We start from the raw sequence: 111,626 nt of genomic DNA, 5'->3' as shown, positions 1-111,626 counted from the left end.
CGGAGACCGTCCAGAGCACGTCGCCGACCACCAGTGACCGCCGTACCTGCGGACCCCATTGCGATCGGTTACGCACGTTCCTGAACGGGTGGGTCACCTCGCCGATCTCGCTGATCGTGTCGTCGCCGACCCGCAACAGCCGGACGCCGGCGTCGACCGGCAGCGCCACCAGGCCGGTGTCCGGACGGTACAGAAAGGCGTGCGGGTCGTGCTCGGCGTGGGACCACCCCCCGGGCAGGTGCCACTGGTCCAACCGATCCGGTCGGCCCGGATCGCGGACATCGAAGAGGGAGACCTGTAGGCCCTTGATACGTCCCTGGCGGTCGGCCTCCTGACCGACGCCGAGCAGGCGTTGCCCGGGCAACGGATGCAGATACGCGGAGTAGCCGGTGATCTTCAGCTCGCCGGTGACCACGGGCGCGGCCGGATCGGCGAGGTTGAGCGCGTAGAGCGGATCGGTCTGCCGGAAGGTGACGACGTACGCGACCGGCCCGAGGTAACGCACCGAGTAGATGCGTTCACCCCGCCCAAGGCCGTCGACCACACCGGTCGGTACCAGCGTCCCGCCGTCGCGCCGGAGCACGCGAACCGCCGACTCGGAGATCGTGCCCTCCCCCTGGAACTCGCCGGTGGTGGTGGCCACCCGCAGGTGCCCCGCCCACTCGGAGAGCGCGTACTGGTTGATCAGCCAGCCGGGCACCGAGCCGGCGGCGAGGAAACGGGGGCGGCCCGGTGCGGCGGTGTCGAACTGGTAGATGTCGGTGACCTGCTCGGTCGCCGACGGCCGCCAGCGTGGTGTGCCGGTGATCGGCGTCGGACGTTGACCCGCCAGGTAGAGGCTGGTCGCCGTGCCGTAGACGGTGTCCGCGTCGGCGGCCACGGCAACCGGGTCACCGTCGCCGAGCCGATCGCTGGTGAGGTCGAAGCTGAGCACGGTGAGGGTGGACGAGCCGGTCATCCGGTCAGGCCGGCTGAGCCGGTCGCAACCGACCCGACCGGTGTGCCGCTCCGCTCCGGCGGTCCACTCGTACTCCGGCAGCCATGCCTCGACCCCGGCCCGGGCGATGACCTCGCGGTTCCGTTCGGTCCGGACCGGGTCTGTGCCCTCGGACGCCAGCGGGAACGTCAGGCGGGCCGACGCACGGACCGCCACCCGGGCGGTGTCACCGGTCAGCCGGGCATCGACCGTGCTGCCCTGGATCCGGTACGTGCCGAGCAGCAGGGGTCGGCCGACCAGGTCGACCAGCAGTAGGCGGGTCGCACCGGCACGCCTGATCGAGCGGAGCGCGTCGGCTGGACGCGGCGGGTCCTCGCGCAGGACCAGCGCGCGGTCGCCGAGCAGCAGCAGCCGGTGCTCCTGCCAGCGCAGTTCCTCCCGACCTCCGGTCAGGTCGAGTCGCCCGGTGACGCGGTGGCTCGCCGGATCGACCACCCGCAGCACCCCGCCGGTGACCGCGACGATCCGTCGGCCGTCGGTTTTGACCAGGTCGGGTTCGTCCGCGCCGGCCTCGTGGTTGTTGGTCGTGGAGTGAGCCGCTCCGGTGTCCCGGCCGGCGGGGTCAGCCGGTGCTCCGGCGAAGGTGCGAGCCTTCGACCCCGCGCCACCGATCGCCGCCGTCCGGTCGCCGAAGAGCCCCGCCTCACCGGCGAAGCCGTACGGCCCGACCGATGCGGTGGCCGCTGCACGCAGCTCGGTCAGGGCGTCGGCGCAGGAGTCGAAGGAGACCAGGCCGACCGGCACCATCGGTGCGGCGGCGGTCTCGGGCCTGTTCGGCGCGGGCCGCGTCACGCTCATGCTGCCGGCGAGCAGGGCGAGCGCGACCAGCGAACCGCCGGTCATGGCGAGCTTGGTGCCCCGTGTCATGAGCGGTTCGACGCGGCCACTCCCGGCCCGGTTCCATCGAAGCGAATGGCACCGGGTCAGCCGGTGGAGGGGCCCACCCCCGGGGACTCGGCGAGCCGGGAGAGCACGATGGTGCTGCGGCTGGAGGTCACGAAGGTCTCGGCCCGCAGCCGCTCCAGCGCCTCCTCCAGATGTGCGATGTCGGCGGCACGCAGGTGCACCAACGCGTCGGCCTCGCCGGAAACGGTGTACGCACCGACCACCTCAGGATGGCGACGCACGGCGGCACCGATCTGGGCCGGGGTGGTCCGGCCGGCGCAGAAGAGTTCCACGAAGGCCTCAGTGGTCCAGCCGACCGAGGCCGGATCGACGATGGCGGTGAATCCCCGGATCACCCCGGCGGCGCGTAGTCGATCGACCCGCCGCTTCACCGCCGGAGCGGAGAGCGACACCCGGGTGCCGATGTCGGCGTACGAGGCACGGGCGTCAGCGACGAGTAATGCAATGATTCGCTGGTCAACGGCATCTATCTGCAACGTTCCGCCTCTGGGAAGCAATGTTTGCGGCTGTTACCAAAGTCTTAGGGTACCTACCCTTGGTCACCGTGAACCAGCAGCGAGTGCCGCGAAAGCGGACATATCTCATGTGCTCGCCCGAGCACTTCGCGGTCGAGTACGCGATCAACCCGTGGATGGACGTGGCCGCTCCGGTCGACACGGAGTTGGCGGTCAAGCAGTGGGACCGACTGCGCGAGACCCTGGTCGGCCTCGGCCACGAGGTGCATCTGCTGGTGCCCGAGCCCGGCCTGCCCGACATGGTCTACGCGGCCAACGGTGCGTTCATGGTCGACGGCACGGTCTACGGGGCGCAGTTCAAGCACGAGCAGCGGACCGCCGAGGCGGCCGCGCACCGAGCCTTCTACGAAGCACAGGGCTGGCGGTTCATCGCGCCGAACGAGACCAACGAGGGCGAGGGCGACTTCGCGTACCTGCCGGAGGCGCACGGCGGACTGGTCCTCGCCGGGCACGGCTTCCGGACGGAGCTGCCCGCGCACGCCGAGGCGCAGGAAGCGCTCGCCCGGCCGGTGATCTCGCTGCGGCTGGTCGACCCGCGCTTCTACCACCTGGACGTGGCGCTCGCCTCGATCGACGACAGCAACATCGTCTACTACCCCGGTGCCTTCTCCGCTGCCAGCCAGCGGGTGCTCGCGCAGCTCTTCCCGGACGCGGTGCTGGCGGACGACGAGGACGCTCTCGCCTTCGGGCTGAACCTGGTCAGTGACGGTGCCAACGTGGTGCTCAACAGCGAGGCCACCCGGCTCGCCGGTCGGCTGAAGGCGGCCGGCTACACCCCGGTGCCGGTGGAGTTGGCCGAGCTGAAGAAGGGCGGGGGCAGCGTGAAGTGCTGCATCGCCGAACTGCGGTACTGAGTTCCGAGCAGGCGACGCGGCTGGCCTCAGGCAAGAGGCCAGCCGCGCTGCGTTTCTCGACTCAGCCGAGCGTGGCCAGCTCGTTGACCAGCACGTTCGACACCACCTGGCCGTCGCGCTGTACCTCGCGCAGGTACCACTTCTGCTGCGGCGTACGCGGCTGATTGAACTGCCAGGCACCGCGCGGGCTGTCGATCTGCCCGATCCGCCCCAACGCGAGGTTCACCTGCTGGGCGGTCGGCGTCGTGCCGGCGAGACGGATCGCCTGGTCGAGCACCTTGGCCGCGTCGTACGAGGCCATCGCGTACGTGGTCGGAGAGGCGTTGTGCTTCTTGCGATACGCCGAGGCGAACCGGCGGTTGGCCGCGTTGTTGAGGTCGGCGGAGTAGTTCAACGCGGTGCGGATGCCGATCGCGTCGCTCACCGGCCGGATGTCCTCCAGCACCGTCCCCTCGGTGAGGAAACCGGGGGCGTAGATCCGGCCCCGGAACCCGGCGTCGCGCAGCTGCATGATGAACTCCACCGCCGCCGCCCCGGAGTAGAAGCAGAAGACGACCGCCGGGTTGTCGGCCAGTGCGCGGTTGATGTCCGATACGTAGGCGGTTCTACCGGGGTTGTTGCTGCCGGAGGTCCAGACCACCTGGGAGGCGATGCGCGGATCGGCCTCGCCGAATTCCTCGCGGAAGCCACGCAGCACATCCTCGACGCCGATGACCCCCTCCGGCAGGATCGTCGCGACCTGGTCCGAGGGACCGAGTGCGTCCTTGAGGTAGCGGCCGAGCGCCCGGCCCGCCTCGTCGAGCACGTACGACGTACGCCAGATGTAGACGACGCTCTGCAGGCTCGCTGGTGAGGCGTTGGAGCCGATCAACGGTACCCGGGCCTGTTCCACGATGTCGCGGATGCCGAACATGACCGATGAGCTGGCGACTCCGGTCAGGGCGAGTACGCCCTGCTTGAGCAGTCCCTCGACGGCGGCCTGACCGGACTTGACGTTGTCGCCCTCGTCGGCCGTGACCAGCTCGACCGGGTGGCCGCCGAGACGCCTGTCGTTGAGGTCCAGGTACAGCTCGAAGCCGTTGCTGAGCTCGTCGCCGACGGCCTTGATCGGACCCGACTGTGGCGCGATGAGTCCGATCTTGATCGGGCTTTCCGCGCTGGCGTCCTTCGGCTCGGCGTCGGAGGCGCACCCAGCGACGAGTCCGCCCGTACCGAGCGCGGCCAGCAGCTGGAGTGCCCGCCTGCGGTTCATCTGCGACACCGGGTTCCCTTCGAATGTGTTGCCGGGCGCATCCGCCCCTCCGGCGTTCTACCTGGTCGGCGACGCTGCGTCAATGGCTAGTGATCTCCGTGCAGAGAACGCAACGCGTCGGTAACCTTCGGCCACGCCGAGGATCCGGGAGCGATAAGACCAAAATGTTCGCAATCTGGCAGCTCAATCAGGTGGATGTCGGCCCCTGCGGCGCGAGCGGCACTGACATAATTTCGAGAGATGTCGATCGGCACCTGCTGATCCAACGTGCCGTGCATCACTACTGTCCGTGGTCGTAGTGGGACGAGGGACCGTGGATCCGCAGTCGCGTACCGCTCCGGCACGTCGGCCGGTCCGCCGCCGAGCAGCGCGGCCACGGCACCCGCGTCCAGATCCAGCCGATACGCCTCAGCCAGGTCGGCGACGGGCGCGAGGGCCAGCACCGCGGCGACGGCACCGGGTGCGTGGGCCGCCGCGTACAGCGCGAGATGCCCGCCGGCCGAGTGACCGACCAGCACCGGCGCGGCTGAGGTGACCCGCCCCGGCAGTGCGGCCTCAGCCAACCCGGGCAGCGCGGAGACTCCCGCCAGTACGTCGGTCAGGGTGCCCGGCCAGCCACCCCCGACCTGTCCGGTCCGCCGGTACTCCAACTGAGCGACCGGGTATCCGAGGGTGGCCAGTGCGTTCGCCAGCGGCCCGGTATGCCGCCGGTCGTACTCCGCGCGCCAGAAGCCACCGTGCACCACGACCACCAGCGGCCGGGGTGGACCGGAGCCGGCCGGGCGGCGCAGGTCGGCGATCTGATCCGGGTGTTCGCCGTAGGCGACGGTCGCGTCCGGTTCGGGCGCGGGGCGGGTCAGCACCGTTCGGGGATCGGAGGACATCGGCCGACGGTAGCGCGGTTCGCGAGCTCCCGGGGTGCGTGCTGCCCGGGTACGGGACCAGCGGGCCGACGGGCGGGCACGGGTACCGGTGGGTAAAGATGGAGGGCATGACCGAAGCGCGCTCCGCAGGACAAGACGACGAGCCCGGCCGGGATGGTGTCGGGCACTCCGGAACCGTGGTGGTGGTCGGACCGGACGGACGGCCCGTCGGGACCGTGCAAACCGACGACGGACCGGGTGAGGATCCCTCGCGCCTGGTCGAACAGCCGGCCAAGGTGATGCGGATCGGCAGCATGATCAAACAGCTGCTGGAGGAGGTCAAGGCCGCTCCCCTGGACGATGCCAGCCGGCACCGGATGCGGGAGATCCACCAGCGGTCGATCGTCGAGCTGAAGGAAGGGCTCGCCCCCGAGCTGCGTGAGGAACTGGAGCGGATCTCACTGCCGTTCTCCGAGGACCAGGCACCGAGCGAGGGTGAGCTGCGTATCGCCCACGCCCAGCTGGTCGGCTGGCTGGAAGGGTTGTTCCACGGCATCCAGGCAGCCCTGGTCGCGCAACAGATGGCGGCTCGGGTGCAGCTGGAGCAGATGCGCTCCGGCCGGCAGGCACTGCCCAGCGGACCGGCCGGGGCGATGCTGCCGGGGATGCCCGGCATGGGGCAGCCCGGCGGCGGTGAGGGACACAGCACCGGCCAGTACCTCTGACCGGATCCGGCTGCGGCACGCTCCGCGCGGGCCGCAGCCGACGGCCGGTATTCGGCCGCGCCGCCGGCTCCGCTCAGTTCACCCCGAAGACCTTCTCCAGGTACGTGGCCACCCCGTCGGACGAGTTCGCCGGGGCGACCTCGTCCGCGATCGCCAGCACCTCCGGATGCGCGTTGGCGACCGCCACGCCCCGCCCCGCCCAGGTGAGCATCGGCAGGTCGTTGGGCATGTCACCGAAGGCGAGCACGTCCGGTGCGGCGACGCCGATGCGGTGGCAGTACCAGGCCAGACCCGCGGCCTTCGTCACCCCGGCCGCCGAGATCTCCACCAGCCCCGAGTGCGAGGAGTGGGTGGCCTCCGCGAGCCCGGCCAGGGTGGCGGCGACCAGCCGGGTGAACTGGTCGGGATCCTGCTGGCCACCGGCGCGTGCCAGCAGCTTGACCGCTGGCGCCGACAGCAGCTCCTCGGCGGTCTCCACAGCCCGGATCGCCGTGTCGTCGGCGTCCCAGCGCAGCGGGTAGTGCGCCTCGTGACGCATCTGCCGGCTGTCGACGATCTCCACGGCGAGGCTCACCTCGGGTATCTCGGCCCGCAGGCGTCGGGCCACCTCGGCGAGCAGTTCCGGGGCCAGCGGGTCGGCTCGCAACACCTCGTCGGTGGTCGGGTCGTAGACCACCGCGCCGTTGGCGCAGACGGCCGGCAGCGGCTCGGCCAGTTGGTCGTACACCAGTCGGAGCCAGCGGATCGGCCGGCCGGTGACCAGGACCACCGGCGTGCCCTGGGCGGAGATCCGGGCCAGCACGGCGGCGGTGTGGGCGCTGAGCGTGCGGTCGTCGCGCAGGAGCGTCCCGTCGATGTCGGTGGCGATCAGGTGCGGCGTGGAGTCCATCATCGGGACAGTAGCCGGTCGAGATAAACCGCCACCCCGTCGTCGTCGTTGCGCAGGGTGATCTCGTCGGCGGCCGTCCGCAGGCTCGGGTGGGCGTTGGCCACGGCCACCCGTCCCCAGCCGGCCCACTCGAACATCGGCAGGTCGTTGGGCATGTCACCGAAGACCAGTACGTCGGCCGGGTCCACGCCGAGGTTCTGCGCGATCACACTGAGCCCGGAGGCCTTGTCCACTCCGGGCGGGCAGATCTCGATGAACCCCAGGCCGGCCTGGGTGAGCGTGGCGAGGTGCGGCGGGACGATCTCCCGGGCCACGGCCAGCAGCTCGTCCACGTGGTGATCGGCGGTACGCGCGAACGCCTTGATCACGTCCCCGGCGAGACACTCGGCGCGGGTACGCACCTCGAACGCGTCCTGGTAGGGCCAGTCGGGATGGTGGTCACCCCAGAGTGGGGCCTCGTGCTCGTCCGACGCCTCGACCATGACCGTCAGTGGGCCGACCGCGGCCTCCAGTTCGGCAAGCAGGACGGCCAGCACCTCGCTGGAGAGACGTTCGTCCCGCAGCACCACCGGTCCCTCCGGGTCGCTCTGGTCGACCACCCGGCCGCCACCGGCCAGTACCAGGAAGTCGGCGGCGCGGATGTCGTTGCGGGTGAGCTCGGTCAGCCGGGGACCGCGACCGGTGGCGCCGACCACCGGGATACCGGCGGCGCGTACCCGGTCAAGGACCTCGTGGGTGAAAGCGGACACGGTGTCGTCGCTGCGGACGAGTGTCCCGTCGAGGTCGGTGGCAATCAGCTTGGGCAGGCCCGGGCGGGTCATCGTTCCTCCTTCGCCCGCCGCCGTCGCGACCAGCCGTTCGCCTCGTCGATCGGCGACCGGCGTGACGGCGGGCAGCAACCGTACCTCGCAGAATTGGTCGCAACCATGGCTTCCAGGCGAATCGGATGCCAACGGACGACGCACCGTCGGTGACCCGTTGACCGGCGGAATCTCAGTCGAGCGATGTTCCCCGGGCGAAGGGCACCGTGGGCGCGACGGTGATGTCCGCGGGTGGGCGTCCGCCCTCCGGCTCCGCCTCCGCCTCCTCCGACGATCGGCGGCTGCGTCGTCGCGAGCCGTCCGGCCCGGGCCGTGCCCCAGCCAGCCCGGGCGAGATCCGCAGGAGCGCCGCAGCGAACAGCCCGACGGCGACGAAGGCGACGATCAGCCCGCGCTCGTACTCGACGGCGAAGGTCAACTCTGTGTTGGAGAACATGCTCCGTCGCATCGTGTCGTCGAGTGACACCACGGTGGCCAGCAGCAGCGCGAGCATGCCGGCGGCAAGGGTCAGACCGGCGACCCGGGCATTGGCCCGGACGGAGTCGGTGCCGCGCAGCGCGAGCGACACCGCAGTGGCGAGCGCCAGGAGCCCGACCAGGTACGCGGGGCCCAGCCCGACGTCGGACACGCCGCTGGTCACCCGGAGCGGGGTCTCCGGATCCGGTCCCGCGTTGGGGATGACGATCGTCGACCACTCGCCCAGCAGCGACGCCAGGGCTGCCACCGCACCGAGGCCGGCCAGCAGGACCGGCACCCGATGGTCCCGACCGAGGCCGCCGAACGCCCGGCGGAACCGGCCCGCCACGGGCGACTCGTCCGCCGCGCCCCACTCGATGACGCTGGCGCTGTCGGAGCGGTCGTCCTGACGGGGGATGGGGAGGTCGTTGGTCATCGCTCACCTCTCCTGGTGGCCAGGCCGCCGTGCCCCACGGGCGTGTGTCGCATCATGACACAGCCGGCCCGTGACGTGAGGAACACCGACCCGGCTGGGGCGGTCGGTCGCCTGCCGGCTTCCGGTGGACTAGCGTCAGGTGTATGCCTATCCGTACCGCTTCCGCACGCTGGCAGGGCAACCTGACCGAGGGGTCCGGCAACATCCGCACCGGCAAGGGCGGGCTCCAGGGGAACTACTCCTTCAAGTCGCGCTTCGAGGAGGGTGAGGGCACCAACCCGGAGGAGTTGATCGGCGCCGCGCACGCCGGCTGCTTCTCGATGGCGTTCTCCAAGGCGCTCGCCGACGCCGGCACCACGCCCACCTCGGTGGAGACCACCGCCAAGGTGCATCTCGACAAGACCGACGCCGGGATGACCGTGACCCGGATCGAGTTGGACACCGTCGGTGAGGTGCCCGGCATCGACGAGGCGCAGTTCGCCAAGCTGGCCGAGACCGCCAAGCAGAACTGCCCGATCTCCCGTCTGCTCTCGCCTGGCGCCGAGATCACCCTCACCGCCCGCCTGACCTCCTGACCCGCGTCGATCGTGCGCTCCCGGTCCGCCGTCACGCGGCCTCCGGGGCCGGTTCGCGACGACCGGGAGTGCACGATCGCGGGTGGGGCGGGAAGAATGTGGGTGTGGCGGTCGAGATGGAGCGCGAGCGGTTCGAGGAACTGGTGGGGGAGGCGCTGGACGAGGTTCCGGAGGAACTCCTGGCGCTGATGAGCAACGTGGTGATCCTGGTCGAGGATGATCCGCCGCCCGGCGAAGATCTGCTCGGCCTCTACGAGGGGCACGCGTTGACCGACCGGGGCTGGGACTACGCGGGCGTGCTGCCGGACCGCATCCTGATCTACCGCAACCCCATCCTGCGCATCTGCGACAGCGAAGAGGACGTCGTCGACGAGGTGGCCGTGACCGTGGTGCACGAGATCGCCCACCACTTCGGCATCGACGACGCACGCCTGCACGAGCTGGGCTGGGGCTGAGCGTCCCGAGCCCCGGGTTGCGGGCTGGCCCTACCGTCTCGGCCAAAGATGGCGAGTACGGGAGGAACAATGCGCAGTGAGCTGTTCTCGGCGGCGAATCTGGAGCAGGAGTCGGCACAGCCCGGCATGCGGCTGCAGAACGCCAAGATGTTGAAGATCGAGCTCGACGGCGAGGCGATGGCCCGGGTCGGTTCGATGGTCGCGTACCAGGGTCAGGTGCAGTTCCAGGCGCTCGGCTCCGGCGGACTGGGCAACTTCCTCAAGCAGAAGCTCACCGGCGAGGGCGTACCGCTGATGAAACTCACCGGGCGCGGTGACGTGTTTCTCGCCGACTTCGCCAAGGACGTGCACGTCATCGACCTGGAGCCGGGCGACGCCCTGTCCATCAACGGCTCCAGCGTGCTGGCGTTCGACGCCACCCTGCGATACGACATCAAGATGGTGGGCGGGGCGGGCATGGCCTCCAGCGGCCTGTTCAACTGCGTGTTCACCGGGCACGGCAGAATCGCCGTCACCACCCGGGGAACCCCGGTCGTGCTCAACGTCGACGCGCCCACCTACGTCGACCCGCAGGCGGCCGTCTGCTGGTCGGCGAGCCTGCAGACCGGTTACCACCGGGCCGACCAGATCGGGCTCGGCACGCTGTTCGGGCGCACCACCGGTGAGGCGTACACGATGAGCTTCGCCGGCCATGGTTTCGTCGTCGTGCAGCCCTCCGAGGAACCGCCGATCATGGGCAGCGGTCAGCAGGACCAGGGTGGGGTGCTCGGCGGCCTGTTCCGGTGAGACCGGGCCGCTCAGGTCAGCTCGCCCGCGCGCAGGCGGGCGAGCCAGGCGGCGGCGTCGGCATAGTCGGCGTCGGAGAGCCCCGCCGGGGCGGCCACCGGCCGTTCCCTCGTCGACTCGTCCCATCGATGTCGGGGGTAGGAGCCGAGGAAACGTACGTCGGCGCAGACCCGGCGTAGCCCCTGCAACGCCTCACCGAGCCGGACGTCGGCGACGTGACCGGTGCAGTCGAGGAAGAAGACGTAGTGGCCGAGCGCCTCGCCCGTGGGTCGGGACTCGATCCGGGTCAGGTTGACCCCCCGGACCGCCAGTTCCATCAGCACGGACAGCAGCGCGCCCACCCGGTCGTGCGCGATGTAGACGGCGAGCGACGTCACGTCGTCGCCGGTGGGTGGCGGAGGCGGACCGGGCCGTGACACCAGGGCGAAACGGGTCACCGCGTCGGGGTGGTCAGCGATCTTGTCGGCCATCACGGCGAGCCGGTGTCGGGTCGCGCCGATGGGGGCGCAGATCGCCGCGTCGTACTCACCGCTGGCCGCGCCGGCCGCCGCCGCCCCGTTCGACAGCACGTCCACCACGACCGCGTCGGGCAGGTGCGCCCGCAACCAGCCCCGGCACTGGGTGGAAGCCTGCGGGTGCGCGGCGACGCTGCGTACCGACGGCAGCAGGGTTCCCGCGCGTGCCCCGAGCACGAACTCCACCGGAAGGATCACTTCCCGGGTGATGACCAGCGGTTCCCCCTCGGCCAACTCGTCGAGGGTGACCCCGACCGCGCCGCCGATCGAGTTCTCCAGCGGCACCAGAGCCGCGTCAGCCTCCGCGGCGCGTACGGCCTCCAGCGCCTCGCCGACGCTGCGGGCCGGCGTACGGCTGCCCCGCTCGGCGGCCGGCACGGTACGCAGCGCCTGCTCAGCGAAGGTGCCCTCGGGCCCGAGGTAGACGAAACGTGTGGGCGGCGTTCCCGGCATGCGCCCAGCCTACGCACCCCGGGTCGGCGACGAGCCCGATGGAGAGGGTGAGAGCGAGGGCAAGGGTGTCAACGGTGTCAACGACGTCGGTGGGGTGACCGGCACCGGCAGACCGCCGCCGTCACTGCCGCAGGCCAGCGTCTGGATGCCGGCTGGGCTGGCCACCCGCACCTCGGCGGTGCACACGTCGGTACCGGCGGTCACCAGGCGCAGCGTCCCGGCCCGGTCACGGGTCACCACCTGAAGTGGCTCGTAGCCGGCCACGTCGAAGACGGTTAGCTGCCAGTCCGCGGCACACATCGGACCGTTGCGGACGCTGACCCGGGCATTGCCGGGCAGCAGCCCACGACGACCACGGATCAGCTCCGTGATCCGCTGCACCGACGGCTCACCGGTGCAGGCCACCGCGACCAGGCCCGGGTCGGCGGAGGGAAGCGTCGGACCGGTACCCGGAAATGCGTCGAACGACGGTGTGGTGGGGCTGGTCGGGCTGCTCGGGGTCGTGGTCGCCGCTCGGGTCGGCAGGCCGCCTCCGCTGTCGCGCACCTCCGGGGGCGCGCCGCACCCGACAGTCAGCAGCGCGGTCAGCGCGGCAACACCGATCCGCCGGCCATACCGCCGGCACGGCCGGCGGGTGACGCCGACACCGGCCCAGGAGCCGGCGGTAGGCAGGTCGGGAGCGGCGCGGAACGGCGAGGTGGGCGGCACGGGGTGGTCCTCAGGGCGGGAGACTCGGGGTGGCAGGTGCCGAGCCCATGGTAGGAGGAAGTCAGACCTCGGAGAAGAAGGTGAGAGAACCGGCCACCGTGCCGTCGGCGACCACGGGTGTGGAGATGGCGTCCACGGTCGCGTCGGGGCCGTCCTCCGTCGCTGCCTCGATTCGGAGCAGCCCACGGGCCAGTCGCCCGGAGGTGAGCGCCAGCAACGGCGGAATCTTGTCGATCTCGGGCTCGGCCAGCTCGCCCCGGTACGCGGTGAAGTCCAGCAGCCGCAGACCGCCGTCGAGCAGCGGCAAACCGATCACGTCCTCCGGTGCGCCGAGTTGGAGCAGTTCGCAACCGGCGGTGGAGACGGCCAGCACCCGGGTCTCGGCGTCGATCAGCAGACACGGCTCGTGGGCGCTGGAAACCGTGGCCGACCAGCGGCCGATGTTGTCGCACCCAGGCTCTGGCGGTGTCTCCCCGGAGGGCACGAACACTTCCGAGAGCGAGAGTTCGACGTGGGCCACCGAGCCTCCTATGCACACCGACGGTACCTCCACGCTAGCCGGTCGCGGCAGCGACCGCCGACCGCGTTTGGCGTACGGTGCCGTCGGTGTTGATCAGTGCCCGGTCGGCGACGGCGCGGTCCGGCGGAGCTGAGCCGTGCCCGGCCGCATAGCGTCGCCGCTGACGTTACCGGCGGCCGGCCGGCTTGTCAGCGGCCGTTCGGCCGTCCTCATACCACCGGTAGTCGGCAGCGGGCGGGTAGCCCCTGTTTCCCCAGGTGCTGGGATGCTGCGCGACCCGGGACAGTTTCTCGGCGGTGGCCGGGCTGATCCGGTTGCCGCTGGCCACGAGCAGCCGGTCGAGCTCCCGGTGGGTCGCCATGAGGCAGTCCTTGGGCAGGCCGTACACGCTGATGACCCCCGAACCCACGAAGGTGAGCACCGGAGTCACCGGGATCGGGTGGCCGACGGCCTCGGTCAGCGCCTTGCTCGCCCGCCGGGCATCGCGGCGTGCCTCGGTGACGTACGGCGGGCGCTTGCCGTTGATCTGCACGACGTCACCGGCGACCAGGACCCGGGCGCGGCCATGGTCGGCGATGGTGACGGCGAAGAGCCCGCTCGGACCGATGGCCAGGAACCCGGCCCGGTTGTCCGCGTGGTCGTCGAGCAGAACGTCGGCCGCGTCGGTGCGAGGCCAGTCGATGACGTGCCACGCCGGCCCGAGATGGTTGAGCTGACCGAGAGCGCGGGCACCGGCCGCCTCCAGCCGCCGCGCGCCCCGCTCCGCCCGGCGACGGCGAGCCCACTCCAACGGGGACGGGCGAGGAGCCGCGACCACCCCTGGCGACTCGACCCGGGGGTGCGGTACCGCAACTGGCGGCAGCGCCCTGGCGGACGACACGGCTCGACGAGCGGGGAAAACAGTCATCGCGACCTCCGGCAAAAGGTCCCTCGAAGTTACGTTCTCACTACCCTACGTTGCCACTCCCGGTGTTCGGCAAGCCGGAGCGCCGGAATGACTGTGGATGAATGCCGTATTCACCCACGGTTGTTTTACCGGATACCGCCAAACCCTGCCCTACGCTGCGAGGGTGAGCCACTACGTGGACAGTGAGGTCGGCCGGCTCGGTACCGTCCTGTTGCACCGCCCGGGACCGGAACTCGCCCGGCTCACCCCGCGCAACAACGACTCGCTGCTCTTCGACGCGATTCCATGGGTGGGCCGCGCACAGGAGGAGCACGACGCCTTCGCGGCGGCGCTGCGCCAGCACGGCGTCGAGGTGCTCTACCTGACCGACCTGCTCACCGAGACACTCGCCGTGCCGGACGCCCGCGCGGAGCTGACCGACGAGGTGCTCAGCTCGCCCCGCCTCGGCGACAGCCTGCGCGCCCGGGTCGCCGCGCACCTGGCGTACCTCGACCCCGCCGCGTTGACCGGCGTCCTCGTGGCCGGTCTGGCCCACGAGGAACTGCGCCTCGGCCGGGACCGCCGTGGCGGGCTCGTCTACACCCTGATGGACCGGCACGACTTCGTCATCGACCCGCTGCCCAACCTGCTGTTCACCCGCGACTCGTCACTGTGGATCGGCGACCGGGTCGGTGTGACGAGTCTGGCGATGCCCGCCCGGCGGCGGGAGACCACGCTGACCGACGCGATCTACCGCCACCATCCCCGGTTCGCCGGCACCGAATTCGTCTACCGGCCGGGTCTGGAGCCCCTGGAAGGGGGCGACGTGCTGCTGCTGGCGCCCGGGGTGCTGGCCGTGGGGGTGGGTGAGCGGACCACGCCGGCCGGTGCCGAACGACTCGCCCGTCAGGTTTTCGCCGCCGGGCTCGCGCACACCATCCTCGTCGTCCCGATCGCCCAGGAGCGGGCGACCATGCACCTGGACACGATCTGCACGATGGTCGACGCCGACGCGGTGCTGATGTACCCGAACGTGGCCAGCAGCCTGTCGGCGTACACCGTCATCGCCGGCGCCGACGGCGAGGATCCGCGGGTCGACGGACCGGCGCCGTTCCTGCGGGCCGCCGCCGACGCGATGGACCTGGACCGGCTACGGGTGATCGACACCGGGCTCGATCCGGTGACCGCCGAGCGGGAGCAGTGGGACGACGGCAACAACACCCTGGCGATCGCGCCCCGCCTCTGCGTTGGCTACGAACGCAACGTCGAGACGAACGCCCAACTGGAGCGGGCCGGCATCGAGCTCATTCCGATCGCCAGCTCGGAGCTGGGCTCGGGGCGCGGCGGCCCCCGCTGCATGTCCTGCCCCCTGCTCCGGGAGCAAGGAAGGGCCCCTTCCTAACGCCTGCGGTATAGGAGGGGACCCTTCCTAACAGGGTCAGCGGAGGGTGAGCTGGCGGCCGAGCAGCCCCTGCCGGGACCGGCGGGCGGCGGCGTCGAGCGGACCGGTCTCGGTCAGGGCGTCGGCGTACCGCTTGGCGAAGTCGGCGACGGGCTGCTCCCAGTCACCGGCCGGGGTCTCCTCGGGCAGGTCCCAGACCGGCACCAGCCGCCCGTGGGCGCGGAACATGCCGGCGAACCTGGTTTCCTCGCCGAGGGTGAGCGTGCCGGCCGCGCCGAGCCGGGCCAGCGCGTCCAGGGCGGCCTCCTCGGCCTCGGGCAGCACCCAGCGGACGTGGGCCTTGTCCGTCACCCGACACCAGTACGCGGCACGCGCGGCCGTCAGTCGCACCGTGGGATAGATCGCCGCGTTGGCTCGCTCCAGGGAAGCCTGCACGGTCGGGTCCTCGGCGGCTTCCGGGGCCAGCCAGAACTCGAAGCCCTCGTGCAGGCTGATCTCCAGCGGGCCGTCGACCAGGATGTCCTGCAACCGGGGACCGGGGCCGGGCAGCGGTGGCACCGCGACCTGGGCACCCGGTGCGGTGCGCAGCGCGCAGAGCAGCGACTCGGCAAGGTCGCGGGAGACGTCACCGGACTGAAGATGACGCTGGAGCCCAACGAAGATGTGACCGTCGTCCCGGCTCATCGCGGGAGCGGCCATTGGCAGCACGGTGGCCAGGGTGACCGGCCGGTCGCCGTACTCCTCGACGACTGCCGGGGCGAGCCGCAGCGGCGCGGAGGCGGCCGGCACCAGCTCCCGCAGGGCGATCCACTCGGGCTCGTCGACCAGCCCTTCGAAGGGTCGGGGTACGAAGACGTCCCGGATGCGCTCACGCTTGCCGGCAGAGGCGGCGGCCCGCTGGTTCTTTCGACGCTTGCTCACGGCGACACAGCCTAGAGCCCTCCGGCGGACGGTGGGGGCCGGACCCGCCCCAGTCGCGCCAGTCGGTCAGCCGGCCGTCGCCAACGCCGGCCGGTCACCGACCGGGTCGAAGTCGGCCCAGACGCTCTGACCGAGGCCGTCGCGCTCCACGCCCCAGCCGGTCGCCAGACCGGAGACGATGTGCAGGCCCCGGCCGTCGGCCGCGTCCACGTTCGGCGGGCGGACCCGCGGGCTGCACACGGCACCGCCGTCGGTGACCCGTAGCCGCAGCTGCGGACCATCGGGCGTGTCCCGCAGCCGCCAGGCGACCCGGACCACGCCGCCCGGCAGTGGGTCGGCGTGCCGGACCGCGTTGCCGACCAGCTCGGCCAGGACCGCCACCAGATCCGCCAGCATTGCTGGGGAGACTGCCCCGGCCAGCTCGGCGGCGAGCCGGTGCCGGGCGATCCGCGCCCCGCTGGCATGGTGCGGCACCACCACGCACCACGCCCGTTCGACCGTTTTCGTCGCCACCTCTGCCCCTCTTTCGCCCCGTGACCCCCACTGTCACCTGCGGGGCAGCCGCACCTCTGCGACCGTACCCCCACCATTTCTCGGTCGGAGGAATACCCACCCATTCTGTTGTTCAACGATCCGGCGGACGAGATAGAGGCCGAGACCGGTGCCGGGATAGCGACGCCGGTCACCCGAGTCGCCCTGCCAGAACCGGTCGAAGGCCCGTTCCACGTGCTCCGGGCGCACGCCGATGCCCCGATCACTGACCCGGAAACAGACGGTCTGGCCGTCCGCCCCGGCGGTGACGTCGATCGCGGAGTCGGGTGGGGAGTACTTGCCGGCGTTGGTGACGAGTTCGGTGAGCACGGTGGCCAGGCTCTGCCGATGCCCGATCGCCCTGGGCAGGTCGGGCGGCACCTGGAGGGTGGTCCGTCGACGCAGGTCCGTGGGCAGGTCGGTGATCGCGATCCGCAGCGTCTCGGTGAGGTCGAAGGCGGCCGGCGGCCCGTCACCCGGCCATGCCTCCGCCGCGGAGGAGAGCAGCCGGTCGAGCAGCCGGGCCAGCTCGTTGGCCCGCTGGCCGATGACCCGGGCCGCCTGCCGCCGGTCGGTCTCGCTCAGCGACTCCCAGTGGTCGGTGAGGGTGTCCGCGTACCCCTTGATGACGGTCACCGGGGTACGCAGTTCGTGACTGGTGACCGCGACGAAGAGGTCCCGTTCGTGGTCGTGCCGCTGCTGGTCGGTGGTGTCGCGGAAGGTGACCACCCGCAGGGCACCGGGCCCCGGCAGCTCGCCCGAGGTGATCCGCAACCAGCGCCCGCACGGCAGGCGATGATCGAGAACCTGCCCGGACGGCGGGAGCGGGAAGGGCAGCGGCTTGTTGATCGCGTCGTCGGTGGATCGGCCGGTCACCTGCGCGGCGGCCGGATTCCAGAGGCGCACGTGAGCGTCCCGGTCGACCACGGCCAGCCCGTCGGCGAGGGCCGCGACCACCGGACCGTCGCCGTGCACCGGCAGGCCGCTCTGGTCGCCGTACATGTGGGCGATGCAGGAGCCGAGGTAGCCGACCACGCCGCGTTGCTCGGCGCTGGGTTCCCCGTCGTCGGCAAGGTAGAGGGCGTGCAGGCTGCCGACGGTGTGGCCACCGATCTCGGCCCGGGAGACGACCATCCGGCGCAGGCCGCGCTGGGCCAGTTCGCTGGCGAGTGGATTGGTGAACTGGTCGGTCCGTACGCACTGCACCCGGGGACCGGCGAGCAGGCAGAGGGTGGCCGGGTCGTTGGCGGGCAGCGGCCGGCCGACGGTCCACTCGGCGGCGCCGGTGGCGGCGATCACCCGGCCGCCGCTGGGCGCGAACTCCACGAACGCCATTCCGGCGGCCCCGAGCGCCGGCTGGGTCACCCGGAGCAACTGGTTCAGGACCGGCAGACCCGCGTCACCGGAGTTGATCATCTCGATGACGGCGGTGTGCCCGGCGATGAGAGCCGAGTAGTCGGTGCGGTCCGGCATGACCCGAGTGTGCCTGCCGTCCGCGTTCCAGGGCACCCCCGAGTGGCCGCAGCCGGGTCCGTCGCCGTTACCGGTGCAGCCGGGCGAGAGTCTGCGCCGGGCGGTCGGTGATCACGCCGTCCACCCCCGCCGCAAGCACGAGGTCGAGGTCGCGCGGCTCGTTGACGGTCCAGACGTAGACCCGGTTGCCGGCCGCCCGCAGCGCCGGCACCAGGGCGGGACGGGCACGGACCAGGGCGATACCCGGTCCGGCGATGCCGACGCCGAACGGCAACCGACCCAGGGGCAGCCAGCGGGGGAGCACCTCCAGCAGGAGCACGGTCGGCAGCGCGGGAGCCAACGCCCGGATCCGGCGTATCGCCAGCGGGGAGAAGGACATCACGGTGACCTGTACGGCTGCGTCCGGGCTCGGTTCGGCCAGACCGTACCGAGCCAGCAGGGCGACCAGGCGGCGCTCCACGTTGCCGCCGTAGCGGGACGGATGTTTGGTCTCCACCAGCAACCGGACGGTGCGGCCGGCGGCGAGCACGGCCTCCAGCAGGCGTTCGAGGGTGAGCAGCCGGGTGCGTGAGTCGTCGAGGACCTCGTCGCCGTTGGCCGGCACACCACCCGGATGCCAGGAGCCGAAGTCCAACTGCTCCAGCTCGGCGAGGGTACGGGCACTGACCAGGCCACGGCCGTTGCTGGTCCGGTCCAACCGCCGGTCGTGTACGCAGACGAGGTGCCCGTCGCGGGTCAGCCGGACGTCGCACTCCACACCGTCGGCACCCTCGTCGAGGGCGCGTAGGTACGCGGCGAGGGTGTGCTCCGGAAGGTCGTACGAGGCGCCGCGGTGGGCGAATACGAGGGGTCCGTCCACGGCTCGTGTCCTACAGCACCCGGCCGGGCTGACCGTCCGAGCCGACCACCGGCCGACCGGCCGCCTCCCAGTCGCCCATCCCGCCGGCGACGTTGCTCACCTGCTCCCAGCCGTTACGCAGCAGATACGCGACGACCTGGGCGGAGCGACCGCCGGAGCGGCAGATGACGGCCACGTCCCGGTCCGTCGGCACCTCGGCCAGCCGGGCCGGTAGCTCCATCATCGGTAGGTGATGGGCACCGGGGGCGTGACCGGCGGCCCACTCGTCGTCCTCCCGGACGTCGAGCAGGTACGTCTCATCGTTGATCTCGGGCACGGTCACGGTGGGTATCTGAGGTCCGAACACGGGTACCAAGCCTAGAACCCCGCCGCGCGGTTGCCCGCAGCCGGACAGCGACGCCGCACGGGACCGGCCCTCGACCGTCTCAGATTCGGGTCACCCAGCGCGGATGGGTGTCGGCCCAGTCCGTCATCCGGCTGCCACGCACCGCCTGGAACAGCCCGTCACTGTCGTTGTCGAGCCGGACGTAGGACACCTGGTCGATCATCTGGGGGTAGGACGGCACCTGCACACCCCGCAGCCCGTCGGTGGCCAGGCCGTGCAGCGCGAGCAAGAGTTCCTCCACCGGCACGCCGTTCGTGTCCACCGTCAGCGAGTTGCCGACGGCCCCGATCAGCCGATGCAGCCGTACCGGGTCGGTGCGCAGCCGGGTCTCACCGGCCCGCTCCAGCATCGCACCCAGCAACTGTTGCTGATGGGTCTGCCGGTCGTAGTCGCCGCCCGGCAGGTCGTAGCGTTGGCGCACGTAGTCCAGCGCCTGCGCGCCGTCCATCCGCTGGCAGCCGGGCCGGAAGACCCGGTCGGTGTGGATCGACCGCACCTCGTTGCGTACGCACATGTCGACCCCGCCGAGCAGGTCGATCACGTTCCGGAGACCGGCGAAGTCGACCAGGGCCGCGCCGTCGAAACGGATGCCGGTGAGCCGGGCCAGGGTGGCGGAGAGCAGGTACGCGCCCGGCTGGCCGCCCCCACCGTACTCGTACGCTGTGTTGATCTTGTCTTCGCCGCCCGGATAGCCGCCGCCCGGCGGGATGTTCACCAGCAGGTCGCGCGGCACCGAGACCAGGTAGCCCTCGCGTAGCCCGGGGGGCACGTGCACGATCAGGATGGTGTCGGTGCGCTGCTCGGAGGCGGCGTCACCGGGTCGCCGGTCCGAGCCGACGAGCAGGTAGTTGAGCGGGCCGTCCAGGTCGGTGCGGTCCGCTCGGGCGCTCGGGTCGAGCAGCTCCGCCCGGCTCATCGTGCGCTCGTACCGGTCGGTGAGCACCCGGAGTCCGACCGCGGTGAGCGTGGCCAGCAGGATCGCCGTCAGCCCGATGCCGAGCAGTACGCGGGGCCATCGCGGCTTCCGGGTGCTCCTGCCCGGTGACCGCGTATCGCCCGTACGCCGCCTGCTGGCCGTGACGTCCCTCCCGCGAGCCTGATATGAGTACGACTCACATCAGGCTACGGAAGTGTCACTCCCGGCGATGGTGGTTTCGGTTGACGGGATGCCCCCTGCCGGTCACTTCCGGGAGGAGATCACCTCGGGGTTGTAGAAGACGAACTCGGCGAGCTTGTCCTTCCGGACGGCCTGGAACATGTCCAGGGTCTGCTCGCTGAGGGCCTCGTTGCCGTTGCCCTTGGCGTTGTAGGTGCCGCCGTTGGTCTTCAGCATGATCAGTTCGTTCCCGGTGACCCCGCGCATGGTGAACACGAAATCCTCGATCGAGACGCCGCCGGTGTCCAGGATGAACGCCTTGCCGGCCGCCTTGACCAGCTCGTTCAACTTCACCGGGTTGGTGAGGCTGCCGTTCTGGGTGGCCTTCTTGGCCATCGCCTTGATCAGCTGCTGCTGGTTCTGCTGGCGGTCGTAGTCGCTGTTCTTGAGGCCGTACCGCTGGCGGGAGAAGTCCAGGGCCGCCCAGCCCTCCATCTCCTGGCAGCCCTTCTTGTGCACCACCGGGGTGCGCGGCTTGCCGGTCTTCCTGGCGTCCGCGTTCCACATCGGCTCACCGTCGACGTACGACATGTGGATCGACTTGACGTCCTGCTTCGGGCAGATGCGCACCGAGCCCAGGGAGTCGATCACATTCTTGAAGCCGCCGAAGTTGATGATGGCCGCACCGTCGAAGCTGACCCCGGTCATCTCCTTGATGGTCTGTGCCATCAACTGGGCGCCGCCCTCCCAGCCGCCGCCGTTCTGGGCGCCGGCCTGGAACGCAGAGTTGATCTTGCCGACGCCGCCCCGGTAACCGGTCTTCTGGAAGGGCGGGATCCGCGCCTCGGTGTCGCGGGGGATCGAGATCAGGTACGCCTGGTCGTGGGTGGCCGGAATGTGCAGCACGATGATGCTGTCCGCGCGTACGTCGTCGGCCGCCCACCGCTCCCGAGCGTCGACGCCCAGCAGCAGCATGTCGATCGGACCCTTGAGGTCGGCCCCGCCCTCCGCGGAGGTCTTACCCGCGTCGCCGAGCAGGTTGCGCTGGGAGATGCTGCCGGTGGCCTGGCTGATCACCGCCTTGCTGCCGACGATCGCCACACCACTGGTCATCATCAGCGCGGCGCCGAAGATCACGGTGAGTCGGGCCCAGAGCGGATCCTTGCGACGGGTGCGCTTCTTGCCCGACTTGCCGGAATCCCCGTGGTCTCGGGTGGGTGGGGTGGCGGACGCGCGCGGCGGCTCAAGCAGAGAAGGGCTGTGAACCGGCATGCGTGCTCCAGTTCGTGTTCGCAGGAAGGGGCGGGAACACTTTACGTTCGCGTTTCCGTGGTGGCGAGGTCATGTGGTGGCCAATTCACGTTCCTCACCACGACATCCTGCTGAAATAGCCGATCGGGCAGAACAAACCAGACGATCGACCGTGCCTTGGACGTCTGACCGTGATCAGCCGTTTCCGGTGGGCGACGGTTTGTTGGCCGCCATCCAGTCGGCCATCGTGTCCGCCGACATCGCCCGGTACATGGTCAGCGCCTTCTCCCGGTCGGAGACGACCACCGACTCGCCGTTGATGGTCTGGCTGCCCAGGTGGGGACTGGTGACGAAGGTCAGATTCTCGCCCCGCAGGTTGCGGAACTGCACCGCCATGTCGGTGAGGGAGAAGCCCTGGTCGACGGTGACCGCGTCGGTGACCGACCTGAGGAAGGCGTTGAGCTTCTTCGGGTTGGTCAGGGTGCCCGTGCTCGCCGCCTTGTCCATCAGTGCCCGGAGGAAATCCTGCTGGTGGCGCATCCGGGCGAAGTCGCCGTCCGGGAACTGCTTGCGCTGACGAATCCAGTCCAGGGCCTCGGTGCCGTTCATGTGGTTGGTGCCCTTGGTGAACTTGCGGTACGGCTTGTGGATCGAGGTGATGGTCCGCTCGACCTCCAGGTCCACCCCGCCGAGGGCATCGGTGACCTGCTTGAACCCGGCGAAATCGATGGCCATCACGTGATCGATGTGTACGTCGGTGAAGCACTCGACCGTGCGTACCGCCAGCGGCAGCCCACCGAATGCGAAGGCGGCGTTGATCTTGCGTCGTTGACCCGTCTCGCATCCGGCACCGGCGCTTTCCGGAATCGGCACGTACAGATCCCGTGGGATGGAGACGAGGTACGCCTGCTTGTGGTCGGCGGGGATGTGCATGACGATGATCGTGTCGGCCCGCCACTCACCGGCCCGGTCCATCGGCGCGTCCGGGTCCCGTGAATCGGTGCCCACCAGCAGGATGTTCAGCGCGCCGTTGACCGCCTTGGCCGGCCGGCCGCCGGTGATCTCCGAGAACGGGTCGGTGCGGGCCATGTTCTTGTCGAGGCTGCGGGCGTAGAACCAGGCACCCGTGCCGAAGATCAGGGCCAGCGCCAGCACGGCCACGCCCGCCACCAGCGCGATGCGACGCCAGTGCGGACGCCGCCGGCGCGGCGGAACCCCACCGCCGGGTCCACCTGGACCCACCGGCCCACGCGGACCGCGCGGACCGCCGGGAGCGACCGGTTCGTCGTCGTACGCCGGGTACCCCAGGGTGTCGGCCGGTTGACCGGCTCGGCGACCCGGGCCCGGCACGGCCGCACGGCCGGCCCGGCGCAGGTGGGGAGCCGGCAGGGGGGCGGCGTTGGTCGCTGACATGTAACTCAGGGTACGCAGCCCGGGCCAGTGCCGCCCTCAGCACGAATCCGTGCCGTGTCGCGGCGTCGCCTACCCCAGCCGCTCGCGGAAGTGCTCGATCGTGCGCCGCAGCCCCTCCTCGGGAGCGACGGTCGGCTCGTAGCCGAGCAGTTCCCGGGCGAGGGTGAGATCCGGTCGGCGCTTCTCCGGGTCGTCCGCGCTACGCGTGACGTACGTCACCTCGGACTTGCTGTCGCAGAGCGCCACGATCGTCTCGGCCAGCTCCCGCATGCTCATCTCGTGCTCGGTGCCGCAGTTGATCGGCCCGCTCTCGGTGGAATCGAGCAGCAGCAGGATGCCCCGGACCAGATCCGCGACGTAGCAGATGGAACGGGTCTGGTTGCCGGTGCCGTGCACGGTGATCGGCTCGCCGCGCAGCGCCTGGGAGATGAAGGTGGGGATGGCCCGCCCGTCGTCCGGACGCATCCTCGGCCCGTAGGTGTTGTGCGCCATCACTGCGCTGCCGGCCCAGAAGTTCTCCTTGCCGGGCACACAGAAGTCGTATACCAGAGGAGTGGCCTGCACTGGTTCGATGGCGGTCACCCCGGCCCAGACCAGATCGCCCTGACGGTCGGCCGTGATCCGCTGCTCGACGCCGAGATCCCACTCCAGAGGGCTCCAGGGCGACACGTTGCAGAGGGTGAGCCGCCAGAACGGGTACTTCCGGTCGCCCGTCTTCTTCATGGTCGATGCGTAGTGGCCGATCGACGGCAGGAGGCCGAACCGTGCGAAGGCGACCACCAGGTCGTCCTTGAGCCGGGTCGAAACGGTTGAGAACTCGTGCCGGTTCCCCTCGGCCAGCTTCTTGCCGGAATGGACACCGTCACCTTGTCGGTACCCCTCCAGGAACCATTTCAGTCGGGACAACGGCAGGCCAAGGATCCAGCCCGGGATGCTCTTCTCGGTCGTGGCCAGGCCGAGATGCCGCCAGAGGTCGAGAAGGAGTTGACTGTGCACGTACAACGCGGGACCTCGCTGCGTGGTCTTCCGAGCTCGCACGACATGCAGGCCAAGGTTGGCTTCGATCACCGCCTGCGCGCGGTCCAGAGTTTCGTCGTCACACGAGATGGTGAGGTACGCGTTCTTAGGCCGCTGGTCGACCAGGCATCCTTCGGCTACGTAGAGCCCCATCAGCCAGAGCAGATCGTCGGTGAGATCGACCTGGACGGGCAGCCGAGCCTGGGCACCTGCGGCGTATCGGCGGACAGTCGCCTCGGAGGAAACCGGAATATCGAGCGCGTCGATGACCGCCAGCGGAGCGTCCTCGGCTGACCTCCAGCGCGCCAGGGTTCCCCAGCTCGAACGCCGGTCGCGGGCACCGCGTCGTGTCGCGATCAGATCCACGATCTCACGTCGCCGCTCGTGGAGCAGTTGGCCCAGCCCCGCCCAGGAAACGGCGACACTCCACGAGTCGGTGCCGCTCTGCTCGAATACGGTCAGCAGCGAAGCGTTCTTTCGATCCCGTTCGGTGATCTCGACCCGGGAGGCGATCGCGACCTGATCACCGATCCTGAGGTCGCGAACGGGAACGGGCTCGATCGCTCCAGTTGCGCTGTTCCGGCGGAAGAGGCTGTGATCGCCCGTCACGGCGAGGGCGCGACCGTACTTGGTGGTGACTCGGAAACACGGTGCGGTGGTGGGGTGTCCGACCAGCCATGTCGCTTCCGAGGCACTGACCCGTCCGTTCGCGTCGAAGGCGGGAACCGTGTAACCGTCAAGCGGCATCGACGTTCCGATTCGGTCGGCAAGCGCCTGGACCGGCTCATGGCGCAGTTCGCTGCCGTCATCGAACAACACCATCTCGTCGGCAAGGATGGAGTTGAAGATGCGTACGATCGCGGTGTCCACGCCCCGGCTGCGGCGGTACGCCATCGTGGCGGCCTCGGAGAAGCGCTTGGCCTCGTCGTAGACGCTGCGTACGCCGATCGGGTTGACGTTGCCCCAGTAGGTCTCCCGCTGCGGATGCTCCTTCGGGTCGCCGTACGCCTCGGAGGTCGACGCCAACAGGAACCGGGCGCCGTCGGCGGCGGCCCGTTCCAGCAGGTGCAGGGTGGCGACCGAGCCGACCCGCAGGATCTCCACCGGCAGCTTCTCGAAGTCGGTGGGGCTGGCCGGTGAGGCCATGTGCAGGATCGCGTCGAACCGTTCCGCCAACGCCGGGTGGGCGGGCAGCCCGTCGGAGACGTCGGCCTGCACCAGGGTGAAGTTCGGTGTGTCGAGCAGGTGGGCGACGTTCTCCTTCGACCCGGTGACGAAGTTGTCGACGGCGACCACTGTGCAGCCGCGCTCGATCAACACGTCCACCAGGTGCGAGGGGACGAAGCCGGCGCCGCCGGTGACCAGGATGCGGTGCCCAGGGCCGAAACGCTGCTCAACCTTCATGCCGGTCAGCCTATAAGGAGGGGCCCCCTGTTAACGCCTCGCGTGGTACAGGGGGCCCCTGTTAACAACTGACGGTCAGTGCGCGCCCGCTCCGGTGAGCGAACGCACCTCCAGTTCGGCGTACTTCTCCTCGTCGCTCTCCTTCGAGATCACTGTGCCGATGTAGCCGCAGAGGAAACCGAAGGGGATGGAGAGGATGCCCGGGTTCGACAGCGGGAACCACTGCCAGTCGTGATCGGGGAACATCGCCGTCGGGGCACCGGAGACCACCGGCGAGAAGAACACCAGCAGGACGGCTGCCAGCAGGCCGCCGTAGATCGCCCAGACCGCGCCGGAGGTGTTGAAGCGCTTCCAGAACAGGCTGTAGAGGATTGCCGGCAGGTTGCCTGAGGCGGCCACCGCGAAGGCCAGCGCCACCAGGAACGCCACGTTCAGGTTCTGCGCGAAGATCGACAGTACGATGGAGATCGCGCCGATCACCAGCGCGGAGATCCGGGCGACGTTCACCTCCTGCCGTTCCGACGCGGCGCCCCGCTTGACGACGTTGGCGTAGAAGTCGTGCGCCAGACTGGACGACGAGGCCAGGGTCAACCCCGCGACCACCGCCAGGATGGTGGCGAAGGCGACCGCCGCGATGATCGCCAGCAGCGCTGCGCCACCCAGGTCACCGCCGAAGAAGTCGATCCCGAGTGCCTCGGCGAGCTGTGGCGCCGCCGTGTTGCCGGCCTTGTCCTGCTCCCGGATGGCGTCGCCGCCGACCAGCGCCGCCGCGCCGAAGCCGAGCGCCAGGGTGAACAGGTAGAAGGTGCCGATGATGCCGATCGCCCAGAGCACGCTCTTGCGGGCCGCCTTCGCCGTCGGGACGGTGTAGAAGCGGATCAGGATGTGCGGCAGGCCGGCGGTGCCGAGCACCAGGGCGATGCCGAGGGAGAGCAGGTCGACCTTGTTGTAGAAGGTCTGTGTCGCGTTGCCGGCCACCTCGACGCCGTACCGTAGCCCGGGTTCCAGGAACGCGGTGCCCTGGCCGGAACTCGCGGCCGCGTCACCGAGGAGCGAGGACAGGTTGAACTTGTACTTTGCCAGCACGAGCAGGGTCATCAGCAGCGCGCCACTCATGAGCAGGAACGCCTTGACGATCTGCACGTACGTGGTGCCCTTCATGCCACCCACCGTCACGTAGATGATCATGAGGGCGCCGACCATGATGATGGTTGCGACCTTGGCGGTGTCCGCGTCCATGCCGAGGAAGGTGGTGCCGGGACGGATGCCGAGCAGCAGGGCCACGAGTGCCCCGGCGCCGACCATCTGAGCCAGCAGGTAGAAGATCGATACGGTGATCGTGGATACCGCCGCCGCCGTCCGCACCGGACGTTGACGCATCCGGAACGCGAGCACGTCGGCCATCGTGTACCGGCCCGAGTTCCGCAGCAGCTCCGCGACCAGCAGCAGGGCCACCAACCAGGCCACCAGGAACCCGATGGAGTACAGGAAGCCGTCGTAGCCGTAGAGCGCGATGATGCCGGCGATGCCGAGGAAGGACGCGGCCGACATGTAGTCGCCGCCGATCGCCATGCCGTTCTGGAAGCCGGAGAAGGACCGCCCGCCCGCGTAGAAGTCGGTGGCGGTCTTGGTCTGCCGGCTGGCCCAGATGGTGATCGCCAGAGTGGCCGCCACGAAGGCCAGGAACAGGACGATGGTCAGGTTCCGAGCGGTGGTGTTGCCCGCCTCGACGGCGAGGATCATGGCGTTCATGAGTCGCCTCCGCTGAGCTCGTCACGGATCTTGTCGGCCACCGGATCGATCTTCCGGTCGGCGTACCGGGAGTAGACCCAGGCGATGAGGAAGGTGGAGACGAACTGGAGCAGGCCGAAGACCAGCGCGACGTTGACGTTGGAGTTGAACAGGCGCGTACTCATGAAGTCGCGGGCGTACGCGGAGAGAATCACGTAGAGCGCGTACCACAGGAAGAACGCGATGGTCATCGGGAAGACGAAGCCTCGCAACGTGCGTCGCAGCCCGGCGAACTCGTCCGATCGTTGGACCGCGAGGTACCGCTCTGGCACCGAATCGGTCGGTGCGTCGGCGGGCGTGTCCGTGGACATGTGTAGATCACCACCTTCACTGGCGTCAGGGATCTCGCGCACGGTAAGGAGCGAGTTCTCCGCCAGAGAAGACCGGAGCCGGTAGTGGTCCAGGACGAGCGCCGAACGGCGGCATCGGCGCGCTCAGTGACCCGGACCACACCGTTCACCGGTTAGTCGAGGACCGACCCGGGTGACTCGGCCGGCTCGGCGTCGGTGCCGGGTGAATCAGTTCAGTTCCCGGTAGCGCCCGCGGTGGTGCAGCAGCGGCTCGGCTTCGTCGGCCAGTTCCACCCGCTCGATGGTCGCCTCGACGAGCAGGGACCAGCCGTACTCTCGGGCAACGTCCAGTCGGCAGCCGGCCCAGCCAGCCGCGTCGTCCGGGACCGGCCCGTAGGGCGTGTCGAGCCATCCGCCGGTGGCGAAGAGCCCTCCCGGCGACGGGAACAGACCGGCGAACCGGTCGGCGAGCTGCCGGTGTGGCGGGCCGAGCGGCGTCACGGCGAAGCGGCCGGTCTCCTCGGCGGCCGCCCACAGGTCTGACTCGGCGTCGACCAGTCCGAGGAGCCGACCTGGTTCGCCCTCGACGACCAGGGTCGAGGACACCGTCAGGCCGGCCGGTCCGGGTGCTGTCCAGAGGGTCACCGGTGCGGCGAGCCGGCCCCGTAGTCGGCGTACCGGCGAACGCTGCTCGGCTGGCGCGGCGAACGGGTCGGTGGAGTGGATCTGGGCACCCGGCTCTTGATTCACGTGAAACATTGTGGCCGCCGGGGACCGGACTTGAGGCGACGGCCCGGCGTTTCGGTGGTCCGTCAGCGGCGCGGGGTGACCAGGGCGAGGAGTTCGGGTTGGCGGCGGTCCAGCACGTCGCCGGCCAGGTACGCGCCGAGCAGCGCCGCGCCGACTCCGTAGGCCACACCCAGCGGCAGCCCCAGCCAGAGCCAGGCGTCGCCGAGCAGTGCCGCGGCGAGCACCATCGGTGTGGCGAGCGCTGCGGTGGCCACCATGGCCAGCAGGGTCAGCATTCCCTTCACCACCCCGGCGCCGCTGTTCATCGCGAACGGGTTGCTCGTCTCCGGCAGCGCGTACGCGCCCAGCACCGAGACGAACGAGTTGACCGCCAGTCCGGCACCGTAGGTGGCGACCAGGGCACCCGCCATGAACCCGATCCACGTCGGCTCGCCGAGGACCAGCGCGACGACCACGGCGACCACGGCCAGCATCGGCAGCACGTAGAGCGAGAACGCGGTGAGCCGGGCACGCAGCTCCAGCCGGCCGGGCACGCCGGCCACCACGTTTGCCGCGTACGCGCTGCCGTCGAAGCCGAACTGGTTGGCCAAGGTCACCGCGGCGAGCAGCCCGACGAAGAGCATCGAAACGCTGACCAGGATCGGCGACGAACTCCCTGCGGCACTGAAGCCCTGCTCGCTGTCGAAACTGAAGCCCTGCCCACCGAAGTTGACCATCACCGGCACGAAGAGGCCGACCACCGCAATGGTGATCAGGTTGGCGCGTCGTCGCGCGTCCCGCCACCAGTAGCGGGCCTCCCGGGCGACCAGGGCACCGAACCGGTCGCGGCGTAGCCAACCCGCAGCCCTGGGGAAGAGCTGAGCCACCACACCGCCGGTGAGCCTGGGCCCCGCCTTGGCCGGGCCGGCGGTGGCCGCCCCCACCATCGCCGACTCCAGCGAGCGCGACCACCAGGCCAGCAGCGCGACGATCGTCACCACGGTGATCAGCAGCTTCACGGGTGCGGCCCAGACTCGGCCCTGCGCCACGTCGATACCCGCCGTCCACGGGGCACCGAAGGGGGTCCAGCCGATCACCGTCGCCACGCCGCTGAGCCGGTCCCAGTTGGTGTCCTGGATCGCGGCCACGCCGGCGATCTGCAGCGGCCCGATCAGCGCGGCGACCACGGCGAGCAGCACGGCGGCCAGGTCGCGAACCCGGCGGGAGCGGAGCATGGAGGCGAATGCGCTGGTCACCGCTCGGGCACCGGCGACGCAGAGGAGCAGCCCGCAGACCACCCCGACGACGGTGACCAGGGCGGCCGACCAGCCGCCGAACACCGCGGCGGTCACCACCAGGCCGGAGAGCGCCAGCAGCACGGCGACCGTGGGCACGCTCACCAGCGCCGCCGCGAACAGCCCGGTCACCAGGGTGCGTCGGGACAGCGGCAGCAGCGCGAACCGGGCCGGGTCGAGCGTCTCGTCGACGCCGAAGAAGACCAGGGGCAGCAGCAGCCAACCGAGCACCGTCAGCCCACCGGCGAACGCGGCGATCATCAGGGCGTACCGGTCGTCGCCGACCAGGCCGGGTGACGCCAAACCGAAGAAGGCACCGGCCGCGAACCAGAGCCCGATCAGCGAGCCGACCAGGAACAGCGCCACCCGCCAGCCCTGACCGCGGAAGTTGTTGCCCATCACCCGCAGCTTGAGCCGGACGAAGTGGCGCGCCGATACCGACCGCGCCTGGCGCGCCGGCGTGGTCACCGGGCCAGCCACGCCAACTCCTCACCGGTGGCGGTACGCCCGCCGACCACCTCGACGAAGACGTCCTCCAGCGAGCGGTCGCCGCGTACCTGCTCCAGCGTGCCGACCTGCTTGATGGTGCCCCCGGCGAGGATCGCCACGTGTGAGCAGAGCCGTTGCACGACCTCCATGACGTGGCTGGAGAAGACCACCGTGCCGCCACCGGCAACGTACCGCTGGAGAATGTCCCGGATCAGCGCCGCCGAGACCGGGTCGACCGCCTCGAACGGTTCGTCGAGCACGAGCAGCCTCGGCCCGTGCAGCAGCGCGCAGGCCAGACCGATCTTCTTCTTCATGCCGGCGGAGTAGTCCACCACCAGGGTCCGGCCGGCGTCGGCGAGGGCCAGCACGTCGAGCAGCTCCGCCGCCCGCTGGTCGACCACGGCCGGGTCCATGCCGCGCAGCAGTCCGTGGTACGCCAGCAGTTCGGCCCCGCTGAGCCGGTCGAAGAGGCGTACCCCGTCCGGCATGACGCCGAGCAACTGCTTCGCGGTGACCGGGTCAGCCCACACGTCGTGGCCGAGCACCCACGCGCCGCCGGCGTCGGGCCGCAGCAGCCCGACCGCCATCGACAGGGTGGTGGTCTTGCCGGCGCCGTTCGGGCCGAGCAGCCCGTAGAAGGAGCCGGCCGGCACCTCAAGATCTACGCCGTTCACCGCGACCTTGCCGTCGAAGCTCTTCGCCAGGCCGCGTAGCGCCAGCGCCGGGTGCTCACCAGTCATGCGCCCGACCGTATCCGGTCTCGACCAGCCCGCCGCCCGACCGAGGGAGGATCCGCAGTTCATCCCAGAGTCGGATCCCGGAGCTGAGCCGGCACTCGTCGACCGGGCGCTCTTATGAGCGGAGGGCGTCGGGGGCGTGCAGGCGGAGCATGGTGCGGCCGATGTCGGCCGGGGCACGACGTCGGGTGGCCAGGGAGACCGCGATCATCACCGTGAAGGCCAGCGGCACCGTCCAGGCGGCCGGCTGGGCGATGAGAGCGGCCGGCCAGCCGGTCAGGGCCGGGCCGAGGACGGTGATCAGGACCGACGTCACGGCCGCGCCGCCGCCGACGAGGATCCCGGCGGCGGCACCCGCGTCGGTGAGGCCCCGCCACCAGATGCCGAGCACCAGCAGCGGGCAGAAGCTCGATGCGGCGACCGCGAACGCCAGCCCCACCACCTGCGAGACGTCCATCCCGGAGACGTTGAGGGCGAGGACCACCGGCACCACCCCGGCGATCACCGTGGCCAGCCGGAAGCCGCGCACCGAGCCCCGACCGAGCACGTCGGTGCTGATCACCCCGGCGACGCTGGTGAGCAGCCCGGACGAGGTGGACAGGAACGCCGCGAACGCTCCGGCAGCGACCAGCGCGGCCAGCAGGCGGCCGGTGGTCCCGGCGCCGAGCGCCGCCTCGGGCAACAGCACCACCACCGCGTCGGTCTGCCCGGTGACCAGCAGTTGCGGGGTGTAGATCCGACCCAGCACGCCGTAGATCGTGGGTAGCAGGTAGAAGACCCCGACCAGGGCCAGCACGACCAGGGTGGTGCGGCGGGCGGCAGCCCCGTCGGGGTTGGTGTAGAAGCGCACCAGGACGTGCGGCAGTCCCATGGTGCCCAGGAAGGTCGCCAGGATCAGTGAGTACGTGGCGAACAGTCCCCGGTCGCCGGAACCCGCGTCGTTGGGCAGCAGCCAGTCGGTGGCCCCGTTGGCGACTCCCGAGACCTCCGGCACCGGTTCACCCTCGGCGAAGCTCAGCTCGTCGCCGGGGCGTACCTCCCGGGTCTGGCCGTCCGGCAGGGTGAGCACCGCGCGCTGCTCGACCACGACGGTGGTCGCCGTCCGGAATGTCGACCCGTCGGGCGGGGTGACCGCCGGTCGCCCGTCGGCCTGCCACTGCAGGGCCAGAAAGATCGCCGGTACGGCGAGAGCGGTCAGCTTGAGCCAGTACTGGAACGCCTGCACGAAGGTGACCGCCCGCATCCCGCCCAGCGCCACGTTCGCGGTCACGACGACACCCACCACCAGCGCGCCCACCGGGTACGGCGAGCCGGCCAACGTGGCCAGTGTCAGGCCGGCACCCTGGAGTTGCGGCAGCAGGTAGAGCCAGCCGATGAAGATCACGAAAATGGTGGCCAGCGTCCGTAGCCGGCGGGAGCCGAGCCGCAGCTCGCAGAAGTCGGGCAGCGTGAACGCACCGGATCGGCGTAGCGGCGCGGCCACGAACAGCAGCAGCGCCAGGTAGCCGGCGGCGAACCCGACCGGATACCAGAGCACGTCCACGCCGTACTTGAGGATCAACCCGGCGACGCCGAGGAAGCTCGCCGCCGACAGGTACTCGCCACCGATCGCGGCAGCGTTCCAGGTGGGGCTGATCACCCGGGAGGCGACCAGGAAATCTGAGGTGGTGCGAGCCAGCCGCAGCCCGTAGAAGCCGATGGCGACGGTGACCAGCGTGACCGCCACGATCGCCGGTACGACGAGGTCGTTGCCCACGTCAGCGCTCCGGCCGCTGGACCAGGTCGGTGAAGTCCTGCTCGTTGCGTTCGGCCAGCCGGACGTACGTCCATCCGACGGCGACAAGGAACGGGAAGGAGAGCACCCCGAGCAGCAGCCACGGCAGGTTGACGCCGAGCACGGTCATCCGGCCGACCGAGGGCGCGACGGCGAACAGCCAGGGCAGTCCGCCCAGACCGACCAGCACCACCGCCGACAATTGCAGGGCCAGGGCGAGCTGAGCGCGGACCAGGCCGCGGATGAGCGCCTCACCGACCCGGGTCTGCTGGGTGAGTTCGGTGTGGGTGCCGGCGGGCCAGTGCGGCCGACGGGAAACCTCGGCCAACACCACCCGGGTACGCGCGGGAGGCCCGGATCCGACCGGCTCGTCGGAGGTTTCGGCGGGATCGGGTCGGCGGGGTGCCGGCGGTGCATCCTCGGCGGCCATCCCGGCAGTCTCGTCCGCCCGACGGGAATGTCAAGAGGGCTGTGGACAACCTGTGGACAACAGGTCACCCCTGTGGACAACCCGGTGGACAACGCCGCGATCAGCGGCTCCACTCCTGCTTGGCGGCCCGGACCAGCTTGTCCTTGAGCTCCCGGGTGTGTCGTCGGCTCACCGGCAGCTCCGTGCTGTCGATGACCACCACGTAGCCGGAGTTCACCAGGCGAAGTTCAGCGATCAGCCGCAGCTGCACCAGGTACGACCGGTGGATCCGGACGAAACCGGCGTCGGCCCACCGTTCGGCGAGCGTGGCCAGCGACACCCGTACCAGGTGCGACCCGTCCGCGGTGTGCAGCCGGGCGTAGTCACCCTGCGCCTCGACCCACCGCACCGCCGACCGGGGCAGCATCTTGGTGGTGCCGGCCAACTCGACCGGGATCGTGGGATCCTCCTCCGCCCTGGCCAGCGCGGCGGGATGGGTGGGTACCACCCGCGAGCCGACCACCCGGCGCAGTGCCTCGGCCAACCGCTCCGCGCGTACCGGCTTGCGTACGTAATCGGTGGCACCCATGTCGAAGGCGTCCGCCGCACCGTCGTCGTAGGCGGTCACGAAGACGATCGCCGGAGGTCGGACGAAGCGCCGCAGCACCCGGGCCAACTCCATGCCGTCCAGGCCGGGCATCCGGATGTCCAGGAAGACCACGTCCACGTCGTCGTCGCGGAGCACCCGCAACGCCTCGGTGGCGTCGCCGGCCGTGTGCAGCCGGGCCACCCGGTGGTCGGCCCGCAGGTGGTACGCCAACTCGTCCAACGCCGGTGGCTCGTCGTCGACCGCCAACACCCGCAGGAAACCGGCGACGGGGGTCGGGCCGGCGCCGGTCACGAACCCGCCCGTACGCCAGGGTGAAACTTCGGCACCCGCATGCTCACCTTCGTCCCCAGACCGACACCGGTCTCGACGACCAGGCCGAAGCCGTCGCCGAAGACCGACCGCAGGCGCTCGTCGACGTTCGACAGCCCGACGTGCTGGCCCGGATCGTCCCCCGGGTCGCCGGTCGACCCGGCCAGTTCTGCTATTCCTGCGGTCAGGGTGGCCGGATCCATCCCCACTCCGTCGTCCTCCACCGTTATGTGACATTCGGCGCCCGCGTCCCGGGCCTCGATGCTCACGATGCCTGTGCCCGGCTTGCGCGACAACCCGTGGCGTACCGCGTTTTCGACAAGAGGTTGCAGGCACAGGAACGGCAGGGTCACCGGCAGCACCTCGGGGGCGATCTGGAGCCGCACCTGAAGCCGGTCACCGAACCTGGCCCGCTCGATGGTCAGGTAGCGGTCGATCGAGCGCAGCTCCTCGGCCAACGTGGTGAATTCGCCGTGTGCCCGGAACGAGTACCTGGTGAACTCGGCGAACTCCAGGATCAGCTCGCGGGCCCGCTCGGGATCGGTCCGGACAAAGGAGCCGATGGCGGTCAACGCGTTGTAGATGAAGTGGGGGCTGATCTGGGCGCGCAGCGCGCGTACCTCAGCCCGGGCCAACCGCTCCCGCGACGAGTCCAGCTCCGCCAGCGCCACCTGGCTGCCGGCCCAGTGGGCGGTCTCCAGGGTGGCCTGGACCAGGCCGGGCGCGGGTGCGCCGTCGGTGACGGCGACCAGCGCGCCCGCGATCCGGCCCGACGCCCCACCGAGCGGGGCCACCACCGCACCCCGGACCGGGCAGTCGATCCGGTTGCAGGTCAGCTCCGCTTCGCCCAGCACGGTGGATCGCTCCGAGGCGATCACCCGACGGGCGGCGGTGCGCAGCTGCTCCCGGTGGTGTGCGCCGCGTCCGTCGAGGGCCACCAGGTCGTCGGTGTCGGTCAACGCCAACCCCGCCGCGCCGACCAGGGTGCGGAGGTGTCGGGCGGCCTTCGCCGCGTCGGCCGGGTTCAGTCCGGCACGCAGCGGCTCGGCCGCCAGCCCGGCGGTGTGCAGCACCTCGTAGGTGGCCCGCTGTCCGGGAGTGGCGATGCCGCGCCGCCCACGCAGCCGGCCGACCGCGAACAGCGCCCCGGCCAGCACGCTGACCAGGGAAAAAACGCCGATCACGGCGGAGACGTTGCCACCCACGTGGACGATCCTGCTGGTTCCGGGCGTTGTGGGAAAGGGGTGGGGGCCGGTCAGTACGCGCCCTTGCGCGCCACCACCACGCCCACCGTGCGCCACAGGATGCTCAGGTCGTACGCCAGCGACCAGTTGTCGACGTAGTACAGGTCCAGCCGGACGGCCTCGTCCCAGGAGAGGTCGGAGCGGCCGGACACCTGCCACAAACCGGTCATCCCCGGACGGACCAGCAGCCGGCGTCGTACATCACCCAGGAAGTCGCCGTCGTCGGCGGGCAGCGGGCGCGGCCCGACCAGCGACATCTCACCCTTGAGCACGTTGATCAGCTGCGGCAGTTCATCGAGCGACGAGGCACGCAGGAAGCGACCCACCGGGAAGACCCGGGGATCCTGCTTCATCTTGAACAGCATGCCGTCGGTCTCGTTCTGGTCGACCAGGCTGGCCAGCCGATCCTCGGCGTCGACGTACATGGTCCGGAACTTCCACACCCGGAACGTGCGCCCCTCGTGCCCCACCCGGGGTTGCCGGAAGAAGACCGGACCCGGATCGGAGATCCGGATCGCGATGGCGATCGCGATGAACACCGGAATGAGCATGAGCAGCCCGATTCCGGCGCCGACGCGGTCCATCATGCTCTTGGCCAGCAGCGCCGGCCCGGAGAGGGTGGGCTCCTCGACGTGCAGCAGCGGCAGTCCCTCGATCGGGCGGATGTGCACCCGGGGACCGGCGATGTCGGTCAGCTGCGGGGCCACCACCAGGTCGACGCCGGAGCCCTCCAACTGCCAGGCCAGGCGGCGCAGCTCGCCGGGTTCCGCGCTGGCCGAGCCGCAGACCGCGATGGTGTCCGCGCCCACCTCGCGCACCAGGGCCAGCACGTCGCGGCCCGCGTACACCGGGACGGGGGTCTGCACGCCCTTGGCCGCCGCGTAACCGTCGGTGATGTGGATGGCGACCGGGACGAGCCCGGCGGCCGGGGTGCGGGTGACCGCCGTGTAGACCTCCAGGCACTCCGGCAGGGTCCCGACCAGCACCATCCGGTGCGCCGCCTGCTGGATGTTGCGCCGGACGGTGTGCAGCACGAAACGGGCCAGGATCCGGCCCAGCAGGATCAGCAGCAGCGCCAGCAGCAGCGCCGTGCCGACGGTGAACCGGGACAGGTCGGTCTTGGTGGCGAAGGCGAGGAACGACACCGCCGCGCAGACGGTCACCCCGGCCCGGATCACCCGCTTGAACTCGTCCGGGCCGAGCCCGAGGCAGCGCCGATCGTAGGCCCCGTTGAACCAGAGAATGACCAGCCAGCCGAGCGGCAGCAGCAGGAACGCCACCGTGTAGAACCAGGTCGGGTCGTTCTGCGCCTCGTGGAAACCAGCGGTGGCCTGGTCGAACGTGCGGATCGCGGTGTAGCTGGCGAAGGCCGCCGCGGCGAAGTCGAGCAGCAGCAGGATCGCCGTGTAGGGCCGGTGCCAGCGCGACACGCGCCGCCGGGCCCGGGCCCACGCCGTTCGGGGTACGCCGTTCGGGGACGGCGGATTCGGCGGCTGGATCTCGAAGCTGTCGACGTGCCGCACGAGTCTGCTCCGGCCTTCGTTGGTAACCGGGCGCTGGAGGCTAGCCGTCACCTCACCCATGTCCTCCCGCATGACCCCGACGCGTTCACTCGCCGTGACCGCCCGGGTCGCCCACCGTTCCAGTTTCCCACGCGAGTTCCGTTCCGTCGCCGACCCGAGGGACATTGCACGGCGGCCCCTACCGCCTGGGATCTGGCCGGCCCCATGCCATTCGGAGGCCGGGGACCGGGCCACTATACCGATGGATGGCGGCCCGGGTAGAGCGCCGGACCGGTGGTTACGCGCCGCCCGTCCGATTCCGCTCCGTAATCAGGCAGTGGTGTTACTCACCGTACGAGTCTCGACAACCGTCGGTCAGCGAGGGGCTTGCCGCCGGTCTGGCACGTCGGGCAGTACTGAAGGCTGGAGTCGGCGAAGGAGACCTCCCGGACGGTGTCTCCACAGACCGGACAGGGCAACCCGGTACGCGCGTGCACCTTGAGCCCGGACCGCTTCTCGCCCTTCAACTCCGCGGCCCGCTGCCCCAGCGACCGGGTCACCGCGTCGCCGAGCACCCGACGGGTCGCCGCGTGCAGCGTCGCCATCTGGTCGTCGGTCAACCGGTCGGTCAGTGCGAACGGTGACAGCTTCGCGGCGTGCAGGATCTCGTCGGAGTACGCGTTGCCGACCCCGCCGAGCACCGCCTGGTCGGTGAGCACCCCCTTGACCTGGCCCCGCCGGCTACGCAGCGCAGCGGCGAAGGTGGCGAGGTCGGCTGAGAGCGCGTCCGGCCCGAGCTTGGCCACCCCGGGCACCGCCTGCGGGTCCGTCACCAGGTAGGCGGCGAGTTTCTTCTGCGTACCGGCCTCGGTCAGGTCGAAGCCGGAGCCGTCGTCGAGGCGTACCCGGATCGCGATCGGTCCCTTGCCGGGCCGCAACGGCACAGTCGAGGCGAACGCCTCCCGGTAGTGCAGCCAGCCGGCGCGGGCCAGGTGCACCACCAGGTGCAGGTCGCCGTCGAAGACCACGTCGAGGAACTTGCCGTACCGCCGGGCGTCGGTCACCGCCCGGCCCGCGACGGCGGTCGGCGCCGGGTCGTACGTCTTCAGGGCGCTGATCGCGGCGACCTCCAGGCGGTCGACACGCCGACCCACCGCGCGCTGTCGCAGGTAACCGGCGAGCGCCTCCACCTCCGGAAGTTCGGGCACACCCCAACGGTAGCCTTCTTTCCCGTGAGAATCGTGGTGGCGCACAACCGGTACCGGGAAGCTCAGCCCTCCGGGGAGAACACCATCGTCGACGCGGAGATTGCCCAGCTCACCGCCGCCGGTGTGGAGGTGCTGCCCTTCCTGCGCAGCTCCGACGAGATCCCGTCGATGCCGAAGAGCGCGAAGGCGCTGCTGCCGATCTCCCCGATCTACGCGCCCAGGGCCCAGCAGGAGCTGTCCCGGCTGCTCACCGAGCACCGGCCGGACGTGCTACACCTGCACAACCCGTATCCGCTGCTGTCGCCCTGGGTGGTGCGGACCGCGCACAAGCATGGCGTGCCGGTGGTGCAGACGGTGCACAACTACCGCCAGGTCTGTTCCTCCGGGCTGTACTTCCGGGACGGCATGATCTGCCAGGACTGCCGGGGTCGGGCACTGGGCGTGCCGGCGGTGGTGCACCGCTGCTACCGGGGGTCGCGGGCGCAGAGCGCGCTGATGGCCACCACCCTGGCCGTGCACCGGGGCACCTGGAAGTCGGTGGACCGGTTCATCGCGCTGACCAGCGCGGTCGCTGACCACCTGCGCGACTACGGCATCCCGGATTCTCGGATCGTCGTCAAGCCGAACGGCATCCCTGACCCGGGCGCGCCGGTGCCGCTGGGCCAGGGCTTCCTCTTCCTCGGCCGGCTCTCCCCCGAGAAGGGCCTCGACCTGCTGATGGATGCCTGGCGACGGCATCCGGACGGGACACTGGGTCCGCTGCGCGTCGCCGGGGACGGCGAGCTGCGCCCGCTGGTCGAGGCGGCGGCGGCCGAGCGTTCCGACGTCACCTACCTGGGCCCGCTGGACCGTGACGGTGTCCGCCGGGCGTTGGCGGCCAGCGCCGTGGTGCTGGCGACCTCCGTCTGGCACGACGTGCTGCCGACTGTGATCATCGAGGCGCTGGCCAGCGGCCGGCCGGTCCTCGGCACCGCGCTCGGCGGCATCCCGTACCTGGTCGGCGCGGACACTCCCCGCGAGCCCGCCGGCACCGGCCCGGCCGTCGCCGCCTCGGCGTCGGCCCCGCCCAGCCCCGACGGCCCCACCGGGTCCGAGGCGGGCGCGCTGCCGGACGGGATCCAGGCCGGCACGGCCGGCTGGGTGGTGCCCCCGGACGCGGCGGCGCTCGCCGCCGCGCTGCCGGTCGCCGCTGCCGGTGCCGCCGCGCTCTCCGCCCCGGCGAGGCTGCGCTACGAGCGCACCTTCCACCCCGACGTGGTCACCAAGCGCCTCATCGACGTGTACGCCTCCCTCGCCCGGCCGCCCCGCTAGAGCATCTCGTTCGCCGGGGCGGCGTGGGCCGAAGGCTCAGGGGGTCGACCGGAGCTACCTCGGGTGGTGCGGCTGGTACTAGTAGGAGGTGAGCTTGTAGGAGAGGAACTGGCCGGGGTTCCAGCTCCGCCAGATGCCGAGCCCCATCCCGTGTCCGGTGCAGTCGTCACTTGCGTAGGCGACGGCGTACACGGGGGTCCAGGCGATGAGGGTGACCGCGTCCTGCATCGGGTGGCAGTTGTCATCGACCGTGGTGTGCCGGGCGACCACGTAGGCGCTCTGCGCGGTGTAGAGGACCAGGCCCTGGTCAGGAACCTTGAACGGCTCCCGCTCCGGCTCGGAGGCAGCCGCAGGCGCGGCGACCAGAGAGGTGGTCAGGGCTGCGGCGGCGAGTACCGAGGCGATCCGCTTGGCGGTTTTGCGCATGAGGCCTCCAAGGGGGTGGGATGCCATGGAACAAGATCTATCTATGGAGCCTGCCATGTGATTGATTGCGGTGTCAACAATTCTTTCCCTCGCTACAGCGAAGCGCGGGCGGAGAAGGCGATGCTGGCGAGGAGGAAGCCGCCGTTGACGATGGTGAAGGCCACCACCGCCCAGAAGGTGAGCGCGGGGGCGAAGGCCAGCACCAGGGCGGCTGCGAAGATCACCGCGCCGTAGTCGCGGACCAGCTTGACCAGGCGTACCGGCAGGCTGGTGGAGGTGACCATGCTGGCGGCGTTCGGGCCGGACTGCATCACCGAGGTGACCAGGTTGACCATCCAGGTGCCGGCGAACGCGGCCACCAGCCAGACCGGCGTCGAGGGACGCTGCGCCACGGCAGTCGCCGCCAGCGCCGCCACCAGGGCGATCTGGGCGGCCACGTCACAGAGCACGTCGACCCGGGCGCCCGCCGCGCTGCCCTGGCCGGTCACCCGAGCCAGCTGGCCGTCGGCGCAGTCCAGGGCGTACGCCACCTGCCAGCCGACCAGGGCGGCCAGGCCGACCACCCAGGCCGGTACGTTCCCGGCCGCGACCGGGCCGGCGAGAACGACCACGGTGACCGAGGTGGCCAGTCCGAGCACCAGGTTGGTGATGGTCAACGCGGTCGGGCGCAGCCCGAGACGTTGGGCGACCAACGCGAAGACCGCGCCGATCCACTGGCTGATCGACTCGCTGAACAGGCCACCGCCCCGGTTCACCCGGTGGAAGTCCGCGACGGTGGGCTGGGACGGCTCAGCCAAGGTGCTCACGGAGGGCGTCAACGTAGTCTCCCAGCCGGGTACGAAGGTCGTCAGCGGACAGCGCGAGGTGCTCGAGGATCGTGTAGCGGTCCGGCCGGGTACGCGGCGCGAAGACCACTGCCTCGACGAACTGCTCGTCGGTGAGACCGAGCTCGCTCGGTCGGGTGGACAGCCCGTGCCGGTGCAGGCAGCGGGCTAGTTGCCCGAAGCGTTCCAGATCGCCTCGGAGGAAGGTGCAGAAGAGCGCGCCGAGACCGACCTGCTCCCCGTGCGAGCCGGTGCCCGGGAAGAGGTGGTCGATGGCGTGTGAGATCTCGTGGTCGCCGCCGCTGGCCGGTCGGCTGGAACCACAGATCGACATCGAGATGCCGCCCAGGATCAGCGCCTCGGCCAACGTGGTGAGGAAGGCGTCGTCGGTCAGCTTGCCCGGGTGGTTGACCAGGGCCTCCGCCCCGGTGCGGGCCAGCGTCAGGGCCAGTCCGTCGATCGGTTCGCCGCGTACCTGGTTCGCCAGTTCCCAGTCGGCGCAGGCGCTCAGGTTGCTCACCGCGTCGCCGATGCCGGCCTGGGTCTGCCGATCGGGTCCGTTCTCCACGAAGTCGAGGTCGACCAGGACGGCGATCGGGATGTGCACGCCGTACGAGCCCTTGCCGCCCTCGTGACTCAGCGACGCCACCGGGGAGGCGATGCCGTCGTTGGCGAGGCTGGTCGCCACGGTGACCATCGGGAGGCCGTAACGGGTGGCGGCGTACTTGGCGGTGTCGATGGTCTTACCGCCACCGATGCCGACGACCGCGTCGTAGTGCCGGCGACGAAGCTGGTCACCCAGCGCGTTGGCCGAGTCGACGGTACCGCCGCTGACGGTGAAGATGTCGGCCGAGCCAAGCGAGGGCTGGCACAGCTTGGCGATCTTCTCGCCCTGTCCGGGGCCGACCACCACGGCGACGTCACCGCCGCCGGAGATCCGTCGGTCAGCCAGCAACGTGCCGAGGTCCGTCACCGCACCTCGGCGCACCTCGATCGACAGCGGCGTGGTGACCGTACGGGCTAGTAGCGGCACGCGATCTCCCGCGCCCGGGCCAGGTCGGCGTGGTTGTCGACCTCGACCCAGGACACGTCACCGATCGGCGCGGCCCGCACCTCACCACCTCGATCGGCGAACTCCTGGTAGCCGTCCTCGTAGTACAGGTTCGGGTCGCGCCGCCAGGTCGTCTCCAGCGCGTCGGCGAGGGCCTCGGCCACCTGCGGCTCGATCAGAGTTGCCCCGATGTACTCGCCGTACGCCTCGGCCGGCTCCATCAACTTGGTGATCCGGGTGAGTTGGCCGGCGGCGTCGAAGGTGGTCTTCATCTCCTCCTCGGCCAGCGGCTTGATGGTGTCGATGGCCAGCAGCACACCGGGGCCACGCTCGGCCAGCAGGGTCTTCTCCACGCTCACCGGGTGCACGGTGTCCCCGTTGACCAGCAGCACCCCCCGGGAGAACCAGTCACGCGCCAGCCAGAGGGAGTACGCGTTGTTCCACTCCTCGGCCTTGTCGTTGTGCACGAGGGTGATGGTGACGCCGTACCGCCGCTCCAGGTCGGCCTGGCGTTCCCGGACGGCGTCCGCGGCGTAGCCCACCACGATCACGACGTCCGTGAGCCCCACGTCGGCCAGGTTGCGCAGGGCGATGTCGAGGATGGTGATCTCGCCATCCACCGGTACCAGCGCCTTGGGCAGGGTGTCGGTGTAGGGGCGCAATCGTCGGCCGGCGCCAGCAGCCAGCACCATGCCGACCATGCCGGCGTCAGTTCCTTCTCTCACGGCGTTCACCGAAGGAGGATAGCGCCGCCCGTGCCGGCGCTGCCGCCGGTCGACCGGCCAGCGGCCGACGGAGGTCGGTCAGCCGGGCAGGGCCGCCAGGTCGGCGAGCATCGTCAGCCGTTCCTCGGCGGTCAGCACCGCGTACGGTCCGGCCGCACGACGGTCGGTTTCCAGCTCGATGGCCTGACGCTGTGGACCGGCGGGCACCACGATGCTCGCCGCGGTATGCCCGGCGGCCTGCCACGCGTCGGCGTGCGCGTCGGCGCGGTGGTACCGCAGTACGCCGAGACGGTTGAGCAGCAGCACGCCGGGTGGGGTGCCGTCCGGCTCGTGCAGCGGCGTCACCGCGTGGAACGCCTCGCCGCCCGCTGCGGCGCAGAGCAGGTGACCGACGACCTGCGTCAGCCGCAGCACCCGGTCGTGGTGGCTGGCCCACAGTTCCTCGGTCACCTCGGCGTGCACCTGATACAGCTCAGCGAGGAAGGCCACGCCCCGCTCGGTGGCGGTCAGCTCGCCGTCCGGGCTGCGGTGGATCATTCCGTACGCGACGTGCCGGTCCAGGCTCCGGCGGCAGGTGGTCGGGTCCCGGTAGCGGGTCACCGCGGCGAACCCTGGTTCGTCGACCGTGCCACCCGGTGCGGCCAGGCGGGTGCGCAGTTCCACCAGGAAGCCGGTGGCGGGCGGTCCGCCGTACCGCTGGGCCAGCTCGGCGCCGCCACCGTGCCGACCGGCCTGCATGGCTGCGGTGAAGACCCGGTCCACGGCAGGCGCCACCAGCGCCGCGTACCGATGCGGAGGTAGCCCGACCGTGTCGCTCACGAACCGGTGGACCGCAGGGTGGCGAAGGCCTGCTCGGCGATGTGTCGGACCAATCCGTCGTTGACGTCACGGTGCTCGTCGAGCAGGTCGAGATCGTCGGGTCCGAGCCAGCGGTACTCGGTGTGCTTGCCCGCCTCCAGCACCGGGGCTGCGAGATCGCCGTCGACCCGGACCAGCCAGTCACTCTCGATCCGGGTCAGACCGTCGTCGCCGACGTAGCGGTACTCGCCGACCTCGGCGATCACCTCGGACACCCGCCAGCCGGTCTCCTCGGTGACCTCGCGGTACAGCGCCTCGTGCACGGACTCGCCCGGTTCGAGGTGCCCACCGACGATGTCCCAGCAGTTGGGGAAGAGCCGCCGGTGCGGCGAGCGGCGTTGGAAGAACAGGCGTCCGTCGGGGGCGACGATCAGCGCTCCGGTGCAGCGCAGCGGCTCGGTGGACACGTCAAGAACAGTAGCCGTGACCGCCCCGCCACGACGATGTCCGGTCTTGTCCCGGAAACCTACGGGGTTCACCATTGCGGGTATCCGGGTGCGGCTGTCCCATAGGGGTGATGTGTCATGCAGGTTCGGGAAGCAATGTCCAGTGAGATCCTCGTGGTCGGTCCGGAGCACACGCTCCCGCCAGGCGGCGCGGATGATGTCGGAGCGCGGCGTCGGGTCGGCCGTGGTGATCGATCCGGATTCCGAGGGGATCGGGATCATGACCGAGCGCGACGTGCTCAACGCGATCGGTGCCGGTCTCGACTGCGATGTCGAGCGGACCGGGGCCCACCTGACCTGGGACGTCGTCTACGCCGGGCCGGAGTGGACGATCGAGGAAGCGGCGGCGGCGATGGCCCGGGGTGGCTTCCGGCATCTCGTCGTCCTCGACGGTCGTGAGGTCGCCGGCGTCATCTCCGTACGCGACATCATGCGGGTGTGGGCGGCCAGCCGGATGGTCGGCACCGGCGGATGAGGTAGCCGGCCGGTTGTCACCCGGTTGACCGCATCGCTGGCCGAGCCGTTCCGGTTGAACGCGCCGGTCGGCGGGTACTGCCCCTGCTGTGGGCGCGGGCGGATCGTGCCCCGCGGGGAGGCGTGATGCGCGGCGCGGACCGGTTGATCCAGCAGCAGTACGAGATGCTCCTGCGGCGGGACGTGGCTCGCCTGCCGGAGCTGTACGCGACGGACGCCCGTTACGCCATGCCCGGCGTGACGGTGCGCCCGACCGAGTTGCCGGCCCTGCTGCGTACCTGGACGGGGGCCTTTCCCGACCTGCAGGTCGACCCGCTCGGTGCGATACGCACGGCAGGTGGTGCGGCGGTCGAGCACCGGTTGACCGGCACCCACACGGGGGTGCTGCACACCCCCTTCGGCACCATCGCGCCCACCGGACGGAACGTCTCCTGGGAGGTGGTGGACGTCGTCCGGGTGCGCCGGGGCCGGATCGCCGGCTGGCGGTCCTACTTCGACTGGGGGCAGTTGATGACTCTCCTCGGCCTCCGGGTGGCGGGGACCTCGCGACGGCCGCTGGACGAACCGGTCAGCCTGGCGGCCTGATCTGTTGCGGACCCCGGTGTGAGTGGATCGTCCGCCGGGGTCCGCCGTTCACCCGACCCGGTGGCTCAGGATGCGGACATCGCCGTGCCGTCGGCGTGCGGCCCACCACCGCCCGTACGCTGAACAGCCATGACCGCCGAGCAGATGATCTCCTTCGCCCGTGGCGCACCCTCACTGGACATCGTCGATGTCGAGGGGCTCAAGGCCGCCGCCGTCCGTGCCTTCGACGCCGACCCCGCCGGTGTGACCGCGTACGGCACCTCCGTCGGTTACGTCCCGCTCCGCAAGTGGATCGCCGAGAAGCACGGCGTGGCGGCGGAGCAGGTGCTGGTCACCAACGGCTCGTTGCAGGCTGACGCCTTTCTCTTCGAGCACCTGGTCCGTCCCGGCGACGCGGTGGTGGTGGAGCGTCCCACCTATGACCGCACCCTGCTCAACCTGCGGAACATGGGCAGTGAACTGCACGGCGTCACCATCCAGCCGGACGGCCTGGACACCGCCGAGTTGCGCAAGCTGCTGGAGTCCGGGGTGCGTCCCCGGCTGGCCCATGTCATCCCGAACTACCAGAACCCGGCCGGCGTGACGTTGTCCCTGGAGAAGCGGCACGAACTACTGGACCTGGCCGCCGAGTTCGGTTTCACGATCTTCGAGGACGACCCGTACGCGGACATCCGGTTCCGGGGCGAGGCGCTGCCGTCGATGCTGTCAATGGACACCCGCAACGTGGTCGTACACGCCTCCAGCTTCACCAAGACCGTCTGCCCTGGCGTCCGGGTCGGGTACCTGGTGGGTCCGACGGACCTGATCGCGGACATCGTGAAGAAGGCGACCAGCCTCTACATCTCTCCCGGCATGGTCTCGCAGGCCATCGTGCATCAGTTCTGTGTGTCGGGGGACATCGGGCGGTCGATCGAGACGGTCCGGGCGGCCCTCGGCGAACGGGCCAGGGTGCTCGCCGAATCGCTGCGTCGGCACATTCCCGAGGCCCGATTCGTGGAACCGGACGGTGGCTACTTCCTCTGGGTCGAGTTGCCGGAGGACGTCGAGGTGGACCGGCTCGCCCCGGCGGCGGCCGAGCGCGGGGTCGCGGTGGTCAAGGGCAGCGACTTCGTCATCGACGGCGGGCGGCACGCGTTGCGGCTGGCCTATTCGGCGGTCACCGCAGACCGGATCGATGAGGGTGTTCGGCGGCTGGCCGAGGCGATGGAGGCGGTACGCGGCTGAATTTCTGTCAGATTTCCGACAGAACGGCAATATTGGCGGGCCTGGACCTCCCGCTGGAGCGACTCCGGGCCCACAATGCTGCGAGCGTCACTCACCACGCGTACCAGAAATCAGGTCGGCCCCGCCGTCACGATTCCGGTACCAAACGCGGCCCAGCCGCCCACGCGTCGGTGTGACGCGGCCAGCACAACCCCCGCCCCCAACGGTGCCGGGCGGGCCGGATCGCCCCCTCACCCCCCGGATGCGGTCCGGTCCGTCCGGCGCCACCCCTGCCGCACGACCATGATCGCTGCGGCGGCGTAACCTGCAAGCCGCAGTCGGCGGGGGGAGGGACGCGATGACGGAGCGGACGCAGCGTGCGGAGGCGACCTCCGCGGACGGCCCGGCCACCGAGGGCACCCGGACCGCGAACGCCAACGGGGGCCGCGCCCTACGACCCCGAAACTGGTCGCCCATGCGGGCCGTCACGCGCCGGCTCGGCGCCGACGGATCACAGTCCGACCAGCCGCAGGCCGCACAGCGGCGTAGCGCGGTGGTCGACTGCGCGCTCTACCTCGATGGGCATCGGCAGGCCGGCGACTGGGACTACGCCGGCGCGCTGGCTGCGGCTCGCGACGCCGAGTCGGGTTTCGTCTGGCTCGGCCTGCACGAGCCGGATCTTGCCGAGATGACCGAGATCGCCACCACGTACGGGCTGCACGAACTGGCCGTGGAAGACGCGGTGAAGGCCCGGCAACGTCCGAAGTTGGAGCGCTTCGGCGAGGTCAGCTTCCTGGTGCTGCGCACCGCCCGGTACTGCGAGCACACCGAGCTGACGGAGAACTCCGATGTGGTGGAGACCGGGCAGGTGATGCTCTTCATCGGCCCGCAGTTCGTGATCAGTGTCCGGCACGGTGATGCCGGCCGGCTGACGCCCCTACGCGAGGAGTTGGAAGCTCGCCGGGAACTGCTGCTCAACGGCCCCTGGGCCGTCGCGTACGCGATCACTGACCGGGTCGTCGACCTCTACCTGGAGGTCGCCGACCAGCTTGAGGACGACATGGACGTGCTGGAGACGGAGGTGTTCGACCGCCAGACCAGCGGCCGGATCCAGCGGATCTACCAGATGAAGCGGGAACTGGTCGAGTTCAAACGGGCGGTGATGCCGTTGCAGCGCCCGTTGCTGGCGCTGACCGCGCAGATGAACCGGGACGTGCCCAAGGAGGTTCGCCGTTACTTCCGGGACGTGCAGGACCATCTCAGCCGCACCGTCGAGCAGATCAACTCCCACGACGACCTGCTGAACTCGATTCTTCAGGCGCGGCTGGCCCAGGTGACGGTCGACCAGAACAACGACATGCGCAAGATCGCTGCTTGGGCGGCCATCGCCGCCGTGTGGACGGCGATCGCCGGCGTCTACGGCATGAACTTCGGCTTCATGCCGGAGCTGAACTGGACCTACGGCTATCCAGGGGTGCTGGCCCTGATGCTCGCCACGTCCCTCACCCTCTACCGCTGGTTCCGCCGCAACGACTGGCTCTAACCCCACCCACCCCGCTCCCCGCTCCCGCTCCCCGCTCCTCGCGTCGATCATGAGGTTGTTACCGCGCTCATCGGCGTGTCGCGGTAACAACCTCATGATCAACCTGGACGGGGCGGGGCGGGGTTGGGTGGGGTTGGGTGGGGTGGGGTTGGGTGTTATGGGCGGGTGTTGGATTTGTGGTTGGTGGCCTTGGTGAGGTCGTCGGCGGGGCGGCCGGTGCTGGTGCGGGCGCCTTCCGCGACCGAGGGGACCTTCCCGGTGGGGGTGATGGGGGACGGCGCGGTCGCGGTGGGGGTGGTGGAGGCGCTGTCGCCGGCGGCCACCGCCGAACTGCCCGCTCCGGTCGCTACCTTGCCGGCACCGGCCGGGCCGGCCGTACGCACCTCGATGGTCTCCACCTCCTCGTGCATCGGCTCAAGCGCGGCACCCGCGTCGTACTCGGCCCACTCCTGCTGCTCGCGGTGCCGCCGTAGGGCCACCGCGCCGGCCAGCCCGGCAACCACACCGGCGGCCAGCAGGCCGACCATCGTCCCGCTGCGGCGGGACTTCTTCTTCGCCCTCATCTTCTTCGCCTTCCTGCTGACCTCAGCCTGCTTGGCAACTGCGGCCTTCTTTCCCTTGGCGGCCCGACTGGCTGCGTCGGACTGCGCATGACGTACGGCCAGAGCGATCGGCGCGAGTGCGGCGGCCGTGGTCGCGAGCCCGCTCGATGCCCGGTCCCGAACGATCACGGCGGTCGGTGCCATCGCACCACGGGCGGCCTGGAAGCGCGGGCCGACCGTGTCGCCGGCTCCCCTCGCGGCATGCGTGGCAGCCTGCCTCAGGTGACCGACGCCGCGGTTCAGTTCGGCCCGGGCCAACTGCGCCTGGGTCTTACGCCGCCAGTTTCCAAACACGGTCCCACCTCCTGGGAGTTGCTCTGTCTCATCCTCCACCTTCGGATGCCTCCGCATGTCCAGATCGGGCACATGGGAGGATCCGCATGGAACTGACCAACGAGTAAGGAGTACCCGTGGCCGAGGCTGTCTACGCCACCGTGCACACCAACGCCGGCCCGATCCGGCTGGAGCTCTTCGCCAACCACGCGCCGAAGACCGTCCGCAACTTCGTCGAGCTGGCCGAGGGCACGCGCGAGTACACCGACCCGCGGACCGGGCAGCCGGGCAGTGGGCCGTACTACGACGGCACCATCTCGCACCGGGTGATCAGCGGGTTCATGATCCAGATGGGTGACCCGACCGGGACCGGCCGTGGCGGGCCGGGTTACACCTTCGCCGACGAGTTCCACCCTGAGCTGCGGTTCGACCGGCCGTACCTGCTGGCGATGGCGAACGCCGGGCCGGGCACCAACGGCTCGCAGTTCTTCATCACCGTCTCGCCGACGCCGCACCTGAACAACCGGCACACCATTTTCGGGCAGGTGGCCGACGAGCAGTCCGCGAAGACTGTCGATGCGATTGCCAACACCCCGACCGGTCCCAGCGACCGGCCGCTCCAGGACGTCGTCATCGAGCGCATCGAGATCGAGCGCTCGGCCTGACCGGGCGCTCGCGGCAGATGCCAGTTGGCTGGGCCGGCCTGCGGGTTCGCGGTCCGGTCCATCAGCTCACCGGGTGCCGTTGCTGGCACACCGGCGAGGGCGGACAACGACCACGGCGGTTGGGGGCTGGTCCGGACACGACACCCGTGTCCGGACCAGTCCCCCGCACCGCGGGCCGGGTTGCTGGCGAGCGATCGGGCCGGGGTACGCCTCGACCCGTCTGAGTGGTGGCTCGGGGTACCTTTGCTCGCATGACTGAGCGCTCGGGGATCTGGAGCCAGCGATGAGCGAGTCCCCGCCGACCACGCCGGCCTGCTACCGCCATCCCGGACGAGAGACGTACGTCCGCTGCACCCGGTGCGACCGGTCGATCTGCCCGGACTGCATGAACGAGGCGTCGGTCGGGTTCCAGTGCCCGGAATGCGTGTCGGAAGGGCGTCGTAGCGTACGGCCAGCACGTACCGCCTTCGGCGGCGGCGTCGTCGGTCGACACGGCTACGTGACCAAGACCCTGATCGCCCTCAACCTGCTGGTGATGTTGGCGTCGATCGCTTCGGACCGGGGTGGGGACGCGGCGGCCGGCGGAAACGGCTTCGGCGGTTTGATGGGTGGCAGCACCCCGTTGACCGAGTGGGGTGCGGTGTTGGGTCGGGCGATGTTCCTCGACGGCACCGTGGGCGGAGTAGCCGAGGGCCAGTGGTACCGCCTGCTCACCGCGATGTTCCTGCACTACGGCGTGGTGCACCTGCTGCTGAACATGTGGGCGCTCTGGGTGCTCGGCCGCTCGCTGGAGGCGGTGCTCGGGCCACTGCGGTTCGCCGCGCTCTACTTCATCGCCGGCTTCGGCGGCAACGTCGCGGTCTACGTGTTCAGCGCGCCGAATCAGATGTCTGCGGGAGCGTCGACCGCCATCTTCGGCCTCTTCGCGGCGATCTTCGTGATCATGCGACGGCTGGGCCGGGACACCTCGGCCATCGTTCCCATCCTGGTGATCAACCTGATCTTCACCTTCACCGTGCCGCAGATCTCGATCGCCGGTCACCTGGGTGGCCTGGTGTTCGGCGCGCTGATGGCTCTGGTGCTGGCCTACGCGCCGCGGTCGCACCGGACGCTTGTGCAGTTCGGTGGTGGCGCGGTCATCGTCGTGGCGCTGCTCGGGATGGCCTTGGTCCGGACGGCCGCGTTGCTGGGCTGACCTGCTCGGACACGGTGCCGGCAAGGCTCGGCCCGGTCAGGTCGGCGGGGCCGGGGCAGGTCAACCGGTGCCGTCGGGCCTGCTCGCACGCGCAATCCGCAACGCCTCGGCGACCTCGGCCGGGTCGGCACCGAGATCGAGCCGGCTGAACAGGTGCAGTGACTCGCCCGCGTCGATCTCCAGCATCGGGCCGGCGAGTGCACGTCCGGACCGTTGCACCTGAATGGTCTCCACCGCTGGCCAGGGCAGGTGCCGTCGGCTCAGCAGCCCAGCCGGAACGGTGATGCCGGTCTCGTCCACCGCCAGCCGCACCGGCGTGACCAGGTCCCGCAGGCCCCAACCCGTGAGCACCGCCGCGGCCAGCCCACCGAGCACCGGCCGGAGCTGGTCTCCCTCGGCGAGCAGAATCCCCAGGGCGAGCACGGTGGCTGCCGTAGCCAGCTTGAGGGCCGGTAGGGCCGGGGGCACCCGCCACTGCTGCGCGATCGTGTCGTACGCCACAGCACCAGCATGCCAGCGCCGTCGGGCACCGGCATCCGCCCCGGGACCGGCGGTCGACGAGGGCGGGGACGGGAGGGTCGGCCGGGGTGGGCGTAGGATCGGGAACAGCTCAAGTTACCCGGGAGTAGACATGAGTGACGCGGTTATCGTCGGTGCGGTGCGTACCCCGGTCGGGCGGCGTAAGGGCAACCTGGCCACGGTGCACCCGGTGGATCTGTCCGCGCACGTGCTGCGCGCCCTCACCGAACGCACCGGCATCGATCCGGCCCAGGTGGACGACGTGGTCTGGGGCTGCGTCTCGCAGGTCGGCGAACAGTCGTGGAACGTCGCCCGGAACGCCGTCCTGGCCGCCGGCTGGCCCGAGTCGGTGCCCGGCACCACCGTGGACCGGCAATGCGGTTCCAGCCAGCAGGCACTGCACTTCGCCGCGGCCACGGTGCTCTCCGGGCAGGCGGACCTGGTTGTCGCCGGTGGCGTGGAGTCCATGACCCGGGTGCCGATGGGCTCCAGCGTGGCTGGCGGAATGCCGTTCAGCGAGCAGATCCTGGCCCGGTACCGGGGGGTCGAGGGTGTCGCCGAGGACTCTCCGCTTCCCTTCAACCAGGGCGTCGGGGCGGAGTTGATCGCCCGGCGATGGCGTCTGTCCCGCACTCAGCTCGACGAGTTCGCCCTGGCCAGCCACGAGAAGGCCGCCGCAGCGCAGGACGCGGGTGCGTTCGAGGCTGAAGTTGCTCCGGTGGTGCTCGCCGACGGCGGCAAGTTCGCGATGGACGAGGGCATCCGGCGTGACACCTCGTTGGAGAAGCTGGGCGAGCTGGCCACTCCGTTCCACCCTGACGGTGTGGTCACCGCCGGTTCGGCCTCGCAGATCTCCGACGGTGCCGCCGCGCTGGCGGTCACCACGAGCGAGTGGGCCAGCCGGCACGGGCTGCGTCCGCTGGCCCGCGTGCACACCGCCGTGGTCGCGGCCGACGATCCCGTCGCCATGCTGACCGCGCCGATCCCGGCGACCGCCAAGGCGCTGCGCCGCGCGGGGCTGGGCATCGAGGAGATCGGGGTGTACGAGGTGAACGAGGCGTTCGCCCCGGTGCCGTTGGCCTGGTTGGCGGAGACCGAGGCGGACCCGGAGCGGCTGAATCCGCGCGGCGGTGCGATCGCCCTCGGGCATCCGCTCGGCGGTTCCGGTGCCCGGATCATGACCACGATGCTCGCCCACATGCGCGACAACGGCATCCGCTACGGTCTGCAGACCATGTGTGAGGGCGGCGGCATGGCCAACGCCACCATCCTCGAACTCATCTGACCCCACCCACTCCAACCTGTTCGATGGGGCGGGGGTGGGGCGTGGAAATTGCAAAAAGCATGTCGAGCGGCCACGTCACGGTGCGGGCGGGGTCGTTGGGCAGGTCATGGACGTCTTCTCCCGAACGTTCCTTCCTGCCGCCGCCGAGGCGGGCCTGGCGGTGCAAACCGCCAGCCGACACATGCCGGTGTTCCGTCGCTGCGTGGGTTCCGGCGACGCCACCATCCTGGTCACCCGGTGCAGCCGGCCCGACCGGCCGGTCAACGGGGACTATCTGCTGCTGCTCACCCACCGGCGCCTCGTGGTCACCCGGCAGACCCGGGTGCTGCACCGGCTCCGTCTGCACCTCAACACGGAACTCCGCGAGCTGAGCCACGTCACCTGGAGCCCCGACCCGCGACTGCACTGCGTGGAACTGGCCGCTACCGCGATCGACGGCATTCGTGAGCGCTTCCTGATCCGTACCCAGTACCCGAAGCAGGTGTGGCAGTTGGACGCGTTGTTCAACCACGCTTTCCGCACCCGCGTACGCAGTGCACAGCCGAGGATCGTGGCCACCGTCGCCGAGGCGCCCGCCCCCCAACCGGTCACCCTCCAACCCGTCGCGGCCCGTTGACAGCCCCCAAAACGATCTTGGTACGAAACCGCCCCCTGGAGGGCTGTTCCGTACCAAGATCGGTGGTGATGGTGGTGGTCAGTAGACGCGGGAGCCGATGAAGTCGTCCCGTCCATAGCCGACGGGCTGGGCGAACGACCGCGACTCGAAGGACCACTGCTGCCGGGAGTTGCTGGAGCAGGTGGCCAAGCGCAGTCGGGGCGTGCCGAGCAGCGGGTTGTCGAAGGCCAGGCAGAGGTTGCTGTTACCGGCGGCCCGGATCTGGTTGCCGGAGAAGACGAACTTCTGGTTGGTGCCGCCGTGGCAGTCGTAGATGTTGACCGCCGTGCCCGAACTCAACGAGCCACCGGAGACGTCCAGGCACCGGTCGTGGGAGAGTTCGGAGTGCAGCGACTGCCGCGTCGGGTCGTACCAGAAGCCCTGGTTACGCCCTCCGTGGCAGCGGTACGGCTGCTGAACCGTGCCGTTGCGTGAGTCGTACCCCTTGCCGTCCACGCAGGTGCCGGTGGCGGCGTTGCGCAGCTGCTTGAACTCCATCAGGCCGGGGTAGAGCACACCGTTGCCGGTGCTGGCCGGGTCGACACAGGTCCCCCGCGGTTGGCCGGAGGCATAGAACTGGGTGATGCACTGGGCGAACATGCCGTGCCCCCGCTTGTTCGGGTGGAACGACTGGCGGGCCGCGTTCTCGTCCCAGACGCCGATCTCGATGTAGAGGCCGCGCACGGACGTGTTGTCGGTGCACACCTCGTGACCGTGGAAGAGTCGACTGCCGTCGAGGTAGCGGGTGCCGGTGTTGGCCGCTGCCGCCCGTAGTGCCGACTCGAACAGCGGCACCGCCTTGTTCCGGGCGAACGCGGCGTCGGCCAGGTACAGCAGGCAGCCGCCGGAGTACCAGCCGGGGAAGTTCGGGTTGTCCTCCACGTCCGGGCTGGCCGGGCTGGAGTACGACATCAGCACCAGCTCATAGTCGGAGCTGAGGTATCCGGCGTTGGTCATGGTCCGGCGGATGTCGGTCAGCGCTTCCTCGACGGCCCGCCGGCTGCCGTCGGTACGTACCTCCCACTGGTCGGTGTAGGTCGGCCAGCAGGGCCCCTGGAAGAGCACGCGGCGCAGCGCGCAGTCGGTGGCGACCGGACCGAACTGGATCGTGCCGTCACCGTTGGCGCCGACCACCACCCAGATCAGCTTGATGTTCGTGTTACGCGCCTTGATGGCGAGATGGTCGCCCTGGTTCAGTTCGTTGTGCTGGGTGGGGCCGCCGGCGATCAGGTTCCACGGGGTGGCCCCCGAGCAGGCGATGTTGTATCGCTCGTCGGAGGCGATCTCGGTCCGGAAGACCGCTTGGTCGTACGAGCGGTCGCACCAGTTGCCCGGCTGGTGGGTGCCGGGCACGTAGTTGCCGACCCCCTCGCCGGAGATCTGGCTGTCGCCCATCGTGATCAACGCGGTGCGGCGTTGGTCGAGCGGGCGGATGCCGGGCGAGCCGTAGAGCGCGGTGGCCTCGGCGGCGCGGACGGTTTCGAGGTGGGCGGGAAGCGGCTGGACGGCGGGACGGTCGGCCGCGGCGGCGGGTGAGGCCGTGGCCAGCATCGGCAGGACGAGAGCGGTGGCGAGGACGGCGACCTCGGCAAGGCGCCATCGAGGCGTCCGTTCACGCCTGGCGTGGGTACCAGACATCGACGCACTCCTTTCGGCACGATCGCGGGACGTCGATCGAGTTACCGGACGGTAACGCGTGCCATGGAGGCATGTGAATAGATCTCGGAATACTTGCGCGCTGCGCCCAACCGGGCCAATGACCCCTTTTCAGGCTGGACCGCTCCTCGGGCAGCCGCTGCGCCTGTGATCCGGGCCACCCGAGACCGACGGTCAGCGCTCCTCGGGCAGGGCGTAACCGACGTAGCTGCGGAACTCCAGCCGCCAGCCGGTCGGCAGCAGGTCGGCGCAGAGTTTCCGGCTGCCGACACAGAGGATCGCATCGACCGAGGCCGGATCGGTCGGTGGTCGATCGTCCAGCACCGACTGCAGCGCCAGCAGGTCAGGCGGCCTACCGTCCGTCTGACGGAGCAGTAGCCACCAGGGGTACTCCCAGTCGTCGTTGCGCTGGGACAACCCGATTCGGCGTGCGCCGGCAGCCTGCACCGCGTCGGCCGCCCAGCGGTACTCCGCCGCCCACTGAGGACGCCGCACGAAGCGGCTCTCCCAGTCGGAGGTGGTGAAGACCGAGTCAGCGCCGACCAGCCGGCGCGGGAAGCCGTACGACACCGCCAACACCCCGGCCAGCGCGCACGTGGCCAGGATCGTCACCACGAGCCCGGCGGCGATGTGGCGCCTGCCGGCGTCACCCGCCGGGCCGTCTGGCCGTTCGCCGACGACGGGCGCGACCTGATCCGAGCGGCGGAGGAAGGCGTCGAGCCAGAGACCGGCCAGCGGCACCGAGGCCGCGAGCGCGTAGAGGATCAGGCGATTCCCCCACGGCTGCCACTTGATCATCGCGGTGTGCAGCACCACGGCGACGACCACCACCAGGGAGTACGCGCGCAGTGCCCCCGCCGCGCCCGGACTGATCCGCACGGGATGGCGCAGGGCCGCCACCGCACCGACCAGCGCCAGTGCCCCGGCCAGCGGGAACGCCACCCGGTCCTCGTCGGGATACCAGGATGCGACCGGGAAGATCTCCTGTCCGAAGGTGATCGCGCGGTCCTGCGGGTCGACCCCGAGCAGACCGGCCACCCGGATGATCGCCTCGGCGGACACGTCACGGAGCGGTGCCAGTGGAGTGTCCAGCGCGGTGTGCCCGATCCGGAGCGCGTTCACCAGCACCGACGCCGGGTCGTGCCGCTCCATCGGAACCGACGTGCGCAGCCGCTCCGGCCCGAGCGGGTGACCGAACTCGGCGTACACCCGGCCGAGGAAGGGGCCGACCACCAGGGCGGCGACCAGCAGGATCAGGGCGGAGGCACCGACGGTACGAGCGAATTCCGCGACCGGAGCCCGACGGCGCGTGACCCGCCGGTCGACGTACGCCAGGCGAAGCTGGGCCAGTCCCCAGAGCACCAGTAGCGGACCGACGGCGAGCAGCCCGCTGGTCTTGGTGACCGCGGTCAACCCGGTGGCCGCGCCCAGGGCGAGCAGGTCACCCGGGTGAGCACGTCGGCGTAGCCCGTCCAGCGCCAGGGTGGCGGCGCAAAGCACCCAGGCGGCACAGACCAGGTCGGTCTGGGTACTGGTGGCCTGCAGGGTCACCATCGGCGTGGTGGCCAGCACGAAGACGGTGAAAAGCTGGGCCCGGCGACCACCACCGAGCTGCGCGGTCACCCGGGCGACCGCGAGCAGACAGAGCACTCCGGCCGCCCACTGGACGAGATGGTGCAACGCGTCGCCGCCGGTGAGGAGCCGCAGGTGCAGCAGCAGGTACTCGGCACCCGGCGGAATGGTGACCTGCCGATGGATCGCGGTCGCCCAGAACGTCAGATCACCCTGAGCCACCCAGCGTTCCACCTTGGGCAGGTGATACGTCTGCGAGTCGAAGTTGTTCGGCGCGGCCAGCAGGGCGATCAGCAACTCGACCAGGAGCAGTCCGACGACCGTGCCGGTGAGCAGCCGTTCGCCACGGCTCGCCGTACGCCAGAAACCGCTGACGGCGGTGCGCCAGCCACCGACCGCCGCTCCGTGCGGCTCGGACGGTGTCGGTGGTCGGTCCGGTCCCCCGGTGACCGTGCCGGCCGGGGCACTCGACGGCGCGGTGAGTACGCCCGCCGCTTTCGGCAGGCTGGAGCGGCCCGAGTTCCACGGCGAAGCGGCGGCGGCCCTCCCAACCAGGACGGTGGCGCGGCGACCGGCTGAGTCGTCCACCCGGACCGCAGCGTCCACCCGTCGACGCCACCCGGCGGCCACTGCCGCCACGGTGAGGAAGAGCAGCCAGGCCAGCCCGAACGCGGGCGCGGTGAGCAGCCGCAACGCCCCCAACACCTCGACGGTCGCGACCGCGAAGGCGCCGACGGCGAGGGCCGCTCGGATCACCGCGAGCCGCTGCGGCGCCACCGTGCCCACGTCCCGTGGTCGCAACGCCACGCTGAGCAGAGCGAGCGTGGCGACGGGAACCAGGACGAACGGGAAGCCGGCGACCGACATGGCCGGAAGTAAACACCATCAGCCTGGATGCCCAACCGAGGATCACCGTCGGTGGTCGGCACCAGCGGGCTGACCTGCCGGGCTAGGCTAAGGCCGACACATTGTCCGCCCTCGTGGAGATTCCCGTGAAGCTGTCGATCCTCATGCCGGTCTACAACGAGGAGGAACGCATCGCGGACGCCCTCAAGCAGGCGCTGGCGGTCGAGTACCCATGCGAGATCGAGCTCGTGGTGGTCGACGACGGCAGCCGCGACGGCACCGGTGAGGTCCTCGGGCGCGCCGACGACGCCCGGCTAAGGGTCATCACGCACCAGCGCAACGCGGGCAAAGGCGCGGCCATCCGCACGGCGGTGGCCAACGCCGACGGCGAGTACATGGTCATCCTCGACGCCGACCTGGAGTACGACCCACAGGACATCCCCAAGTTGCTCGCCCCGGTGCTGGACGGCCGGGCGACGGTGGTCTACGGCAACCGCACCTTCGGCAGCCACAGCGCCTACAGCTTCTGGTACGTGATGGGCAACAAAGGCGTCACCATGGCGGCGAACGTGCTGTTCAACTCCTATATCGGAGACCTGGAAACCTGCTTCAAGCTGATGCCGGTGGAGCTCTACCGCTCGCTGGACATCCGTTCCCGCGGGTTCGGCATGGAGGCTGAGGTCACCGGCAAGCTGCTGCGCCGCCGCATCCGGCCGTACGAGGTGCCGATCAGCTACCGGGCCCGGGGCCGTGAGGAAGGTAAGAAGATCACCTGGCGGGACGGTGTCGAGGCGCTCTGGATCCTCGGCCGGGAACGCACCCGCCGCAAGCGCGACGCCGCGCCCCGTTGACCAACCCGTCCGTTGTGCGTGCGCACCGGTTCGCGACATGCCGACCTACCGCCGTTGCGGGCCGCGACATGCCGCGAACCGGGACGATCACACCAGCGCGGGTGACAGGAAGCCGGTGATGGCGCGGCGCAACCCGCTCGCGTCCAGCCCGTGCCAGCGCGCGTGATCCGCCGCCGAGCCGTAACGGCGCAACTCCTCGCGACGTACCCCGAGCGCCATCAGCCGGTGCGGCCGGTCGATCAGCGCTGCCGCGACCAGCCGGGCTGAGGTGCCCGCCAGATAGGGCTCGACCAGGATCACCTCGCGGTCGGCGAGCGCCCGCAGCCCAGTGGTGTCGAACGGACGTGGCCGATGGGTGTACGCCACCGTCACCGGCAGGCCCGCGACCGCGCTGAGGGCCGCGTCCAGCATGGGACCGACCGCGACCAGCAGCGCCGCGCCCGGCCCCGCGTCCCGCACCACCACCAGCGCGCCGTCACCGCCGTACGGCTCGGCGTTGCGCAGCGTCGACAACCGCAGGTACGCCGAGCCGTCGGCGGCGACCGCCGCGCGCAGCAGCGCTGGCACCTCCCCGGGGTGGCCGGGAACGTGCACCGTCCACCCGGACAGGGTGTCGAGCAGTGCCACGTCCGCCGGACCGAGGTGGGTACGACCAGATTCCGCCCGGTCGTAGGAGGCGCCCACGCTGACCAGAACCGCGCTCACGTCCTGATGATCGAGGTCGAGCTTGATCTGTTCGTACGTCCGCTCCACCAGGAACGGCGCGTAGCTGTGCACGATCGGCCGCAGCCCGGTCAGCGCCAGCCCGCCGGCCACGCCCACCATCAACTGCTCTCGAATGCCGACGTTGAGCACCCGGTCCGGGTGCCGTCGGGCGGCGGCGGCGAACGCGTCGGCGGAGATGTCGGCGAGTACCAGCGCGGTACGCGGATCCTCGGCCAACAGCGCGGTGGTGGTGTCCACGAACCTGTCCCGCATCGTCACTCCCCGTCCTCGATGACCGCGACCACGAGGTGCGGCCGATGCCCGTGGTGCCCGGTCAGTGCCGTGTGGAGAGCGCCGTGGTCCCGCCCGTCGACGGTCACGGCGGTCCAGCCGTTCGCGGTGAAACGCGTGGCCAGGCCACCGGGCCAGCCGTGGGTCGCGGAGGAGTTGTCCACCACGATCGCGGTCAGGTTGGCCAGGCCGACCGCTCCGGCGTACGCGATCGCCTCATGGTTGGAGCCCTCATCCAGTTCGGCGTCGCCGAGCAGCACGTACACCCGGGGTTCGAGCAGCCCCTGGGCGCGCAGCCCGAGCGCGGTACCGACACCCAGGCCCAGCCCGTGCCCGAGCGAACCTGAGCCGATCTCCACGCCGGGGACCAGGGTCCGGTCCGGATGATCGCCGAGCCGACTCTCCGGCCCGCCCTGATCGTCCAGCCAGTCGGGCGGTATGAAACCCTTCGCGGCGAGCAGCGCGTAGTAGCCGGCCACCGCATGGCCCTTGGATAGCAGGAAGCGGTCGCGGTCGGGGTCGTCGACGGTCGCGGGGGTGATCCGCAGGACCCGGTCGTAGAGCACCTGGAGCACATCGAGGGTCGACAGAACGTTCGGGTTGAACTGCCGGCCGGCACGTACGCGCTCCAGCATGGTGGTGAGCGGGCCGCGTCCGTCGAGTGGCGCGGCGGCCTCGGCGACCCGGGCCGTGGTGGCGAGTGTGGTCATATGGATAGCCTGCAAGTTGAAGCGCGGTTCAACTCAAGGCGACGTGATGCAGGAAGCTCTGACGATCGGTCAACTCTCCGCCCGTAGCGGGGTGGCGCAGTCCGCCCTGCGCTACTACGAGCGGCTGGGGCTCATTCGGGCCGAGCGCACCAGCGGCAACCAACGCCGTTACCACCGCAGCGAGCTGCGCCGGGTGGCGTTCATCCGGATCGCCCAACAGGTCGGCATCTCGCTGGAGGAGATCCGTACCGCGCTCGACTCGTTGCCCGCCGCCCGCACCCCCACCGCCGAGGACTGGGCCGAGCTCTCCACGGCCTGGCGGGCTCGGCTGGACGAGAAGATTCGCCTGATGAGCCGGCTTCGCGACGACCTGGACGCCTGCATCGGCTGCGGCTGCCTGTCGCTGCGTCGCTGCACCCTCTACAACCCGGAGGACAATCTGGGCGGTGAGGGCCCCGGAGCCCGCCTGGTACTGCCCGGCTGACGGGCTCAGTCGACGGTGAGCAGCACCTTACCGACGTGCTCGTTCGATTCGACGAGCCGATGCGCCTGCGCCGCGTCGGCGATCGGCATCCGTCGGTCGATGACCGGACGCACCCGGCCCTTCTCGACCAGCGGCCAGACCTGCTCGCGTACCCCGCGTACGATCTCGGCTTTCTGCGCCAGCGGCCGGGAGCGCAGCGCGGTGGCCGCGACCGTACCGCGCTTGGCCAGCAGTGCGCCCAGATCCAGCTCACCCTTGCGACCACCCTGCATGCCGATCACCACCAGCCGCCCGTCGGCGGCCAGCGCGGCGACGTTACGCCCCAGATAGGACGCACCCATGATGTCGAGAACGACATCCGCGCCCCGACCATCGGTGACCCGCCAGACCTCCTCGACGAAATCCTGCTCCCGGTAGTCGACGAGCAGGTCGGCGCCCAACTCGCGCAGCCGGTCGTGCTTCGTGGTCCGCGCCGTCGCCACCACTGTCGCGCCGAGCGCGGCACCGAGTTGGACCGCGAAGGTGCCGATTCCGCTGCCACCACCGTGCACCAGCAACGTCTCTCCCGCCGCCAGGCGGGCCACCTGCACCACGTTCGACCAGACCGTGCACGCCACCTCCGGCAACGCGGCGGCGTCGACCAGGTCGACGCCCGCCGGCACCGGCAGCAACTGCCCGGCGGGCACGGCCACCCGCTCGGCGTACCCACCGCCGGCCAGCAGCGCACACACCTGGTCACCCACCTGGACGCCGGCCACGTCGGGACCGATCGCGCTCACCACCCCCGAACATTCCAACCCGGGGTACGCGGGCGCACCCGGCGGCGGCGGATAGTGCCCCTGCCGTTGCAGCAGGTCGGCCCGGTTCACCGCAGTGGCCCGCACCTCCACGATCACCTCACCCGGCCCCGCCTGCGGCTCCGGCACCTCACTCCAGGTCAGCACATCCGGCCCGCCGGGCTCCGCAATGGTGATCGCGCGCATAACCCAGTCTTACCCCACCCCGCTCTTCCAACCCCCCACAACCCCGTTGATCATGAGGTCAGCGGCACTGTCTGATCTTCGGAGCACCGCTAACGTCATGATCAACGATGGTGGGGGTTGGGAGGGTGGCTCGGCGGTTCGCCGTCGTGCCGGGCGTGGCAGACTAGGCACGGCCACGCGCTGCGTGGTCCGGGAGGGTTCGCCTAGTGGCCGATGGCGCTGGTCTTGAAAACCGGTAAGGCAGCAATGTCTTCGTGGGTTCGAATCCCACACCCTCCGCATCTCTGGACAGCAAAAACGCCCCCTGACCAGCGCGAACGCTGACCAGGGGCGCTTCTATGGGTGGTGAATGAGTCTCACTTTGTCTCGCCCGGTGCCGCCGTGTCTCACTGGTCGTGTCGTTTACGTGTCGGCGTCGCCCGGCGCTTCCTCGTCCTGGTCGTCGGTGCCTAACGCTCCCTCGATGCGCTTCCGGGCGGCCTCATCCTGGCCGTCGATGCACGAGGCGTAGACCTTCAACAGCACATGCACGCTGTGCCCCGCCCATTGGGCAACCTGGGTAGCCGGCACTCCGGCGTTGAGCCAGAGCGACACGGCGGCGTGCCGCAGGTCGTACGGCCGGTGCGCCAGCGGTGAGCGCTGCTGAGCCGGTGTCAGCGCTGCCTCGCGTGCCTGACGCCAGGCGCGCAGATAGGTGCTCTTGGACACCGGCGCGGGTCGCGCGCCAGCGGCGTTGAACATCCGCCCGTTGGCGTCGCGGCAGTGCGCCCGGACGTGCTGCCGCAGGATGCGAACCAACTCCGGGCAGGCCGGGACATCGCGGGTCGCCTTCTTTGCCCGGTGCTTCAACTCCCGATCTTCCAACGATTTGCCGCTGTCGCTCCAATCCTCGCCTACCTGCTGCGTAGAACCGCTGAGGCGGAGCCAACCCCATCCCTTTTCGGGTAGCTCGCATTCGTCGGCGCGTAGGTGGATTACCTCGGAGGGGCGGAGCGCGGCGAAGTACATGCAGGCGAAGAAGCCTTCCAAGTGCGGATCGCGCTCGCGCACTGCCGAGAGTAGGGAACGCGCCTGTTCAGGATTCACGACCACCTTCCGGTCAACCTGATCGGTGTTCTTCGGCGCTCGCCACTGAATGAAGTCCATTGGGTGAGCTTCGAGATAGCGAAGTTCAACCGCGTACTTCAAGGCGCTGTAGAAGACGGCCCGCTTCCTTGCGACGGTGTTCGCTGCGGCAGGGCCACCGTCGATCCGAACGGTAAGAGCGTCGAGTGTCTTCCTGATGGTGGCTGGATTTGCCACGTCGGTGAGCGGCAGGGTGTTCGCGGTCAGCCACCGGATTACCGGCGCAAGGTGCTCCGGCGGTATGCCGTTGTCTCGGTCGCGCTGCAACTTGTTGAAGGTCCAGGTGTAGAGGGCGTGACGAATCTCGGCGTCGTCCGGTGCACCGCGTGATGTGGCGAGCAGGGCGAGCGTGACTGTGGTGAGCGCATCGGCAATGCTCTTGCGCTGTGTTGCTGCCGCACGCGGCCACTTCATATCCACGAATGCAACGGCGACGTCGTACCAGTTCCGGCTGTTCAGTTCCCGTGCCATCGGTTCCGGTAGCCCGGTCTTCTCATCGAATGCCGTTCCCTCGCGCTGCGCCACGACCAGCTTTGATCGGAAGCTCTCGGCGAGTGCCCGAGTGGCGTACGTGTTTCGGAACGGCTTGCCGGCAACCTTCCATCGGACCGTGTACGACTTCCGCTTGCCCGATAGGTCGTTGGTCAGGATCGCGTGAATGCGTACGTCGTAGCTGCTCAAGCGGCCTCCTCGTGATCGTTGAGCCAGGTGTCCAGGTCGCGGCGGCGGACGTAGAGGCTGCCGTTCGGGTACTTGATGGTTCGGGGTGCGCGTCCGGTGGCCTTCCAGCGGAAGAAGGTCGACCGGGGTACGCGAAGTTCGTCCAGCACTTCGGCGAGGGTGAGCAGGTTGCCGGTGGAGGTGCGGCGGGCGGTCATCGGCGGGTGTCCTCCCTCGGGGTGGCGTCGATGTAGATGCGCTGGAACATCGGGGATCGGCGGTCGGGGTAGGGCCGGGAGACGTGGCGGATGTGCAGCACTTGAGCGATGGCGGCGAGTGCTGCGGGTGTGCCGTGCAGCCTGATTCGCACGCTGATGGCCTTTCGATCGATGGCGGTCACTTGTGGAGGTACACGGAGGTATCGCCGCAGAACGCCGCAGAACGGCCCGCTGAGAGCGCCGTGGAGGCAAGATCTCGGGTGTCCCGGTGTAGGGCGTAGGGCGTTGCGCTCTCAGGCGCTCTCAGCGGGCCGTTTCCGGCCACCGGCGGACCGGTCGAATGGCCGGTGCCGCCCGGCGGTGGGGCCGGGAGGCGTTGACACGTTGACAATCCGCCGACATACGAGCGTTTCCGCAGGTGGTGGCGGGTGTTCGAGCGTCAACGGGGGCCGTTGACAGGCGTTGACACCCGTTGACACCGGGCGGGCCGGCGGTGGATTGTCAACGCCTGTCAGCGGCTGTCAACGCGACCCGTTGACACCCTCGCGGGTGTCCTGGCCTGCGGAAACGTCGCCGTCGGGGGCAGGTGTCAGCGTGTCAACGCTTCCGGGCTCCTGCTCGGCGGTGGCGCGGGGGTGCAGTTCGTAGCGTCCGTCCGGCCCGTGGCGGACCCATCCGAGCGCGGCCAGTTCGGCGAGCACCGCCGACACGTCGTCGGACTTCGGTAGTCGGCGGGACACCCGGCGGTGTAGCTCCCGGCGGGTGAAGGTGGCCATGTTCTTGCCGGTGAGCACGCCGAGCACGTACCGGGCGTTCTCCACCGCGCTGTCGGTGCCGATGGTGGTGAGGGCGGCCCGGTAGTGCGCGGCGAAGAACTCGGCGAGCCGTACGGCGTCGCCCATGCGGTCGGCGTCGATCGGCCGCAGCCACGCATCGGTCGGATGGTGCGCCACATGCAGCAGCCCGGCCAGCCGCAGGGTTGCGCCGGTGAGTTTGTTGCCCCACTCGCGCATGTCGTACAGGTTGCCGCCGGGCCGTAGCTCGGTTTCGACCTGCTCGGCGGCAGCCCGGCGTACCCGGCCAGCGTCGTCGGTGAGGGTGACCACGTTCGGGTCGGGCCACTCGGCGAACGTCGCGGCCAGGTCGTGTACCCGGTGGCGGTAGCCGGCGGTGACCTGCTCGGGCACCGGCGGCGTGTCCACCGGCCGGTATCCGGCCAGGGATCGGGGTAGGGCGAACAGGAACCGGGCCGGCAGGCCGCGCCCGGCGAGGTCGGCGTTTCCTCCGAACTTGCGCAGCACGGTCGGTTGCGCCATCACGCACACGGTCAACGCGGGCTTGTCGACGGATGCGCCTTCGCGGGTCTGCCGTTCGTTGCTCATCGGCTGTCCGGCGTGCCCTTTCAGGTAGGGGTCAAGGTTCGGCGCACCGGAGTACCGGCCGGCGAGGGTGTCGAAGATCCCGCCCTCATCCGAGATGATCGCCATCCGGCCACCGTTCGCGGCCATCAGGCCGATGAGCGCCTCGGGGGTGGCGTCGTCCACGATCAGTTTCGGCAGGGTCGGCACCGTGATCGCCTCGGCGGCGATGGCAGCGGCGACCGCTTCGGCGGCTGCTTCGTCGCGCTTGTGCGGGTCGCTGGCCTTTGCCGCAGCGGTCTTCGCCTGCTCGGCCTGCCGGTCGGCGATGTCCCGCAGCGCGGCGGCCTCAGCGATCCGAGGCCGCGCCGCCTCGGCGAGCGTCGACTGAGCGGCGAACAGGGGTGCGGTCATCGCCCGATGTACGGGGGACTTCCGCTCGCCGGGGCCGGCGATGACGGCGGCGAAGATGTTCACCGGCTCCCGCCACCCGGCGACGGGTTCGACGTCCAGCCGGCCACCCGCGCACGCGGACAGGACGGCCATGGCGAGGGTGCCGGCCATCGCCGGGTCGGTGGCGGTAAATCGGGCCACCCCGGTCACCATGTCGCCCAACCAACGGGGAAACACCTCCACCGGGAACGCCGGCGGCGCGGTGGTGGGGCCAGTCAAGGGCACTGGAACATCCCACAGCGGCCCGCCCGCAGACGGTTCGGCGGCGGCGTCCGGGTGGTCGGTGGTCACGAGGTGGAGACGGGCGGCGCTCATGCGGCCACCTGCCGAGGCCGGCGGGCACCGGCGGTCAGGCCGGATCGGACGGTGCGATACGCCTCGGCGGTGCTCAGCCCGGACGACACTGCGGCCTGTTCCAGCACGCTCTCCGCGTCATCCTCGGTCAGCGCGCCACCGGCCACCAACTGCCCGAGCGCGACGGCGGCCACGTACAGGCTGCGGTTCCGCTCGCCCGGCGCGGCGGCGGTCACCCGGTCGACTTCCCGGGCGATGGCGGCCCGCACGTACGCACCGGCCCGCCCGGTGCCGAGGTCGACCACCACGGGCCGCTGCGGCGGCAACGGTGCAGGGGCGAGCAGGTCGGCGAGCCAGGTCGGCAGCGGCGCGGGATCGACGTCGAGCGCCACCGTGTAGGGCCGTGCGGCGACGGTGCTACCGGCGGCTACGACGTAGCCACCGGCGGCGCGAGTGTCGACCATCGGCCCGAGCGTCCCGGCGGTGTTCCGCAGACCCGGGCCGGTGCTCGGGTGCTGGTAGTAGAGGTGGATGCCGCCTCGGCCGGTGGTGACGGTGTAGGTCGGGTCGATGGTCGCCCGGTGGGTGTCGGCCAGCTCGGCGAGCACCGCCAGGCCGTCCCGCCCACCCGCCTCGGCGGACCGTTTCGGGGTGTCCAGGTCGAGCACCACGAGGCGAGACGGTCCGCATGCGATGCCGATGCCGTACGGGCGGGCGGACCATGCGCGGCGGACACGGTCCGGGTCGGTGGTAGCCCGGTCCTCCCACCCAAGGTGCCGGCCGGCGGCGCGGCAGCGCGGGTCACGGCCGGTGCACTGCTCGGCAGCATGGTCGGGGAAGGCGGGTCGCTTGTCATCGGGACGTAGCGGGAAGACGTGCCAGCCGCGTTCGGCGTGACCGAGCGCGGCGGTGAGTAGGTCAGGCATGGGGATGTCTCCTGATCAGGCGGTCTTGCGGCGGGCGGTGTCCAGGTCGAGCAGCGCCGCGCCACCGGTGTCCGGCGTGCGGCCGGACGGGCGGGCGGTGGTGGCGACGGACAGCCGCAGGTAGAGGCGGCACCGACCGGCATCCGTGCCGGTGAGCGGTCGGCGTGTGCCGCGTTGGGCGATCCGGTGCCCGGCAGCAGTGAGCGCGGCCGTGACGGCGTCCAGTTCGGCCGGGGTTCCGGTGAGCCAGATCTCCAACCCGGACAGCCGGCCATCACGCGGGGAAGCGCCGTCGCGGCGCGGCCCGGCCATCACGCGGCCCGGCGCGGCCGAGGCCGCGCCGCGATCGCCGCGCGGGTGACGGCCTGGCGCACGTCGCCGAGCAGGCCGACCAACTGACGGCGGGCGGCCACCTCGGTCGGCGCGAGCGCGACCCGCAGCCGGATTTCGGCATGGTCGCGGCCAGCGGCGCTGCGCACGCGGACCAGCACAGCGCGGGCGTGACCGGCGTCGACCACGATTTCGTTGGAGCGGTGTTCGCCGAGGTTGCAGCGGTGGTCACCGGCGCACCAGCCGGTGTGCCGGTCGCGGCGGTTCATCGCTTGCCTGCTTGGTACTCGTCCTTGATGTGGTTGATGACGTGCCGGCCGACGCGCAGCCGTAGCCCGGTGCCCGCGCAGCGGCGGCACTCCCGCCCGGCGCGGCTGATCGGGGAGCGTTTGCGGCCGGTGCCGTGGCAGGTGCGGCAGCGTCCGAACGGGACGGCCACGCAGGCGGCGAGGTAACCGAGCGTGAGTATGGCGAGGGTGAGGCAGGGGGCGGTGGCTAGCAGGGTGCGGGGGTCCATGACAGCCTCCAGGGCCGGTTTCGGGGTGTGTTCGGTGGAGGCCGCTAGATTCCTAGCGTCCTGATCAGGTATCGGATGCCGTCCTAGGGGTGGTCCTAGGTCTAGGAGCCCTGTGCTCCTAGACCTAGGACCGATCGCGGGTTAGCTCGCGTCCCGTTTCCGGTTACGCTCTGCGATGGCGGCGATGATGGCGGCGCGTTCGAAACCGCCCCGGTTGGCTCCCTTGCCGGTGTCCGGGTCGGTGCCCCACGTCTGGCCGACCTTCACCCCGAACGGCTTGAGCGCCACGGTCACCTGCTCGGCATCCCACCCGCCGTACACGTCCGGCCGAAGCTCGGCCAGCCGTGCGGCGACAGTGCGGCACCACACCTTGGCCTCACTGGCCGGGACGACGGCGGCGATGTCTTCCAGCAGGTTGAACGACAGCGTCGGAGCGGTGGCGGGTTGCTCGCCGAGCGCGTGCCCGGTCAGTCGTCCGGCAGCTTCGCGGGCGGCGCGAGCGTGGGCCGCGATCCGCTCGGCGAGGGGGCCGTCGATGTTGACGGTGGTGGTGATCCTCGCGTCGGCTCCCTCGCCGACGAAGTAGCCGGTGCCCTTGTCGGTCCAGGCGAACATGGTTGCCCGGATGCCCTGCTTGTACTGCGAGGTACCGAGCACCATGTCGTTCTCGGTCTGCCCCATCACCTTCAAGCAGAACCGGGTCGACGCGTTCGCCGAGATGCCAGTCGGCAGGCTCTTGGCATCCGGCCGCTGCGTGGCGAACACGGGGATGATCCCGAGCGCCGGACCGCGCTTCACGAGGTCGGTGGAGATGGCCTCCAACTCCTTGCCGTACTCCGGGTGCTCAAACCACTTCTGACACTCATCCACCCCGATCACCAGCGGATGCAGCCCGAGGGACTTCTTCGACGCCAACTGGGGGGTGACCTTGTTCTCGGGGCACAGGTCGCGGGGCAGGTCGCGGATCACCTTCGCGCGACGGCGCAACTCGTCGCGCAGCTCCCGCATACCGGCCACCGCGTATTCGATGTCGTCGTCTTCCTCACCGGCGCGGTAGCGGTGCGCGACCTGCTCCAACGCGGACAGGTCACCGGTGCCCTTGAGGTCGTAGGCGTGGATCTCCGCACGCGGATCGAGTGCGGCGATCAGCAGCACCTCCCGCAGCGCGAACGTCTTGCCCATGCGGGGGATGGAACCGATGACCATCGCCATGAACATCAACGTCAGGTCGACCCACCGGCCGCGCGGGTCGGTGCCGAACGGCTGCGGCCGGAACAGGTCCACCGTTCCTGCCTTGAGCAGCGGCCACGCCGGCTTGCGAGCCTTGGACATGTCCTGATCGCCCACCCACAACACGAGCCGGCCGGGGTGCACCTCGGGCTGACCCTCCGGCCACACACAGCCCAGCGGCCGGGACAGACCAGCGGCCAGCTTCTCCCGCTTCTCGATGACCTCGGTGGCGGTGACACCGTTGGGCAGCTCCACATCCGCGCGCCAGCCAGGGCCGTCGCGGGTGATCGGAGCGGGGAACCAGTCCTTACCCCGATCGCCCTTGGAGATGGCCTGATTGATGCCGGTGATGCCGAGGTTGCCCAACGCACGCACCACCACATCCGAGGTCAGCTTCTGCACCTTCGGCACCATCACGGCGGTGTCGAGCAGCGGCTTGTCCGCCGGACGCCCAAGCGCGCCGAGCGCAGCCAGCAGCGCGGCGAGGGTGGCATACCGTGCCTCGGGCGGGGCGAGCGCGTAGGCGATACCCAGCGCCGGGAGCACGCCGAGGACCACGGCGGCGGTGACGAAGCCGCGCCACCGCACGCGCTGGTCCCGCAACCGGGACACCTTCAGGTACAGCTCGGCGTCGCCCTTGTCCGCCAACACCTGCCGCACGTGCTCGCCTTGCAGGTCGAACAACCACCGACCCCAACCCGTCAGGATGCGGTACGCGCCGCGCGGGGCACGCCACGCCAGCTTCCCGGCGTACTTCGGGCTACGGGTCAGGTGATAGGTGCCAGCGTGGAACAGGTGACCGACCGTCCACCGGGCGGCGTCGCGCAACTCGGCCCGCGAACGCAGCCACGCCGGCACGATCGGCCGTCGCTTCGCGTCCTGCAACCCGGCCACGGTGAACCGCGGGGACCGCTGTGCGGCAGGCGAGTCAACCAGTCGCGGACCAGTAGCGGCCTCGGCCGGGTCGTTGTCGGGGGCGGCGGATTCACGGCGGGACCGGGCGGCGTCCAGGTCGACCACCTCGGCGTCGGGAGTGTTCAAGTCACGCTCGGCGGCGTGCCAGTCGAAACGGTCGCCATCAGGGGCAGTCATGATGGGGGTTCCTCCAACGGTCGGGAGATCGGAAGGGGACCGGCGGCACGGCGCAGGTTGGGAAGCCAGGGGCCGTGCCGCCGGGCGGAACTAGTCGTGCGAGCGAACGAGGTGCGCCAGTGCGGCGCCCATGCCGAGCACCGCCACGGGCAGGCAGGCGACGGCGGTGGTGATCCACCAGGGGGCGACCTGTACTCCGGCGGCGACGAGCAGGTGATAGGCGACTTGGCCGAGTGCGCCGATGAGCAGTGAGGCGATGGCCGACCACTTCGCGAACCGTCGAGCCCGCTCGGGTACGCGGCCGGACAGCCACACGTACAGGGCGTACGCGCCGTACGTCTCGACGCCGATCGGCAGCGTGATGGCGGTGTTGATGGCGAACCCGTCCGCGATTCCGGGTAGCGGGTGCACCACCCCGAATCCGGTGAGTCCGCCGAGTCCGACCCATCCGGACCAGATAGCCACGAACGCGGGAAGCGCTAGCAGGATGACCGGCCACACCACCGCCGGACGGGCCGGCTTGCCGGTGGTGGGCGGGGTGGGCGTGTCCGGGTGACCGACCGGCGTGACCTCGGCGGGCGGCGCGGCCGGTGGGATCTTCACCGGCTCGGCGGGCGGCGGCGCGTGCTCGGGCACGGCCGGTACCGGTGCCGGGTCCGGGCCGATCGGCTCGGCGTAGTCCAGCCGGGGCACCACCGGGCTATCGGTGTCGGCCTGCGGTGCCAGCAGGGCACCCCGGACGGCCATCGCCGAGCGAAGGGTGTCGGTGCGGGTCCGGTCGGCGTGCTCGGACTTGAGTCGGGCGAGCAGTTCGTCGGCCTTCGGCGCGCCGATGCGGAACTCGCGCATCAGTCGGTTGCGGGACGGGAACTCCTGCCCGTCTGGCAGGGGCAGGGCGCGGGCGGCCGGCAGTAGTGCTTCGACGGGTTGCGGGTAGCGGGTGCCGTTGATGGTGGGGGCAGTCATGACGGGTGTCCTCCGGTCAGCGGGGTGAGGATGTCGGCGAGCAGGTCACGGTGAGCGGCGAACACCTGGCCGCCGTAGCAGATGTCCAGGAACAGGGCGAGGTACGCGAAGTCGGCGGCGGGTGCCCAGATGGCGCGGCGGGCGTCGTCGGAGCCGGTGACGTCCGGCCGTGGACCGGCGTGCTTGCCTAGGTCGAAGCGGACCGGGGTGGTGACCATCCACGCCTCATCCGAGGCGCGCGGGTCGGGCACGTACCGGGCCGGCAGGACCTCGTACGGCTCCCGGGACGGGTCGACGGTCAGGCCGGTTTCCTCGGCCAGTTCCCGCGCCGCCGCATTCAGCGGCGTCTCTCCCGGGTCGACGTACCCGCCGGGCAGCGCCCAGCCGTGGCCGTCGGCGCGTTCGACCAGCACGATCCACCGCCACCCGTCGCGGACGGTCGCGGTGACGATCGCGTCGGCGCACTGCTGCTCGCCCCAATGGCCCAGCTCGTTACGGCCGTAGCGGATGCCGGTTGGCGCGTACGGGTTGACCGGTCGGCCGTCGACCAGCGGGAACGGGATCGCGGCGGTGGCGCGGCGTGCCGTCCAGTCGATGCAGGTCGGGTCCATGGTTGGGTCGGCCCACGACGCTCCGGCGGCGATGCCGGCCAGCACGGATGGATGGGTGTAGGTGCGGGTCATGCGGCGGCCTCCATCGGGTAGGCGCAGTCGACGCACTCGCCGAGCGAGCGCGGGATGTAGTAGGGCCGCACCACGCCGCAGACACGGCAGGTCCGGCGAGCCCTTAGGGCGGCGGCGATGGCGCGCCGTTGGGCAGGGGTGGCGGTGCGCTTCGGCCGGGCCAAATCGACCCGGTACAGGTAGGCGGTGCGGGTGCCACCGACGCCGCGCCAAAGGATCTGCGCGGCGATCGGCTGACCACCCGGGCACAGGCCAGCGGCGCGCAGTTGACGGCGGGTGGCGTAGCCCGGCGGAGCGCCGCGCCACCAGAACGTGGGGATGCCGTACCGCGACCCGTCCGGGTCGAAGTAGGCGGCGCGGATGCGCGACATCAGGCCGCGCGGTGCGGGTCGCTGGTGCGGGTGGCCAGGTCGGCGGCGGCACGGGTCACGCGCGCCTCAGCCCGACGCAGCCGACGCCAGTCCAGCGGCGACGGGCCGCCGTGGTCCTCGGCGTAGATCAGGGTGATCTGCGCGTCCAACACGTCCAGCTCGGCGGCGATCAGCGGCCACTCAGTGTCGATCGCGGCCAGGTCAGCGGCGGTCGGCTCGGCAGTGGGCAGGTTGGTGATCACTTCGATCGGTTCCTTCCAGAACGGCGAGAACGCGACACCGGCCGGCAAGGGCGGCAGTGACGCTCATCGGGTGCCAGCGGGGCGAGCCCGCCGCAGCGGTGGCAACTACGCCAAACGGCGCTGCTCTTGGTGGTCACTCGAACGGCAGCAAAGACGCTCACGGTCATGACGGCTCACCTCCACAAGCGGGGATCAAGACGGGAAAGCCCGGGGTGAGGCCGCGCGCCCAAGCAGCGCGACAACCCACCCCGGGACAGGTGCAGATGCGAAGAGGCAGAAGACGTTCCGCGCGCCAAGATCCGGCCCGCTCGGCCCGCTCGCTCGGGATCTACCGAGGTCGGCCACCGTGTGACTCAAGGCGGGAATACCGCAAGCCAGATCAACGCGGCGCTTCTGCTCTGAAGTTGTCAATGAACGGCCACACGGCGGCCCGTTCGCGAACGCCGCAGCCAAAGCCGCAACGCCGACGCAGCAACCAACCGGCTTGTCGTTCCTGGCTAGCCAGGTCCAACGAGATGAACGTAAGTCGGCTTGGCTAGTCAGGTCAAGAGGATGCGGCGAACTTTCCCAACTTGGCTAGTCAGAGCTAGGGTGATCCCGTGAGCGAGAACCTTGACTTCCTCGGCCAGCTAGACCCCGACGACCCAAAACAGGCGTCACAGCAGATCGCGAACAAGCTGCGGGCGGCCATCCTCACGCGCCGACTCGCCCCCGGTGACAAGCTGCCGTCGCAGCCTGAGCTAGCCACCCGCTACGGCGTGGCACGAGAGACGGTCAAACGAGCCCTAGACCTGCTCCGGACAGAGCGACTGATTGTGTCCCGGCAGGGCAGCGGTGCGTTTGTCCGGGCGCAGACACAGCGAGCCGTCGAGCTGCGCCCGCACATCGAAGCAGCGTTCGACCGACCTCACGTCAGCATCGACTTCGCCGGGTTCTCCGGCGAGACGCTGCGCGACGCGCTCGCCGAGGCGCTCGACAAGGTGCGCGTCGGTCGACTCGCACCGGAAACGATCGCCGTACGAGTCCTGATCTCCGACATGACCGCACCCATGGCACTGCCAGCACGAGCCGAGACACAAGCCGATGACCCAGCGGTACGCGAACGCGCCGAGCGAATCACTCGCCGAGCAGCAGACGGAATCATCGATCAGGTCACCGAGCTAGGCGACCTCGGCCTGATCCGATCGACCACCGTTGAGGTACGACTACACCGGGCGTCCCCGCTGTTCAAGCTCTACATCCTCAACAGCGAAGAAGTCTTCTACGGCTTCTATCCCGTCACTGAACGCACCGTATCGATCAAGGGTGAGCCAATGGCCATCTATGACCTGATGGGCAAGGATGTGCCGCTGTTCCACTACGCCGTAACCGACGACGACGCCTCACACGGCACACAGTTCGTGGAAGCATCCCGCCAATGGTTCGACTCAGTTTGGTCGACCATCGCCTACCGGTACGACGCATGAACGCCGACCTCAGCCGACTACTCGGCGACGTTGACGCACTCCTACTCGATTTCGACGGCCCGGTGTGCAGCATCTTCGCCGGATACCCCGCACCGCAGGTTGCCGCCGAGCTGGTCGACGTGCTGCGGCGGCACGGGGTCGACGTACCACCGGAACTTGCCAGCGAGCCGGACCCGCTTGAAGTGCTACGCCGCACCGGCGCGGCCGGCGACCAGGACCTAACGCGGACCATAGAGGACGCACTCTGCGCGGCCGAACGTCGAGCCGTCGAGACAGCCGAACCCACGCCGTACGGCCGGGAAGTTATCGTCGGAGCGCGTCAGGCCGGGATGCCGGTGGCGGTGGTCAGCAACAACTCAGCCAGCGCGGTGAGCACATATCTCGCGGCACATCGACTTGCCGCGTACGTCTCGCCGTTAGTCGGCCGGGCGTACGCCGACCCGGGCCGCATGAAGCCCAACCCGGCGCCGATTCTGCAAGCCGTACGCGCCCTCGGCGAGCCGGCGGCCCGGTGCGTACTGATCGGCGACTCGCTGTCAGACATCGACGGGGCGCGGGCCGCCGGGGTGCGGGTGGTCGGCTACGCGAATCGGCCGGCCAAGGTCGAGACGTTCCGGGCCGCCGAAGCGGATGTGGTGATCACGGGCATGGACGAGATAGCCAGCGTCCTGATCGAACGGGCCGGCGGCTGAAATACACCGCGGCCGGCTTCATCGCTCACAAATTCGTCGGCTTATCGGTCCGAGGGGAAGGCATCGATGCCGCGGTCCATCGATTTTTCCCCGTCACCTCGGTGATTACGCGCCCTACCTCGGCGTCTGTTCGGGCGACCAGGCCGGCGACCAGATTGAAGAATTGTCGGACATGCCGTTTGGAAACGGTATCACCGGCCACGTACCGATGAGCAATCATATTCCGCTGGTCAATAAACTTGTCTAACTCGCTTCGCGCCCAGTCGGCGCCGGATGGAAGCGACCACGAATCTGATATGCGGACGATCCCGATGGAGTCCAGGAACAAAGTGTCCACATTCTTCGACTTCGGCGTTGCAAAGGAATAGTTCCTCTTCTGGCCAAGCAGCGCCAGTCGGTCTGTTAGGTATTGTCGCCAGCCCTCGCCCGCTAAAGTCCAAGGCGCAAACTCCTCGTCTAGTCGGCGAAGCTCCTTCGCGACAGACTTCAACAATGGTCGCGGCAGCGCTTCCCAAGAAGGCGCATGCTGCACGAGAAGTCGTAGGCCCTCTTCTGCAACGTCCTCGCAATAGGCTTCCCACAGTGCGGCGACCAGCACTAACACCGCCTTGTTGGCTACATGCAGCTTCTGGTAAATCGCCCTAACGTTGACCTTCTTGGCCTCTTGATGTAGCGCGTAGAAGTCTCGAATGTCATCCGCGTTTGATACAAAGTTCAAACACGCCCTACTTGCGGGAACGCGAAGAATCTTTGTGTTTGGTAGTGCCGCGAGTTCGGGCAACTGATCGTCAGTTGTGGTCACCGGCTCAGCTTCATCCTTTCGCCCTAGTCGCGCCAACGGTTCCGTCGTCATCCAATTTTCGGCATGGGTGGGGGTTAAACGTATATGGCTAGAGGTAGTACCTGGAGTCCTGGACCTGCGACAGCCAGGCTCGACAGGTCTAGCCCTGGCATCGAATCCCGCAGGCCGGAGAAAGCTTCCTCGGAAGAAGCCTCGCCGGTTGCGTCGATTGCCGAGAAAACGGTCCGCCTCAAAAGGCTAACCTTCTCGCCCGGTTTAACGACCTGTGTAACCTTTCCCAATGCCGCGAAAGAGCCTGCCAGCATGTATTGCTCCGCAGCCTCCGTCATGTACTCATTCGATGCTGCCAGTACGACATGCCTGCCATCGTCAAGCGTCATCGTAAGGTCGAGAACGCTCGACTTAGCAACGTCCGCTTTCAGGATGCGAAACATTCTAATATTGTCACTGTCGTCGCCCTGCTGTGGCAGGAGAGGGGACTGATTGCCTTTCCTCTTTGCTCCAGGCTGCCGTGTTCGGGTCGGCATCTTTTCATCGTCCAGATCCCAGCCTATATAAGGGGCGATGGCCGACATCAGGGCTATTACCTGCCGGAGTGGATCACCGTTGATCGTCCCTCTGACCTCAACGAGATCCCCTACCTGGACGCCTGAGAGATCTTCGTTGGGGGCTAACACCTTCATCCCGCCAACGGCTTCGAGTCGCTGGCGGAGGATATTGAAGAGTGACGCCGACGTGTGTTCACGAACCAGCTTGGCCTCTACGGATTCATCGCTCAGAGAGCGGCGGCGGTACTTGCCCTCGGCGCTGAGGGAGAGGCCAAGCCACTGCGCAAGGCTTGGGATCCCGGCTTTGGCGGCTCCCTCGCCCTCGCCTTCCTTCGTCGACGCGAGGCGCTCGGCCACCTCGCTGGTGTACGCCACCCCGTCGTCAAGGGTAGCTAGGAAGCTGACCATCATGGGTACATCGAGGTAGACCGGATGCGCGAGGAACCTTGTCCCCGCTCGGCTCGTCTTTGCCATCGCCGCTGTCCTCCCCTTCGGCGGAACTCTTGAGCATAGGACGACATCGACGTTCAGGGCGGCGACACGCGCGGCTCCCCACTCCTCTTTGAGGTTGAGTCCGATGAGGTAAAGCCAGAGCGAGGCCAAATGAGCCGCCCGCGCCGGGCGGGTATCGCCAGCGTTAGGGAGAGGTCTCCGGCGGCTCGGTGGAAGCCGGCTTGGAGATGGTGGATCAGTGAGCTGGCTTGAGTAGGCCGTGTGCCGTATTCGTGTCGCAGGGTGGGCGCTGGGTCACATACCGGCAGGTCAGCGCCGTGTGCTTCGTGGTCTTGAAAACCGGTAAGGCAGCAATGTCTTCGTGGGTTCGAATCCCACACCCTCCGCATTGCCGAACGCACGTCTGAGCCCGGTCGATGTGACTGGCACCCGTCTCAGTTGCTCTCGGGTGGGCGTTTCCGCTGCCCTTCGCGGATCTTCTCATCGGCCAGCCGGTCGAGCGCCCGGCGGCGTTCGTCGCTGAGGGCCGCCTCGTCACGTCTGCGTACGGCATCGATGACGGCGGTGATGAAGTCGCGCCAGACCCCGGCCAAGAGACTCCTTCGCTAGCTGCTGCAGGGTGACAACCGCCGTGAAGGGCTCTCGGTTACGGCAGAGTTGAGGGTGGTTCTGTCGAATGTCAGCGCCGCACAGGGTAAGAAAAGGAGCGCACAACACCGCTTCCACCGGAAGGACCTGTGTCGATGACCCTGGAACGTCCCATCGCTCCCGACCCGTACGAGCTGCTGCCGACCGTCGCCTCCTTCACCCTGACCAGCGACGACGTGCAGAACGGTGAGCCGATGGACGCGGCTCACGCCCATGGCAGCACCGGTGGCGACAACGTCTCGCCGCACCTGGCCTGGTCGGGCTTTCCGGCGGAGACCAAGAGTTTCGTGGTGACCTGTTTCGACCCGGACGCGCCGACCGGCAGTGGTTTCTGGCACTGGGTGCTGGTCAACCTGCCGGCCGACGTGACGGAGCTGCCGCGCGGCGCGACCGGTGACGACCTGCGGGGGGCGTTCACCGTGCGCAACGACTACGGGGAGCACGGCTTCGGCGGCGCGGCGCCGCCGGCCGGTGACCGTCCGCATCGGTACGTCTTCGCGGTGCACGCCCTCGACGTCGAGCGTCTCGACGTCACACCCGAGGCGACCCCCGCCTACGTCGGCTTCAATCTCGCCTTCCACACCCTGGCCCGCGCCACCACCCGTCCCACCTACCAGATCGCCGGCTGACCCGCCACCATCCTCGGTCGATCATGAGGTTAGCGGCGTCTTCGATCTCCAAGAGTGCCGCTAACCTCATGATCAACGGGGCGAGGGAGGGGTGGGGGTCAGGCGGGGGTGCGGGCTACGGCGAAGACGGACTGGCCGAAGGGTGGGCGGACCAGTTGCTCGGCGGCCTTGGTGGCGGGGAGGACGAGGGTGTCGTACACCTTCACCATCGGGCCTTCCTTCGGCATCAGGCGGAAGACCTTGGTGGCCATGAAATAGCCGATCAGGCCGAGCGCGTTGGCATAGTGGATCTTCTCCACCTGCAGACCCGCTTCGGTCATCGCGTTGGCCAGGGTCTTCTTCGTGTACCGCCGGACGTGGCCGGTGGCAATGTCCGCCGGACTCATGGCGAACTGGAACGCCGGCACGATGATGACCACGGCGCCGCCGGGCCGGACCAACTGGGCCATGCTGCGCAGCGCCCCGACGTGGTCCTCGATGTGCTCCAGCACGTTGTACGAGACCGCGGCGCTGTAGTCACCCTGCTCGGAGTGGGGCAGCAACATCTGGCGAACCTCGATGGAAGGCCGGTCTGCGAGGCGTTCCTTGAGGGCGACCAGGCGGTCCGGGTCGGCCTCGGTGGCGGTGAACCGGGGGAAGTTCTCGCTCCACTCCAGGGCGTAGTCGCCGAGGCCGCTACCGATCTCGATGGGGTTGTCACCCAGGTAGGGCACGGCCAGCTCAACAAACCAGCGTCGGTGATTGACCGCCGTGGCGAGGCCCTCCAGGACCTCGGACTGTACGCGCTGATCCCCAGTGATTTCTGCCATGCGTCGATTCCTCACGATGCGACTCGACCCGTGCCGGGACCGACTGAGTGAACCATCCGCCCGGACGGCGGGGATATCGGGGCCCGCGATGGCCGATTAACGGTCGGGGGGTAGGTGCACGATCGATGTGGCCAGCGAACCCTACCGATACTACGCCAGTGCCCTGAACCCCGCACGCTGGCCACTTAGGCCGACTACGCTCTGAATTGTTATGACTACTCCCGATTCGGACGGACCTGTCGAGCAGTCCGAGGCGGGAAAGGCCACGGACCGGGTAGGGCGCGGGCGTGCGAGAGTCGGCTCGGGGTGGCGGAACGACGTCGCGGCCGTGGCGAGCTTCGCCGCATTCGGCTTCTGGGTCACCGCACGAATGTGGCTGAATCCGCAGGACGGCATTCGCGACAATCCAACTGATATGGCCCAGTTTCAATGGATGATGGCGCACGGTGCCCGGGTCGTCACCGAACTCGCCTATCCATTTACGTCGGACCGGATGAATGTTCCGGAATCAGTCAATTTGATGGCGAATACGTCGGTTCTGTCCGTCTCATTGCCGATGACACCGATAACGCTGCTGTTCGGCACCCGGGCCGCGTTCCTGCTTTTCCTCACCCTTGGCATGATCGCCACCGCCACGGCCTGGTACTTCCTGCTCTCCCGGGTGGTGCTACCCGGCGCACGAGGTCCGGCCTGGCTGGGCGCCACGTTCTGCGCGTACGCGCCGGCCATGGTCTCCCACGCCAACGCCCATCCGAACATCGTGTCGCAGTACGTGGTGCCGTTGATCATCTGGCGTACCCTGCGGCTCGCCGAACCCGGGCGTTGGCTGCGCAACGGTCTGCTGCTCGCCCTCGTGATCGTCTGGCAGGCGTTTCTGAACCTGGAGATCCTGCTGATGACCGCGATCGGCCTTGGCGTGGTGATCGTCGCGATGGCGCTCGCTCGGCCCGGGCTGCGGGCCCGGATCCGACCGTTCTCCGCCGGGCTGGGGGTGGCCGCCGTCGTCTCCGCCGTGCTGCTGGCCTACCCGCTGTACGTGCAGTTCTACGGTCCCGGCGCCTACCACGGGCTGCCCTGGCTGATCCGGGGCTACTCCACGGACCTGGCCTCGTTCTTCGCCTACTCACGCGAGTCGTTGGCCGGTGACGCCCGCAGCGCCACCGGACTGGCCAAGAACCCGACCGAGGAGAACTCCTTCTTCGGATGGCCGCTGGTGATCCTCGTGGTGGCGCTGGTGTGGTGGCTGCGGCGTAACGCCGTGGTGATCGGTCTGGCCGTGCTCGGGCTGCTCTTCGCGGTGCTCTCGCTCGGCCGGGAGGTTCGCTTCGACCGTCGCGGGACCGGCGTTCCCGGGCCGTGGGCCCTGCTGGAGGACCTGCCGATCCTGCACTCGGTGGTGCCGACCCGCTGGGCGCTGGCCATCACCCCGATCATCGGGTTGCTCCTGGCGTACGGCGCGGAGAAGGTCCGTGAGCTGGCGGCCCGGTATCCGGACCGTCGGTCGCAGATCCGGTTCGCCACGGTGACCGGGCTGGCGATGGCGCTGGTGCCGGTGCTACCCACTCCGCTGCCGACGAAGCGGCTCGAACCGACCCCCGGCTTCGTCACCTCCGGTGCCTGGCGTCCCTACCTGGCGGGTGGGCGCAGCGTGGTGACCCTGCCGCTGCCCGACACCGAGTACGCCGAGCCGCTGCGCTGGTCCGCCGACACCGGACTGGAGATGCCGATCGCCCGTGGCTACTTTCTCGGCCCGGACAACCGGCCGGGCCGGCACCGGGTGGCCCTGTTCTCCGCTCCCCCTCGACCCACCAGCAGTTTCTTCGGCACCATCCGGCGGACCGGCGAGGTGCCGCCGATCACCGAGCGGACGCACCGGGAGGCGGTGGAGGATCTGCGGTACTGGCGGGCCGGCGTGGTGGTCCTCGGACCGCACGAGCACGCCGACGCGCTGCGCACCGGGATGACCGAGCTGACCGGCATCGAACCCGAACACGTCGGTGGTGTCTGGGTCTGGGACGTGCGCCCCCTGACGGGGTGAACGGCGGAACAGCTCAACTGCGGATGCAGCAGCCCTGGCAGACCTTCGGCTGGGGCAGGGTGAAAGCCAGGCAGCAGGTGCGGCGCTGCACAGTAAGCTCGCCGTTCGGCCCTGGCGCCAGTTCCACCAGGTCGGCGAGGTCCAGCGCGTCGAGCAGCGTGTCGATCGCCTCGACCGTGGAGCCGGGCAGCCCGTCGGCGGCGCGCAGGAGCCCGTTGGCGATGCCGGAGGCCACCGAGCCGAGGAGCGTACGGCCGCCGATGCGGACCTCACTCTGGATCGCGGAGACCAGCGGCGACAGGTGCCCGTCCAACAGGGTGGCGCGCAGCGTGGTGAGTAGTTCCCGCTCGTCGGCCACCACCCGGACCTGGGGCAACCCGGCGAGCGCCAGTGGATCGTTGGGCAGCACCGCGATCGGAACCGATTCGCGTAGCCCCACGGTGATCAGGGCGCGCCGGTCGGCGAAGTGGATCAGCGCCATGGTGTGGTCGAGCAGCGGCACCCGCCGGGCGGCGGCCCAGCCGAGCACCACCGGCAGCGCCGCCCAGTAGCTGTACGCCTTCCAGGCCAGCGCGGCGGAGGCGTGCGGCGTGCCACCCCAGAGCCGTACGGCCGATGCGAGCAGCTCCGGCAGTCGGGAGTCGGTCAGCGTGGTAGCCGGAGCCCAACCGGCCTCGTCGGCGACCAGCAGGCCCGGAGCCAGCCCGGGAAGATCGTCGGTGCCGAACGTGCTCCGCAGGGTCGCGGTGACCGGGGCCAGGGGCGCGGTTGCCGGGCCCTGCAGGGGCAGCACCGCCGTCACTTGATCCACCCCCACGTCACCTGACCCACCCGATTCGAAGCCGCCCGGTCGTACTAAGGCTAGCCTAACCACACTTTCGGGCGCAGGGGAACCCGACCTTGGGGTGGAGCGAGCGACCCGGGTCACTCGCAGGGCGAAAACTACTCAGCGTGTTGGTGGGGAAACTCGGGGCAGTATCGGCAGGAATCCGGCATCAGTCAAGACACTTGTCGACTAGGTGCCAGATGAGTGTGTGGCCGGCGACTCAACGTGAAACTTGGTACTCCCGGCCACGAGGAAGCTGATGACGACCTCACCGCTCGATCGGGCTGCCGACTCCTTCGCCGCCGAACTCGCACGGCACCGGACGGAGCGGGGGCTGTCCAAGAAACAACTAGCCAACCTGATGGGATTCGACCCTTCGTACGTCAGCCACGTCGAGGGACGCCGACACCGACCGACGGAGGACTTCGCCCGCCGCGCCGAGGCCGTCCTGGAGGCCAGCGGCGCGATCTGGCAACGCTTCCGGGAGTACGACGACCTTCGCCACGCCCGGAACGAACGCAACCATCGGGAAACCGGTCTGCCTGGCCAGTGGATGCCCCCCGGCACCGGTTTGATCGTGGAACGCGAGACGGCGACCCTCACCCACACCGACGACACCTACCGCTGTGTCATCCGTCGTGAGCTGTACAACGCCGGTGTCGAGCCGGTCACCCGATATCTGGTCCGCGTCGCCGTGGACCGCTACCCCAGTGACCCGGGCCGTTCCAACCGGCACCACCGGGAACACCCGCTCAGCTTCGCCGAGCTGCAACTGTGTGCGTGCCGCGAGGAGTCCGGCGAGCGGGAAACGATGCACTGGCGCGCCAAGCACGACCGGGACGCGTTCAAGGAGATCTGGCTGCTCTTCGAGAACGGCGAACGACGCTTCCCGCTCTACCCCGGTCGCCGCGCCACCATCGAGTACGGGTACACCGTCGGTCAGGACAAGTGGGGGCCGTGGTTCCAGCGCGCGGTCCGCGTACCGACCCGACACCTCGCCGTACGTCTGGATCTGCCGGTGGCACTGGATCCGCAGGTCTGGGGCGCGGAAACGTCGCTCTCGGCGGAGGAGGGCCCGCTGCGGACGGCGGTGACCCGCCGCGACGAGGGCGACCGGGCGATCTTCGACTGGGCAACCGACGAACCGCCATTGAACGCCCGGTACCGCCTCCAGTGGCGGTTCCGGGCACAACCGGAACCCGAGGCGGACGGTGGGCGCGTCCGGCCGTCCGACCGGATGCGTGGCCTCGGCATCGTCCAACGCGGCGCCGAACTGCTCCGGCAGCCGGCCCGCCCGCTCGACCTGCCGCGCGAGGAACCGGTCGCCCGGGAGATCATCGACCGGCTGGTCACCGCGCTGGCCCGGCTGGACGAACTGCACCCCTTCACCAAGGGGGTGGGGATCGCCGCCCCGCAGCTCGACATCGACCGGGCCGTCGCGGTGGTCCGCCCGCCGGACCGCACCGCCGAGCCGGTCGTGCTGCTCAATCCCCGCGTGGTCGACGAGGCACCGCACACCGACGAGCAGTACGAGGGCTGCCTCTCCTTCTTCGACCATCGCGGACTGGTGCCTCGACCACTGCGACTGGATGTCGAGCACGCCCAGTTCGACGGCGGCCGGATCATCACGTCCTTCGAGTTCGGCATGGCCCGGCTGATCGCGCACGAGATCGACCATCTGGAGGGCCGGCTCTACGTCGACCGAATGGCACCCGGAGTGCCACTGGTGCCGATCGAGGAGTACCGCGAGTCCGGCCACCCGTGGCGATACTGATCTGGTGACGAAGCCCCCGGGACCGGGCTCGGGGGCGCGACCTCGCCCGCCCGAGTGGGAACGACGGCCGGACGGGCGAGGCAGCGCGGAGCGGGCGGAGCCGGTCCGCCCACAGGGGGACCGGGGCGCGCGCCCCAGGGGGCAGGGGCACGCGCCCCGGTGCGGGGGGAGGAAAGTTCTACAGGTTGCCGAACGTGTCGTACCGGGTGTGCTGCGGGGGAACGTCATCCGCGGCGAGCACCCGGAGTGTGGAACGCACCATCGACACCGAACCGGAGACGAAACAATCGTGCGTCGTCCACGGCCCGTACCGCGCCACCACGTCGGAGATGTCGCCGTGTTCGCCGTCGAAGTCCGAGTCGTCGCTGCACGCCGGAGTCACCGAAAGCCATGGATGGTCGGCGACCAACTCCCGTAGCTGGTCCAGGCCGTAAAGGTCCGCCTCGGTCCGGGCACCGTAGAAGACGTGCACCCAGCGAGCCCGGTTGTAACCGGCCAGCTCCTCGACGAGCGCCTTGATCGGGGCCAGCCCGACGCCACCCGCGACGCAGAGGATGTCCCGCTCGGACGAGCGGTCGACCGTCATCGAACCCATCGGCGCGGCGACCCGCAGCAGATCGCCTGGCCCGGTCCGGCGGACCAACGCGCCGGAAACCCAACCGGCGGCACCGGCCGGCGTACGGACGTGGAACTCCAACACGTTGTCGTCGTTCGGCGCGTTGGCGATCGAGTACGTGCGCCACACCCGCGGATGATGGCGCGGCACCTCCACGCTGACGTACTGACCCGCCTTCCAGGTCAGCGGGTGTTGCAGTGCCCGGCAGGTCAAGACGGCCGTGTCCGGACCGTACCGCTGGTGGGTCAGCACCTCTGCGTGCCAGAACGGCGGGTCGTCGTCCGCCGCTGCTCCGGCGAGCATCTTCTTGGCGATCGCCGCGTACGCGTCCCGCCACGCCTGGTCGTACTCCAGGTTCCAGCCGTCGCCGGCGATGCTGCGCAACGCGTCCAGCAGCGCCACGCCCATCGTGTCGTAGTGGGCCGCCTCGACGTGGTACTTGCGGTGGTCCCGGCCGAGCGCGCGGAGGAACTCGTCGAAGCCCTCCGGATCGTCCACCGTGTGGATCGCCGCGATGATCGCTTCCAGCAGCCGGTCACCCTGACCGGTCATCTGCACCGGGAAGAGCTTGCGCAACTCGGGGTCGAGGAGGAAGAGCCGGGCGTAGAAGTGACCGCTCAGCCGGCCCCGGTCCTCCTCGACCAGCGTCCAGCTCTCCTTCAGCAGCCGCGCGAAGTTGTCCACCTTGGGCGCTCCTTCTTCTGACGGCGGATCGGCCCAGACAGAATCTCCACGGAGCGTGTATGAAGGTCGCACAGATTGTGCGATCACGTGAACACTGCTCGCCGGAGGGCGGTTGTCACCGGAGGGCACCCGGTGGGGCAGAGTGGTCCGGTGACCGTTGAGCTCACCCGACCGGTGACCCGCCGGACGCTCGGCACCGAGACGATGCTGGTCCTCGGCCTGTCCCTCGGCCAGTCGGCCGTCTACGCCACTGTGTCGATCATCGCGAAGTTGACCGCGGAGGGTGGTCTGTCGCGGCAGACCGCCGCGTTGAACACCTCCGCGTCGGCCCGCCCCTACCTGGACCTGACGTACCAGCTGCTCGGCATCGTCTTCGCGCTGCTGCCGGTGCTGCTCGCCGTACACCTGCTGGCACGCAGCCCCGGCGACCCGGCACGGGCCCTCGGCCTGGACGCCGGACGGCCCGGCTCCGACCTGGCCCGGGGCGCCGGACTGGCGGCGCTGATCGGACTGCCCGGCCTGGCGCTGTTCTGGGCTGCGGCCCAGCTCGGCATCAACGCCACTCTGGTGCCGGCCGCCCTGCCCGACCTGTGGTGGACGGTGCCGGTGCTGATCCTCGCCGCGTTCCAGAACAGCATCCTGGAGGAGGTGATCGTGGTCGGCTACCTGATGACCCGACTACGCCAGCTCCAGTGGCGGGTCGGCGCGATCATCGCGACGAGCGCGCTCCTCCGCGCCTCGTACCACCTCTACCAGGGGTTCGGAGCGTTTCTCGGCAACGCGGTGATGGGGGTGGTGTTCAGCCTCTTCTACCTGCGTACCCGCCGGGTCATGCCGCTGATCGTGGCACACGCCCTGCTCGACATCGTCGCCTTCGTCGGCTACGCCCTGCTGCCCCGCGAATGGTTCAGCTGGCTCTGACCCCGGCGGTAGAGCGCGGTGGCGCGGGCAGCCAGGCGTTCGGCCCCCGCCGAGTTGCCCACCGCTGCGGTGAGTGCCGCCGTACCGGGCAGCAACCGGGCGGCCAGCCGCAGCGCCAGCCAGCCCCCCGCCTGTGCGGCCAGCGGCGTCGCCAGTCGCCATGCCGCCTCGACCGCCCGATGTCCGGGCTCCTCCTCCGGCCCCCGGGCCGCCCGAGCCGCTGCCACCGCCGACCGCGCGCTGACCAGGTCCGGATGCACCTGGGTCAGCGTGAGCAGTTCCGCCACCCGATCCGGATGCGCCGGATCATGGTCGTACGCCGCCGCCAGGTGCAGCGTCAGGTTCGCTTGCGACCAGAGCACCGACGCCAGTTCGACCACCGGCGCGAAGACCCCGCTCAGCGCGGCGGTCGCCCCACCGACCCCGGCCTGCCGGACGAAGCGCCGAGTGGCCAGCCGGGCCAGCCCGTCCGCACCCGCACCCGGGTACAACTCCCGTAGCCGCCGGACCCACTCGGCCGCGCCGGGCCCGAGGACCTCCACCGCAGTCACGGCCAGCAGCTCCGGGGCGAAGCCCGGATGATCGAGCACTCGCGCGACGAGCACCCGCAGCTCCGATTCAGGCGTACGCCCCGAAAGCTCCCGCCCGGTGCCGTCTCCGAGCGCTCCGGCCGCCGGCACCCCGACGGCACTTCCCGGCACCTCTGATCCGGGCTCATCGCTCGCCGTGGTCGTCCCGCTCGTGGTGGTGTCGCTGGTGTCCGGTTCGCCCGTGGACCTCGCGTGCGCGGTAGCGGCGCTCGTGGTCGAGTCTTCCCTGGTCACCGCGTCCGTGAGATCGTCGTCCGTGGGCGCGGCGTTCGCGGCTGCGACGCTCGTCGCGGCATTTCTGGTCGTCTTCCGGGCCGCCCTCTTCGTGACCTTCCGGACCGCCTTGATCGGTACGGCCTCGGTAGGCCTCGCTGCCGGTTCGGCAGCGGTCGCTGCGGGCTCGGCGGCGGCGACTGTCGGTTCGGTGCCGGTCGCCGCGGGCTCGGCGGCGGCCACTGTCGGTTCGGTCTCGGTCGCTGCCGGAGTAGCCGAGTCCGAGGCGCTGGCCGCGCCGGTTCCCGCGCGTCGTGTGGCCTTTTTCGTCGCCTTCCTCGTCGCCTTCCCGGCGCTGGCCGCTGTCGGCTCGGTGTCGGCGCCGGAATCGGCAGATCCCGCCCTGGTGCCGGACGTTCCGGTCTCCGCTGGCAGTGCCTTGCTGGTGGTCTTCTTCCTGCCGGCGACTCGGGAGGCAGCCGAAGTCGGCTCCGCCTGAGGAACATCCTCGCCCGCTGCCGCTGCCGCTGGCCGGCGAGTGCGATCCCGGCGACGAGACGCAGGGACCGACGTCGGGTCCCCACCCTGTCCGGCCGCAGGTGCATCGGCGTGCTCGCTCCGGTCGGTCGTCGCCGCTCCCGTGGTGAACGGCGGCACCGGCGCGGTCGGGAGCTTGGACGAGGCCGATCCGGCGTGCGGCGGCGCAGGTTGCTCCGGCACCGGTGGCGGCTGGAAGAGGACGCTCGGTGCCGCCTTCGCTCGTCGTGAGCGGGACCCCGCGGCTTTCTCCTGCTTCTCTTCCGGCGGTGGCGCCGACGTCGGAGGTGGTGTGAAGGTCGCCTCCGGGGAGCGTCGACGGGCTCCCTCAGCAGGCTCACGGCGGTTCTGCTCGCTGGGCGGCTGCTCCTGCATGTCGATGGAGCGTAGTCCTGATCACAGCAACGCACAGCGGGAGCGGTCCTGGCACCCTGGGTACGGCTCGTTCCGGTAGTCGCTTTGCTCCCGGCCGGGCGCGGCCTGTATCCTCGGGCGCGGTGGTCTGCAGGCCACCTGGGAGACTTCGCCTAGTCTGGTCTATGGCGCCGCACTGCTAATGCGGTTGGGGTCTTAAAGCCCCTCCCGGGTTCGAATCCCGGAGTCTCCGCGCGAAGGCCGGTGTGTAGACTGGCCGAGCACCAGCGCCCGTAGCTCAACGGATAGAGCATCTGACTACGGATCAGAAGGTTAGGGGTTCGAGTCCCTTCGGGCGCGCCACACGATCAAGGCCATGACCAGCGAGAACGCCGGTCATGGCCTTGACTCTTTCTCAGCGTTCGGTGCCGGGCCGGGAGACGATCCCCTGGTTCTGCCGGAAAGCCCTAGTCTGAAGGCGTGCCCGGCACGGCCACCTGCCGTTCGCGGGCAAGCGACACGAGCACCGAGGGAGAGCCACGATTGTGAGCGCAGCGGCCACCGACGGATCGACGGGTCTCATGCCTGCGGCGTTCTTCGGCCACGGCAACCCGATGAACGCCCTCGAAGTCAACCGCTACACCACCGCCTGGCGGGCCTTCGGCGCGTCCGTGCCCCGCCCGCGGGCCATCCTCGTCGTCAGCGCGCACTGGTACATCAACGCCACCGCGGTCACCGCCATGCCCAGGCCCCGGACGATCCACGACTTCTATGGGTTCCCGCAGGAGCTTTTCGACGTCCAGTATCCTGCGCCCGGGCTGCCCGAGTTGGCCACCGAGATCAGCGACGTGGTTCACCCGACCTGGGTCGGCGCGGACGTTGACAGCTGGGGCATCGACCACGGCACCTGGTCGGTCCTGACGCACGCCTTCCCCGATGCGTCCATCCCCGTCGTGCAGCTCAGCATCAACGCCGCCAAACCGTTCGACTACCACATCGAGCTCGGCGCCAAGTTGGCCACGCTGCGTGAGCGGGGTGTCCTCATCATCGCCAGCGGGAACGTGGTGCACAACCTCCGCAGCATGGACTGGAAACTCACCGACGACGGGTACGACTGGGCGCAACGCTTCGACGAGGACGCCAAGGCCCGCATGCTGAGTGACCCCGCCGAGTTCGCGGCCCTGGACAGCCACCGCGACTACCGCCTCGCCGTGCCGACGCCCGACCACTTCATCCCGGCGCTGTACCTCGCCGGCCTCGCCTCGGCTTCGGGCGTCCCCGACATCGACGTGCTGGTGGACGGCTACGCCTACGGCTCGCTCTCGATGACGGCCTACACCCTCGGTCTCGCCTGCCCAGAAGTCACCGGTGAATCAGCGTCCCCGCAGCCTCCGGACGACGCGCCGCCTGCTGACACCACGAACATCTGACCTGGCACGCGCGGTCGGCGACCGACCCTACGGCCCAGCGGTCGGCAGGCTCGGCGCGCCAGCGTGGCGGTCAGGCCGCCGACATGTGAGCTGATCAGGACGTTCGGCGCGGACCGTGACGTGGGTCGGTCTCGAGAGCCGTCCGGTCCCAATCGGCCAGGTCCGCGACGGCAGCGTAGGTGGTGTCCAGAAACTCCATCAGCATGTGGTCCGGGTCCGCTGCTTCGGCCACGGCCTCGTACGGGAGCACGTACTCACCCAGGTCTCGGTGGTAGTACGCGGCGGCTGGGCGTATCGGGTAGTCGGCGAAGCCGGGTGGTTCGGGATAGGCGTAGGCGTAGAAGGCTCCTTCCTCGCCGCCACCGGGCCAGAATCCGCAGCTGGCCAGTTCGTGCGTGTATGCCTCGCGCTCGATCCAACTCGGAAAGTTGGGGCGGCCACTGCCGGTATGTGGTGGCGCCGGGCGTCCAGAGAACCTGGAGCAGGCCAGGTCCATCCCGCCCCAGAAGAACTGCACCGGACTTGCCTTGCCGACGAAGCGGGATCGGAATTCCCCGATGACTCGGTCGGCCTGTAGGAGTTGACCCCAGAAGAGTTGCGCCGCGCGGGGGTCATAGGCGGCGTGTCGGTAGTCCTCGGCGAACGGGACGGCGGGGTCCACCTCGTTGGGCTTGGCATGGATGTGCGTGTCGATGCTCAGCTCGCCCAGCGCACACATGATCTCGGAGTAGAAGCCCGCCACCGGTTTGGCTTCCAGCGTCACGTGACGTTCGCGGCCGTCGCTGGTCCTGATGCGCAGCGAGTGGTCGATGAAGTCGAACTCCATGTCGAAGGATCCGAGGTCATGGGGGATCGGCGAGGTCGTCAGCCCTCGCGGACTGACGTACAGGGTGACGTGCCACCAGTGGTTGACCGTTGGCGCGTGCGCCATTCGAATCTTGCCCACGATCTGCAGCCACATGTGCAGTGCTTCTCGGGTATCGGTCCAGTCCGCCAATCGCAGCCGTGGCCAGGCCCGTCTCGGTTGCGCTTCGTACCCGGTAATCGTGCCTGCGCCCATGCTCGTCATCTTCCCTCGATCCGACGGCTGGCACTCGACCTTCGCCAGCAATCCCGCTGAGGGCTCCGACCGGCTTCCGGCGTCCGTTCAGACCCGGGCAGATGGGGTAATGACCAACAGGTCCCGAACGTGTCGGGACCGTAGCGGAAGGGCGACAATGACCAGAATCGGCATCATCATCGGCAGTACGCGTCCCGGCCGTAACGGGGAGGCGGTGGCTCGCTGGGTGCACGACATCGCCAGCAAGCGCGGCGACGCCGAGTATCACCTCGTCGACATCAAGGACTTCGACCTGCCGCATCTCGACGAGATGGCGCCTCCGTCGCTCGGGCAGTACACCCAGCCACACACGCTGCGGTGGGCCGAGGAGATCGCCTCCTACGACGGGTACGTCTTCGTGACCCCGGAGTACAACCACTCCACGTCCGGGGCGCTGAAGAACGCCATCGACTTCCTCTACGCGGAGTGGAACAACAAGGCGGCCGGGTTCGTGAGCTACGGCAGCGTCGGCGGCACCCGCGCCGTGGAGCACCTCCGCCTGGTGATGGCGGAGTTGCAGGTCGCGGACGTACGGGCGCAGGTGGCACTGTCGCTGTTCACCGACTTTGAGAACTTCAGTGCTTTCAAGCCAGGTGCCCATCAGGTGGATGCGGTGAACACGATGCTCGACCAGCTGACGGCCTGGAGCGGCGCGTTGGCGACCGTGCGGGCTGACACGACGATGGCCACCGCCCAGTCCGGGACCTAGAGCCCGCTGTCATGGGCCGGCTGCGGTCCTGGCGTCGCGCCCCGCAACTCGTAGTGTCGACCGGAGAAGCGCACCGACCGCTCGTCCGACCAGAGCAAGTCGAGACGGGCGGCGGTCTTGGCGATCGTGACCGGGGAGCGAAGCGGCAGGTTCGCGACGTCGGGGAAGACCCGCAGCCGGCTCGTCCGCTCGAGGATCGCCCCGGCGAGAAACCAGGGCTGGCCGGTTCGGCGGTGCCGCGGCGATCGAGCACTCAGGCGCCTCAGCCGGCAAGGAGGGCGATCAGGTCGCTTCCGGTGACGATGCCCATCGGTAGGCCGTCCGGGTTGAGGACCGCGACGGCGTCGACGCCCCTGGCCCGCATCAGCCGTGCCGCGTCGACCACCTTTGCGTGGGAGTTCACCACCGCCGGGTCCGGGTCCAGCGCCTGCGCGACGGTGAGCCGGGTCAGTGCGGCGTGGTCATGCGCCCACGCCGCAGCCACCGCCCGGTCGGCGAGCACACCCGCGCATCGCCCGGCCGTGTCGACGACGACAAGGTGACGGCGCCCCGTGCGAACCATCGCCTCCAGCGCGTCACCGAGCCGTGTGTCGACGGAGACGGAGAGGACAGGACTGCTCATCACCTCGGTCACCGGTCGACGTGCCCGTCGGGCTGCCCCGCCTTCGGGCTCGTGTCCTGATACGTAGATCGCCCGCATGATCGCCTCCAATGTCCCTGAATCGAATCGCATCCAGTCCGAGTGCCGACGTCACGTGATGCCGCTGAAGGTGCTGACCCGGACCACTTCTTAACGAGCTGGGTAGCTGCCGGCGAACTCGACGCGGAAGGCGGGGTAGCGCGCAGCGATCTCCTCGAACTCGGCCAGGGGTGCGTGCCGGTCGACAGGGAGGTGCGGCCGTGCTCCCGGCACCTTCTGCAGATACCGTTTCAGGATCGGCGCTCGCTCGTCGATCGGTACCAGGACCAGGCGGCAGCCCTGGCGCGTCCATGCCGGATGGTCGCTCGGCCGCCGGCCGCGTGCACGTTGCGTACCCAGTTGCAGTTCTCGCCCAGCATGGACACCAGGTACCACTCGCCCTGCCAGTCGGCCATGCCCAGCGGAAACCGGGTGAGTCGTCCGCTACGACGCCCCACGACCTCCAGCGTCACCCAGCGCCGGGGAAACAGGCCGACGCCCTGCACCGCCGCCCAGAAACGCGCGAAGCGGCGAGCCGTGGCGTCACCCCGCCCTCCGGCGTACATCTTGCGAAGGTCGTCATCGGAGAAGGGCCAGCGTCCCATCGCGTCCTCCATCTGGTCGCCGCGACCGTCGACCCGGGTCCGGTAGCCTCCCGGGTCGCCGCAGGGGGGCCGGCCCCGGGGCGGGGGGAAGGGAGCCGGCCCCAGCGGTGTCAGCCCTTCTTACCGTTCTCGATCTTGACCGGGATCTCCTTCGTGACCGGAGCCGGCTCGGCGACCTTCGCCGTGATCTCGAGGATCCCGTCGACGTAGCGGGCGGCGATGGTCTTCTCGATGGCTCCCGTGGGCAAGGGAATCGTGCGGAAGAAGGATCCGTAGTGGAACTCAGAACGGATCTTGTCCTGGTGGACCAGCTCCTTGCGCTCCACGTCGAGCCGCAGCTCGCCACCGGCGTACGTTATCCGGACGTCCTTCACCGGGTCGATGCCGGGCAGTTCGGCGCGGATGACGTACTGGTCGCCCTCCAGGTAGTTCTCGATCCGGATGCTGGGCGCGAGCATCGGGAACAGGGACAGGTCGGCCCAGTCGAACGGGGCCAGCGGACCACGCTTCCAGCGTGTGATCGTCGACATTACGACCTCCTTGTCGTCTCGTCGTCACCTCCATTCGAACCCGGGAAAACCGTTCTGAGCAGAGGCGGGCGACCCGTCCCGACAGGTCCTTCGGCGTCGCGCGTCTGGCGGCGATCGGGGCCCCGCGTCGCGGGAGATCGGACACAGAGATCCCACGCCTTCAGTTCTGCGCTCAGGTGTTCACTTTGCCGAACTCCTCGATCAGCACGGGATACTGCTCTCCACCGTGTCCGGCGGCGATCGAGCGGTCTGCCATCGCCTTGATCAGCTTTGGTAGTTCGGCGTTGACACCCACCGCCTCGCTCTCCTCGATCAGGTGTGCCATCGCCCGCACGTCGGTTTCCAGGGCCGACGCCTCGGCGGGGAAGGCGCCGCGGTCGATCTGCTCGGCATACCCGGGCAGCCATTCGGCCACCACAGCCGCGATCTGCTGGGCGAACGGCGCATACGTCGCAGCGTCGACGCCGGCCGTCCTGAGCATGGCGGTGCCCTGGAGCCAGGCGTTCAGCACGCTCCACATCATCGCCAGGCCGGCCACGTCGTACAGGGACGCTAGACCAGGGTCGGTACCCAGGTAGGTGACGGTGCCGAGTGCACTCAGCGTTGGCCTGTGTGCCTCGAAAGCCGACTGCGGCCCGCTGTGCAGGATCACCGCCTCGGCGGTCCCGATCGCTGGCGGGATCGCCATGATGGCGGCGTCCAGGTAGCGGGCGCCGCGCTGCTCGGCCCATTGGGCGGCTTCCCGGGCCTGGGTCGAGCTGCCCGACGTCATGCTGATCAGCAGCTTTCCGTTCAGGTCGACTGCTGCCGCGCCGAGCAGCTCGAACATGGCCGGGTAGTCGGTGACGCAGAGGATCGTCAGGGAACCGGCCTTGAGCGCGTCGCCGACCGTTGACGCCAGCCGCGCACCTTCGGCCACCAGCTGGTCGGCCTTGGCGGGCGTACGGTTCCACACGGTGGTGTCATGTCCGGCTTTCAGGAACGCACGGGCGAGGGCCTGACCCATCAGTCCGAGTCCGATGACGGTTACGGAAGTATCGCTCTTGGTCATGGCAGCATCATCAACATTGATACCGGTGTGAAGGTCAAGCGAGGTTCGATGCGGATCGGGGAACTGAGTCGTAGGACGGGCGTCAACGCTCATCAGTTGCGCTATTACGAGGCGCAGGGCCTGCTGAAGGCCGACCGCGGCGCGAACGGTTACCGCGAGTACGACGAGAACGCCATGCTGCGGGTGAAGCAGATCCGCCACCTGCTTGGTGCCGGTCTGTCATCCGAGGACATCGCCTACCTGCTGCCCTGCGCGGTCGGAGAGGCTCCAAAGCTGCTCGGGTGTCCCGAACTGCTGGCCGCGATGCGTTCCCGGCTGCGGCGGCTGGACGACCAGATGGACAGGCTCGCCCGATCCCGTGACGCTCTCGCCGACTACATCGATGCGGCCGAGCGAACGGGCGACGAGGCCTGTCCATCCTTGGCGGATGCTGACCTGCCGCCCGTCTCCGCCTGAGCGACCGGGGGCCGGCTTGATCAGGTCGCCGGTTCCGCGTCGGCGGGCTGCCAGCGGAGCAGCCGCGCCGAAGGCGGCACACCTGTCGCCTCGGTAACCCCTGGCCGCCACACGCCTCTGACCCAGGTCGCGTCGGTGTCAGTCCTGCCGGTCAGCCGCCCGGCGCGCCGCGCGCTCGTCCCGGTCGACTGCTCGGGCGTGCGCGATCGCGAGGAGCCGGTCGACCTCGGGCAGCAGCTGCGGGCCGGGCATGACGATGCTGCCGAAGCCGTACCGCGCGTAGCCCGGGTGCGGCACGAGAGTGTCCAGCCGGGCGTAGTCGAACTCGTGCCGGTGGTCCTCGAAATCTCTGGGTGGAAAGCCGAACAGGCTCTCGAACTCGGCTCGGCCCAGGTCCAGGTTGAGGCGGAAGACGTCGGGGCGGTCGAGTTGAGAGGCGTCGTCGAAGCCGGGCACGTCGTGCTCGACGATGGTGGCGAACGGCTGGCGTCGGTCCGGACCGACGTAGAAGAACCGGTCGCCCCAGGCGTCCTCGGGTGATCCGTTCTCCTCGCTCGCCACGACCTGCTCGACGCCGGGCAGCGCGAGAATCCGGTCGGCGAGCACGGCCGCGTCGACGCCGGTCGGGATGTGCAGCACCGCGTCGGCGCGTGCGATGGTGACCTGGTCCAACGGGAAGTAGCGGTAGTCGTGCGATCGCTGCTCGGCCGGTGCTATCTCCGACGGGCGCAGGTAGCGCGGCAGGAGGCTCTCCTGCTGGAGGCTGCCTTCGTAGGTCGACGCGGCGGGTGCCTCGATGCCGAGCGCGGGGCTCGCGCCGAGGCTACCGACGATCACCGCGTACCGGTCATCCAGCAGCGCGGCGACGATCGCGCCGGCGCCGGCCCACGACATCTCCGTTCCGGCCATCGTCATCGTGCTTGAGTGCCGTTGGAGATGCGTGTTGTGCGCGAAGGCCAGGGTGGGTCCGCGGTGTGCCTCGACCGACCGGATCGCGAGCAGGTTCTCCGCCATCAGCGCGTCCCGGACCCCGGCCAGGCGAGCGAAGCGCTCCTCCCGCTCCAGTGGTGCGGCTGCCGCGGCGTGATACCGCAGGACCGCGATGGCGGACGTGGCGTGTACGAATGCCGCCTGCCAGCCTTCGGTTCGGTGGGCTGCCTGCAGGTAGAGCTCGGTCAGCAGGTCGTCGGCGATGACCCGCAGCCGCTGTGCGTCGGCCGAGCGTCCGATCGACCTGCCTGGTTCCCATATCGCTGCGGTGTCGCTCCACCGGGCCTCGTCCCCGATCAGATCGTCGATCTCGGCTGACCGGTCGAGGCCGAGGAAGTCGCAGACCCGGGTGAGGTAGCGCCGTGGACTCGGAGCGCCCTCGATTTCCAGTGGGGCGTCGAAGCCGTGGAACGCCAGGTGCTCGGAAGCCGGCCGCCCGGCGTTCCACTCGCGCATGCGCAGCAGCAGGTCACGGTTGGCGGGGGCGCTGCCGAACCCGTGGCTGAACCCGTCGGCTAGCGCACGGTCGAGCGTGACGGCGGCGGAGCCTTGGACGAACTCGTTGGCCACCAGGCCCGCAGCCCGGTCGCTCTCCAGTGCGATCGACCGGTAGCCCTGCTCGGCCAGCGACATGAAGGCCTCGTTGCGGATCTGGAGGAAAGCGGACTCGCCATGCGTGGGCTCGCCGAGCGCGAGCAGAGTCGGCGGTACGGCGAGCAGGTTGAGGAGGGAAGTCATTCCATCGACCGTATCCTTGAACCGACCGTTGAGACTTGGAGTGGCCGGTAGTAGGACTGGCGGGGCCAGGACCCGCCTCGTCTACTGCCCTACTGCCGGTCGCTCTGATCAGTGACGGAGAGCCGTGGCAGCCACGAAACCTTCAACTCCCGGGGTACGCCGGCCGATCGATCTCGCGCGGCCGCACGGCCTTTCCGCGCAGGCGGTGCGCAACTACGAGCGAGACGGCGTGCTGCCGCCGGCCCAACGCAGCCCGACCGGCTACCGTCGGTTCACCGAGGTGCATGCCAGGGCACTCACTGCCTACCTCGTGCTGATCGCGGGCCATGGCTATGCGGCCAGTGGCGACATCATGCGTGCCGTCAACCGAGGTGAGATCGACGCGGCGTTGCGCACCATCGACCACAGCCATGCGCTGCTGCAGCGCGACCGGGAGACCCTGGACACGGTCGAGGCGGCAATCGCCGTTCTCGCCGGCTCTGAACTGCAACCTAAGAGCCGGAAGGCGGTGCCGATCAGCGTGCTGGCCCACCGCCTCGGCGTACGACCCGCGACCCTGCGCAAGTGGGAGCGGGCTGGGGTGCTGCAACCGGCCCGTGACCCGGCGACCGGCTACCGCGTCTACTCACCAGCCGACGTCCGCGACGCCGAACTCGCCCACCTGCTGCGCCGCGGCGGATATCGGCTCGACCACATCGCCGGCGTGCTGCGTCGGGTACGCGAATCCGGTGGCGCCGAACCGCTCGCTGCGTCGCTGCGCCAGTGGCGGGAACAACTCACCACGCGCGGCCGGGCGATGCTCACCGGGGCCGCCCGGCTCGCCGAATACCTCGACGCCGACCGCGGGCCCGCCGTACGGCGACACTGAACGCTGATCGGCTCGACCGCTGTGGCGGCCCGACTCCTACGGGGGAAGGAGTCGCCCGTGCGAGTACGACATCACACTGTGAGCGGTGCCGCGACCCCTGCAAGAGCTGTCCCTGCGGGTCACGCCCTGGATCGTGGAGCCGCCTCGACGGTCGCGAAAGGAGGGCGGGAGCGAAACGGGCGGTGTTGGTGGCGTGGCCCCGGGCAATGGGGGCCCGGGGCCACCGGACGCCAGATCACGGTCGGTGCAGGTGCAATGTGCGGCTGCGCTGGTCCGGTCGCTCTTTCTGCCGGTGGCATCCCGGGTCGGGACACGTATCCAACGCGGTTCGCACATCCCCCGATCTGCGACCCCGCCGCGTCTGGCGATCGTTACCCGACCGTGATGCGGTCTCGGCCCCTGGGGGAGGACGAGCGTGGCTGTGTCGTCACTATGGTTGTCCAGAGTGGCGTTAAGGCCACTGAAGTGGTCAGGCTCCGCTAGTCAAGCATGGTCGATCAGCTCCTGCAACTATTGTGGAGCATGTATCCGCTTCACCACGATTGTGGCGCGCTGGGATGGGAGGGCGGTCATGGGGGACGGTGGCGCGGGTGAGGAGAGACCGTCCTTCGCCGCACGGCTCAGGCATTTGATGGACACGCATGTCAAGCCGGGCACTAGCGAGCCGTACTCGCCGGACGACATCGCCAAGGGGACGGGACTGTCGACCAGCTACGTGAACTATCTGCTCAACGGCGAGAGGGACAATCCCTCGCGCTCGGCGATCCAGCAGTTGGCGAACTTCTTCCGGGTGCAGCCCAACTACTTCTTCGACGCGGTGGAGGAGGCTGACTCCGGCGAGGTCGACGTTGATCCCGACCTGAAGACGATCACGGTGTTGGCGCGCCGGCTACCGCCGGGAGTCCCGCGCGCCAGCCTGCGCAAGATCGTGGAGCAGGTTGCCGCGCTGGAGGCTCGCAACAAGTCGGCGCGACGGGACCGGCCGACGCGGTAGGAAACCCCTGACACCGCCCGGTCGTCGGCAAGGAGCGACCACCGCAGTTGGGCGCGTGTCGAAGTCCCTGACCGGCCGCCGCCTGGACCTCGCCGCGACACCGTCAACGTTCCTGGACACCGCGCTAGCGAAGCAGGAGAAAGATCGGCACCGCCACGAGCAGTCCCGCTACGGTGCCGGCGATCACCTGGCCGACGGTGTGATCGCGAAGCTCAACCCGCGACCACCCCACGAGGACGACCACGGGAGCGGCGACAAGCAATTTCGGTCCGAAGACGATGACCAGGACGGCGGCCGAACCGGCCGCGACCGCCGCGTGGATGCTCAGCTTCCACACCAGGTTCACCAGAGTCACGGCGAGGCCAAGGCCGAACATCACGACGACCATGGCGATCACCGGCCGTGGCGCCTGGAAGCCGACCAGGAGCGCCAAACCGATCAGTACGGAGACGAGCCCGTACACCAGGGGGGTGCGGCGCTGCTCGCGTACCCGGATGTGATGGTCGCTGAGGCGCCCCTGGCGGACCTGCCACCAGATGAGACCGTTCGGGATCACCGAGCAGAACAGCGCGCCCACCAGAGCCCAGCCGAGGCCCGACCCGACGGCAGGCGTGCTGGTGCGCAGCGCGACCACGACCGGCATGGCCGCCGCCAGGAGAGCCGGGGCGAACGCCTCGGTGACGACACGAGCGATTCGGGTGGAGACGCTGCGGCTGGGGGAGTCGAGGGCATCGAGCACCCCTGGAATTCTGCAGCATCCGTTGACGGAGAGGCACCGGTTGCGGTTCGCTGCCCGTGGCCCTCACTCAGCGGGTCACCGCACGTCGGCCGTGCCACGCCAGTCCTCGCGGGCCCGTGCGGGTGTGGCTGCTTGGCTATGCTGCCTGTCTGCGATCGCCACTATTGTGGTTGGTGCGAGCGCCAAGGCTGGACGCTGACACGTGCGCTCGGAGTGATGCACGAACGGGAGGCGTCTCGGGCACCGCCCGCAGAAGGGTGATGACAGACGATGTGGCACCAGAAGCGCCGGGCTCACAGGTTGCTGCGTCGGCTTGATGTCACTCTGCCGGTGCCGTTGACCATTCCGGCGTTGGTGGCCACCCTCGAGGAGGAACGCGGTCGCCCGATCCAGTTTGTCGCGATGACCGTTGACGAGCCGGCCGGGCCATGTGGGCTCTGGTTGGCGACAGCCGAGACGGACTACGTGCTCTACAACCGCGACTCATCGCCGGTGCTGCAGGTCCAGACGACGTTGCACGAGCTGATGCACATTGCGCTGAAGCACACCGGCGCGGCGGTCGACGACGACGCGACACCCCATATCGAGTGCGGCGATGCCGATCGGGCCGTGACGATGCTGGCCCGGTCGTCGGCATCCTTTGACCAGCAGCAGGAGATGGACGCCGAACTCCTGGCGACCTACCTTGGCGCCCGGCTGGACCGGGTCGGCCAGGTCGGTGCCTTCGAGGACCTGCACCAGGACACCGCCGCAGTGATGTACCGCATCGCGGCGACGTTGACCGACTAGACAGGAGCAGCCGGTGTTGGTGGCCATCGGCCATGTCGTCGCCGCGCTCGTGGCCGTGGCGGCGCTCATCGTCAAGCTGGGAGCGCTGGTAAGGGACCCGAAGGATCAGAAGATCTGGGCGAGCGTGGGCATCTGCCTGGGTTGCGGGCTCGCCGTCACGCTCGGTTGGGCGCCGGTCCACAGCTTCATCGACCAGATCTCCGGCGTACCGAATCTGGCGAAGCTCGCTGAGCACGGCTCGGCGCTGTTGGCGGCAACGGCGATCCAGTTCCTCTTCCTGCACCTGGGTGATCCGCTGAAGGCGCGGCGGCAGATACGTCGACGGCTGGTGCTCCTGGCCGTCGTGTTCACGGTGATGGCAACGATGTTCTGGGCGGCAGACTTCCCGGCCTCCGAGCCGCTGCACTTCGCCGAGCGGTACGGGGACCTGCCCGAGGTCGGCGTCTACATGCTGGCGTTCCTGCTGTACCTCGCCGTGTCCGTGGCCGACATCCTGCGCATGTCGCTCGGCTACGCCAGATACGCCGGCACCCGACTGAAAGTGGTGATGCGCCTGCTCAGCGGCGGCGCCGGGTTCGGCGGCGCCTACGTCGGCCACAAGGCCTTCTTCATCGCTCTCAAGTTGGCCGGTCTGAGCGCACCATGGCCGGAACCCGTCGCCTCACAAACCCTGGTCAGCCTGTCGGTGTCGTTGACCTGTTCGAGCTTCGTGCTGGCGACGGTGTGGAAGGCCGTCGACGGCCTGCGTGCCTGGCCGCGCAGGAGCGAGGCGTACCGGCAACTGCACGCCCTGTGGTTCCTGCTGTATCAGGCGGTCCCGACGATCGCACTGCATCCGCCTCGTCGACCTCACCGTGCCCGTGGCGCAGCTTGGGGCCTTGGGCAGCGGCTGTACCGGCGATGCGTGGAGATCGGTGACGGACTGCAGGCCATCGGCCCGCTGGACCCGCGCCTGAAGGCGGTGGCCCGGCACCGCGCAGTCGAGGCGGGCTGGGACCTGGAACGGGCAGTGGCAGCCGGCGAAGCGGCGGCAATTCTCTCCGCAGTACATCGCCAGCGGCAGGGGCCACCTGTGCACCCTGAAGAGGATCCCGGTCTGGAACAGCGGCCACCGATGATCGAGCGGGTGGATGTGGACGCCGATGCGCGACGGCTCGGGATGATCTCGGCCGCGCTGCGCGAACCGTTCGTGCGACAAGCGGCAGCCGAAGCAGTCGACGTAGGGTGACCGCGTGACGGCAGGTTACGGATCCGACCTGCCGCGGCACACGATCTCGACAGTGTCACTTTCTACGAGGCACTCGGCTATGTCGTGGTGCGACCTCACGAGCACCGCTGGCGTGCTGTCGATCCACGAACCGGGGCAGTGCTCAAGGAGGGCGTGACGCCTACGCTCCTCATGGAGCGCGACCTGCGGTAGGAAGCGGATTCGGGGCCCGCTCGCCGGTGGCGGACAACGTCCGACGATCGTTGGAGCATCGCTGGCCGACGATGCCTGGCACACCGAACGCCGCTGCCGCAAGGGTGAGTGACGAAGCTGGTCACCCATTGCGAGATCGCCTTCACAACTTGCACACTAAGGCCGGATTGAGTCCTGGCAGTTGCGCGCTCGGCAACTTCGAGGGCGAGCCTACGGGAGGAGGCCGACGATGGCGCCGAAGGCAGAGGCAGCCAGCAGACCCGTGACTGTGCCTGCTTGGAAGGCGCTGCCGAGCTTCCTCCGTGACGCGCACCAGTCCCTGGTGGACACTGGTAACGCGTCTGGCGGCGAGGTCGTACGTCTCGGGCTTGGAGTTTCCAGCCCATACCTGGTGACCAATCCTGATCATGTGCGGCAGGTGCTGCAGGATCGGTCCGCCAACTATCCCCGGGGCGACGACACCGCACTGTGGCGCTCGGTCCGCAAACTGGTCGGCGACGGAATCCTCGCCGAGGGCGACAGCTGGTTGGCGTCGCGCCGGATCCTGGCCCCGCTGTTCCGGAGAGGTCGTATCGACGCGCTGGTGGCACCGATGGCGGAGGCCATCGAAGGGGCGACCGGCAGGCTGGATGAGGCGGCGGCAACCGGTAGCGTCGTCGACATCGGCACGGAGCTGTCGCGCCTCGTCTGCGCCGCCATCATGCGGGCGTTCTTCGACTCCCGGGTCTCGGTTGACGACGCGCTGCGCATCATGGCGGCGCAGGAGGCCATCGTCACCTCCATGGCGCCGCGTCTGCTGGCCCCCTTCGCCCCATGGTGGATTCCGATGCCCGGCGACCGTCGCTTCCACCGCTCCGTGCAGACCATCGACAACATCCTGCTTCCGGTCCTCCGCGCTGCGGTGCGCGAGCCCGGCGACGGCGACGATGTGTTGTCGACCTTGGCGCGTGCTCAACGCGACGGGCAGCCGTTGTCCGAACGGCAGATGCGCGACGACCTGGTGTCGATGGTGGCCGTCACCACGGAGACCAGCTACGTCGTCTTGACCTGGCTCTGGCCGGTCCTCGCCAATCACCCCGCCGTCGCGGACCGGCTGTACGCGGAGGTCGACGAGGTTGTCGGTGCCGGGCCGGTGCGGGCGGAGCATCTGTCGCAGCTCACCTACACGCAGATGGTGCTCGACGAACTCCTACGTCTGTACCCCGCAGGTTGGATCGTCCCCCGGCGTGCGATGGCTTCCGACCTGCTGGGTGGAGTGCGAATCGAGCAGGGCGCGACCGTCATCGTCTCCCCGTACGCCACGCAGCGGATGACGGCTTACTGGGGTACGACGGCCGAGTCCTTCGATCCGGAGCGCTTCGCCCCGGGCAGTGCCGAGGCTGACAAGAGCCGCCGTCACGCGTACTTCCCGTTCGGGCTTGGCATGCACCGGTGCCTCGGAGAACATCTGTTCAACGTGGAGGCTTTGTTGATCGTGGCGACCCTGGTCAGCAAGTACCGTTTCGCGCTGACCGATCCCACAGTGCCCGCGCCGCGGGTCGCCGCGTCGCTGCGTCCACGGCAGCGAGTCGAGCTGACCCTGTCCCACCGCGAGCACTCCGTCGCCAGTAGGAGCCGCTGATGCCCCAGGACACCCTGGCCGCCGCGCTCGATCACACCGCTGAGCAGGGACGAATCTGCTCCGTCGCCACCAGGGGCCAACGCGACCTGCAGGACCGCGTCGCCAGCTATCCTGCGCTGTTTCCGGATCCTCCCGTCGACGGGGCCATGCTGAGCGCCCTGGCGATGTCCACCGCGTTCATCGCTCCCTGGTGCACCGCCACCGAGCTACGCACCGCAAACCGTACTTCGCTGTGGGTGACCGCAGAGGACTGGCGGATCGACTCGGAGATCACCTCGCTGGACGAGGCCACCGCTACCGTCACCGCCTGTCTCGCGGTGGCGGCCGGCGACGCCCCAGCAGCCGGCGACCAACTCACGCAGTTCCTGGCCGACATCCGCGACGACCTGGCAGCTACCCCACTCTTTCCACGCCTGGGTCACCTGTGGCAGGAGGAGCTGCGGCGGATGCTCGACGCTGAGCTACGGGAGTGGCAGTGGAGGGCAGATCACCACACGAGCATGGTCGATCTGCCATCTGCCAGTGAATACCTGGCGAACGCCGCCGGTTACGGTGCCACCTGGGTCAACATCTCCCACTGGATCGCCACCAGCGCGGTGGAGACCGAGGAGCAACTGGTTGGACTGGTCCGGGCCAGTTACGAGGTGGAGAAGGTCCTGCGGCTGGTCAACGACCTGGCCAGCTACCAGCGTGACGTCAAGGGCGGCGACCTGAACATCCTGATGCTGGGCGTCGATGAGGACGAGGTGCGCGAGCAGGCGATCGAGCAGGCCAAGCGGTGCCAGCAGCTGCTCGATCCGCTGGCCGAGGTCAGCCCGCAGCAGGTGACCTACCTACAGCGCGTACTCGGTTTCACGACCGGCTTCTATCACGGCACCGACTTCTGGGGTCCTCGGTGACATCGCTGGTGAGCCTCGCCAGTACGGCGAAAGGTGCTGACCTCCCTGTCTGAACGTGCTTTAGGGTCTGCCGGCGATAGCCGGCGATGCTGCCCTCGGGAAAACGTAATCCTCTGTGGACGTGACTTTCCGTCACGGTCTTGAGTCAATAGTCAGACAACTGCTAGCGTGCGTCGGTCTGCCTACACCGGCGGCTTGGTCGGCATGCCTCTGCCGACAAGTTCTTCTGCTCGGCATGGACGGTTCAATGCGGTCTCGCAGCGCCAATCTGCGCACAAAGGTCATCGCGCTTCTCGCCTCACTGGTTGCCCTCTGGGCATTCGCTGCCTGGGTCACCTTACGAGAAGGTGTGAACCTCCTTGGCGTACAAGCGGTTGACAGTCAGATCGTCTCACCGAGCGAGCCGCTGCTGCTGGATCTGCAGGTCGAGCGACGCCTCACCGTCGCTTACCTGGGTGGTTCCGGTGCCGACCGGAGGAGCGCACTCGATGCCGCCCGGCTGGCGGTCGACAAGAACGCCAAGGCTTTCAAATCGAGCGCACGCAGCCGGCTGGCCCGCCTCGCGGCGGATCGCGAAGCCGAACAGCGCGTCGATGAGGCGATCGCCGAGCTTGATCAATTGCAGGACGTCCGGGAGTCCGTCGACACCCGGTCGGTCGACCGGGCAAGCACCATCAGCACCTACAGCAAGCTCGTCGAGTCGCTGTTCGCGGTCTACGACGTCGTCGGTACGCTCGACGACACCGAGATCCAGCAGGACACCCGGAACCTGATCGAGCTGTACCGCCTCCGGGAGATCATTTCGCAGGAGGACGCCCTGCTCGCCGGGGCGCTCGCCGCCACGCGGATCACAGCCGGTGAACAGTTCCGGTTCACCGAGTTGGTCATCGCACAACGCTTCGTCGCGGGTCGTACGAAGCTGAATGACGCCGACCAGGAAGCCTTCAACCAGGTCGTCAACGGCGAGGCGTTCAGGAATCTGCGGCAGCTCGAGGACCGGATCATCAGCACCAGGGCATCGGCCCGTCCGCCTGTCACCGCCGAGGAGTGGGACGAAGCCGCCGATGCCGCGTTGACCCATCTGCAGGAAATGGTTCTCGGCAGCGGCGACAGTCTGGTGGAGCGCGCCGTCCCGGTGGCGGTCGGGGTGATCGTCCGGCTCGTACTGGCCGCCGGTCTGGGTCTGCTCGCGGTCATCGCGTCGATCGTCGTCTCGATCACCACCGCGCGTGCTCTCGTGGCCCAACTACAGCGGCTGCGTGACGCGGCCCACCAACTCGCGGACGAGCGGCTTCCCTCAGTGGTCGAACGCCTTCAGCGCGGCGAAAAGGTGGACGTCGCCGCCGAGGCACCGCCTCTCGACTTCGGTTCCGACGAGATCGGGCAGGTCGGTCAAGCCTTCAACGCCGTTCAGGAGACGGCTGTCCGTACCGCCGTCGAGCAGGCGGAGCTACGCCGCAACGTGCGTGACGTCTTCCTGAACCTGGCCCGCCGGACCCAGGCACTCGTCCACCGTCAGGTGACCCTTCTCGATGAGATGGAGCGCCGGCAGGAGGATGCCGACGAGCTCGAAGACCTCTTCCGGGTCGACCACCTCGCCACCCGTATGCGACGCAACGCCGAGAACCTCATCGTTCTCTCGGGCGCGACGCCCGGCCGTGGTTGGCGTCGCAACGTGCCCATGGTCGACGTGGCCCGCGCTGCGGTGCAGGAGGTGGAGGACTACACCCGCGTGAAGGTGATGCCATTCGGGTCGGTCGCGCTCGCTGGCCGGGCCGCCGGTGACATCATTCACCTGCTCGCCGAACTGATCGAGAACGCTCTCACCTTCTCGCCGAAGAGCACCCCTGTCGAGGTGCGTGGGCAACTCGTCGCCAATGGTTTTGCCATCGAAATCGAGGACCGAGGTCTCGGCATGGCCGAGGAAGACCTCGAAGCCGCGAACCTGGGTCTTGCCACGGCCGTCGAGTTCAACCTCGCCGATGCCAAGAAACTTGGACTGTTCGTCGTCAGTCGTCTGGCCGCCAAACATCACATCGCGGTGCGACTGAAGCCGTCACCGTACGGCGGAACGACGGCGGTCGTGCTCATTCCCAAGGATCTGGTCACCACCGCAGAGCCGATCGGCGCCGCGCCCGCACCGACTGCGGGCAGGCCCACGGAGACTGTGGTACCCGGCGATGCCCAGCGCGTGTCCCCCGTGCGACAGGCCACTGTCGCCGTCGCCGAGGCCGCACCTGTGCACGGCGAAACGGTGGAACTGCCAGCAGTACGCCCACTGCGTGCCGCCGCTGACGCTGGCGCCACCGCCACTGAGGGGCAGGCCACGAGCGCGCCCGGCGTGAGGCAGCGGTCCGGGCCTTCGGCTGAGCGCGTTGAGCACACTGAGCACGGGCTGCCCATGCGAGTCCGCCAGGCCAACATCGCTCGACAACTGCGTGACCCGTCGCCAGGCCACACACAACCGCCGGATGACGACGAGGCGGTGCGATCTCCAGACGATATTCGCCGGATGATGGCCTCCTACCAGTCCGGCACCCGCCGTGGGCGTGATGACGCCGCACGTCTCGTCAACGCCGACGATGAAGGGCAATTTGACGCTGCCGACGAAACGTCTGCGGCCGAAACCGACCGGTGAGAAAGAGGAACGGGCAAGTGCAGCAGAATTCCGCGGCCGACCTGGCCTGGCTGCTCGACGACCTGGTCGGGCGTGTTAAACAGGCTGAGCATGCCATTGTGCTCTCCGCTGACGGCCTGCTCATGGCCTCCTCCGCTCAGCTCAGCCGCGACGACGCGGAACATCTGGCCGCGATGGCATCGGGCATCCAGAGCCTCGCGAAGGGCGCCAGCAAACGGTTCGGTGGCGGGCCCGTCCAACAAACCATCATCGAGATGAAGTCGTCTTTCCTGTTCGTCACTGCGGCCGGAAGCAACGCGTGCCTGGCCGTCCTCGCGGCTGAAGACACCGACGTCGGACTTGTCGCATACGAGATGGCGATGGTCGTTGCCCGAGCTGGCAAGTTCCTCGCCTCCCCGACCCGGCCGAGCCAGCACACCAACAACTAGGGGCCGCCATGACGATGCCCGACGAAGAACCGGTTTGGTTAGATGACGCAGCCGGGCCAGTGGTCCGGCCGTACGCCGTTACCGGCGGGCGGGCGAAACCAGCCAACAGCTTCAACGTGGTCGCTATTGTCCTATCGACCCGATCGGCCCCACCGTCCGAGGTGGGGATAGCACCAGAACAGGCGAAGATTATTCATCTCTGCCAACGACCGCTTGCACTCGCAGAAGTGGCCGCACACCTCAGCCTTCCCCTTGGCACCATCCGAGTGCTGCTAGACGGACTGATCGCTCAGGGATTCGTTCAGGTCAACGAACCTCGCCAAGCCGCCACCCTTCCCGACGACAGCGTATTCGAGGCGCTCATCAATGGACTACGTCAACTCTGAGCGGACGGGTCAGGCGACCCTCCCCACCGCCATCAAAATCCTCATCGCGGGTGGCTTCGGCGTAGGCAAGACCACCCTCGTGGGATCCGTCAGCGAAACCAAGCCGCTACGAACCGAGGAGGTTCTCTCCGAGCAGGGCGTGGGTGTCGATGACATCTCCGGCGTCGAGGCGAAGTCGACAACGACCGTGGCGATGGACTTCGGCCGGATCACCATCAGCGAGGAACTCGTCCTCTACCTGTTCGGCACCCCGGGCCAGGACCGCTTCTGGTTCGTCTGGGACGAACTCACTATCGGTGCCCTGGGTGCCGTGGTCTTGGCAGACACCCGGCGGCTCGCGGACTGCTTCCCCTCCGTCGACTATTTCGAACGCGCCAAGTTGCCGTTCATCGTGGCAGTCAACTGCTTCGAAAATGCCCGCCAGTACAGCCTCGACGAAGTGCGACTGGCCTTGGACCTCGACCCGGACGTGCCGGTGATGTTGTGTGACGCGCGGCAGCGGCAGTCGTCCAAGGAGGTCCTCGTGGCGCTGATCGAGCATGTGAAGAGGCAGGGGATGACTCGCCGACCCGAGCCGGTGGGTCACTAGCCGGCGACCTGCCGCACCACAGCCTCATGCCCTGGTCCGGTCTGCGACCGGTGGATGCCCTTGTTCGGCCGTTTCCGTCCGGAATACCCCGTACGATGTTGGTTGTCCGCGTCCATTCGTGTGAGTGTGGTGGGAACTGGTCGGCTGATGAGCCTGCTGCGGTCACTGCTTGGGATCGGTGCGGACGAGCTCACTTCGGGCCAGATGGCGCTGAGGGCGGTTCTGACCTTCATCGTGTCGGTGGCAATCGTCCGCTTCGGGCACAAGCGGCTGTTCGGCAAGTCGACCGCCTTCGATCTCGTCGTCGCGGTCATGTTCGGCTCGATCATGAGCCGCGCCATCACCAACAGCCTCGACCTTGTCGGGGTCTGGCTGGCGGGTCTCGTGCTTGTCCTGATGCATCGGCTGATCGCGACGATCTCGTACCACGTCAAATCATTCGGTCCGCTCGTGAAGGGAAATCCGGTCCTGCTGGTCGAGGACGGGCAGGTCCGCAGCGCCGGGATGCGAAAGAGTCACGTTTCCTTGGCGGATCTCGACGAGGCCCTGCGTGGTAGCGGTAGCGAGCCCGATCTGTCGCGGGTGCGGCTCGCCTATCTCGAACGCGACGGCAGCATCAGTGTGATTCCCCGTCCTGGTGAGGAGCGCGTTGTCGATGTCACCGTCGCCGACAACGTCCAGGTCGTGCGGATCGCGATGCGTTAGGCGCGACGACCCGGGCGTACGCCTTCCCACCCGGTGGTGTGCGGTGCGACGTTTGACGCCCTGGTAAACAGGTATGCGGGGTTATGGCGACTGCAGGAACGGCAGCGGTCGGAGCGGGGCGATCGAGCAAGGGGCGACCGGCCGAGCCACCCAACATTCTTTTCATCCTGGCCGACGACCTGGGCTGGGCGGATCTTGGCTGCTACGGCTCGTCGACGATCCGTACCCCCAGTCTCGATCGACTCGCCGAGGCGGGCATGTTGTTCCGCCACGGCTACGCGTGCTCCCCGTGGTGCTCGTCGACCCGCATCGGGCTGTACACCGGGCGTTACCCCTCCCGGCTGCCGGCAGGACTGGAGGAACCGCTCACCACGCACACCGAGGGCAACGGGATTCCGGCCGACCATCCGACCCTGTCGTCGTTGCTGCTGGCCGCCGGCTACGAGACGGCCATGTTCGGCAAGTGGCACTGCGGGTGGCTGCCCTGGTACAGCCCGCTGCGGATCGGCTTTCAGACCTTCTACGGCAACTTCGACGGGGCGATCGACTACTTCGAGCACATCAACACGAACGGCGAGGCCGACCTGTACGAAGGGGAGACCTCGGTGGAGGAAGTCGGGTACTACACGACGCTGATCTCCGACCGCGCGGCCGAGTTCGTTGCCGCTGACCGAGACCGCCCGTTTTACGTGCAGCTCAACTACACCGCGCCACACTGGCCCTGGGAAGGGCCGGGTGACCGCCAGGTCGGTGAGGAAATCCGGCGCAGGTTCAGCCAGCAGTCGGTGCCCACCCCGTTGATCCATGCCGACGGAGGTTCACTGGCGAAGTACGGTGAGCTCGTCGAGGAGATGGACTCCGCCATCGGCAAGGTGCTGAACGCGCTGGCCGACTCGGGGCGGGCGGACAACACCATCGTCGTCTTCACCTCCGACAACGGCGGCGAGCGATGGTCGAACAACTGGCCGCTCGTGGGTGAGAAGGGCGACCTGGCCGAAGGTGGCATCCGGGTGCCGCTGATCCTGCGGTGGCCTGCCGCTGTGGCCGGCGGTCAGGTCACCGACCACCCGATCGACACCCTGGACCTGACCGCCACGCTGATCGAAGCCGGTGGGACCGCACCCGACGACGGACACCCGCTGGACGGGGTGAGCCTGTTGCCATGGCTCGTCGATGGGGCCGATTTTCCCGAGCATGTGCTGTTCTGGCGTACCTCGAACCAGGGAGCGCTGCGCAGCGGCGGGTACAAGTACCTGTACGACCGCCGCGAGCGGTCGGTGCTGGGCAACTGGCCGCGCCGCGAAGGGCCCTTCCACCTGATGTACGACCTGACGGTCGACGGCCGGGAGCAGGCGGATATCGCGAACCACCATCCCGAGAGGCTGGACGAGCTGCGCGTCACCTGGGAGCGGATCGACGCCGAACTGTTGCCCTATCCGCCGAGTCATCCGGGCGTGCCCCGGTCCTCGGAGGCGAAGCCCGCCGCCAGCGAGCCAGACTGAGGTCGCAGGTGAGGTGACAATGCTGTCGGACCTACTTGCCCAGGTGGCGGATCTCGCGGTCCTGGTGTTCGCCGTGACCTCGATGCTCTCGGTCGGGTTCACCTACTCGGCCAGGCAGATTCTCCTTCCGCTGCGCGACGTGTGGGCGTTGCTGCGGGCGTTGCTGGCCAACTTCGTGCTGGTCCCCCTCCTCGTACTCGGCATTCTCCGGCTCTGGCCGATCGACCGACCCCTGGCGGCCGGGCTGCTCCTGGTCGCACTGGCGGCCGGCGCACCATTCCTGGTCAAGCTGACCGCGGTGGCCCAGTCCGAAGTCCCGCTCAGCGCGACGTTGCTGGTGCTGCTGCTGCCCGTCACCGTGCTGTACGCACCGGTTGTCGTGCCTAGGGTGCTACCCGAGGCTGAGGTCTCTTTCGGCGCGCTCGCCGTACCACTGTTGCTGAGCATGCTTCTTCCGTTGGCCGGCGCCCTGCTGGTCAACAGCCGCTGGCCAGGCCGGGCCCGGCAGTGGGGTCCCGTCGCGCGCCGCGTCTCCACCGTCACCCTGGTGGTACTCGTCGTCGCCACCACGCTGGCCAACATTCCGACGATCATCGACCTGTTCACCGACGGCGCGATCGTCCCACCGCTACTGATGATCGTCGGAGCCTTCGTGATCGGCTACCTGCTCGGTGGCAGGGACCGCGATGCCCGCGAGGTGCTCGGGCTCGGTACCGCGCAACGCAACATCTCGGCGGCCACGGTGATGGCAACCCAGGGCTTCGACGACAACGGCACACTGGTCATGGTGATCGTGACGTCGTTGGCCAGCTTCGCGCTGCTCTTCCCCCTCGCGGGGATGCTGCGTAAACGTGGGACCAAGGCGACCGCGCGCAGCGGTGCCGGGACCACGAATGTTCGTGGCGTGGGTTGACACCGTATGCCGGTAGCTCGTGCCGTGGTTCGAGCGGGCCCGGCGTCACCGCCGGGCCCGCTCTTTTCAGTGCGTTGCATCAATCAGATCATCATGCGAGGGGTGCGAGGCGGAACTGCTGGTTCGTCTGCCCGTGGCAGTCGTAGAGCTGGATTTGGGCTCCGTTGTTGGTGCTCCAGGCGTCGAGGCATCGGCCGGATTGGACGCCGCTGATGGTGCCGTTGGAGTTGATGTTCCATTGTTGGTTGGTCTGGTTGTGGCAGCTGTAGATCTGGACGGCGGCGCCGTTGCCGGAGCCTGCGGCGTCGAGGCACATGTTGCCGTAGACCTGTAGTTGTTTGTTGGTGGTGTAGGTCCAGGCCTGGTTGGTCTGCTTGTTGCAGTCGTAGAGCTGGACGCGGGTGCCGTTGTTGCGGGAGGCGTTGGGTACGTCGATGCACCGGTTGGACTGGGTACCGATGATTTCGCTGGCGGAGCCGGGTGGAGAGGTGGGCGCAGGAGTGGTGGGGGTGGGCCCGGGAGTCGTGGGCGTGGGGGTGGGCGAGCCATTCGGCGGCGGAGTGGTAGGTGAGGTGCGGTCCAGCCCGAAGAACTGGATGGCGACCCGGGCCATACCGCTGGACGGCAGGCTGTGTCCGGCGCCCTGGATGGCGTACGCCTCAACCTGGGTGCCGAAGCGGCGGCGGTTCCAGTTGGGCTGCGGGGTGTCGGTGGACGTCGGGGTCTGGCTCAGCCCGTGCACGTTGGTCCACTGTTCGACCGACTCCTGCAACAGCGAGTAGGGCACGAGGTTGTCGTTGGTGCCGTGCCACAGCTGGATCGGCGGGCGCGGGCCGGTGTAGCCGGGGTACGCCGACCGAACGGCGTCACCCCACTGCTGCGGGGTCCGGTTCATGCTGCCGTTGGTGCAGGGACCGCCGGGCGGATAGGCGGCCGCGTTGGCGAAACAGTTGAAGGGCACGCCCATGAAGGACGCACCCGCCTTGAACAGGTCGGGATATACCGCGAGCATGTGCTGCGTCATCATGCCGCCGGAGGAACTGCCGGTGGCGTAGACCCGGTTGATGTCACCGCCGTGCTGGGTTCGCGCGTAGTTCACCATCGACTCGATGGAAACCGGGTCGCTGCCACCACCACGACGCTTGGACGCGTCCGACCAGGTGTCGAAGCACTTGCCGAAGCCGGCCTCCTGCATGGCGCTCGGGTAGATCACGATGAACCCGTACTGGTTTGACAGCGAGGCGAACTCGCTGCCCGAGTAGAAGCCCGGCCCCGATCCGCCGCAGCCGTGCATGGCGACCACGATGGGCGGGTTGGCGGGCCGGTTGTCCGGCACGTAGATGTGCATTCGCATGCCGCCGGGGTTGTTGCCGAAGTTGGTCACCTCGACCAGCGACGCGGCGGACGCCGGCGATGACAGGGCGACAAGACCCACGGTGAGGAGCAGGATGCTGGCCACTCCAGCCAGCGCCGCCCTGGTTCGTTTCATGACACCTCCATTGATGTTAACTAATGTAAACACTAGACATATCTCTGACGACCGTCAATGAAGCACCTAATGTTTCGACGCCGTGGGTCCGACAGGTGGGACGCTGAGGGCGCCGTCCTACGGCGGTCGGGGCATCGCGTGGACGGCTCGGCGGTCCGCGACCGGCAGGCGTGCCGGTGTCCGTACGGAGGTCTGGACAAGCAGGGCGGGCCCGGCATGATGCCGAGCCCGCCCGTTTCGAACCGCTCTGTTGAGGTGCAGCCCTGCGCGTACCCGACCAGGAAGTGCGTCGGGTCGGTCAGCTCATGCCCGGATGCGGAACTGTTGGTTGGTCTGTCCGTGGCAGTCGTAGAGCTGGATCTGCGCGCCGTTGTTGGTACTCCAGGCGTCGAGGCAGCGGTTGGATTGAACGCCGCTGATGGTGCCGTTGGAGTTGATGTTCCATTGTTGGTTGGTCTGGTTGTGGCAGCTGTAGATCTGGACGGCGGCGCCGTTGCCGGAACCTGAGGCGTCAAGGCACATGTCGCCGTAGACGCGGAGTTGTTTGGTGCTGCTGTCGTAGGTCCAGGTTTGGTTGGCTTGCCCGTGGCAGTCGTAGAGCTGGACGCGGGTGCCGTTGTTGCGGGACGAGTTGGGGACGTCGATGCAGCGGTTGGACTGGGTGCCGACGATCTGACCGGTCGACCCGGAGGGCGGCGGGGTGGTCGTCGGTGGAGTGGTGGGCGGCGGGGTGGTCGGGCCGGTGGTTGGCGGCGGAGTCGTCGGCGTGGGCAGCAACGGACAGGTGCTGCGGTAGGTGACGACGCCGCTGTTGTCCATCAGCGGGCAGAGGAACTGGCTGTACCGGGTGTCGTTGTCGACGAACATCTTCAGGAACGGCAGCATGGTCCGGACCAGCACCGGGTTCGACCGGCCGACCATGAACCCATGATCCCCGCCGGCGACCTCCAGGTAGACGCTCTCCGTCGTGCTCGGAAGGCTGTTGTACAGGTTGAGGGCGTAGGACGGGGTGACAACCGTGTCCGCCTGCCCGGAGACGACCATCGTGGGCACCCGGACGTTGGCCAGGTTCGACGACGGCGAGTACGGCGTGATGCCGACCACTGCCTTCAGCGACGAACGTCGCGCGGCTGCGCTCAGCGCCCCACCGCCGCCCATGGAGTGACCGGAAACGGCCAGTCGGTTCGGGTCGACGCGGTCACGTACCGAGCTCCGCTGCGTCAGGTAGTCCAACGCGGCGAGCAACTGAGTGCCGCGCGCCGTGTCGAAGTCGTTGGTGCTGTTGGTCTCGATGCCGATCACGACGAAGCCGTGCGACGCCAGCCACGGCCCCATCCAGGCCAGCTCGGCGGAGAACAACGCGGTGTAACCCGGCGAGATCGCGACGGCCCCGAAGGTGCCCTGGCTGGTGTCGGTCGGGTAGTAGATCCTGCCGCCGTTGAAGCCCTGCCCGGTCGGGACGCTGACCGACGTGTTGGCGAACGGGCCGTTGACGGCCGTGACGCTGGTCCGGGTCGGGTCCGGCCCCCGCTGGTACGGGTTGTCGGCGGCCGACGCCGAGCTGGTCGCCACGGTCATGGTGAACAGACCGACGGCGGCTGCGATCCCGGCCGTGGCGAGCTTGAACAGACGCCCTCGAACGCTGGCGGGCACTCGGTCGGCATGGGCTTCCTCCGAGGGCGGGGGGTGGTGTGCGTGTACTCGCACTGTGGGTACCTCCTGGTGGTGGTGGGTGAGGGATGGGCGGGCTCGGTGTGTACCGAGCCCGCCCGTACCGGCTGTGCCCGAGCCGGACCTGAACGCCG

112 protein-coding genes, 3 tRNA genes and 3 pseudogenes (1 of these 118 running past the window's edge) are annotated in these 111,626 nt (G+C 69.3%); 43 read left to right on the top strand and 75 right to left on the bottom strand.

Going from position 1 to position 111,626, the window contains the following annotated elements; translation table 11 throughout:
* On the bottom strand, window positions 1-1,864 hold the 5' portion of the coding sequence (locus Vlu01_RS13475; protein ID WP_239095879.1) for a beta-propeller domain-containing protein. It extends 65 nt beyond the left edge of the window; only the first 1,864 of its 1,929 coding nucleotides appear in the window; it begins with the start codon at window positions 1,862-1,864; the stop codon falls past the left edge of the window.
* A gap of 56 nt (window positions 1,865-1,920) precedes the next feature.
* Window positions 1,921-2,379: an Lrp/AsnC family transcriptional regulator gene (locus Vlu01_RS13470; protein ID WP_203998549.1), complete on the bottom strand. Its 459-nt coding sequence runs from the start codon at window positions 2,377-2,379 to the stop codon at window positions 1,921-1,923.
* 59 nt (window positions 2,380-2,438) lie between these two features.
* Between Vlu01_RS13470 and ddaH the strand changes: the two genes are divergently transcribed.
* Window positions 2,439-3,272 carry a dimethylargininase gene (ddaH, locus tag Vlu01_RS13465; RefSeq protein WP_203998546.1) on the top strand — a complete coding sequence of 278 codons (834 nt, stop codon included), beginning with the start codon at window positions 2,439-2,441 and terminating at the stop codon, window positions 3,270-3,272.
* Window positions 3,273-3,333: 61 nt separating this feature from the next.
* On the opposite strand, the gene Vlu01_RS13460 is transcribed toward ddaH, so the two are convergent.
* Together Vlu01_RS13460 and Vlu01_RS13455 are read right to left on the bottom strand one after the other, a co-directional pair.
* Window positions 3,334-4,533: an ABC transporter substrate-binding protein gene (locus tag Vlu01_RS13460; protein ID WP_203998543.1), complete on the bottom strand. Its 1,200-nt coding sequence runs from the start codon at window positions 4,531-4,533 to the stop codon at window positions 3,334-3,336.
* 77 nt (window positions 4,534-4,610) lie between these two features.
* Entirely contained in the window at window positions 4,611-5,408 is a 798-nt protein-coding gene (locus Vlu01_RS13455; protein ID WP_203998540.1) for an alpha/beta hydrolase family protein, read from the bottom strand.
* 98 nt (window positions 5,409-5,506) lie between these two features.
* Here Vlu01_RS13455 and Vlu01_RS13450 point away from each other — a divergent pair, with 98 nt between their 5' ends.
* Entirely contained in the window at window positions 5,507-6,112 is a 606-nt protein-coding gene (locus Vlu01_RS13450) for a bacterial proteasome activator family protein (RefSeq protein WP_203998537.1), read from the top strand.
* 73 nt (window positions 6,113-6,185) lie between these two features.
* Here Vlu01_RS13450 and Vlu01_RS13445 read toward each other — a convergent pair whose 3' ends face one another.
* The 3 genes from Vlu01_RS13445 to Vlu01_RS13435 all read right to left on the bottom strand — a co-directional run bounded on the left by Vlu01_RS13445 (window position 6,186) and on the right by Vlu01_RS13435 (window position 8,714).
* Window positions 6,186-7,001, bottom strand: coding sequence for an HAD family hydrolase (locus tag Vlu01_RS13445; protein ID WP_203998534.1), 816 nt, complete (start codon window positions 6,999-7,001; stop codon window positions 6,186-6,188).
* Complete coding sequence (locus Vlu01_RS13440) at window positions 7,001-7,822, bottom strand: HAD-IIB family hydrolase (RefSeq protein WP_203998531.1); 822 nt, start codon at window positions 7,820-7,822, stop codon at window positions 7,001-7,003. The genes Vlu01_RS13445 and Vlu01_RS13440 overlap by 1 nt, the downstream gene beginning before the upstream one ends.
* 172 nt (window positions 7,823-7,994) lie before the next feature.
* Window positions 7,995-8,714 carry a hypothetical protein gene (locus tag Vlu01_RS13435; protein WP_203998528.1) on the bottom strand — a complete coding sequence of 240 codons (720 nt, stop codon included), beginning with the start codon at window positions 8,712-8,714 and terminating at the stop codon, window positions 7,995-7,997.
* A gap of 143 nt (window positions 8,715-8,857) precedes the next feature.
* On the opposite strand from Vlu01_RS13435, the gene Vlu01_RS13430 reads away from it, so the two are divergent.
* From Vlu01_RS13430 to Vlu01_RS13420, 3 genes are all read left to right on the top strand, one after another.
* Entirely contained in the window at window positions 8,858-9,289 is a 432-nt protein-coding gene (locus tag Vlu01_RS13430; RefSeq protein WP_203998526.1) for an OsmC family protein, read from the top strand.
* A gap of 116 nt (window positions 9,290-9,405) precedes the next feature.
* On the top strand, window positions 9,406-9,744 hold the full coding sequence (locus Vlu01_RS13425; RefSeq protein WP_203998622.1) for a metallopeptidase family protein: 339 nt from the start codon (window positions 9,406-9,408) through the stop codon (window positions 9,742-9,744).
* Window positions 9,745-9,813: 69 nt separating this feature from the next.
* Complete coding sequence (locus tag Vlu01_RS13420; RefSeq protein WP_203998524.1) at window positions 9,814-10,530, top strand: AIM24 family protein; 717 nt, start codon at window positions 9,814-9,816, stop codon at window positions 10,528-10,530.
* Window positions 10,531-10,541: 11 nt separating this feature from the next.
* Here the strand turns inward: Vlu01_RS13420 and pheA are convergent, their stop codons facing one another.
* The 4 genes and pseudogenes from pheA to Vlu01_RS13400 all read right to left on the bottom strand — a co-directional run bounded on the left by pheA (window position 10,542) and on the right by Vlu01_RS13400 (window position 13,633).
* A complete protein-coding gene (pheA, locus tag Vlu01_RS13415) occupies window positions 10,542-11,498 on the bottom strand; it encodes a prephenate dehydratase (protein ID WP_203998522.1) in 957 nt (318 codons plus the stop codon).
* A gap of 114 nt (window positions 11,499-11,612) precedes the next feature.
* Window positions 11,613-12,101, bottom strand: a pseudogene (locus tag Vlu01_RS13410) (hypothetical protein); the annotation flags it as partial.
* A 166-nt stretch (window positions 12,102-12,267) separates the two neighbouring features.
* Window positions 12,268-12,726, bottom strand: a complete 459-nt coding sequence (locus Vlu01_RS13405) for a PAS domain-containing protein (protein ID WP_203998520.1) — start codon at window positions 12,724-12,726, stop codon at window positions 12,268-12,270.
* A 166-nt stretch (window positions 12,727-12,892) separates the two neighbouring features.
* Window positions 12,893-13,633 carry a hypothetical protein gene (locus Vlu01_RS13400; protein WP_203998518.1) on the bottom strand — a complete coding sequence of 247 codons (741 nt, stop codon included), beginning with the start codon at window positions 13,631-13,633 and terminating at the stop codon, window positions 12,893-12,895.
* 163 nt (window positions 13,634-13,796) lie between these two features.
* On the opposite strand from Vlu01_RS13400, the gene Vlu01_RS13395 reads away from it, so the two are divergent.
* The gene (locus Vlu01_RS13395; protein ID WP_203998516.1) at window positions 13,797-15,014 is read left to right on the top strand and encodes an arginine deiminase; all 1,218 of its coding nucleotides are present in this window, start codon (window positions 13,797-13,799) and stop codon (window positions 15,012-15,014) included.
* 36 nt (window positions 15,015-15,050) lie between these two features.
* On the opposite strand, the gene Vlu01_RS13390 is transcribed toward Vlu01_RS13395, so the two are convergent.
* From Vlu01_RS13390 to Vlu01_RS13295, 21 genes and pseudogenes are all read right to left on the bottom strand, one after another.
* Window positions 15,051-15,935, bottom strand: coding sequence for a DUF5926 family protein (locus tag Vlu01_RS13390; protein ID WP_203998514.1), 885 nt, complete (start codon window positions 15,933-15,935; stop codon window positions 15,051-15,053).
* Window positions 15,936-16,001: 66 nt separating this feature from the next.
* Window positions 16,002-16,415, bottom strand: a complete 414-nt coding sequence (locus Vlu01_RS13385; protein WP_203998619.1) for an ATP-binding protein — start codon at window positions 16,413-16,415, stop codon at window positions 16,002-16,004.
* A 66-nt stretch (window positions 16,416-16,481) separates the two neighbouring features.
* On the bottom strand, window positions 16,482-17,939 hold the full coding sequence (locus Vlu01_RS13380) for a sensor histidine kinase (RefSeq protein WP_203998512.1): 1,458 nt from the start codon (window positions 17,937-17,939) through the stop codon (window positions 16,482-16,484).
* A gap of 67 nt (window positions 17,940-18,006) precedes the next feature.
* A complete protein-coding gene (locus Vlu01_RS13375) occupies window positions 18,007-18,798 on the bottom strand; it encodes a glycerophosphodiester phosphodiesterase (protein WP_203998510.1) in 792 nt (263 codons plus the stop codon).
* 10 nt (window positions 18,799-18,808) lie between these two features.
* Window positions 18,809-19,144, bottom strand: a complete 336-nt coding sequence (locus Vlu01_RS13370; protein WP_203998508.1) for a rhodanese-like domain-containing protein — start codon at window positions 19,142-19,144, stop codon at window positions 18,809-18,811.
* 79 nt (window positions 19,145-19,223) lie between these two features.
* Window positions 19,224-20,126: an LCP family protein gene (locus tag Vlu01_RS13365; protein WP_444543441.1), complete on the bottom strand. Its 903-nt coding sequence runs from the start codon at window positions 20,124-20,126 to the stop codon at window positions 19,224-19,226.
* Between the two features lie 237 nt (window positions 20,127-20,363).
* Window positions 20,364-21,551, bottom strand: a complete 1,188-nt coding sequence (locus Vlu01_RS13360) for an LCP family protein (protein ID WP_239095878.1) — start codon at window positions 21,549-21,551, stop codon at window positions 20,364-20,366.
* A gap of 174 nt (window positions 21,552-21,725) precedes the next feature.
* Complete coding sequence (locus Vlu01_RS13355) at window positions 21,726-22,943, bottom strand: LCP family protein (protein ID WP_203998506.1); 1,218 nt, start codon at window positions 22,941-22,943, stop codon at window positions 21,726-21,728.
* 69 nt (window positions 22,944-23,012) lie between these two features.
* A complete protein-coding gene (locus Vlu01_RS27550; RefSeq protein WP_275409330.1) occupies window positions 23,013-24,707 on the bottom strand; it encodes an NAD-dependent epimerase/dehydratase family protein in 1,695 nt (564 codons plus the stop codon).
* Window positions 24,708-24,797: 90 nt separating this feature from the next.
* A pseudogene (locus Vlu01_RS27545) lies at window positions 24,798-25,364 on the bottom strand (GDP-mannose 4,6-dehydratase); the annotation flags it as partial.
* A gap of 75 nt (window positions 25,365-25,439) precedes the next feature.
* Window positions 25,440-27,116 carry a monocarboxylic acid transporter gene (locus Vlu01_RS13345; protein ID WP_203998501.1) on the bottom strand — a complete coding sequence of 559 codons (1,677 nt, stop codon included), beginning with the start codon at window positions 27,114-27,116 and terminating at the stop codon, window positions 25,440-25,442.
* Window positions 27,113-27,466 carry a DUF485 domain-containing protein gene (locus Vlu01_RS13340; protein ID WP_203998496.1) on the bottom strand — a complete coding sequence of 118 codons (354 nt, stop codon included), beginning with the start codon at window positions 27,464-27,466 and terminating at the stop codon, window positions 27,113-27,115. Before Vlu01_RS13340 ends, Vlu01_RS13345 begins: the two co-directional genes overlap by 4 nt.
* A 207-nt stretch (window positions 27,467-27,673) precedes the next feature.
* Window positions 27,674-28,261, bottom strand: coding sequence for a flavin reductase family protein (locus Vlu01_RS13335; protein ID WP_373307378.1), 588 nt, complete (start codon window positions 28,259-28,261; stop codon window positions 27,674-27,676).
* Entirely contained in the window at window positions 28,258-29,949 is a 1,692-nt protein-coding gene (locus Vlu01_RS13330; RefSeq protein ID WP_203998490.1) for an ABC transporter permease, read from the bottom strand. Before Vlu01_RS13330 ends, Vlu01_RS13335 begins: the two co-directional genes overlap by 4 nt.
* Window positions 29,934-30,698: an ABC transporter ATP-binding protein gene (locus tag Vlu01_RS13325; RefSeq protein ID WP_203998487.1), complete on the bottom strand. Its 765-nt coding sequence runs from the start codon at window positions 30,696-30,698 to the stop codon at window positions 29,934-29,936. Before Vlu01_RS13325 ends, Vlu01_RS13330 begins: the two co-directional genes overlap by 16 nt.
* 112 nt (window positions 30,699-30,810) lie before the next feature.
* Entirely contained in the window at window positions 30,811-32,451 is a 1,641-nt protein-coding gene (locus tag Vlu01_RS13320; RefSeq protein WP_203998483.1) for a sodium/solute symporter, read from the bottom strand.
* A gap of 1 nt (window position 32,452) precedes the next feature.
* Window positions 32,453-32,899 carry a DUF485 domain-containing protein gene (locus tag Vlu01_RS13315; protein WP_239095877.1) on the bottom strand — a complete coding sequence of 149 codons (447 nt, stop codon included), beginning with the start codon at window positions 32,897-32,899 and terminating at the stop codon, window positions 32,453-32,455.
* A gap of 100 nt (window positions 32,900-32,999) precedes the next feature.
* A complete protein-coding gene (locus tag Vlu01_RS13310; protein WP_203998481.1) occupies window positions 33,000-33,779 on the bottom strand; it encodes a LytR/AlgR family response regulator transcription factor in 780 nt (259 codons plus the stop codon).
* Window positions 33,776-35,002 carry a sensor histidine kinase gene (locus Vlu01_RS13305; protein ID WP_203998479.1) on the bottom strand — a complete coding sequence of 409 codons (1,227 nt, stop codon included), beginning with the start codon at window positions 35,000-35,002 and terminating at the stop codon, window positions 33,776-33,778. The genes Vlu01_RS13310 and Vlu01_RS13305 overlap by 4 nt, the downstream gene beginning before the upstream one ends.
* A 50-nt stretch (window positions 35,003-35,052) precedes the next feature.
* Complete coding sequence (locus tag Vlu01_RS13300) at window positions 35,053-36,624, bottom strand: sugar transferase (RefSeq protein ID WP_203998607.1); 1,572 nt, start codon at window positions 36,622-36,624, stop codon at window positions 35,053-35,055.
* A gap of 266 nt (window positions 36,625-36,890) precedes the next feature.
* Window positions 36,891-37,751, bottom strand: a complete 861-nt coding sequence (locus tag Vlu01_RS13295; protein ID WP_203998478.1) for an Fpg/Nei family DNA glycosylase — start codon at window positions 37,749-37,751, stop codon at window positions 36,891-36,893.
* A gap of 24 nt (window positions 37,752-37,775) precedes the next feature.
* On the opposite strand from Vlu01_RS13295, the gene Vlu01_RS13290 reads away from it, so the two are divergent.
* Window positions 37,776-39,062, top strand: coding sequence for a glycosyltransferase family 4 protein (locus Vlu01_RS13290; protein WP_203998476.1), 1,287 nt, complete (start codon window positions 37,776-37,778; stop codon window positions 39,060-39,062).
* A 78-nt stretch (window positions 39,063-39,140) separates the two neighbouring features.
* On the opposite strand, the gene Vlu01_RS13285 is transcribed toward Vlu01_RS13290, so the two are convergent.
* The 6 genes from Vlu01_RS13285 to Vlu01_RS13260 all read right to left on the bottom strand — a co-directional run bounded on the left by Vlu01_RS13285 (window position 39,141) and on the right by Vlu01_RS13260 (window position 43,353).
* The gene (locus Vlu01_RS13285; protein WP_203998473.1) at window positions 39,141-39,488 is read right to left on the bottom strand and encodes a hypothetical protein; all 348 of its coding nucleotides are present in this window, start codon (window positions 39,486-39,488) and stop codon (window positions 39,141-39,143) included.
* A gap of 92 nt (window positions 39,489-39,580) precedes the next feature.
* Window positions 39,581-40,294: a CDP-alcohol phosphatidyltransferase family protein gene (locus Vlu01_RS13280; protein ID WP_203998470.1), complete on the bottom strand. Its 714-nt coding sequence runs from the start codon at window positions 40,292-40,294 to the stop codon at window positions 39,581-39,583.
* The gene (locus Vlu01_RS13275) at window positions 40,278-41,345 is read right to left on the bottom strand and encodes an iron-containing alcohol dehydrogenase family protein (protein ID WP_203998467.1); all 1,068 of its coding nucleotides are present in this window, start codon (window positions 41,343-41,345) and stop codon (window positions 40,278-40,280) included. The genes Vlu01_RS13280 and Vlu01_RS13275 overlap by 17 nt, the downstream gene beginning before the upstream one ends.
* Window positions 41,333-42,064: a phosphocholine cytidylyltransferase family protein gene (locus tag Vlu01_RS13270; protein WP_203998604.1), complete on the bottom strand. Its 732-nt coding sequence runs from the start codon at window positions 42,062-42,064 to the stop codon at window positions 41,333-41,335. The genes Vlu01_RS13275 and Vlu01_RS13270 overlap by 13 nt, the downstream gene beginning before the upstream one ends.
* Window positions 42,065-42,166: 102 nt before the next feature.
* Window positions 42,167-42,907: a hypothetical protein gene (locus tag Vlu01_RS13265; protein WP_203998464.1), complete on the bottom strand. Its 741-nt coding sequence runs from the start codon at window positions 42,905-42,907 to the stop codon at window positions 42,167-42,169.
* On the bottom strand, window positions 42,904-43,353 hold the full coding sequence (locus tag Vlu01_RS13260) for an NUDIX domain-containing protein (RefSeq protein WP_239095876.1): 450 nt from the start codon (window positions 43,351-43,353) through the stop codon (window positions 42,904-42,906). The genes Vlu01_RS13265 and Vlu01_RS13260 overlap by 4 nt, the downstream gene beginning before the upstream one ends.
* 117 nt (window positions 43,354-43,470) lie before the next feature.
* On the opposite strand from Vlu01_RS13260, the pseudogene Vlu01_RS13255 reads away from it, so the two are divergent.
* The 4 genes and pseudogenes from Vlu01_RS13255 (at window position 43,471) to corA (ending at window position 47,197) form a co-directional block, all read left to right on the top strand.
* Window positions 43,471-43,867: pseudogene (locus Vlu01_RS13255) on the top strand (CBS domain-containing protein).
* 125 nt (window positions 43,868-43,992) lie between these two features.
* Window positions 43,993-44,451, top strand: a complete 459-nt coding sequence (locus Vlu01_RS13250) for an ester cyclase (protein WP_203998458.1) — start codon at window positions 43,993-43,995, stop codon at window positions 44,449-44,451.
* A 129-nt stretch (window positions 44,452-44,580) separates the two neighbouring features.
* Window positions 44,581-45,675: an aminotransferase-like domain-containing protein gene (locus Vlu01_RS13245; RefSeq protein ID WP_203998455.1), complete on the top strand. Its 1,095-nt coding sequence runs from the start codon at window positions 44,581-44,583 to the stop codon at window positions 45,673-45,675.
* A gap of 337 nt (window positions 45,676-46,012) precedes the next feature.
* Window positions 46,013-47,197, top strand: coding sequence for a magnesium/cobalt transporter CorA (gene corA, locus Vlu01_RS13240; RefSeq protein ID WP_203998452.1), 1,185 nt, complete (start codon window positions 46,013-46,015; stop codon window positions 47,195-47,197).
* Window positions 47,198-47,352: 155 nt separating this feature from the next.
* On the opposite strand, the gene Vlu01_RS13235 is transcribed toward corA, so the two are convergent.
* The gene (locus Vlu01_RS13235) at window positions 47,353-48,150 is read right to left on the bottom strand and encodes a hypothetical protein (RefSeq protein ID WP_203998448.1); all 798 of its coding nucleotides are present in this window, start codon (window positions 48,148-48,150) and stop codon (window positions 47,353-47,355) included.
* Between the two features lie 59 nt (window positions 48,151-48,209).
* On the opposite strand from Vlu01_RS13235, the gene Vlu01_RS13230 reads away from it, so the two are divergent.
* Both Vlu01_RS13230 and Vlu01_RS13225 read left to right on the top strand, forming a co-directional pair.
* The gene (locus Vlu01_RS13230; RefSeq protein WP_203998445.1) at window positions 48,210-48,737 is read left to right on the top strand and encodes a peptidylprolyl isomerase; all 528 of its coding nucleotides are present in this window, start codon (window positions 48,210-48,212) and stop codon (window positions 48,735-48,737) included.
* Between the two features lie 283 nt (window positions 48,738-49,020).
* Entirely contained in the window at window positions 49,021-49,932 is a 912-nt protein-coding gene (locus tag Vlu01_RS13225) for a rhomboid family intramembrane serine protease (RefSeq protein WP_203998442.1), read from the top strand.
* 60 nt (window positions 49,933-49,992) lie between these two features.
* Here Vlu01_RS13225 and Vlu01_RS13220 read toward each other — a convergent pair whose 3' ends face one another.
* Window positions 49,993-50,433, bottom strand: coding sequence for a PH domain-containing protein (locus tag Vlu01_RS13220; RefSeq protein ID WP_203998439.1), 441 nt, complete (start codon window positions 50,431-50,433; stop codon window positions 49,993-49,995).
* Between the two features lie 130 nt (window positions 50,434-50,563).
* Between Vlu01_RS13220 and Vlu01_RS13215 the strand changes: the two genes are divergently transcribed.
* Both Vlu01_RS13215 and Vlu01_RS13210 read left to right on the top strand, forming a co-directional pair.
* Window positions 50,564-51,736, top strand: coding sequence for an acetyl-CoA C-acyltransferase (locus Vlu01_RS13215; RefSeq protein ID WP_203998436.1), 1,173 nt, complete (start codon window positions 50,564-50,566; stop codon window positions 51,734-51,736).
* Between the two features lie 106 nt (window positions 51,737-51,842).
* The gene (locus tag Vlu01_RS13210; protein WP_203998434.1) at window positions 51,843-52,352 is read left to right on the top strand and encodes a hypothetical protein; all 510 of its coding nucleotides are present in this window, start codon (window positions 51,843-51,845) and stop codon (window positions 52,350-52,352) included.
* A 78-nt stretch (window positions 52,353-52,430) separates the two neighbouring features.
* On the opposite strand, the gene Vlu01_RS13205 is transcribed toward Vlu01_RS13210, so the two are convergent.
* Together Vlu01_RS13205 and Vlu01_RS13200 are read right to left on the bottom strand one after the other, a co-directional pair.
* Window positions 52,431-54,029, bottom strand: coding sequence for a ricin-type beta-trefoil lectin domain protein (locus Vlu01_RS13205; protein WP_203998432.1), 1,599 nt, complete (start codon window positions 54,027-54,029; stop codon window positions 52,431-52,433).
* Between the two features lie 192 nt (window positions 54,030-54,221).
* Complete coding sequence (locus Vlu01_RS13200; RefSeq protein WP_203998429.1) at window positions 54,222-56,486, bottom strand: ArnT family glycosyltransferase; 2,265 nt, start codon at window positions 56,484-56,486, stop codon at window positions 54,222-54,224.
* Window positions 56,487-56,611: 125 nt separating this feature from the next.
* On the opposite strand from Vlu01_RS13200, the gene Vlu01_RS13195 reads away from it, so the two are divergent.
* Complete coding sequence (locus tag Vlu01_RS13195) at window positions 56,612-57,316, top strand: glycosyltransferase family 2 protein (RefSeq protein WP_203998427.1); 705 nt, start codon at window positions 56,612-56,614, stop codon at window positions 57,314-57,316.
* An 87-nt stretch (window positions 57,317-57,403) separates the two neighbouring features.
* On the opposite strand, the gene Vlu01_RS13190 is transcribed toward Vlu01_RS13195, so the two are convergent.
* Window positions 57,404-58,294 (bottom strand): transketolase family protein, encoded by an 891-nt coding sequence (locus Vlu01_RS13190; RefSeq protein ID WP_203998425.1) that lies wholly within the window; start codon window positions 58,292-58,294, stop codon window positions 57,404-57,406.
* Window positions 58,295-58,296: 2 nt separating this feature from the next.
* Window positions 58,297-59,022, bottom strand: coding sequence for a thiamine pyrophosphate-binding protein (locus Vlu01_RS13185; RefSeq protein WP_203998423.1), 726 nt, complete (start codon window positions 59,020-59,022; stop codon window positions 58,297-58,299).
* 46 nt (window positions 59,023-59,068) lie between these two features.
* Between Vlu01_RS13185 and soxR the strand changes: the two genes are divergently transcribed.
* Window positions 59,069-59,506, top strand: coding sequence for a redox-sensitive transcriptional activator SoxR (soxR, locus tag Vlu01_RS13180; RefSeq protein ID WP_203998420.1), 438 nt, complete (start codon window positions 59,069-59,071; stop codon window positions 59,504-59,506).
* 5 nt (window positions 59,507-59,511) lie between these two features.
* Here the strand turns inward: soxR and Vlu01_RS13175 are convergent, their stop codons facing one another.
* Window positions 59,512-60,489 carry an NAD(P)H-quinone oxidoreductase gene (locus Vlu01_RS13175; RefSeq protein WP_203998417.1) on the bottom strand — a complete coding sequence of 326 codons (978 nt, stop codon included), beginning with the start codon at window positions 60,487-60,489 and terminating at the stop codon, window positions 59,512-59,514.
* Window positions 60,490-60,681: 192 nt separating this feature from the next.
* Between Vlu01_RS13175 and Vlu01_RS13170 the strand changes: the two genes are divergently transcribed.
* Window positions 60,682-60,768 (top strand) — tRNA-Ser (locus tag Vlu01_RS13170).
* Between the two features lie 123 nt (window positions 60,769-60,891).
* Here Vlu01_RS13170 and Vlu01_RS13165 read toward each other — a convergent pair.
* The 13 genes from Vlu01_RS13165 to Vlu01_RS13105 form a co-directional block, all read right to left on the bottom strand.
* On the bottom strand, window positions 60,892-62,295 hold the full coding sequence (locus tag Vlu01_RS13165) for a tyrosine-type recombinase/integrase (protein ID WP_203998414.1): 1,404 nt from the start codon (window positions 62,293-62,295) through the stop codon (window positions 60,892-60,894).
* Window positions 62,292-62,492, bottom strand: a complete 201-nt coding sequence (locus tag Vlu01_RS13160) for a helix-turn-helix transcriptional regulator (RefSeq protein WP_203998411.1) — start codon at window positions 62,490-62,492, stop codon at window positions 62,292-62,294. The genes Vlu01_RS13165 and Vlu01_RS13160 overlap by 4 nt, the downstream gene beginning before the upstream one ends.
* On the bottom strand, window positions 62,489-62,644 hold the full coding sequence (locus Vlu01_RS13155; protein WP_203998408.1) for a hypothetical protein: 156 nt from the start codon (window positions 62,642-62,644) through the stop codon (window positions 62,489-62,491). The genes Vlu01_RS13160 and Vlu01_RS13155 overlap by 4 nt, the downstream gene beginning before the upstream one ends.
* 369 nt (window positions 62,645-63,013) lie before the next feature.
* Window positions 63,014-64,618, bottom strand: a complete 1,605-nt coding sequence (locus tag Vlu01_RS13150; protein ID WP_203998405.1) for a YfjI family protein — start codon at window positions 64,616-64,618, stop codon at window positions 63,014-63,016.
* The gene (locus tag Vlu01_RS13145; RefSeq protein ID WP_203998402.1) at window positions 64,615-65,523 is read right to left on the bottom strand and encodes a bifunctional DNA primase/polymerase; all 909 of its coding nucleotides are present in this window, start codon (window positions 65,521-65,523) and stop codon (window positions 64,615-64,617) included. Before Vlu01_RS13145 ends, Vlu01_RS13150 begins: the two co-directional genes overlap by 4 nt.
* A 15-nt stretch (window positions 65,524-65,538) precedes the next feature.
* The gene (locus Vlu01_RS13140) at window positions 65,539-65,835 is read right to left on the bottom strand and encodes a hypothetical protein (RefSeq protein ID WP_203998399.1); all 297 of its coding nucleotides are present in this window, start codon (window positions 65,833-65,835) and stop codon (window positions 65,539-65,541) included.
* Window positions 65,835-66,122, bottom strand: coding sequence for a hypothetical protein (locus Vlu01_RS13135; protein ID WP_203998396.1), 288 nt, complete (start codon window positions 66,120-66,122; stop codon window positions 65,835-65,837). Before Vlu01_RS13135 ends, Vlu01_RS13140 begins: the two co-directional genes overlap by 1 nt.
* Window positions 66,119-66,370 (bottom strand): hypothetical protein, encoded by a 252-nt coding sequence (locus Vlu01_RS13130; protein ID WP_203998393.1) that lies wholly within the window; start codon window positions 66,368-66,370, stop codon window positions 66,119-66,121. Before Vlu01_RS13130 ends, Vlu01_RS13135 begins: the two co-directional genes overlap by 4 nt.
* Window positions 66,371-66,511: 141 nt before the next feature.
* The gene (locus Vlu01_RS13125) at window positions 66,512-68,692 is read right to left on the bottom strand and encodes a cell division protein FtsK (protein ID WP_203998391.1); all 2,181 of its coding nucleotides are present in this window, start codon (window positions 68,690-68,692) and stop codon (window positions 66,512-66,514) included.
* A gap of 90 nt (window positions 68,693-68,782) precedes the next feature.
* Complete coding sequence (locus Vlu01_RS13120; RefSeq protein WP_203998389.1) at window positions 68,783-69,658, bottom strand: ABC transporter permease; 876 nt, start codon at window positions 69,656-69,658, stop codon at window positions 68,783-68,785.
* Window positions 69,655-70,341: an NUDIX domain-containing protein gene (locus Vlu01_RS13115; protein ID WP_203998387.1), complete on the bottom strand. Its 687-nt coding sequence runs from the start codon at window positions 70,339-70,341 to the stop codon at window positions 69,655-69,657. Before Vlu01_RS13115 ends, Vlu01_RS13120 begins: the two co-directional genes overlap by 4 nt.
* Complete coding sequence (locus Vlu01_RS13110; protein WP_203998385.1) at window positions 70,338-70,712, bottom strand: RRQRL motif-containing zinc-binding protein; 375 nt, start codon at window positions 70,710-70,712, stop codon at window positions 70,338-70,340. Before Vlu01_RS13110 ends, Vlu01_RS13115 begins: the two co-directional genes overlap by 4 nt.
* Complete coding sequence (locus tag Vlu01_RS13105) at window positions 70,712-70,954, bottom strand: DUF6284 family protein (protein ID WP_239095875.1); 243 nt, start codon at window positions 70,952-70,954, stop codon at window positions 70,712-70,714. The genes Vlu01_RS13110 and Vlu01_RS13105 overlap by 1 nt, the downstream gene beginning before the upstream one ends.
* 599 nt (window positions 70,955-71,553) lie before the next feature.
* On the opposite strand from Vlu01_RS13105, the gene Vlu01_RS13100 reads away from it, so the two are divergent.
* Window positions 71,554-72,420, top strand: a complete 867-nt coding sequence (locus Vlu01_RS13100) for a GntR family transcriptional regulator (RefSeq protein ID WP_203998382.1) — start codon at window positions 71,554-71,556, stop codon at window positions 72,418-72,420.
* The gene (locus tag Vlu01_RS13095) at window positions 72,417-73,112 is read left to right on the top strand and encodes an HAD family hydrolase (protein WP_203998379.1); all 696 of its coding nucleotides are present in this window, start codon (window positions 72,417-72,419) and stop codon (window positions 73,110-73,112) included. Before Vlu01_RS13100 ends, Vlu01_RS13095 begins: the two co-directional genes overlap by 4 nt.
* 25 nt (window positions 73,113-73,137) lie before the next feature.
* Here the strand turns inward: Vlu01_RS13095 and Vlu01_RS13090 are convergent, their stop codons facing one another.
* The 3 genes from Vlu01_RS13090 to Vlu01_RS13080 all read right to left on the bottom strand — a co-directional run bounded on the left by Vlu01_RS13090 (window position 73,138) and on the right by Vlu01_RS13080 (window position 75,508).
* On the bottom strand, window positions 73,138-73,914 hold the full coding sequence (locus Vlu01_RS13090) for a HEPN domain-containing protein (RefSeq protein ID WP_203998376.1): 777 nt from the start codon (window positions 73,912-73,914) through the stop codon (window positions 73,138-73,140).
* Window positions 73,915-73,988: 74 nt separating this feature from the next.
* The gene (locus Vlu01_RS13085) at window positions 73,989-75,065 is read right to left on the bottom strand and encodes a DUF6414 family protein (protein ID WP_203998373.1); all 1,077 of its coding nucleotides are present in this window, start codon (window positions 75,063-75,065) and stop codon (window positions 73,989-73,991) included.
* A 284-nt stretch (window positions 75,066-75,349) separates the two neighbouring features.
* A complete protein-coding gene (locus Vlu01_RS13080) occupies window positions 75,350-75,508 on the bottom strand; it encodes a hypothetical protein (RefSeq protein WP_203998370.1) in 159 nt (52 codons plus the stop codon).
* Between the two features lie 150 nt (window positions 75,509-75,658).
* On the opposite strand from Vlu01_RS13080, the gene Vlu01_RS13075 reads away from it, so the two are divergent.
* Window positions 75,659-76,192: a YbhB/YbcL family Raf kinase inhibitor-like protein gene (locus tag Vlu01_RS13075; protein WP_203998367.1), complete on the top strand. Its 534-nt coding sequence runs from the start codon at window positions 75,659-75,661 to the stop codon at window positions 76,190-76,192.
* Window positions 76,193-76,290: 98 nt separating this feature from the next.
* Here the strand turns inward: Vlu01_RS13075 and Vlu01_RS13070 are convergent, their stop codons facing one another.
* On the bottom strand, window positions 76,291-77,001 hold the full coding sequence (locus Vlu01_RS13070) for a class I SAM-dependent methyltransferase (protein WP_203998364.1): 711 nt from the start codon (window positions 76,999-77,001) through the stop codon (window positions 76,291-76,293).
* A gap of 211 nt (window positions 77,002-77,212) precedes the next feature.
* On the opposite strand from Vlu01_RS13070, the gene Vlu01_RS13065 reads away from it, so the two are divergent.
* Entirely contained in the window at window positions 77,213-79,039 is a 1,827-nt protein-coding gene (locus Vlu01_RS13065; protein ID WP_373307375.1) for a DUF6311 domain-containing protein, read from the top strand.
* Between the two features lie 13 nt (window positions 79,040-79,052).
* On the opposite strand, the gene Vlu01_RS13060 is transcribed toward Vlu01_RS13065, so the two are convergent.
* Window positions 79,053-79,829 carry a hypothetical protein gene (locus Vlu01_RS13060; protein ID WP_203998596.1) on the bottom strand — a complete coding sequence of 259 codons (777 nt, stop codon included), beginning with the start codon at window positions 79,827-79,829 and terminating at the stop codon, window positions 79,053-79,055.
* Between the two features lie 295 nt (window positions 79,830-80,124).
* On the opposite strand from Vlu01_RS13060, the gene Vlu01_RS13055 reads away from it, so the two are divergent.
* A complete protein-coding gene (locus Vlu01_RS13055; protein ID WP_203998361.1) occupies window positions 80,125-81,639 on the top strand; it encodes a peptide deformylase in 1,515 nt (504 codons plus the stop codon).
* A gap of 178 nt (window positions 81,640-81,817) precedes the next feature.
* Here Vlu01_RS13055 and Vlu01_RS13050 read toward each other — a convergent pair whose 3' ends face one another.
* The gene (locus Vlu01_RS13050) at window positions 81,818-82,939 is read right to left on the bottom strand and encodes a globin domain-containing protein (protein WP_203998358.1); all 1,122 of its coding nucleotides are present in this window, start codon (window positions 82,937-82,939) and stop codon (window positions 81,818-81,820) included.
* Between the two features lie 150 nt (window positions 82,940-83,089).
* Here Vlu01_RS13050 and Vlu01_RS13045 point away from each other — a divergent pair, with 150 nt between their 5' ends.
* The gene (locus tag Vlu01_RS13045; protein ID WP_203998356.1) at window positions 83,090-83,860 is read left to right on the top strand and encodes a CPBP family intramembrane glutamic endopeptidase; all 771 of its coding nucleotides are present in this window, start codon (window positions 83,090-83,092) and stop codon (window positions 83,858-83,860) included.
* Here the strand turns inward: Vlu01_RS13045 and Vlu01_RS13040 are convergent.
* On the bottom strand, window positions 83,821-84,561 hold the full coding sequence (locus Vlu01_RS13040) for a hypothetical protein (protein WP_203998354.1): 741 nt from the start codon (window positions 84,559-84,561) through the stop codon (window positions 83,821-83,823). The genes Vlu01_RS13045 and Vlu01_RS13040 overlap by 40 nt on opposite strands.
* A gap of 55 nt (window positions 84,562-84,616) precedes the next feature.
* Here Vlu01_RS13040 and Vlu01_RS13035 point away from each other — a divergent pair, with 55 nt between their 5' ends.
* The 4 genes from Vlu01_RS13035 to ygiD all read left to right on the top strand — a co-directional run bounded on the left by Vlu01_RS13035 (window position 84,617) and on the right by ygiD (window position 86,984).
* The gene (locus tag Vlu01_RS13035; protein ID WP_203998351.1) at window positions 84,617-85,162 is read left to right on the top strand and encodes a hypothetical protein; all 546 of its coding nucleotides are present in this window, start codon (window positions 84,617-84,619) and stop codon (window positions 85,160-85,162) included.
* Between the two features lie 554 nt (window positions 85,163-85,716).
* Window positions 85,717-85,807 (top strand) — tRNA-Ser (locus Vlu01_RS13030).
* A gap of 34 nt (window positions 85,808-85,841) precedes the next feature.
* Window positions 85,842-85,917 (top strand) — tRNA-Arg (locus Vlu01_RS13025).
* A gap of 182 nt (window positions 85,918-86,099) precedes the next feature.
* A complete protein-coding gene (gene ygiD / locus Vlu01_RS13020) occupies window positions 86,100-86,984 on the top strand; it encodes a 4,5-DOPA-extradiol-dioxygenase (protein ID WP_239095874.1) in 885 nt (294 codons plus the stop codon).
* A gap of 94 nt (window positions 86,985-87,078) precedes the next feature.
* On the opposite strand, the gene Vlu01_RS13015 is transcribed toward ygiD, so the two are convergent.
* The gene (locus tag Vlu01_RS13015) at window positions 87,079-88,044 is read right to left on the bottom strand and encodes a DUF5996 family protein (protein WP_203998590.1); all 966 of its coding nucleotides are present in this window, start codon (window positions 88,042-88,044) and stop codon (window positions 87,079-87,081) included.
* A gap of 157 nt (window positions 88,045-88,201) precedes the next feature.
* On the opposite strand from Vlu01_RS13015, the gene Vlu01_RS13010 reads away from it, so the two are divergent.
* Entirely contained in the window at window positions 88,202-88,792 is a 591-nt protein-coding gene (locus tag Vlu01_RS13010) for an NADPH-dependent FMN reductase (RefSeq protein WP_203998349.1), read from the top strand.
* On the opposite strand, the gene Vlu01_RS27830 is transcribed toward Vlu01_RS13010, so the two are convergent.
* The 5 genes from Vlu01_RS27830 to Vlu01_RS12985 all read right to left on the bottom strand — a co-directional run bounded on the left by Vlu01_RS27830 (window position 88,789) and on the right by Vlu01_RS12985 (window position 91,612).
* The gene (locus Vlu01_RS27830) at window positions 88,789-89,049 is read right to left on the bottom strand and encodes an LLM class flavin-dependent oxidoreductase (protein WP_308440942.1); all 261 of its coding nucleotides are present in this window, start codon (window positions 89,047-89,049) and stop codon (window positions 88,789-88,791) included. The two genes, Vlu01_RS13010 and Vlu01_RS27830, sit on opposite strands and share 4 nt — an antisense overlap.
* A 5-nt stretch (window positions 89,050-89,054) precedes the next feature.
* Window positions 89,055-89,414 carry a CBS domain-containing protein gene (locus Vlu01_RS13000; RefSeq protein ID WP_203998347.1) on the bottom strand — a complete coding sequence of 120 codons (360 nt, stop codon included), beginning with the start codon at window positions 89,412-89,414 and terminating at the stop codon, window positions 89,055-89,057.
* A gap of 308 nt (window positions 89,415-89,722) precedes the next feature.
* Window positions 89,723-90,076: a nitroreductase/quinone reductase family protein gene (locus tag Vlu01_RS12995; RefSeq protein WP_239095872.1), complete on the bottom strand. Its 354-nt coding sequence runs from the start codon at window positions 90,074-90,076 to the stop codon at window positions 89,723-89,725.
* Between the two features lie 110 nt (window positions 90,077-90,186).
* The gene (locus Vlu01_RS12990) at window positions 90,187-90,606 is read right to left on the bottom strand and encodes an Hsp20/alpha crystallin family protein (protein ID WP_203998345.1); all 420 of its coding nucleotides are present in this window, start codon (window positions 90,604-90,606) and stop codon (window positions 90,187-90,189) included.
* Between the two features lie 172 nt (window positions 90,607-90,778).
* Window positions 90,779-91,612 carry an NAD(P)-dependent oxidoreductase gene (locus Vlu01_RS12985; protein WP_203998343.1) on the bottom strand — a complete coding sequence of 278 codons (834 nt, stop codon included), beginning with the start codon at window positions 91,610-91,612 and terminating at the stop codon, window positions 90,779-90,781.
* Here Vlu01_RS12985 and Vlu01_RS12980 point away from each other — a divergent pair.
* Window positions 91,571-92,113, top strand: a complete 543-nt coding sequence (locus tag Vlu01_RS12980) for a MerR family transcriptional regulator (RefSeq protein ID WP_239095871.1) — start codon at window positions 91,571-91,573, stop codon at window positions 92,111-92,113. The genes Vlu01_RS12985 and Vlu01_RS12980 overlap by 42 nt on opposite strands.
* Before the next feature lie 138 nt (window positions 92,114-92,251).
* Here the strand turns inward: Vlu01_RS12980 and Vlu01_RS12975 are convergent, their stop codons facing one another.
* A complete protein-coding gene (locus tag Vlu01_RS12975) occupies window positions 92,252-93,841 on the bottom strand; it encodes a DUF6194 family protein (protein WP_203998341.1) in 1,590 nt (529 codons plus the stop codon).
* Between the two features lie 124 nt (window positions 93,842-93,965).
* Here Vlu01_RS12975 and Vlu01_RS12970 point away from each other — a divergent pair, with 124 nt between their 5' ends.
* Both Vlu01_RS12970 and Vlu01_RS12965 read left to right on the top strand, forming a co-directional pair.
* A complete protein-coding gene (locus Vlu01_RS12970; RefSeq protein WP_203998338.1) occupies window positions 93,966-94,709 on the top strand; it encodes a TioE family transcriptional regulator in 744 nt (247 codons plus the stop codon).
* A gap of 571 nt (window positions 94,710-95,280) precedes the next feature.
* Window positions 95,281-95,703: a helix-turn-helix domain-containing protein gene (locus Vlu01_RS12965; RefSeq protein ID WP_203998335.1), complete on the top strand. Its 423-nt coding sequence runs from the start codon at window positions 95,281-95,283 to the stop codon at window positions 95,701-95,703.
* Between the two features lie 124 nt (window positions 95,704-95,827).
* On the opposite strand, the gene Vlu01_RS12960 is transcribed toward Vlu01_RS12965, so the two are convergent.
* Complete coding sequence (locus Vlu01_RS12960) at window positions 95,828-96,442, bottom strand: phosphoesterase PA-phosphatase (protein WP_203998332.1); 615 nt, start codon at window positions 96,440-96,442, stop codon at window positions 95,828-95,830.
* Window positions 96,443-96,712: 270 nt separating this feature from the next.
* On the opposite strand from Vlu01_RS12960, the gene Vlu01_RS12955 reads away from it, so the two are divergent.
* The 11 genes from Vlu01_RS12955 to Vlu01_RS12905 all read left to right on the top strand — a co-directional run bounded on the left by Vlu01_RS12955 (window position 96,713) and on the right by Vlu01_RS12905 (window position 108,332).
* Entirely contained in the window at window positions 96,713-97,231 is a 519-nt protein-coding gene (locus tag Vlu01_RS12955) for an ImmA/IrrE family metallo-endopeptidase (RefSeq protein ID WP_203998329.1), read from the top strand.
* Window positions 97,232-97,250: 19 nt separating this feature from the next.
* Window positions 97,251-98,459, top strand: coding sequence for an MAB_1171c family putative transporter (locus tag Vlu01_RS12950; protein ID WP_308440941.1), 1,209 nt, complete (start codon window positions 97,251-97,253; stop codon window positions 98,457-98,459).
* Window positions 98,460-98,919: 460 nt separating this feature from the next.
* Window positions 98,920-100,272 carry a cytochrome P450 gene (locus tag Vlu01_RS12945; RefSeq protein ID WP_203998581.1) on the top strand — a complete coding sequence of 451 codons (1,353 nt, stop codon included), beginning with the start codon at window positions 98,920-98,922 and terminating at the stop codon, window positions 100,270-100,272.
* On the top strand, window positions 100,272-101,171 hold the full coding sequence (locus Vlu01_RS12940) for a terpene synthase family protein (RefSeq protein WP_203998323.1): 900 nt from the start codon (window positions 100,272-100,274) through the stop codon (window positions 101,169-101,171). Before Vlu01_RS12945 ends, Vlu01_RS12940 begins: the two co-directional genes overlap by 1 nt.
* A gap of 247 nt (window positions 101,172-101,418) precedes the next feature.
* Window positions 101,419-103,809, top strand: coding sequence for a sensor histidine kinase (locus Vlu01_RS12935; RefSeq protein WP_203998320.1), 2,391 nt, complete (start codon window positions 101,419-101,421; stop codon window positions 103,807-103,809).
* A gap of 17 nt (window positions 103,810-103,826) precedes the next feature.
* Window positions 103,827-104,237 (top strand): roadblock/LC7 domain-containing protein, encoded by a 411-nt coding sequence (locus tag Vlu01_RS12930; RefSeq protein WP_203998317.1) that lies wholly within the window; start codon window positions 103,827-103,829, stop codon window positions 104,235-104,237.
* Between the two features lie 8 nt (window positions 104,238-104,245).
* Window positions 104,246-104,623 (top strand): DUF742 domain-containing protein, encoded by a 378-nt coding sequence (locus tag Vlu01_RS12925; protein ID WP_203998314.1) that lies wholly within the window; start codon window positions 104,246-104,248, stop codon window positions 104,621-104,623.
* Window positions 104,604-105,212, top strand: coding sequence for a GTP-binding protein (locus Vlu01_RS12920; protein WP_203998311.1), 609 nt, complete (start codon window positions 104,604-104,606; stop codon window positions 105,210-105,212). Before Vlu01_RS12925 ends, Vlu01_RS12920 begins: the two co-directional genes overlap by 20 nt.
* 147 nt (window positions 105,213-105,359) lie before the next feature.
* Complete coding sequence (locus Vlu01_RS12915; protein ID WP_203998309.1) at window positions 105,360-105,917, top strand: DUF421 domain-containing protein; 558 nt, start codon at window positions 105,360-105,362, stop codon at window positions 105,915-105,917.
* An 83-nt stretch (window positions 105,918-106,000) separates the two neighbouring features.
* Window positions 106,001-107,419 carry a sulfatase family protein gene (locus Vlu01_RS12910; RefSeq protein WP_203998306.1) on the top strand — a complete coding sequence of 473 codons (1,419 nt, stop codon included), beginning with the start codon at window positions 106,001-106,003 and terminating at the stop codon, window positions 107,417-107,419.
* Window positions 107,420-107,438: 19 nt separating this feature from the next.
* Window positions 107,439-108,332 carry a hypothetical protein gene (locus tag Vlu01_RS12905; RefSeq protein ID WP_203998303.1) on the top strand — a complete coding sequence of 298 codons (894 nt, stop codon included), beginning with the start codon at window positions 107,439-107,441 and terminating at the stop codon, window positions 108,330-108,332.
* Between the two features lie 91 nt (window positions 108,333-108,423).
* On the opposite strand, the gene Vlu01_RS12900 is transcribed toward Vlu01_RS12905, so the two are convergent.
* A complete protein-coding gene (locus Vlu01_RS12900) occupies window positions 108,424-109,821 on the bottom strand; it encodes an extracellular catalytic domain type 1 short-chain-length polyhydroxyalkanoate depolymerase (RefSeq protein ID WP_203998301.1) in 1,398 nt (465 codons plus the stop codon).
* 303 nt (window positions 109,822-110,124) lie between these two features.
* Complete coding sequence (locus tag Vlu01_RS12895) at window positions 110,125-111,474, bottom strand: poly(ethylene terephthalate) hydrolase family protein (RefSeq protein WP_239095870.1); 1,350 nt, start codon at window positions 111,472-111,474, stop codon at window positions 110,125-110,127.
* Window positions 111,475-111,626 lie beyond the last annotated feature (152 nt).

Origin of the sequence: Micromonospora lutea (genome assembly GCF_016863535.1) — a bacterium.
GTDB lineage: Bacteria > Actinomycetota > Actinomycetes > Mycobacteriales > Micromonosporaceae > Micromonospora > Micromonospora lutea.
The sequence above is the reverse complement of the archived record's forward strand: the minus strand, read 5'-3'. Positions and strand labels throughout refer to the sequence as shown.

Bases quoted from the DNA above. Each gene is read 5' to 3' on its own strand.
- Vlu01_RS12955 (WP_203998329.1), top strand. From the start codon at position 96,713: ATGTGGCACCAGAAGCGCCGGGCTCACAGGTTGCTGCGTCGGCTTGAT.
- Vlu01_RS13150 (WP_203998405.1), bottom strand. From the start codon at position 64,618: ATGAGCGCCGCCCGTCTCCACCTCGTGACCACCGACCACCCGGACGCC.
- Vlu01_RS13120 (WP_203998389.1), bottom strand. From the start codon at position 69,658: ATGACTGCCCCCACCATCAACGGCACCCGCTACCCGCAACCCGTCGAA.
- Vlu01_RS13300 (WP_203998607.1), bottom strand. From the start codon at position 36,624: ATGGGTGAGGTGACGGCTAGCCTCCAGCGCCCGGTTACCAACGAAGGC.
- Vlu01_RS13425 (WP_203998622.1), top strand. From the start codon at position 9,406: ATGGAGCGCGAGCGGTTCGAGGAACTGGTGGGGGAGGCGCTGGACGAG.
- Vlu01_RS13190 (WP_203998425.1), bottom strand. From the start codon at position 58,294: ATGCGGGACAGGTTCGTGGACACCACCACCGCGCTGTTGGCCGAGGAT.
- Vlu01_RS12915 (WP_203998309.1), top strand. From the start codon at position 105,360: ATGAGCCTGCTGCGGTCACTGCTTGGGATCGGTGCGGACGAGCTCACT.
- Vlu01_RS13400 (WP_203998518.1), bottom strand. From the start codon at position 13,633: ATGACTGTTTTCCCCGCTCGTCGAGCCGTGTCGTCCGCCAGGGCGCTG.
- Vlu01_RS13160 (WP_203998411.1), bottom strand. From the start codon at position 62,492: ATGACCGCCCGCCGCACCTCCACCGGCAACCTGCTCACCCTCGCCGAA.
- Vlu01_RS13340 (WP_203998496.1), bottom strand. From the start codon at position 27,466: ATGTCCACGGACACGCCCGCCGACGCACCGACCGATTCGGTGCCAGAG.
- Vlu01_RS12965 (WP_203998335.1), top strand. From the start codon at position 95,281: ATGGGGGACGGTGGCGCGGGTGAGGAGAGACCGTCCTTCGCCGCACGG.
- Vlu01_RS13200 (WP_203998429.1), bottom strand. From the start codon at position 56,486: ATGTCGGTCGCCGGCTTCCCGTTCGTCCTGGTTCCCGTCGCCACGCTC.
- soxR (WP_203998420.1), top strand. From the start codon at position 59,069: ATGCAGGAAGCTCTGACGATCGGTCAACTCTCCGCCCGTAGCGGGGTG.
- Vlu01_RS13345 (WP_203998501.1), bottom strand. From the start codon at position 27,116: ATGAACGCCATGATCCTCGCCGTCGAGGCGGGCAACACCACCGCTCGG.
- corA (WP_203998452.1), top strand. From the start codon at position 46,013: ATGACGGAGCGGACGCAGCGTGCGGAGGCGACCTCCGCGGACGGCCCG.
- Vlu01_RS13355 (WP_203998506.1), bottom strand. From the start codon at position 22,943: ATGTCAGCGACCAACGCCGCCCCCCTGCCGGCTCCCCACCTGCGCCGG.
- Vlu01_RS13210 (WP_203998434.1), top strand. From the start codon at position 51,843: ATGGACGTCTTCTCCCGAACGTTCCTTCCTGCCGCCGCCGAGGCGGGC.
- Vlu01_RS13245 (WP_203998455.1), top strand. From the start codon at position 44,581: ATGACCGCCGAGCAGATGATCTCCTTCGCCCGTGGCGCACCCTCACTG.
- Vlu01_RS27550 (WP_275409330.1), bottom strand. From the start codon at position 24,707: ATGCCGCTTGACGGTTACACGGTTCCCGCCTTCGACGCGAACGGACGG.
- Vlu01_RS12910 (WP_203998306.1), top strand. From the start codon at position 106,001: ATGGCGACTGCAGGAACGGCAGCGGTCGGAGCGGGGCGATCGAGCAAG.
- Vlu01_RS13055 (WP_203998361.1), top strand. From the start codon at position 80,125: ATGACGACCTCACCGCTCGATCGGGCTGCCGACTCCTTCGCCGCCGAA.
- Vlu01_RS12985 (WP_203998343.1), bottom strand. From the start codon at position 91,612: ATGGGTCAGGCCCTCGCCCGTGCGTTCCTGAAAGCCGGACATGACACC.
- Vlu01_RS13450 (WP_203998537.1), top strand. From the start codon at position 5,507: ATGGAGGGCATGACCGAAGCGCGCTCCGCAGGACAAGACGACGAGCCC.
- Vlu01_RS13135 (WP_203998396.1), bottom strand. From the start codon at position 66,122: ATGAACCGCCGCGACCGGCACACCGGCTGGTGCGCCGGTGACCACCGC.
- Vlu01_RS13095 (WP_203998379.1), top strand. From the start codon at position 72,417: ATGAACGCCGACCTCAGCCGACTACTCGGCGACGTTGACGCACTCCTA.
- Vlu01_RS13455 (WP_203998540.1), bottom strand. From the start codon at position 5,408: ATGTCCTCCGATCCCCGAACGGTGCTGACCCGCCCCGCGCCCGAACCG.
- Vlu01_RS12975 (WP_203998341.1), bottom strand. From the start codon at position 93,841: ATGACTTCCCTCCTCAACCTGCTCGCCGTACCGCCGACTCTGCTCGCG.
- Vlu01_RS12940 (WP_203998323.1), top strand. From the start codon at position 100,272: ATGCCCCAGGACACCCTGGCCGCCGCGCTCGATCACACCGCTGAGCAG.
- Vlu01_RS13110 (WP_203998385.1), bottom strand. From the start codon at position 70,712: ATGTCGCGCATCCGCGCCGCCTACTTCGACCCGGACGGGTCGCGGTAC.
- Vlu01_RS13010 (WP_203998349.1), top strand. From the start codon at position 88,202: ATGACCAGAATCGGCATCATCATCGGCAGTACGCGTCCCGGCCGTAAC.
- Vlu01_RS12935 (WP_203998320.1), top strand. From the start codon at position 101,419: ATGCGGTCTCGCAGCGCCAATCTGCGCACAAAGGTCATCGCGCTTCTC.
- Vlu01_RS13070 (WP_203998364.1), bottom strand. From the start codon at position 77,001: ATGGCAGAAATCACTGGGGATCAGCGCGTACAGTCCGAGGTCCTGGAG.
- Vlu01_RS13140 (WP_203998399.1), bottom strand. From the start codon at position 65,835: ATGGCCGGGCCGCGCCGCGACGGCGCTTCCCCGCGTGATGGCCGGCTG.
- Vlu01_RS13380 (WP_203998512.1), bottom strand. From the start codon at position 17,939: ATGCCGGACCGCACCGACTACTCGGCTCTCATCGCCGGGCACACCGCC.
- Vlu01_RS13420 (WP_203998524.1), top strand. From the start codon at position 9,814: ATGCGCAGTGAGCTGTTCTCGGCGGCGAATCTGGAGCAGGAGTCGGCA.
- Vlu01_RS13270 (WP_203998604.1), bottom strand. From the start codon at position 42,064: ATGGTCGGCATGGTGCTGGCTGCTGGCGCCGGCCGACGATTGCGCCCC.
- Vlu01_RS13225 (WP_203998442.1), top strand. From the start codon at position 49,021: ATGAGCGAGTCCCCGCCGACCACGCCGGCCTGCTACCGCCATCCCGGA.
- Vlu01_RS12925 (WP_203998314.1), top strand. From the start codon at position 104,246: ATGACGATGCCCGACGAAGAACCGGTTTGGTTAGATGACGCAGCCGGG.
- Vlu01_RS13430 (WP_203998526.1), top strand. From the start codon at position 8,858: ATGCCTATCCGTACCGCTTCCGCACGCTGGCAGGGCAACCTGACCGAG.
- Vlu01_RS13235 (WP_203998448.1), bottom strand. From the start codon at position 48,150: ATGCGGAGGCATCCGAAGGTGGAGGATGAGACAGAGCAACTCCCAGGA.
- Vlu01_RS13325 (WP_203998487.1), bottom strand. From the start codon at position 30,698: ATGACTGGTGAGCACCCGGCGCTGGCGCTACGCGGCCTGGCGAAGAGC.
- Vlu01_RS13205 (WP_203998432.1), bottom strand. From the start codon at position 54,029: ATGTCTGGTACCCACGCCAGGCGTGAACGGACGCCTCGATGGCGCCTT.
- pheA (WP_203998522.1), bottom strand. From the start codon at position 11,498: ATGCCGGGAACGCCGCCCACACGTTTCGTCTACCTCGGGCCCGAGGGC.
- Vlu01_RS13215 (WP_203998436.1), top strand. From the start codon at position 50,564: ATGAGTGACGCGGTTATCGTCGGTGCGGTGCGTACCCCGGTCGGGCGG.
- Vlu01_RS12995 (WP_239095872.1), bottom strand. From the start codon at position 90,076: ATGGGACGCTGGCCCTTCTCCGATGACGACCTTCGCAAGATGTACGCC.
- Vlu01_RS13145 (WP_203998402.1), bottom strand. From the start codon at position 65,523: ATGCCTGACCTACTCACCGCCGCGCTCGGTCACGCCGAACGCGGCTGG.
- Vlu01_RS13360 (WP_239095878.1), bottom strand. From the start codon at position 21,551: ATGCCGGTTCACAGCCCTTCTCTGCTTGAGCCGCCGCGCGCGTCCGCC.
- Vlu01_RS13175 (WP_203998417.1), bottom strand. From the start codon at position 60,489: ATGCGCGCGATCACCATTGCGGAGCCCGGCGGGCCGGATGTGCTGACC.
- Vlu01_RS13115 (WP_203998387.1), bottom strand. From the start codon at position 70,341: ATGACCCGCACCTACACCCATCCATCCGTGCTGGCCGGCATCGCCGCC.
- Vlu01_RS12980 (WP_239095871.1), top strand. From the start codon at position 91,571: ATGTCCGGCTTTCAGGAACGCACGGGCGAGGGCCTGACCCATCAGTCC.
- Vlu01_RS13440 (WP_203998531.1), bottom strand. From the start codon at position 7,822: ATGACCCGCCCGGGCCTGCCCAAGCTGATTGCCACCGACCTCGACGGG.
- Vlu01_RS13015 (WP_203998590.1), bottom strand. From the start codon at position 88,044: ATGGGCGCAGGCACGATTACCGGGTACGAAGCGCAACCGAGACGGGCC.
- Vlu01_RS12920 (WP_203998311.1), top strand. From the start codon at position 104,604: ATGGACTACGTCAACTCTGAGCGGACGGGTCAGGCGACCCTCCCCACC.
- Vlu01_RS13130 (WP_203998393.1), bottom strand. From the start codon at position 66,370: ATGGACCCCCGCACCCTGCTAGCCACCGCCCCCTGCCTCACCCTCGCC.
- Vlu01_RS13000 (WP_203998347.1), bottom strand. From the start codon at position 89,414: ATGAGCAGTCCTGTCCTCTCCGTCTCCGTCGACACACGGCTCGGTGAC.
- Vlu01_RS13315 (WP_239095877.1), bottom strand. From the start codon at position 32,899: ATGGCCGCCGAGGATGCACCGCCGGCACCCCGCCGACCCGATCCCGCC.
- Vlu01_RS13250 (WP_203998458.1), top strand. From the start codon at position 43,993: ATGCGCGGCGCGGACCGGTTGATCCAGCAGCAGTACGAGATGCTCCTG.
- Vlu01_RS13075 (WP_203998367.1), top strand. From the start codon at position 75,659: ATGACCCTGGAACGTCCCATCGCTCCCGACCCGTACGAGCTGCTGCCG.
- Vlu01_RS13185 (WP_203998423.1), bottom strand. From the start codon at position 59,022: ATGACCACACTCGCCACCACGGCCCGGGTCGCCGAGGCCGCCGCGCCA.
- Vlu01_RS12990 (WP_203998345.1), bottom strand. From the start codon at position 90,606: ATGTCGACGATCACACGCTGGAAGCGTGGTCCGCTGGCCCCGTTCGAC.
- Vlu01_RS12900 (WP_203998301.1), bottom strand. From the start codon at position 109,821: ATGAAACGAACCAGGGCGGCGCTGGCTGGAGTGGCCAGCATCCTGCTC.
- Vlu01_RS13065 (WP_373307375.1), top strand. From the start codon at position 77,213: ATGACTACTCCCGATTCGGACGGACCTGTCGAGCAGTCCGAGGCGGGA.
- Vlu01_RS13445 (WP_203998534.1), bottom strand. From the start codon at position 7,001: ATGGACTCCACGCCGCACCTGATCGCCACCGACATCGACGGGACGCTC.
- Vlu01_RS13435 (WP_203998528.1), bottom strand. From the start codon at position 8,714: ATGACCAACGACCTCCCCATCCCCCGTCAGGACGACCGCTCCGACAGC.
- Vlu01_RS12905 (WP_203998303.1), top strand. From the start codon at position 107,439: ATGCTGTCGGACCTACTTGCCCAGGTGGCGGATCTCGCGGTCCTGGTG.
- Vlu01_RS13125 (WP_203998391.1), bottom strand. From the start codon at position 68,692: ATGACTGCCCCTGATGGCGACCGTTTCGACTGGCACGCCGCCGAGCGT.
- Vlu01_RS13285 (WP_203998473.1), bottom strand. From the start codon at position 39,488: ATGCGCAAAACCGCCAAGCGGATCGCCTCGGTACTCGCCGCCGCAGCC.